At 66.5% G+C, this 115,343-nt stretch carries 97 protein-coding genes, 1 tRNA gene and 3 pseudogenes (1 of these 101 running past the window's edge); 41 read left to right on the forward strand and 60 right to left on the reverse strand.

What is annotated here, in order from left to right; translation table 11 throughout:
- A pseudogene (locus ABD188_RS00005) lies at nucleotides 1–122 on the reverse strand (SMC-Scp complex subunit ScpB); the annotation flags it as partial.
- A gap of 22 nt (nucleotides 123–144) precedes the next feature.
- Nucleotides 145–1,452, reverse strand: coding sequence for an urea ABC transporter substrate-binding protein (urtA, locus tag ABD188_RS00010; RefSeq protein WP_344057295.1), 1,308 nt, complete (start codon nucleotides 1,450–1,452; stop codon nucleotides 145–147).
- Between the two features lie 465 nt (nucleotides 1,453–1,917).
- Here urtA and ABD188_RS00015 point away from each other — a divergent pair, with 465 nt between their 5' ends.
- The 7 genes from ABD188_RS00015 to ABD188_RS00045 are packed head-to-tail and all read left to right on the forward strand — an operon-like array spanning nucleotide 1,918 to nucleotide 7,631.
- Nucleotides 1,918–2,220: an urease subunit gamma gene (locus ABD188_RS00015; RefSeq protein WP_344057297.1), complete on the forward strand. Its 303-nt coding sequence runs from the start codon at nucleotides 1,918–1,920 to the stop codon at nucleotides 2,218–2,220.
- A 9-nt stretch (nucleotides 2,221–2,229) separates the two neighbouring features.
- Complete coding sequence (gene ureB, locus ABD188_RS00020; RefSeq protein WP_344057299.1) at nucleotides 2,230–2,580, forward strand: urease subunit beta; 351 nt, start codon at nucleotides 2,230–2,232, stop codon at nucleotides 2,578–2,580.
- Nucleotides 2,567–4,264: an urease subunit alpha gene (locus tag ABD188_RS00025; protein WP_344057301.1), complete on the forward strand. Its 1,698-nt coding sequence runs from the start codon at nucleotides 2,567–2,569 to the stop codon at nucleotides 4,262–4,264. The genes ureB and ABD188_RS00025 overlap by 14 nt, the downstream gene beginning before the upstream one ends.
- A 9-nt stretch (nucleotides 4,265–4,273) precedes the next feature.
- Nucleotides 4,274–4,948, forward strand: coding sequence for an urease accessory protein UreF (locus ABD188_RS00030; RefSeq protein ID WP_344057303.1), 675 nt, complete (start codon nucleotides 4,274–4,276; stop codon nucleotides 4,946–4,948).
- Nucleotides 4,941–5,753: an urease accessory protein UreG gene (gene ureG, locus ABD188_RS00035; protein WP_344057305.1), complete on the forward strand. Its 813-nt coding sequence runs from the start codon at nucleotides 4,941–4,943 to the stop codon at nucleotides 5,751–5,753. The genes ABD188_RS00030 and ureG overlap by 8 nt, the downstream gene beginning before the upstream one ends.
- Nucleotides 5,750–6,487, forward strand: a complete 738-nt coding sequence (locus ABD188_RS00040; protein WP_344057307.1) for an urease accessory protein UreD — start codon at nucleotides 5,750–5,752, stop codon at nucleotides 6,485–6,487. Before ureG ends, ABD188_RS00040 begins: the two co-directional genes overlap by 4 nt.
- Nucleotides 6,471–7,631, forward strand: a complete 1,161-nt coding sequence (locus tag ABD188_RS00045; protein ID WP_344057309.1) for a HoxN/HupN/NixA family nickel/cobalt transporter — start codon at nucleotides 6,471–6,473, stop codon at nucleotides 7,629–7,631. The genes ABD188_RS00040 and ABD188_RS00045 overlap by 17 nt, the downstream gene beginning before the upstream one ends.
- A 59-nt stretch (nucleotides 7,632–7,690) precedes the next feature.
- On the opposite strand, the gene ABD188_RS00050 is transcribed toward ABD188_RS00045, so the two are convergent.
- The 7 genes from ABD188_RS00050 to ABD188_RS00080 form a co-directional block, all read right to left on the reverse strand.
- Nucleotides 7,691–8,683, reverse strand: a complete 993-nt coding sequence (locus ABD188_RS00050; RefSeq protein ID WP_344057311.1) for an aldo/keto reductase — start codon at nucleotides 8,681–8,683, stop codon at nucleotides 7,691–7,693.
- A gap of 57 nt (nucleotides 8,684–8,740) precedes the next feature.
- Nucleotides 8,741–11,017 carry a beta-galactosidase gene (locus tag ABD188_RS00055; RefSeq protein ID WP_344057313.1) on the reverse strand — a complete coding sequence of 759 codons (2,277 nt, stop codon included), beginning with the start codon at nucleotides 11,015–11,017 and terminating at the stop codon, nucleotides 8,741–8,743.
- A 39-nt stretch (nucleotides 11,018–11,056) separates the two neighbouring features.
- A complete protein-coding gene (locus ABD188_RS00060) occupies nucleotides 11,057–11,977 on the reverse strand; it encodes a carbohydrate ABC transporter permease (protein WP_344057315.1) in 921 nt (306 codons plus the stop codon).
- A gap of 3 nt (nucleotides 11,978–11,980) precedes the next feature.
- Nucleotides 11,981–12,412, reverse strand: a complete 432-nt coding sequence (locus ABD188_RS00065; RefSeq protein WP_344057317.1) for a carbohydrate ABC transporter permease — start codon at nucleotides 12,410–12,412, stop codon at nucleotides 11,981–11,983.
- Complete coding sequence (locus tag ABD188_RS00070; RefSeq protein ID WP_344057319.1) at nucleotides 12,391–12,978, reverse strand: carbohydrate ABC transporter permease; 588 nt, start codon at nucleotides 12,976–12,978, stop codon at nucleotides 12,391–12,393. The genes ABD188_RS00065 and ABD188_RS00070 overlap by 22 nt, the downstream gene beginning before the upstream one ends.
- Nucleotides 12,975–14,294 carry an extracellular solute-binding protein gene (locus tag ABD188_RS00075; protein ID WP_344057321.1) on the reverse strand — a complete coding sequence of 440 codons (1,320 nt, stop codon included), beginning with the start codon at nucleotides 14,292–14,294 and terminating at the stop codon, nucleotides 12,975–12,977. Before ABD188_RS00075 ends, ABD188_RS00070 begins: the two co-directional genes overlap by 4 nt.
- A 220-nt stretch (nucleotides 14,295–14,514) precedes the next feature.
- Nucleotides 14,515–17,463, reverse strand: a complete 2,949-nt coding sequence (locus ABD188_RS00080) for a DUF5107 domain-containing protein (RefSeq protein ID WP_344057323.1) — start codon at nucleotides 17,461–17,463, stop codon at nucleotides 14,515–14,517.
- Nucleotides 17,464–17,612: 149 nt separating this feature from the next.
- On the opposite strand from ABD188_RS00080, the gene ABD188_RS00085 reads away from it, so the two are divergent.
- Nucleotides 17,613–18,503 (forward strand): AraC family transcriptional regulator, encoded by an 891-nt coding sequence (locus ABD188_RS00085; RefSeq protein ID WP_344057325.1) that lies wholly within the window; start codon nucleotides 17,613–17,615, stop codon nucleotides 18,501–18,503.
- On the opposite strand, the gene ABD188_RS00090 is transcribed toward ABD188_RS00085, so the two are convergent.
- The gene (locus ABD188_RS00090; protein WP_344057327.1) at nucleotides 18,504–20,765 is read right to left on the reverse strand and encodes a beta-L-arabinofuranosidase domain-containing protein; all 2,262 of its coding nucleotides are present in this window, start codon (nucleotides 20,763–20,765) and stop codon (nucleotides 18,504–18,506) included. It abuts the gene before it with no gap.
- Between the two features lie 166 nt (nucleotides 20,766–20,931).
- Here ABD188_RS00090 and ABD188_RS00095 point away from each other — a divergent pair, with 166 nt between their 5' ends.
- Complete coding sequence (locus ABD188_RS00095; RefSeq protein WP_344057329.1) at nucleotides 20,932–22,485, forward strand: alpha-N-arabinofuranosidase; 1,554 nt, start codon at nucleotides 20,932–20,934, stop codon at nucleotides 22,483–22,485.
- Between the two features lie 25 nt (nucleotides 22,486–22,510).
- Here ABD188_RS00095 and ABD188_RS00100 read toward each other — a convergent pair whose 3' ends face one another.
- Nucleotides 22,511–23,500, reverse strand: coding sequence for an aldose 1-epimerase family protein (locus ABD188_RS00100; protein ID WP_344057331.1), 990 nt, complete (start codon nucleotides 23,498–23,500; stop codon nucleotides 22,511–22,513).
- Between the two features lie 148 nt (nucleotides 23,501–23,648).
- Nucleotides 23,649–32,582, reverse strand: coding sequence for an OmpL47-type beta-barrel domain-containing protein (locus ABD188_RS00105; RefSeq protein ID WP_344057333.1), 8,934 nt, complete (start codon nucleotides 32,580–32,582; stop codon nucleotides 23,649–23,651).
- 259 nt (nucleotides 32,583–32,841) lie between these two features.
- Between ABD188_RS00105 and ABD188_RS00110 the strand changes: the two genes are divergently transcribed.
- On the forward strand, nucleotides 32,842–34,605 hold the full coding sequence (locus ABD188_RS00110) for an ABC transporter ATP-binding protein (protein WP_344057334.1): 1,764 nt from the start codon (nucleotides 32,842–32,844) through the stop codon (nucleotides 34,603–34,605).
- A 24-nt stretch (nucleotides 34,606–34,629) separates the two neighbouring features.
- Here ABD188_RS00110 and ABD188_RS00115 read toward each other — a convergent pair whose 3' ends face one another.
- Nucleotides 34,630–36,177, reverse strand: a complete 1,548-nt coding sequence (locus tag ABD188_RS00115; protein WP_344057335.1) for a ThuA domain-containing protein — start codon at nucleotides 36,175–36,177, stop codon at nucleotides 34,630–34,632.
- Nucleotides 36,174–37,142, reverse strand: a complete 969-nt coding sequence (locus tag ABD188_RS00120; RefSeq protein ID WP_344057337.1) for a hydroxyacid dehydrogenase — start codon at nucleotides 37,140–37,142, stop codon at nucleotides 36,174–36,176. Before ABD188_RS00120 ends, ABD188_RS00115 begins: the two co-directional genes overlap by 4 nt.
- A 196-nt stretch (nucleotides 37,143–37,338) precedes the next feature.
- On the opposite strand from ABD188_RS00120, the gene ABD188_RS00125 reads away from it, so the two are divergent.
- Nucleotides 37,339–39,165: a DapH/DapD/GlmU-related protein gene (locus ABD188_RS00125; RefSeq protein WP_344057339.1), complete on the forward strand. Its 1,827-nt coding sequence runs from the start codon at nucleotides 37,339–37,341 to the stop codon at nucleotides 39,163–39,165.
- Here the strand turns inward: ABD188_RS00125 and ppk2 are convergent.
- On the reverse strand, nucleotides 39,081–39,983 hold the full coding sequence (ppk2, locus tag ABD188_RS00130; RefSeq protein WP_344057341.1) for a polyphosphate kinase 2: 903 nt from the start codon (nucleotides 39,981–39,983) through the stop codon (nucleotides 39,081–39,083). The two genes, ABD188_RS00125 and ppk2, sit on opposite strands and share 85 nt — an antisense overlap.
- A gap of 109 nt (nucleotides 39,984–40,092) precedes the next feature.
- Here ppk2 and ABD188_RS00135 point away from each other — a divergent pair, with 109 nt between their 5' ends.
- Nucleotides 40,093–42,003, forward strand: coding sequence for a potassium transporter Kup (locus ABD188_RS00135; protein ID WP_344057343.1), 1,911 nt, complete (start codon nucleotides 40,093–40,095; stop codon nucleotides 42,001–42,003).
- 61 nt (nucleotides 42,004–42,064) lie between these two features.
- On the opposite strand, the gene ABD188_RS00140 is transcribed toward ABD188_RS00135, so the two are convergent.
- The 13 genes from ABD188_RS00140 to ABD188_RS00200 form a co-directional block, all read right to left on the reverse strand.
- Complete coding sequence (locus ABD188_RS00140; protein WP_344057345.1) at nucleotides 42,065–42,514, reverse strand: hypothetical protein; 450 nt, start codon at nucleotides 42,512–42,514, stop codon at nucleotides 42,065–42,067.
- A gap of 238 nt (nucleotides 42,515–42,752) precedes the next feature.
- Nucleotides 42,753–43,784: a PDDEXK nuclease domain-containing protein gene (locus tag ABD188_RS00145; RefSeq protein ID WP_344057346.1), complete on the reverse strand. Its 1,032-nt coding sequence runs from the start codon at nucleotides 43,782–43,784 to the stop codon at nucleotides 42,753–42,755.
- Nucleotides 43,785–43,896: 112 nt separating this feature from the next.
- Nucleotides 43,897–44,454: a cysteine hydrolase family protein gene (locus ABD188_RS00150; RefSeq protein ID WP_344057348.1), complete on the reverse strand. Its 558-nt coding sequence runs from the start codon at nucleotides 44,452–44,454 to the stop codon at nucleotides 43,897–43,899.
- Nucleotides 44,451–45,479: a zinc-dependent alcohol dehydrogenase gene (locus tag ABD188_RS00155; RefSeq protein WP_344057350.1), complete on the reverse strand. Its 1,029-nt coding sequence runs from the start codon at nucleotides 45,477–45,479 to the stop codon at nucleotides 44,451–44,453. Before ABD188_RS00155 ends, ABD188_RS00150 begins: the two co-directional genes overlap by 4 nt.
- 43 nt (nucleotides 45,480–45,522) lie before the next feature.
- Nucleotides 45,523–46,116 (reverse strand): TetR/AcrR family transcriptional regulator, encoded by a 594-nt coding sequence (locus ABD188_RS00160; RefSeq protein WP_344057352.1) that lies wholly within the window; start codon nucleotides 46,114–46,116, stop codon nucleotides 45,523–45,525.
- A 212-nt stretch (nucleotides 46,117–46,328) separates the two neighbouring features.
- Nucleotides 46,329–46,577, reverse strand: coding sequence for an alpha-amylase family glycosyl hydrolase (locus ABD188_RS00165; RefSeq protein WP_344057354.1), 249 nt, complete (start codon nucleotides 46,575–46,577; stop codon nucleotides 46,329–46,331).
- Nucleotides 46,578–46,597: 20 nt separating this feature from the next.
- Nucleotides 46,598–46,891 carry a hypothetical protein gene (locus ABD188_RS00170; protein WP_344057356.1) on the reverse strand — a complete coding sequence of 98 codons (294 nt, stop codon included), beginning with the start codon at nucleotides 46,889–46,891 and terminating at the stop codon, nucleotides 46,598–46,600.
- 68 nt (nucleotides 46,892–46,959) lie between these two features.
- On the reverse strand, nucleotides 46,960–47,895 hold the full coding sequence (locus ABD188_RS00175; RefSeq protein WP_344057359.1) for a carbohydrate kinase family protein: 936 nt from the start codon (nucleotides 47,893–47,895) through the stop codon (nucleotides 46,960–46,962).
- A gap of 3 nt (nucleotides 47,896–47,898) precedes the next feature.
- The gene (locus ABD188_RS00180) at nucleotides 47,899–48,903 is read right to left on the reverse strand and encodes an NAD(P)-dependent alcohol dehydrogenase (protein ID WP_344066766.1); all 1,005 of its coding nucleotides are present in this window, start codon (nucleotides 48,901–48,903) and stop codon (nucleotides 47,899–47,901) included.
- A gap of 5 nt (nucleotides 48,904–48,908) precedes the next feature.
- The gene (locus tag ABD188_RS00185; protein ID WP_425561359.1) at nucleotides 48,909–50,432 is read right to left on the reverse strand and encodes a mannitol dehydrogenase family protein; all 1,524 of its coding nucleotides are present in this window, start codon (nucleotides 50,430–50,432) and stop codon (nucleotides 48,909–48,911) included.
- A 44-nt stretch (nucleotides 50,433–50,476) separates the two neighbouring features.
- Complete coding sequence (locus tag ABD188_RS00190) at nucleotides 50,477–51,289, reverse strand: carbohydrate ABC transporter permease (protein ID WP_344057363.1); 813 nt, start codon at nucleotides 51,287–51,289, stop codon at nucleotides 50,477–50,479.
- On the reverse strand, nucleotides 51,289–52,230 hold the full coding sequence (locus ABD188_RS00195) for a carbohydrate ABC transporter permease (RefSeq protein ID WP_344057365.1): 942 nt from the start codon (nucleotides 52,228–52,230) through the stop codon (nucleotides 51,289–51,291). Before ABD188_RS00195 ends, ABD188_RS00190 begins: the two co-directional genes overlap by 1 nt.
- A 78-nt stretch (nucleotides 52,231–52,308) precedes the next feature.
- Nucleotides 52,309–53,655 carry an ABC transporter substrate-binding protein gene (locus ABD188_RS00200; RefSeq protein ID WP_344057368.1) on the reverse strand — a complete coding sequence of 449 codons (1,347 nt, stop codon included), beginning with the start codon at nucleotides 53,653–53,655 and terminating at the stop codon, nucleotides 52,309–52,311.
- Nucleotides 53,656–53,816: 161 nt separating this feature from the next.
- Between ABD188_RS00200 and ABD188_RS00205 the strand changes: the two genes are divergently transcribed.
- The gene (locus ABD188_RS00205) at nucleotides 53,817–54,797 is read left to right on the forward strand and encodes an AraC family transcriptional regulator (RefSeq protein ID WP_344057370.1); all 981 of its coding nucleotides are present in this window, start codon (nucleotides 53,817–53,819) and stop codon (nucleotides 54,795–54,797) included.
- Nucleotides 54,798–55,225: 428 nt separating this feature from the next.
- Here the strand turns inward: ABD188_RS00205 and ABD188_RS00210 are convergent, their stop codons facing one another.
- The 4 genes and pseudogenes from ABD188_RS00210 to ABD188_RS00225 all read right to left on the reverse strand — a co-directional run bounded on the left by ABD188_RS00210 (nucleotide 55,226) and on the right by ABD188_RS00225 (nucleotide 59,086).
- Nucleotides 55,226–56,737 carry an acyl-CoA synthetase gene (locus tag ABD188_RS00210; RefSeq protein ID WP_344057371.1) on the reverse strand — a complete coding sequence of 504 codons (1,512 nt, stop codon included), beginning with the start codon at nucleotides 56,735–56,737 and terminating at the stop codon, nucleotides 55,226–55,228.
- A gap of 35 nt (nucleotides 56,738–56,772) precedes the next feature.
- Nucleotides 56,773–57,225 (reverse strand): MaoC family dehydratase, encoded by a 453-nt coding sequence (locus ABD188_RS00215; protein ID WP_344057372.1) that lies wholly within the window; start codon nucleotides 57,223–57,225, stop codon nucleotides 56,773–56,775.
- A gap of 10 nt (nucleotides 57,226–57,235) precedes the next feature.
- Nucleotides 57,236–58,120: pseudogene (locus ABD188_RS00220) on the reverse strand (amidohydrolase family protein).
- 48 nt (nucleotides 58,121–58,168) lie between these two features.
- On the reverse strand, nucleotides 58,169–59,086 hold the full coding sequence (locus tag ABD188_RS00225; protein WP_344057374.1) for an SDR family oxidoreductase: 918 nt from the start codon (nucleotides 59,084–59,086) through the stop codon (nucleotides 58,169–58,171).
- A gap of 124 nt (nucleotides 59,087–59,210) precedes the next feature.
- On the opposite strand from ABD188_RS00225, the gene ABD188_RS00230 reads away from it, so the two are divergent.
- Nucleotides 59,211–59,690 carry a MarR family winged helix-turn-helix transcriptional regulator gene (locus tag ABD188_RS00230; RefSeq protein WP_344057376.1) on the forward strand — a complete coding sequence of 160 codons (480 nt, stop codon included), beginning with the start codon at nucleotides 59,211–59,213 and terminating at the stop codon, nucleotides 59,688–59,690.
- Between the two features lie 15 nt (nucleotides 59,691–59,705).
- Here the strand turns inward: ABD188_RS00230 and ABD188_RS00235 are convergent, their stop codons facing one another.
- The 7 genes from ABD188_RS00235 to ABD188_RS00265 form a co-directional block, all read right to left on the reverse strand.
- The gene (locus tag ABD188_RS00235) at nucleotides 59,706–60,926 is read right to left on the reverse strand and encodes a multidrug effflux MFS transporter (protein WP_344057378.1); all 1,221 of its coding nucleotides are present in this window, start codon (nucleotides 60,924–60,926) and stop codon (nucleotides 59,706–59,708) included.
- 8 nt (nucleotides 60,927–60,934) lie between these two features.
- Entirely contained in the window at nucleotides 60,935–62,560 is a 1,626-nt protein-coding gene (locus ABD188_RS00240; protein WP_344057380.1) for a dipeptide ABC transporter ATP-binding protein, read from the reverse strand.
- The gene (locus ABD188_RS00245) at nucleotides 62,557–63,459 is read right to left on the reverse strand and encodes an ABC transporter permease (RefSeq protein WP_344057382.1); all 903 of its coding nucleotides are present in this window, start codon (nucleotides 63,457–63,459) and stop codon (nucleotides 62,557–62,559) included. Before ABD188_RS00245 ends, ABD188_RS00240 begins: the two co-directional genes overlap by 4 nt.
- Before the next feature lie 5 nt (nucleotides 63,460–63,464).
- On the reverse strand, nucleotides 63,465–64,382 hold the full coding sequence (locus ABD188_RS00250) for an ABC transporter permease (protein WP_344057384.1): 918 nt from the start codon (nucleotides 64,380–64,382) through the stop codon (nucleotides 63,465–63,467).
- Nucleotides 64,383–64,417: 35 nt separating this feature from the next.
- Entirely contained in the window at nucleotides 64,418–65,965 is a 1,548-nt protein-coding gene (locus tag ABD188_RS00255) for an ABC transporter substrate-binding protein (RefSeq protein ID WP_344057386.1), read from the reverse strand.
- A 93-nt stretch (nucleotides 65,966–66,058) separates the two neighbouring features.
- Nucleotides 66,059–66,478, reverse strand: a complete 420-nt coding sequence (locus ABD188_RS00260; RefSeq protein WP_344057388.1) for a VOC family protein — start codon at nucleotides 66,476–66,478, stop codon at nucleotides 66,059–66,061.
- Nucleotides 66,475–67,629, reverse strand: coding sequence for a Gfo/Idh/MocA family protein (locus ABD188_RS00265; protein WP_344057390.1), 1,155 nt, complete (start codon nucleotides 67,627–67,629; stop codon nucleotides 66,475–66,477). Before ABD188_RS00265 ends, ABD188_RS00260 begins: the two co-directional genes overlap by 4 nt.
- Before the next feature lie 145 nt (nucleotides 67,630–67,774).
- Here ABD188_RS00265 and ABD188_RS00270 point away from each other — a divergent pair, with 145 nt between their 5' ends.
- Genes ABD188_RS00270 through ABD188_RS00280 form a run of 3 tightly spaced genes read left to right on the forward strand, consistent with a single transcriptional unit; the run spans nucleotide 67,775 to nucleotide 71,110 of the window.
- Nucleotides 67,775–68,821 (forward strand): Gfo/Idh/MocA family protein, encoded by a 1,047-nt coding sequence (locus tag ABD188_RS00270; RefSeq protein WP_344057392.1) that lies wholly within the window; start codon nucleotides 67,775–67,777, stop codon nucleotides 68,819–68,821.
- Nucleotides 68,818–69,894 (forward strand): Gfo/Idh/MocA family protein, encoded by a 1,077-nt coding sequence (locus ABD188_RS00275; protein ID WP_344057394.1) that lies wholly within the window; start codon nucleotides 68,818–68,820, stop codon nucleotides 69,892–69,894. Before ABD188_RS00270 ends, ABD188_RS00275 begins: the two co-directional genes overlap by 4 nt.
- Before the next feature lie 13 nt (nucleotides 69,895–69,907).
- Nucleotides 69,908–71,110, forward strand: coding sequence for an ROK family transcriptional regulator (locus ABD188_RS00280; protein WP_344057396.1), 1,203 nt, complete (start codon nucleotides 69,908–69,910; stop codon nucleotides 71,108–71,110).
- Between the two features lie 71 nt (nucleotides 71,111–71,181).
- Here ABD188_RS00280 and ABD188_RS20245 read toward each other — a convergent pair.
- Nucleotides 71,182–71,331 (reverse strand): annotated as a pseudogene (locus ABD188_RS20245) (FAD-dependent monooxygenase); the annotation flags it as partial.
- Nucleotides 71,332–71,428: 97 nt separating this feature from the next.
- Between ABD188_RS20245 and ABD188_RS00285 the strand changes: the two are divergent.
- From ABD188_RS00285 to ABD188_RS00315, 7 genes are all read left to right on the forward strand, one after another.
- Nucleotides 71,429–72,949 carry a fumarylacetoacetate hydrolase family protein gene (locus ABD188_RS00285; RefSeq protein WP_344057398.1) on the forward strand — a complete coding sequence of 507 codons (1,521 nt, stop codon included), beginning with the start codon at nucleotides 71,429–71,431 and terminating at the stop codon, nucleotides 72,947–72,949.
- Nucleotides 72,946–73,647, forward strand: a complete 702-nt coding sequence (locus ABD188_RS00290) for a GntR family transcriptional regulator (RefSeq protein WP_344057400.1) — start codon at nucleotides 72,946–72,948, stop codon at nucleotides 73,645–73,647. The genes ABD188_RS00285 and ABD188_RS00290 overlap by 4 nt, the downstream gene beginning before the upstream one ends.
- 25 nt (nucleotides 73,648–73,672) lie before the next feature.
- Nucleotides 73,673–75,226, forward strand: coding sequence for a 5-carboxymethyl-2-hydroxymuconate semialdehyde dehydrogenase (gene hpaE, locus ABD188_RS00295; protein ID WP_344057402.1), 1,554 nt, complete (start codon nucleotides 73,673–73,675; stop codon nucleotides 75,224–75,226).
- 1 nt (nucleotide 75,227) lies between these two features.
- Nucleotides 75,228–76,394 carry a 3,4-dihydroxyphenylacetate 2,3-dioxygenase gene (hpaD, locus tag ABD188_RS00300; protein WP_344057404.1) on the forward strand — a complete coding sequence of 389 codons (1,167 nt, stop codon included), beginning with the start codon at nucleotides 75,228–75,230 and terminating at the stop codon, nucleotides 76,392–76,394.
- A gap of 108 nt (nucleotides 76,395–76,502) precedes the next feature.
- Complete coding sequence (locus tag ABD188_RS00305; protein WP_344057405.1) at nucleotides 76,503–77,288, forward strand: 2-keto-4-pentenoate hydratase; 786 nt, start codon at nucleotides 76,503–76,505, stop codon at nucleotides 77,286–77,288.
- Nucleotides 77,273–78,076, forward strand: a complete 804-nt coding sequence (locus ABD188_RS00310) for an HpcH/HpaI aldolase family protein (RefSeq protein WP_344057407.1) — start codon at nucleotides 77,273–77,275, stop codon at nucleotides 78,074–78,076. Before ABD188_RS00305 ends, ABD188_RS00310 begins: the two co-directional genes overlap by 16 nt.
- A 38-nt stretch (nucleotides 78,077–78,114) precedes the next feature.
- Nucleotides 78,115–79,602: a benzaldehyde dehydrogenase gene (locus tag ABD188_RS00315; protein ID WP_344057409.1), complete on the forward strand. Its 1,488-nt coding sequence runs from the start codon at nucleotides 78,115–78,117 to the stop codon at nucleotides 79,600–79,602.
- Nucleotides 79,603–79,620: 18 nt separating this feature from the next.
- On the opposite strand, the gene ABD188_RS00320 is transcribed toward ABD188_RS00315, so the two are convergent.
- The 7 genes from ABD188_RS00320 to ABD188_RS00350 form a co-directional block, all read right to left on the reverse strand.
- The gene (locus ABD188_RS00320) at nucleotides 79,621–80,016 is read right to left on the reverse strand and encodes a nuclear transport factor 2 family protein (protein WP_344057410.1); all 396 of its coding nucleotides are present in this window, start codon (nucleotides 80,014–80,016) and stop codon (nucleotides 79,621–79,623) included.
- A gap of 10 nt (nucleotides 80,017–80,026) precedes the next feature.
- Nucleotides 80,027–80,830 (reverse strand): MoaF C-terminal domain-containing protein, encoded by an 804-nt coding sequence (locus tag ABD188_RS00325; protein ID WP_344057412.1) that lies wholly within the window; start codon nucleotides 80,828–80,830, stop codon nucleotides 80,027–80,029.
- Complete coding sequence (locus ABD188_RS00330) at nucleotides 80,823–81,962, reverse strand: zinc-dependent alcohol dehydrogenase (RefSeq protein ID WP_344057414.1); 1,140 nt, start codon at nucleotides 81,960–81,962, stop codon at nucleotides 80,823–80,825. The genes ABD188_RS00325 and ABD188_RS00330 overlap by 8 nt, the downstream gene beginning before the upstream one ends.
- A gap of 28 nt (nucleotides 81,963–81,990) precedes the next feature.
- The gene (locus tag ABD188_RS00335; RefSeq protein WP_344057416.1) at nucleotides 81,991–82,677 is read right to left on the reverse strand and encodes an ABC transporter ATP-binding protein; all 687 of its coding nucleotides are present in this window, start codon (nucleotides 82,675–82,677) and stop codon (nucleotides 81,991–81,993) included.
- Entirely contained in the window at nucleotides 82,674–84,494 is a 1,821-nt protein-coding gene (locus ABD188_RS00340) for a branched-chain amino acid ABC transporter ATP-binding protein/permease (RefSeq protein WP_344057418.1), read from the reverse strand. The genes ABD188_RS00335 and ABD188_RS00340 overlap by 4 nt, the downstream gene beginning before the upstream one ends.
- Complete coding sequence (locus tag ABD188_RS00345) at nucleotides 84,481–85,344, reverse strand: branched-chain amino acid ABC transporter permease (RefSeq protein ID WP_344057420.1); 864 nt, start codon at nucleotides 85,342–85,344, stop codon at nucleotides 84,481–84,483. The genes ABD188_RS00340 and ABD188_RS00345 overlap by 14 nt, the downstream gene beginning before the upstream one ends.
- Nucleotides 85,345–85,433: 89 nt before the next feature.
- Nucleotides 85,434–86,660, reverse strand: coding sequence for an ABC transporter substrate-binding protein (locus tag ABD188_RS00350; RefSeq protein WP_344057422.1), 1,227 nt, complete (start codon nucleotides 86,658–86,660; stop codon nucleotides 85,434–85,436).
- Between the two features lie 304 nt (nucleotides 86,661–86,964).
- Here ABD188_RS00350 and ABD188_RS00355 point away from each other — a divergent pair, with 304 nt between their 5' ends.
- Complete coding sequence (locus tag ABD188_RS00355; protein ID WP_344057424.1) at nucleotides 86,965–87,924, forward strand: AraC-like ligand-binding domain-containing protein; 960 nt, start codon at nucleotides 86,965–86,967, stop codon at nucleotides 87,922–87,924.
- Nucleotides 87,925–87,930: 6 nt separating this feature from the next.
- On the opposite strand, the gene ABD188_RS00360 is transcribed toward ABD188_RS00355, so the two are convergent.
- Nucleotides 87,931–89,457 carry a GMC family oxidoreductase gene (locus tag ABD188_RS00360; protein ID WP_344057426.1) on the reverse strand — a complete coding sequence of 509 codons (1,527 nt, stop codon included), beginning with the start codon at nucleotides 89,455–89,457 and terminating at the stop codon, nucleotides 87,931–87,933.
- Nucleotides 89,458–89,470: 13 nt separating this feature from the next.
- A complete protein-coding gene (locus ABD188_RS00365) occupies nucleotides 89,471–90,895 on the reverse strand; it encodes an aldehyde dehydrogenase family protein (RefSeq protein ID WP_344057428.1) in 1,425 nt (474 codons plus the stop codon).
- A gap of 211 nt (nucleotides 90,896–91,106) precedes the next feature.
- Here ABD188_RS00365 and ABD188_RS00370 point away from each other — a divergent pair, with 211 nt between their 5' ends.
- Nucleotides 91,107–91,871 carry an SDR family NAD(P)-dependent oxidoreductase gene (locus ABD188_RS00370; RefSeq protein ID WP_344057430.1) on the forward strand — a complete coding sequence of 255 codons (765 nt, stop codon included), beginning with the start codon at nucleotides 91,107–91,109 and terminating at the stop codon, nucleotides 91,869–91,871.
- Between the two features lie 95 nt (nucleotides 91,872–91,966).
- Here ABD188_RS00370 and ABD188_RS00375 read toward each other — a convergent pair whose 3' ends face one another.
- Nucleotides 91,967–92,545, reverse strand: coding sequence for a LacI family DNA-binding transcriptional regulator (locus tag ABD188_RS00375; protein ID WP_344057432.1), 579 nt, complete (start codon nucleotides 92,543–92,545; stop codon nucleotides 91,967–91,969).
- A gap of 359 nt (nucleotides 92,546–92,904) precedes the next feature.
- Between ABD188_RS00375 and ABD188_RS00380 the strand changes: the two genes are divergently transcribed.
- Both ABD188_RS00380 and ABD188_RS00385 read left to right on the forward strand, forming a co-directional pair.
- Nucleotides 92,905–93,627, forward strand: coding sequence for a TolB-like translocation protein (locus ABD188_RS00380; protein WP_344057434.1), 723 nt, complete (start codon nucleotides 92,905–92,907; stop codon nucleotides 93,625–93,627).
- Nucleotides 93,624–93,755: a hypothetical protein gene (locus ABD188_RS00385; protein ID WP_344057436.1), complete on the forward strand. Its 132-nt coding sequence runs from the start codon at nucleotides 93,624–93,626 to the stop codon at nucleotides 93,753–93,755. Before ABD188_RS00380 ends, ABD188_RS00385 begins: the two co-directional genes overlap by 4 nt.
- Before the next feature lie 497 nt (nucleotides 93,756–94,252).
- Here ABD188_RS00385 and ABD188_RS00390 read toward each other — a convergent pair.
- The 3 genes from ABD188_RS00390 to ABD188_RS00400 all read right to left on the reverse strand — a co-directional run bounded on the left by ABD188_RS00390 (nucleotide 94,253) and on the right by ABD188_RS00400 (nucleotide 95,418).
- Nucleotides 94,253–94,325 (reverse strand) — tRNA-Arg (locus tag ABD188_RS00390).
- Nucleotides 94,326–94,381: 56 nt separating this feature from the next.
- Entirely contained in the window at nucleotides 94,382–94,771 is a 390-nt protein-coding gene (locus tag ABD188_RS00395; protein WP_344057438.1) for an MmcQ/YjbR family DNA-binding protein, read from the reverse strand.
- An 11-nt stretch (nucleotides 94,772–94,782) separates the two neighbouring features.
- The gene (locus tag ABD188_RS00400; RefSeq protein ID WP_344057440.1) at nucleotides 94,783–95,418 is read right to left on the reverse strand and encodes an asparagine synthase; all 636 of its coding nucleotides are present in this window, start codon (nucleotides 95,416–95,418) and stop codon (nucleotides 94,783–94,785) included.
- A gap of 92 nt (nucleotides 95,419–95,510) precedes the next feature.
- On the opposite strand from ABD188_RS00400, the gene ABD188_RS00405 reads away from it, so the two are divergent.
- Nucleotides 95,511–96,359 carry an SDR family NAD(P)-dependent oxidoreductase gene (locus tag ABD188_RS00405; protein ID WP_344057442.1) on the forward strand — a complete coding sequence of 283 codons (849 nt, stop codon included), beginning with the start codon at nucleotides 95,511–95,513 and terminating at the stop codon, nucleotides 96,357–96,359.
- 10 nt (nucleotides 96,360–96,369) lie between these two features.
- Here ABD188_RS00405 and ABD188_RS00410 read toward each other — a convergent pair whose 3' ends face one another.
- Nucleotides 96,370–96,801 (reverse strand): YdeI/OmpD-associated family protein, encoded by a 432-nt coding sequence (locus tag ABD188_RS00410; RefSeq protein ID WP_344057444.1) that lies wholly within the window; start codon nucleotides 96,799–96,801, stop codon nucleotides 96,370–96,372.
- A 155-nt stretch (nucleotides 96,802–96,956) separates the two neighbouring features.
- Here ABD188_RS00410 and ABD188_RS00415 point away from each other — a divergent pair, with 155 nt between their 5' ends.
- The 3 genes from ABD188_RS00415 (at nucleotide 96,957) to ABD188_RS00425 (ending at nucleotide 98,314) form a co-directional block, all read left to right on the forward strand.
- Nucleotides 96,957–97,154 carry a hypothetical protein gene (locus ABD188_RS00415; protein ID WP_344057446.1) on the forward strand — a complete coding sequence of 66 codons (198 nt, stop codon included), beginning with the start codon at nucleotides 96,957–96,959 and terminating at the stop codon, nucleotides 97,152–97,154.
- A 159-nt stretch (nucleotides 97,155–97,313) separates the two neighbouring features.
- Nucleotides 97,314–97,733 carry a DUF4383 domain-containing protein gene (locus tag ABD188_RS00420; RefSeq protein ID WP_344057447.1) on the forward strand — a complete coding sequence of 140 codons (420 nt, stop codon included), beginning with the start codon at nucleotides 97,314–97,316 and terminating at the stop codon, nucleotides 97,731–97,733.
- 14 nt (nucleotides 97,734–97,747) lie between these two features.
- Entirely contained in the window at nucleotides 97,748–98,314 is a 567-nt protein-coding gene (locus ABD188_RS00425; RefSeq protein WP_344057449.1) for a hypothetical protein, read from the forward strand.
- Nucleotides 98,315–98,336: 22 nt separating this feature from the next.
- Here ABD188_RS00425 and ABD188_RS00430 read toward each other — a convergent pair whose 3' ends face one another.
- The 5 genes from ABD188_RS00430 to ABD188_RS00450 form a co-directional block, all read right to left on the reverse strand.
- On the reverse strand, nucleotides 98,337–99,281 hold the full coding sequence (locus ABD188_RS00430) for an aldose 1-epimerase family protein (protein ID WP_344057451.1): 945 nt from the start codon (nucleotides 99,279–99,281) through the stop codon (nucleotides 98,337–98,339).
- Nucleotides 99,282–99,283: 2 nt separating this feature from the next.
- Nucleotides 99,284–100,786: an L-arabinose isomerase gene (araA, locus tag ABD188_RS00435; RefSeq protein WP_344057453.1), complete on the reverse strand. Its 1,503-nt coding sequence runs from the start codon at nucleotides 100,784–100,786 to the stop codon at nucleotides 99,284–99,286.
- 127 nt (nucleotides 100,787–100,913) lie between these two features.
- The gene (locus tag ABD188_RS00440) at nucleotides 100,914–102,515 is read right to left on the reverse strand and encodes a xylulokinase (RefSeq protein ID WP_425561308.1); all 1,602 of its coding nucleotides are present in this window, start codon (nucleotides 102,513–102,515) and stop codon (nucleotides 100,914–100,916) included.
- A complete protein-coding gene (locus ABD188_RS00445) occupies nucleotides 102,512–103,264 on the reverse strand; it encodes an L-ribulose-5-phosphate 4-epimerase (protein ID WP_344057455.1) in 753 nt (250 codons plus the stop codon). The genes ABD188_RS00440 and ABD188_RS00445 overlap by 4 nt, the downstream gene beginning before the upstream one ends.
- Nucleotides 103,265–103,321: 57 nt before the next feature.
- Nucleotides 103,322–104,329, reverse strand: a complete 1,008-nt coding sequence (locus ABD188_RS00450; RefSeq protein WP_344057457.1) for a LacI family DNA-binding transcriptional regulator — start codon at nucleotides 104,327–104,329, stop codon at nucleotides 103,322–103,324.
- A gap of 453 nt (nucleotides 104,330–104,782) precedes the next feature.
- On the opposite strand from ABD188_RS00450, the gene ABD188_RS00455 reads away from it, so the two are divergent.
- The 8 genes from ABD188_RS00455 to ABD188_RS00490 all read left to right on the forward strand — a co-directional run bounded on the left by ABD188_RS00455 (nucleotide 104,783) and on the right by ABD188_RS00490 (nucleotide 113,933).
- Nucleotides 104,783–105,772 carry an ABC transporter substrate-binding protein gene (locus tag ABD188_RS00455; protein WP_344057459.1) on the forward strand — a complete coding sequence of 330 codons (990 nt, stop codon included), beginning with the start codon at nucleotides 104,783–104,785 and terminating at the stop codon, nucleotides 105,770–105,772.
- A gap of 112 nt (nucleotides 105,773–105,884) precedes the next feature.
- Nucleotides 105,885–107,420 (forward strand): sugar ABC transporter ATP-binding protein, encoded by a 1,536-nt coding sequence (locus ABD188_RS00460; RefSeq protein WP_344066772.1) that lies wholly within the window; start codon nucleotides 105,885–105,887, stop codon nucleotides 107,418–107,420.
- Nucleotides 107,417–108,466, forward strand: coding sequence for an ABC transporter permease (locus tag ABD188_RS00465; RefSeq protein ID WP_344057461.1), 1,050 nt, complete (start codon nucleotides 107,417–107,419; stop codon nucleotides 108,464–108,466). The genes ABD188_RS00460 and ABD188_RS00465 overlap by 4 nt, the downstream gene beginning before the upstream one ends.
- Nucleotides 108,463–109,485 (forward strand): ABC transporter permease subunit, encoded by a 1,023-nt coding sequence (locus ABD188_RS00470; RefSeq protein ID WP_344057463.1) that lies wholly within the window; start codon nucleotides 108,463–108,465, stop codon nucleotides 109,483–109,485. The genes ABD188_RS00465 and ABD188_RS00470 overlap by 4 nt, the downstream gene beginning before the upstream one ends.
- A 54-nt stretch (nucleotides 109,486–109,539) precedes the next feature.
- A complete protein-coding gene (locus ABD188_RS00475; protein ID WP_344057465.1) occupies nucleotides 109,540–111,078 on the forward strand; it encodes a sugar ABC transporter ATP-binding protein in 1,539 nt (512 codons plus the stop codon).
- Nucleotides 111,075–112,094 carry a LacI family DNA-binding transcriptional regulator gene (locus ABD188_RS00480; protein WP_344057467.1) on the forward strand — a complete coding sequence of 340 codons (1,020 nt, stop codon included), beginning with the start codon at nucleotides 111,075–111,077 and terminating at the stop codon, nucleotides 112,092–112,094. Before ABD188_RS00475 ends, ABD188_RS00480 begins: the two co-directional genes overlap by 4 nt.
- A gap of 359 nt (nucleotides 112,095–112,453) precedes the next feature.
- The gene (locus tag ABD188_RS00485) at nucleotides 112,454–113,299 is read left to right on the forward strand and encodes an NAD-dependent epimerase/dehydratase family protein (RefSeq protein WP_344057469.1); all 846 of its coding nucleotides are present in this window, start codon (nucleotides 112,454–112,456) and stop codon (nucleotides 113,297–113,299) included.
- Nucleotides 113,300–113,342: 43 nt separating this feature from the next.
- A complete protein-coding gene (locus ABD188_RS00490) occupies nucleotides 113,343–113,933 on the forward strand; it encodes a DnaJ family domain-containing protein (protein WP_344057471.1) in 591 nt (196 codons plus the stop codon).
- Nucleotides 113,934–113,976: 43 nt separating this feature from the next.
- Here ABD188_RS00490 and ABD188_RS00495 read toward each other — a convergent pair whose 3' ends face one another.
- Entirely contained in the window at nucleotides 113,977–115,002 is a 1,026-nt protein-coding gene (locus tag ABD188_RS00495) for a LacI family DNA-binding transcriptional regulator (protein ID WP_344057473.1), read from the reverse strand.
- A gap of 175 nt (nucleotides 115,003–115,177) precedes the next feature.
- On the opposite strand from ABD188_RS00495, the gene ABD188_RS00500 reads away from it, so the two are divergent.
- Nucleotides 115,178–115,343, forward strand: the beginning of a protein-coding gene (locus ABD188_RS00500; protein WP_344057475.1) for an ABC transporter substrate-binding protein. 1,136 nt of this gene lie beyond the right edge of the window; 166 of the gene's 1,302 nt are visible here — the first part of the coding sequence; the start codon lies at nucleotides 115,178–115,180; the stop codon falls past the right edge of the window.

Below are 115,343 nucleotides of genomic sequence, written 5' to 3' on the forward strand. Positions count from 1 at the left end.
CGCACGTACAGCCGCCAGCCGCCGCCCACCTCACGCAGCTCGAAACCGCGGCGAGGACCGCCGGTGAGCCCGTCGTAGTCTTCGACGAGCCCTTCGATCGCCTGACGCACGGCCGGCACGGGACCCCGCATCCAGACGGGCGGATCAGCCTGCGGCAGCTACCAGTGCGTCGCGGACGTCATCCGGGAACCAGTCGTACGCCTCGAGGAACGGGTCCGGCTCGATGGGCTCATCCGACGACCAGACGATGTCGAACTGGTTGTCGGCATTGATCCGGCCGATGTGGCCCTCCTTGGAGATGTGGTGGTTGTCGCCGTTCAGGGTCACGGTGCCCTCCGGTGCGTCGAAGCTGATTCCACCGGCCGCAGCTGCGGCATTCACGTCGTCGACCTCGAACGAGCCGGCCGCTTCGACCAGTTCCTTATAGAGGTAGAGGGAGATGTAGGCGGCCTCCATCGGGTCGGAGGTCACTCCGCTGCTGCCCGGGTAGGCCTGCCAGTTCTCGATGAATGTGGTGTTGGCCGGCGAATCGATCGACTGGAAGTAGTTCCACGATGCGTAGTTGCCCGTGACCTCGTGGCCCATTGACGGCGCCTCCTCCTCGGCGATGGACACCGAGATGATCGGCGTCGTCTCCGGCGTGAGCCCGGCGTCGTAGTAGGCCTTGATGAACCCCACGTTGGACGAGCCGTTGATCGTGTTGAAGATGAAGTCCGGATCCGCCTCGGCGATCTTCGCCACCTGAGTGGTCCAGTCGTCCTTGTCGAGGGGCACGTACTCCTCGCCGACGATCTCGATGCCGAGTTCGGCCGCGTAAAGCTTGATGATCGCGTTCGCAGTCCGAGGGAAGACGTAGTCCGAACCCGCCAGGAACAGCGTCTTCACCCCCTGCGATGCAAGGTAGTCCATCGCCGGCAGGATCTGCTGGTTGGTGGTCGCGCCGGTGTAGTAGATGTTCGGCGACGCCTCGAGCCCCTCGTACTGGACGGGGTAGAAGAACAGACCGTTGTTCTCCTCGACGACCGGCTTGACGGCCTTGCGCGATGAGGAGGTCCAGCCGCCGAAGATCGCGGCCACGCAGTCCTGGGTGAGCAGCTTCTCGGTCTTCTCGGCGAAGGTCGGCCAGTCGGTGGCCCCGTCTTCCTGGACGTACTCGATCTGCTTGCCCAGGATGCCGCCGTCGGCGTTGATCTCGTCCGCGGCCATGTGCAGCACGTTCGAGACGGTCTTCTCCGAGATCGCCATGCCGCCGGTGAGTGAGTTGAGGAAGCCGAGCTTCACCGTGTCGCCGGATGTGTCGATGCAGCTTTCGGATGCCGCACCGCCCGATTCAGACGGCGCTGCTGCGTCGCCGGCGCGGGCGCCGCAGCCCGCGAGCACGAGGGCCGCGACCGCCGCGATGGCGGGAACGGCCAGCAGGCTGCGCGCCCGCCGAGTCCGTGTCGTTGTCATGTGGATCTCCGTTTCTGTGTGGTGCAGGGTGGTGCGTTCGGGATGATTGCTGCAATCTGCGGGCACGCCGAATGACCCCGTCGCGCCGTCGCTGTTCGCGGGAACGCCTGGTGAAGGCGTGCCGAAGATGCGGCGGAGACGGGCTGATCGGTGAATCAGAGCGTGGTGCAGGGGTGGGACCGGTGGTGCGTGCTTCTCGATGCCTGATGGTGCCGGGCCTCGCGTGCCGGTTTGGATCGGCGGAAAGTTGATCGCCGACTGCTGCGGTAGTTGCCAGCATGGGACCGTGACATTGCTCTGACATTTCTCGATTGTTCCGATTTTGTTAACCATGAACCGCGGTTTCGGGCTGAGGGCCCGTAATTCCGCGGAACCGCTGGCGAAAGAGGTGGTCCGGGCATCCGGCACCCTCCGACAAACTGCTGCCCTATGGCACACTTCTGACATCACCAGCCGGAGGCCCGAATGCACTTCACTCCCGCCGAAACCGAAAAGCTTCTGCTGTCGGTCGCTGCGATGGTCGCGCGCGACCGGCTCGAGCGGGGCATCCTCCTCAACCACCCCGAGACGGTCGCTCTGCTGTCGTGCTGGGTGATCGAACGGGCCAGGGAAGGACGCGGCGTGGCTGAGCTGATGCAGGAGGGCCGCGCCGTCCTCAGGCGTGATCAGGTCATGCCCGGCGTTCCGGAGATGCTGGCCGACGTGCAGGTCGAGGCGACCTTTCCCGACGGCCGAAAGCTCGTCACCGTCCACCACCCGATCGACTGAGGAGTCGCCGTGGCATCCGCTTCCTCCGATGGCCCTGGCGCCTTCCGAATCCAACCGGGGCGCATCGAGCTCAACGCCGATCGCACCGAGGCCGAGCGCATCAAGCTCGTGCTCGTGAACACCGGCGACCGCCCCATCCAGATCGGCTCCCACATCCATCTGCCCGATGTGAACCAGGCGCTGGAGTTCGACCGCGCCCTAGCCCACGGGTTCCGCCTCGACATCCCCTCCGGCACGTCGCAGCGATTCGAGCCGGGGGCATCGCGCGAGCTCGCCGCGGTGGCACTCCGCGGCGCCCGAAGGGTTCCCGGCATCCAGATCAAGGCCGACGGAGAGGAGGTGCTCGATGGTGTGGCTTGACCGGTCGAGGTATGCGGCGATCTACGGCCCGACCGTGGGAGATGAGGTGCGCCTCGGCGACACCGACCTGTGGATCCAGATCGAGCGCGACCTCACCGTCGGCGGCGAGGAGGCCGTCTTCGGCGGCGGCAAGTCCATCCGCGAATCCATGGCACAGGCGACGACGACGCGAGCGGACGGCGCCCTCGACACCGTGATCACGAACGCGATCATCCTGGACTGGTGGGGAATCGTCCGCGCCGATATCGGCATCCGGGACGGTCGCATCGTGGGGATCGGGCACGCGGGAAATCCCGACATCAGCGACGGCATCGACATGATCATCGGGCCGTCCACGGATGTCATCTCGGGTGAGGGGCGCATCGTCACCGCGGGCGCCATCGACTCGCATGTCCACCTGCTGTCGCCGTCGCAGATCCACGAGGCTCTCGCCACCGGGATCACGACGATCGTGGGCGGCGGTACCGGACCATCGGAAGGATCCAAGGCGACGACGGTCACGCCCGGTGCATGGCACCTGTCGGCGATGCATCGTGCGCTCGATCCCCTGCCCGTGAACATCCTGCTGCTCGGCAAGGGCAACACCGTGTCGATGGCCGCGCTGAAGGAGCAGGCGCTCGCGGGCGCCGCCGGCTACAAGGTGCACGAGGACTGGGGCTCGTCTCCCGCCGCGATAGACGCGTCACTGCGCGCGGCCGAGGAGTGGGGACTGCAGGTCGCACTGCACTCGGACTCGCTGAACGAGTCGGGATTCGTCGAATCCACGATCGCGGCAATAGGCGGCCGATCGATCCACGCGTTCCACGTCGAGGGGGCCGGGGGCGGTCATGCCCCCGACATCCTCTCGATCGCGGGCCTGCCCAACGTGATCCCCGGTTCCACGAACCCGACGCTCCCGCACACCGTCAACACGGTCGCCGAGCACCTCGACATGCTGATGGTCTGCCATCACCTGAACCCCGCGGTACCGGAGGACCTCGCGTTCGCCGAGTCCCGTATCCGGGCCACCACCATCGCCGCGGAAGACATCCTCCACGACATCGGAGCACTGTCGGTGACCTCGTCCGACGCGCAGGCGATGGGTCGGATCGGCGAAGTCGTGACGCGCACCTGGCAGGTCGCGCATGTCATGAAGCACCGTCGCGGCGCGCTTTCGGGTGGGATGCCGGCAGACAACGAGCGGGCGAGACGCTACGTGGCGAAATACACGATCAACCCCGCGATCGCCCACGGGATCGCCTACGACGTGGGCTCGATCGAGGTCGGCCGGCTCGCCGACCTCGCGGTGTGGGACCCGAAGTTCTTCGGCGTCCGGCCTGCCGTCGTCATCAAAGGCGGTGCGATCGCGTGGGCCGCGCTCGGCGATCCGAACGCCTCGATCCCGACGCCGCAGCCGGTGATGATGCGACCGTCTTTCGGCGACACGATCGGGGCAGACCTGTCCGTGACGTACGTCTCGCCTGCGGCGCTCGAGGCCGGTCTCGCCGAGACCCTCGGTCTGCGCCGGAGGCTCGCCGCGGTAGAGCCCACACGTCACATCGGCAAGGCCGAGATGAAGAACAACGACGTCCTGCCGTCGATCCGCATCCGTCCCGACACGTTCGAGATCTCGATCGACGGTGAAGACGTCGAGCCCGCGCCTGCGGCATCCCTCCCCCTCGCCCAGCTCTACAACCTGTTCTGAGAGCGATGCATGGACTCTGCCGCCCACACCGTCGCCCTGCTGCTCGCCGACGCACGACTTCCTTCCGGCGGGCATGCGTTCTCGGCGGGCGTCGAGCCGGCGCTCCAAGGCGGACTCGCGCGCCCCGATGCCGGTGCGTTCCTGCGGGCTCGAGCGCGGACGACCACCCTCGTCGACGCGGCAACGGCGGTCGTGGCGCGGCGGGCCGGCTTGATGGGTACGTCCTACGCGCCGGTCGAACGGGCCTGGGCGGCGCGCACTCCCAGTCGTGCGGCTCGTACCGCCTCGATGGATCTCGGGCGCGGGCTGCTTCGACTGGCTCAGCGCCTGTGGCCGCAGTCCCCGTCGATCGCGGCTCTGACCGCCGACGGAGCCGCATCGCCGCCCCGCCCGATCGTCCTCGGCGCGGTCGCGGCCCACACCGGACTCGACGCCCAGGCTCTCGTGCGCGTCGCGGTCTACGACGACATGGCCGGTGGCGTCGCGGCGCTGCTCAAGCTCGAACCCGGAGACCCCGTGGACGGAGTGCGGCTTGTGCTCGATGCGTGCGCCGCGGTCGATCCGCTTGTCTCACAGCTCGCGGCACTCGACTCTCCGGAGTCGATCCCCGCCGCGAGCGCCCCCCAAGCCGAGGCCTGGACCGAAGCCCACGCCATCACGAACAGGAGACTCTTCCGTGCCTGACCATCTGCCTTCTCCCCGCGCTCTGCGTCTCGGCGTCGCCGGCCCCGTCGGCACCGGCAAATCGTCGCTGATCGCGACCGTCTGCCGGGCGCTCGCCACCGAACTGCGACTGGGCGTCATCACGAATGACATCTACACCGACGAGGATGCGCGGTTCCTGCGCTCCGCAGGCGTGCTGGAGCCAGAGCGCATCCGTGCCGTTGAGACGGGCGCGTGTCCGCACACCGCGATTCGCGACGACATCACCACCAACCTGCTCGCCGCGGAAGACCTCGAGCGGGATTTCGCGCCCCTGGATGTGGTGCTCATCGAGTCGGGCGGCGACAACCTGACGGCCACATTCTCGCCTGCTCTGGTCGATGCGCAGATCTTCGTGCTGGATGTCGCCGGCGGCGGCGATGTCGCTCGCAAGGGCGGTCCCGGCATCGGTCGCGCCGACCTCCTGGTCGTGAACAAGACGGACCTCGCACCCTATGTCGACGTCGACGTGGCGCGGATGGTCGCGGATGCCGAAGCCGCGCGAGACGGCCGCGCCGTACTGGCACTGTCTCGGCACGACGCCGCGTCGGTCGCAGCGCTGCGCGCATGGGTGCTCACGATCCTCGCCGGCCATCGGGCGGGCACCCACATCGCGCAGGACCCCGGCCCGATGGCGCCGCACTTCCACGCGGATGACGAGCACCCCGAGGGCGGGTTCATCCATTCGCATGTCGAGAACGACTCGCACGGCTCGGATGCCGAGCACGGCCATGACCACGACCACTCTCGCGCGCATGCCGGTGCAGGAATGAACGCGGACGAGTGACAACCACACGCATCGCGATCACCGCGGGCGCGCCGCGCGCGCATGTGGAACTGGCGGTCGGCGCGCTCGCGCCGCGCCTGATCTCACGCGATGCCCTGCGCGCGCATGTCGCGGTCGCCGCGGCCGGCATGGTCCTGCTCGGCGGCGACCACGTGCACGTCGGGATCGACGTCGGTCGGGGGTGCACTCTCGAGATCGAGGATGTCGGGGGCACGGTCGCATACCCGGGGGCGCGCTCGTCGTGGGTGCTGGACGTCCGGATCGGAGCCGGCGGATCACTCCTGTGGCACGGCCTGCCGTTCGTGGTCACCGACGGGGCCGACGTCGAACGCCGCAGCGCGATCACCTTGGACTCCGGCGCGCGAGCGGTCATCCGCGAGACGCTCGTTCTCGGCAGGCACGGTGAGCGCGGTGGCCGATTGGTCTCGGCGCTCGCGGTCGTCGACGGAGGCGGACCGATCCTGCTCGAGCGGCTGGATGCGAACGGCGACGCCCCCGAGCCCGGTGTTCTGGGGAGCAATCGGGTGCTGGATGCGGTGATCGCGGTCGGATTCCGCCCGCCCACTCGTCCGGAAGACCTCGAGTTCGATCGCCCCGGATCGATGGCACGCCACCTCTCCGACCACACGCACGGTTCCCCTCTCGATCCGGTGTGGGACACATGGGTTGCACACGCGGAGGCACGCCTTCATGCGAGCGAGACGGAGAGGGATCGCGTTGACCTCACTGTCTGACGAGCGCACCCCGACACGCATCCGGCGTGGCACGATCGGTGTCATCGCGCTGATCGCGCTTCTGCACGTGCTGGGATGGGGAATCCTCGTGCTCCTCGTGATCCCGGCCGGCGTCCCTCTCGGCGGCGGTGGCGGCACGCCTGTGACGCTGGGCGTCGGGCTCACTGCCTACGCCTTGGGTGTGCGCCACGCGTTCGACGCCGACCACATCGCCGCGATCGACAACACCGCCCGACGCCTCGCCGAACGCGGCAAGCCCGCGAGCACCGTCGGGTTCTGGTTCTCACTCGGCCATTCGACGATCGTCGTCGTGCTCTGCATCCTGCTGACGCTGGGGATCACGGCGATCAGCTCATCCCTCGCCGACGACTCATCCGCCCTTCGCACCTGGACCGGGATCATCGGCCCCACCGTCTCGGGCGTGTTCCTGCTCGTCATCGCCGCGATCAACATCGCCGCACTGCGCCGCCGCCAGGGGCACGCCGGCGGTCCGGTGCTCAGGATGCTCGGGCCCCTCGAGAAGGCGGTGGATCGTCCGTCCCGGATGTACTTCGTGGGGCTGCTGTTCGGCCTCGGGTTCGACACCGCCACCGAGATCGGGCTGCTCGCACTTGCAGGTGCTGCCACGCTCGGGGCTGTGCCCTGGTGGGCGGCGCTCACCCTGCCCATCCTCTTCGCCGCGGGGATGAGCGCTTTCGACACGACCCAGGGCGCGGTGATGCGTCGCGCCTACACGTGGAACCCCGGTCGTCGCCGCCTCGGTGAGGTGTACGCGATCGCGATGACGGGTCTCTCCGTCGTCGCCGCAGTGCTGATCGCGATCGTCCAGCTCTCGGACGTGCTCGTCGTGAATGTCGGTGTGGGCGGCCCGCTGCCCTGGCTCGCATCTGTCGGGATCGACGACCTCGGTTTCGTGCTCACGGGCCTGCTGCTGGTCATGTGGGCAGCCGTGCTGTTCGTCACGAACCGCCCGCAGTACTCTGCGGGCGGTTCGGAGTCTCAGTCGATTCGGGCGATGAGGTGGCCTGTGCGGAATCCCCCCTTGGATCCGCACAGGCCCTCGAGGCACGCTGAGTATGGAGCCCCCCAGCCCTCGACGCCCTCGATGGGTCTCAGTCCACCGCATCGTCGTGAGCGTCGATAGGGGCGAAAGTCCCGCCGCGGCGCGCACCGACGGAGACTTCGCATCGATCGCGGGAAAGGTCAGGCCCTGTGGCTGTGGTCGTCGATCACGGCCAGCTCCGCGGCAGTGATCTCCAGCGATTCGAGCGCCGCGAGGTTCTGGTCGAGCTGAGCCGTACTGGAGGCGCCGACGAGGGCACTGGTGACCTCGGGACGCCGGAGCACCCACGCCAACGCGAGCTGCGAGAGTGTCTGCCCGCGTGCCTGGGCGAGGTCGGTGAGCGCTCGAGCGTTCGCGAGGTACACCTCGCTGATGTCCGAGGTGGTCATCCAGCGTCCCTCAGCCGCACGGGAGTCGGCAGGAACCCCCTGCAGGTACCGATCGGTCAGCAGCCCTCCCGCGAGCGGTGAGAACACGATGCATCCGACGCCGAACTCGGCGATGGTGTCGAGCAGTCGATGCTCCGGCTTGCGATCGAAGATGTTGTAGCGCGGCTGGTGGATCGTCAGCGGGATGTTCTCCGCCCGAAGCGCCGCGACTGCCGCGCGCATCTGGTCGGCGTCGTAGTTCGACACGCCGACGTACAGTGCCTTGCCCTGGCGCACCGCCGTCGCCAGAGCCCCCATCGTCTCCTCGATAGGCGTCTCAGGGTCGGGTCGATGCGAGTAGAACACATCGACGTAATCCAATCCCGTCCGCTGCAGAGATTGGTCCAGCGAGGCGAGCATCGACTTGCGGGATCCCCAGTCACCGTAGGGGCCGTCCCACATCTGATAGCCGGCCTTGGTCGAGACGATGATCTCGTCGCGATAGGCCTTCAGGTCACTCCCGATGATCTGACCGAACGCGGTCTCGGCAGCCCCGGGCGGCGGCCCGTAGTTGTTCGCGAGATCGAAGTGGGTGATTCCGCGGTCGAAGGCGTGGGTGACGAGGGCGCGCTGAGTCTCCCAGCCGCGCGTCGTTCCGAAGTTGTTCCAAAGGCCGAGCGAGATACGCGGGAGCAGGAGGCCACTTCGACCTGATCGAACGTAGGTCATCGAGGCGTAACGGTCGGGCGCGGCTGTATGTGGCATCGGTTTCCTCGCGGCAGGGCCGCCGTGGTGGATGGGCGGGGAACGGGGTGCACGTGACTATCGAGCGGACGGTGTCCATCGGGTGGAGACCGCTCGCTCGATGCCGCGGACGGCACACAGGCGACCCTCCGCCTGGACTCGCGCCCGAGCCGCTTCGTCCAGGTCGATCCGGCTCTCGGTCGTGATCGGAACGACGTGGAGGGTGAGCTCCACGTCCGGGGGCAACGCGGTGATGTCGATCCGCCACGTCAGCCCGTCCCAGAATCGATCGCGGATGACGACGCCGTCGGCGCGAAGCTGCGCGACATCCCCCTCCCAGTCGATGGCAAGTTCGACCTGGTCGCCGTCGGAGGCAGTCGTGCGCTCAGGCACGACGACCCGCCATACCGCTGCGACCTCGTCGATCTGGGCATCGGTCGGCGCCGAAGACCGTCCCATGAACTCGCCGTAGCGGGCGGGCGGGGTTCCGCCGTTGCGCTCCACCTGCACCTGCACCGCGGTCGAGCCGGGATCGGAGGATGTCTGCAGGTCGAGTGGCTCGAAACCCGACCCGGTCCAGCGGGTCGCGGTCGGATTGTCGACAGCACGCACCACCAGTCCTTCGGGCTCTCGCCACACCGCGTCGACGGAATCGATGAGCTCGTCACCCAGATACCACAGGCGGTCGGCCTGTCTCTCGTCGACGATGAGTACCCGCAGCGCACCGCCCGCCACCAGCGACGTGCCGGGATCGACCTCCACCGGCTCGTCGGCCGACACGGTCTCACCGGCGATCTGAACGCTCGTGCCTGCGGCGAATCGGATGCGGGCCGCAACGCCGTCGTGAGCCCGCAGCACCAGGGTGGGGATCTCGTGCTCGACGAGGCCGGCGACGGATGCCGTCGCCCAGTCGATCCGCACGCCGGCGACGTCGAGGTGAAGCGGCCAGCGCGCCACGAGCCCGCTCGGGATGTCGATCGGCCGATCCGGCACGATCACGTCGTCGCCGCCCAGGCTGATCCGGAACTGCACGTCGGAGGATCCTGCGAGCGGCTCGTGAGGCTCATGGGTGTTGATGAAGAGGAACCCGCTTTCAGCGTCGCTGCGCACGGCCCATCGCAGTGACATCAGGTCGTGAACATCCACGGGTGCATCGTCGGGCAGGGTGCTGTACATCTGCATGAGGCGACTGCCGAAAGAGGCGAGGAAGGCATTGTGGTCGCGAAGCTGGCCCAGACTCGGGGCGGGATGACCGGTCGCACCGAAAACGGCCTGGAAGTCGTAGTCGAACCGTGGGAGGTCGTTCGGATAGCCGGTCGAGTGGGACTCCTGCAGGTGATCGGCAGGGTTGGTCCCTCCGACGTACATGTAGAAGCCCTGCCACGCCGAGCCGTTTCCGATCTTGACGTTCGCCAGCGCTGCGATGTCGCGGCCGCGGGCTATGGGACGACGGTGATAGGCCGTCGCCATCCCGCCGCCGAGTTCACACGTCGCGGGCGGGAACTCAGGGTCCACGTCTCGCACCACGATCTCGACGCCTTCTTCGCGGAAGTCGCCTCCCACGCCCGGATCGTCCCAGTTGTGCGTGAATCGGAAGTGGTCACGGAAGCTGTCATCCCACGTCGAGCCCTGACCCGCCCAGAACCCATCTGCATAGCCGCTGTAAAGCGGGAACACGTCGTGAGGGGGAAGCTCAGCCCCACCCCACCCTGTCGCCGTCCACAGCGGGGCGAAGAGGCCGGCTTCCCGCGCGAGCGCCTTGAGGGTGGCGATGTGCTCGGGCTGGTCGTAGAGCTCGTTCTCGATCTGGATGCCGATGACCCGGCCGTCGGGTCCGCAGAACCGAGCGATCTGTGCTGCCACCTGCTCGTACCAGCCTCGTGCGAGCTCCAGGTACGCGGGGTCGTTCGTTCGAGCATGCGGCGCAGCCTCGACGACCCAATCCGGATGACCTCCGTTTCGCACCTCGCCGTGGCACCACGGCCCGATGCGCACGATGACATCCACTCCGACCCGCTCCGCGGTCTCGAGGAAGGCGGCGATGTCGAGGTCGCCCTCGAAGCTGACCTCTCCCCTGACGGGCTCGTGGTGGATCCAGAACACATAGGTCGATACGGATGTCAGCCCCGACGCGACCATCAGGCGGAGAGTCTCTTCCCATCGAACCCGCGGAATGCGGCTGAAGTGAAGCTCTCCGGTGACGGGTAGAGCAGGCTGCCCATCGATCTCGATCCATCTGCTGGTCAATCGCACTCGCGAGTGCGAATCGGTCTGATTGCTCATCGCGGGGTCGAACTGCGGCGGTCGAGAATCGCGCGGCTGAATCGCACGCAGGCCTGAGGTGGTCGTGGCCATGATTGGTGGTCCCTTGTCCGTGGCGGTCGGCGGTATCGATCAGCCCTTGACTGCCGAACCTAGGCCCGAACCCATGAAGTACTTCTGAGTGAAGAGGAAGATGACGACGACGGGAAGGAGGTACAGCACAGCGCCCGCCGCCTGAACGGTCACGATCCCCTCTCCTCGAGGGTCCAGATAGCCGGCCGCCGTTGCCACGGCAAGCGTGGTGTTGTTCAGGTTGAGCAGCAGCGCCGGGGCCAGGTAGTCGCCCCAGGTCCACGTGAACGACAGCAGCAGCGACGTCAGGAGTGCAGGACGCGCGAGCGGAAGGAACACGAACACGTAGCTGCGGAACCATCCGGCGCCGTCGATGATCGCGGCATCCTCGAGTTCGATCGGGATGGCGCTGAAGAACTGGCGGAAGAGGAAGATCAGGTAGGGGGTGCCGGCGATCCCCCAGAGCACCCACGGCCAGTAGGTGTTCACCAGGCCGATCCGTGAGAAGAGGATGTACGTCGGAATCAGGGTCGCGATCGACGGGATCAGCATCGTCGCGAGGATGATGGTGAAGAGCAGATTCTTACCCGGCGCGCGCAGCCGTGCGAACGCGAAGCCCACTGTGGCGCTGCTCAGCGTGGTGAGCACAGCGGTGAGGGTCGACAGGAAGATCGTGTTCCAGGTGTAAGCGCCGAAGTCGATGAGGGTGACGGCCTTGTAGAAGTTGTCCCACTGGGGAGAGCTCAGGTTGAGGAGAGCCAGCGCCCCCTCGGCGAACTGCTTCTGACTGGCAAGCGAGGTCAGCAGGATCCAGATGAACGGGATGCCGAACAGGGCGATCGCGATGAACACGCCGATGTACACCCAAAAGGACGCCTTCTGGCCCTCCTGGTGGGTTCGGACCTTCTTGCGTCGCTGGTTGCGCACCGCGGCGGGCGCCTCGAGAGCAGCGACGGGATTGAGGATGTCTTGTTGGCTCATGGTTCAGCGCTCGTTCGGGTTCTCGGAGTCGACGTTGTAATACACGAGACGCTTGCTCGCCTTCTGGATGATCAGCGTGAGCGCGAGGATGAGGATGAAGAACACCCACAGCATCGCGGAACCGAAGCCGAAGCGATGGTTCGTGAAGAACTCGTTGTAGACGTGCACCATGTAGAGCGTCGAGCTCTGCGGAACGAGCGCCGACTGGGCCATCTTGTTCGTCTCGACGAGCAGCAGCGGCTGCACGAGCACTTGCAGAGCGCCGATGATTCCGGTGATCACCAGGAAGTACAGCACTGGCGAGATCATCGGGATCGTCACGTTCCAGATGACGCGCCAGGTGCCGGCGCCATCGATGCGTGCTGCTTCTTCGAGCTCTGCCGGGACGTCCTGCAGGGCAGCGAGGCAGATGATCATGCCTGCGCCCAGGCCCACAGCGACATGATGATCAGCGCGTAGAACGAGAGCGGATCGGCGAGCCACGCCTGCTTCTCGCCACCGAAGAGCACGATCATGCCGTTGATGAACCCGGCGTCGCGGTTGAACATCAGGCGCCACATGATGGCGGTGGCCACGATCGGGACGACGGACGGCACGAAGAAGATCGCTCGGATCGCGCCACGGGCTCGGATGCGACGGTTGACCAGCACCGCGAGATAAAGCCCTCCCGCGACACTGAGCGGAACCACGATGGCTGCGTAGACGAACGTGCGCAGCAGACTCTGCCAGACCGCCGGGCTCGAGGTGAACAGCTCGACGTAGTTGCGGAAACCGACCCACCGCCAGAGGGGTGAGGCGCCGTCGTAGTTCGTGAAGCTGACCCCGAGGGCGTAGAGGATCGGCGCGAGCGTCAGGAAGATGAAGCCCAGGATCCACGGCGACGCGAACAGGTAGAACGTGCGTGCCCGGTAGCGGCGCCAGCCGCGGCCGCGGGTCGAGGTACCCGCGACCGCGGCCGCCGCTGACGACGACGACACTGTGGTCATCGTTTCAGTAGTCATCCCAGCTGGTCCTTGCCCTGCGCAAGCAGCACGTTGACCTCGGTCTGGACGGCATCGGCGATCTGCTCGGCCGTCTTCGTGCCCTGGATACCCGCCTGAATCTCGCGATCGAGGATGCCGTTCCACTGGGTGGCCGTGATGTACGGCGAATCCTGCAGGGGAACGATGTACTGGACTTCTTCTTTCGCCAGCTCGATCGCCTGCTGCTGGTAGGGCTCCTCCGCGGGGATGTTCTCCCACAGCGACTCGAGGGACGGCAGACCCCAACCGCTGGAGGCGCGATCGATCGCGGGCTGTCCAGCCATGAAGTACTCCATGACCTTCCACGCCTGGTCCTTCGCGTTGGAACCCTCTGGGATCCAGGCGCCCACTCCGCCGAGCACAGGGCTGATTCGCTCGCCGAATGTCGGCGCGGGCGCCAGCGACGAGGTCGCCGCGACGGTGGCGCCGTCTTCCGATGCCAGGTTGCCCCCGAACCAGAAGCCGTCCTTGGTCACGGCCATCTTCTCAGCCAGGTACGACGGTGCGTCCTGGTTGTCGGCGAGCGGGTTCAGCGAAGTCGGTCCGACCTCGGCCTTGCCGTAGTCGATGAACCACTGGATGGCGCGAAGCGCCTCCGGGGTGTCGAGGTCGATCTCGGTCAGGTCCTCCGAGAAGACCTCAGCGCCCTGCTGCTGGACCATGGCGGTCAGGATGCCGGCGATCCCCCACTGCCATTCGATCCCCAGCGGGAACTCGACGCCGCTCGGCTTGAGCGCCTCGGCCGTCGCGAGGACGTCGTCCCAGTCGGCCGGCTCGGTCGTGCTCAGCGGCTCGACGCCGGCAGCCTCGAAGAGTGCCTCGTTCTGCCAGAGCGTGTTGTCGGGACTGAAGTCCTTGACGATGCCGTAGCGATCGCCGTCGCCCTGCTTCGTGCCATCCCAGCGCCACAGGTCGTTCACGGGCAGGAGGTCGCCCTCCTTGATGACGTCGCTCGACGCGATGTAGTCATCGAGCGGAGCGGCGAGTCCTCGGGCGAACAGGTTCGCGCTCGGGCTTCCGCGCACGAAGTCCGGCGGGTCGCCGGCCGTGAGCATCGCGTTCAGGCGGTTCTCGTCGTACTCGAGGAACTCGATCTTGATATCGGGGTTCTCATCCTCGAACTGAGCGATGTACTCGGGGGTGAACTCGTTGGTCGCGTACATGACCGTGACGGTCGTGACTCCGTCGGCGCTTGCACCGCCTGCGCCACTGCCTGCCGTGCATCCGGCCAGGACCACGGCCGTAGTGAGTGCGAATGCGCTCGCTGCGAGGCGAATGCGTGGATGCTTGGACATCTATGTCCTCTTTCTGCTTGGTGTGTCGGATTGCATTTCGGATTCGTTCATGTCAGTGCCTACGAACTCGTGGGCCAAGCAGGACGAGGTGAGTGCGCATTGTCGATGCTGCTGCGCGTTCCCGTTCCGCCATGGACACAACCCGACGATACGTCGCGGCAACCACCGACAGGCATAACGATCCTGCGCCAGCGTATGGACGAAACGATGTTGGCATGGTCTATTCCCGCGAGAAGAGCAACAGGTCGGGAAGGCTGGTCGCGAAGTAGTCGACCTCACCGTCCGCCCGCCGAGCGGCAGGCGCCGCGTACAGCGGTCGACCCTCGCCGAGGCTCAGTGGCGGATCGACGATCGGCAGCCCCAGGGCAGCGCGCGCGTGGTCCCAGGCGCCGAGCACGCGCCCCTCGCCGCCCTCCCACGGTTGGAAGCTCCGCTCTTCGAGGAGCGCGAGTGCATCCTCCGGTTGTCCGGTTCGCACCAGCAGTTCTGCATACTCGACCACGAGGTCGTCTCGCGCAACCACCACGTCGTACCGCAGGGTGAGTCGTTCGAGGCGCTCCTCATCGGTCTCGCCGAGGCGTGCGGCCAGCTGGTCGCGTTCGAAGAGCAGGCGCGCATCGTCCGGGTCGAGTTCGATCGCCCTGTCGTAGTGCTCGACGGCACGGGCGTCGTCATGGGCGATGTTGTAGCTCGCGAGTCCGGCGTTGCGATGCAGGAGGGGCTCCTCGCTCCCCGCACGAATCGCGTCCTCCCAAAGTTCCAGGGCATCTTCGCGTCGACCGACATCGAACAGCAGCATCCCGAGGAGCGACGCCGCGACGGGGTCCCCCTCCTCACGCACGGCTGCCAGCAGTGCGTCGTGGTCGTCGAGCCCGGCGGGGAAGCACCATCGGCGATCGGAGGAGCGTGCCGCTGCGCGCTCGGCCGCGGCATCCGCTGTTCTGCCGAGTCTTCCGAGGATCACCGCGCGGTGATAGTGCGCCAGCGGCCCGACGTTGCCCGACCCGTTCGCGCCCATCCGCGAGACGGCGGCGAGAACCTCGAGGGCGGCGTCGTCCTCGCCCGACTGGCCAAGCTCGAGCGCGACGTCCAGTGCAAGATGACCGTCGGTCGGCAGCTGTCCCGAGTCGAGATAGGCGAGTGTCGGGTTGAGGGGTTCCTGCGTCCGCAGTCGCTCCAATATCGCGTGGGCCTCGGCGTGCCGGCCGAGCCGGCGAAGGACGACGACCTGCAACGGGCCGCGGCGTCGGTCGTCGGATGCGACCGCGTCGAGCTCGTCCAGGTCGTGAAGCGCCGCCTCGAATCGGCCGCTGCGAGCGGACTGACGTGCCATCTCGAGGCCGGCCGGTGTCACGAAGGCCGCATCCCAGGACGCCTTGGCGAATGCGGTGCGCGCCGCGCGATCATTTCCGCGGCGGGACTCGATCAGCCCGAGGAGATAAAGCGTCTCGGTGTGCCTCGGATTTCCATTGCGCCCCGTGATCCGAGCGAGCGCACGCTCGGCGTGTTCGAAGGCGACCTCATAGTCGGCGGCGCGGAATGCCAGCTCGGCGAGAGCGGTCAGAACCCGCGAATCCCACGGATCGCGACGGATCGCCTCGGTCCAGTACGGCAGCGGCGAGCGGCTCGGGTGACGGTACTGCACGAGATGCAGGCCGATGTAGAAGAGCTCGTCCACGCTGCCGACCTCGGCGGGCGCCGGCGGGGCGGTTGCCGTCCAGGGCTCCGCTGCTCCCTCGAACTCGACGGGGGCGGTCCACTCGACCAGGACGGTGGCGTCCGAACTCTCGAGTGCGATCGTCATGCCCGCCGCATACGGAACGTGGACAGTCACCTTCCACGGCGCACCGGGTACCAGGTCCGCAGAGTCCGCGAAGACCTCGTCACCTGCCGGGCTCAGAACCCGGAGGCGGGCGCCGGACTGCGGCGACGTGACCGCGAGTGCGGCGGAGAACACCGAATCGTGCTCGACGTGGATGGCGGCATCGGGTGTCGCCTCATGAGCGACTCCGATCGCGGGGATCGGATACCAGTACTGACTGAAGCGCTTGGACTCCCCCGGGGCGATCCACGAGAAGTCCGGCTGGTTGTCGGTGTAGACGCCCGCCATCAATTCGACGTACGGCCCGTCTGCGTCGGTGAGCAGTCGGTCCCATGCCTGGCCGAACGGTGCGTTGCCCCAGGTCCACTGCTTCTTGCCCGGCGCGACGCGACGATCAGCCCAATGGACGAACCCGGCGCCGACCGCGTGGTCGAACCCGCCGAAGAACTCGTGATCCGTGTCGACGACCATGTACGACGTCGGCACCGGGATGTTGCGGAAGTAGTCGATCCGATCCGCCCCGGGGGTCTCAGCCGCGCGCTCCTGGTAGTCCACGCCGTAATAGGGACGGTCTGCCTGCGGGAAGGCGGTGATCGCGCGCCGGGCGTGATCTGCGACGAATCGCACGTCCTCGGGGAAGAACGACTGGTAGTCATCGTGAACACGGACGGCGACGTTCGCCCACCACAGGAACGTCTGAGGCAGGCTGGTGCGGTTGTGGAGCCTGACATCGAGTCGAATGGTCGATGTGTCGGGCTCCAGGTGGATGCCGTGGGTGCCGCGCATCCGCGCGAAGGGGTCGTGATCGCTGCACCACACCGTGACGCTGCCGTCGTCGTGGTTCTCGACCGTCGACTCCACGGGGAGGAACGTGGCGGGTCTGTGGTGCTGTGGCCAGTTGAATTCCACACCACCGCTCATCCACGCTCCGGCGAGCCCGACGAGGGCAGGCTTGATGACGTTGTTGCGGTAGAAGAAGTCGTAGTCGGTCGTCTTGTCGTAGGCGACGTGAATGCGTCCGCCCAGCTCGGGAAGGATCATGACGCGGATGTACTGGTTCTCGACGTGGATCGCGCTCCACCGCCGCATCGTCGGCGCGGAGTCGATGCGCTCGGTGAACGGCAGCGGGTAGACACGGCCGCTCGATCCCTGGTACACGCGGTGATCGAGGTACATCGGGAAGGTCGACGGCTCGTGCGGCTCGTAGGTGGGGATCTCGACCGCCTCGTACCAGGCGATCGCCTGGCCCGCATCGAGGCGTCGCTTCAGGTCGCCGGGAGCTTCGGGAAGGGTGAAGGGCTGGCCGGTCGCCTGCACGTCTGGACCAGTGGTGGCTTCGATCGTCATCGGTTCCTCAAATTGACACAACTTCGCCAGCGCGATGCGCGACGGCGAGCACATATCAGCGACGGTACGTCGGCCGCCCACGTGTGGAGTAGGACGATCGGCGCACAACAGATAGACGAAACGCTGACGCGTTCGGCTATCCTGGCGCCGTGTACGTCCACGATGGATTCTTCGGTCAGCGTCTGCGGGTGCTTCCCCGCCCGGTCACGGATGCCGCGCGCACTCAGCCGATCGTCAGGCACTTCCTCGTCACTGATGCCGGCTACTTCCCGCACGCCGCCATGCATGGTCGAGCGCGGCCGCGCGGAGCACGCGAGACGATCGTGATGGTGTGCACCGACGGAGCGGGGTGGGTCGAGGTCGCCGACCAGAACCCTGAACGAGTCGAGCGCGGAGATGCCGTCGTGCTCCCGTCCGGCATCCGGCATCGCTACCAGGCCGATCGGCAGGACCCCTGGACGATCTGGTGGGCGCACGTCACCGGTGACGTCGCCGACGACTTCGTCAGCGCGATCCTCAAGGACGGCGCCGGCCCGGTGGTGAGGCTGCGCGATGTCTACTCGGCGGTGCAGGCGCTGGAAGAGGCCGTGACCGCGCTCGAGGAAGACGAGACCATGTCGATGCTCGTGATCGCCGCGGGGGCGGCGTGGCGGGTGCTGGCCCAGGTCTTGGCGAGCCGCCTGCAGGGCGCTGGGCCCGCGAACGACCGGATCCGTCATGTGCAGGAATACCTGCGCAGCAACCTGGACACCACGTTCTCGGTGCCCGAGCTCGCGGCGATGGCCGGCCTGAGCACTTCTCACTTCTCGGCGCTCTTCCGCACCGCGGCCGAGACGTCCGTGAAGGAGTACCTGAAGAGGCTCCGCAGCGCCCGCGCGCGCGAACTTCTGCTGACGACCGACCTGACGGTCACGCAGATCGCCAACGCCGTGGGTTATGAGGACGCGCTGTACTTCTCTCGCCAGTTCCGCGCTGTCAACGGTGTGAGTCCGACCCAGTTCCGCAGCCAGGCGGACTTCGAGTCGCTGGCGCCTGCCTGATCACGTCCAGCGCAGCAGTCGAATCATGGTGATGCCCGGAGTGGAGCACGCGCCCGTCGCGCGAAACTCGATCTTGTGCTGCGGCCCGGTCGAGACCAGGGGATACACGAGATCGAAGGCGGCCGTCCTGCGCTCGACCACCTCCTCGGCCACAGTGACCCCGTCGATGTCGATCGCGACCCGAGTGGTCTCGTCGCCCGACACGAAACCCACTCGGATGCTGGCGCCCTCGCATCCGGGATCGCTCAGGATCACCGACATCGCTCCTCGCGTGGAGCGCGCTCGTCTGCCGCCGCGCATCTGCACCCGGGATGCGATCCCACGGAACTCGTGATCACTCTCGGGTTGCTGCTCCCCGAACGCCACCGCGTCGACGGTGAGGCGATCGAGCGCCAGCGAACCGCGATCCATGGTTACGAGGGCGTCGCGACGAGCCGCGATCGCATCGGCATCGTCCGCGGCCGTCGGCCAGTAGATCGTGTAGCGCTCATCATGGATTCCGAAGAACGGCTCGAGTGACACATCACCGGCCGGGTCGCGCGCGGTGAGCAGGAAATGAAGGGGCATGCCTGCGGGATCCGGAACGACAGCACCGGCCGCATCGGTCACGACGATCGGCAGCTCGCTGAATCCTCGCAGTCGTCCGGCCGCGATGTGCCCCATACGACTGCCATCCGCATGCAGCCCGATGAGATCCTCCCCTCCCTCACGAGCGGCGAGCACGATCGGGCCGACGGAATATGCCTGCCATGGCGAGCCATCCGGGAGCCGCTCGACTCGCGGCTCAAGAGGCACCCGGAAGGTCACGACGTCCTCCGCGAACCAGTCCCGCTCGAGGATCACCGCGCCGTCGACGTGCCTGGCATCGGCACTCCGGCCGTTGACCGCGAGATCGACAAGTCCCCCGCTCCAGCCGGGCACGCGCAACCGCAGCGAGAATCGCTTCGGACGGTCGAGCGCGACGACGATCGAGACCCCTTCATCCGCCGGAAATCCGGTCTCCATGCGCAAACCCGTCCCGAGCTGCGGAGCGTCGAGAGCGGCGGAGATGAAGAGGTTCACTGCCAGGGCGCCGTCTTGTTCTCCGAAGATGAGCTCGCCGTACTTCGCCTGTGACTCCATGCCCGTGCCGACGCAGCACCAGAAGGACGACTCGGGCTGCGAGTAGACGCGGTAGTGGCGTGGACGCATCGGCGTGAAGTAGACGAAACCGCCATCGGGATGCTGTGCCGCGAGTTGGTGGCTGTAGAGAGCCCGCTCCGCGTAGTCCAGGTACTCGGAGGACAGCTGGGCCTCGGCGAGCGCCTTCGTCAGCTTCAGCATGTTGTAGGTATTGCAGGTCTCCGGGCCCTCACGATCCTCGATCATCGCCGTGAAGTCGTCGAGGACGTGGAAGTGCTCGCGGACACTGTTGCCGCCGATCACCACGGAACGACGCTCGACCACCTGGTGCCAGAAATAGTCGGCATCACCCAGCAACGCGCTGTCGCCGTCGAGCGCTGCGGTTGTGGCGTAGCCGACCACTTTGGGTATCTGGGTGTTCGCGTGAAGTCCCGTGAGCGCATCCCGCCGCTCCTGGAGCGGCACGAGGATGGCGCGATGCGAGAATCGGTGCGCCATGGCGGCGAGGTCGGCGCGGCCGGTGTCGGTGGCCATGCGGGCGAAGAGATCGTTCATCCCGCCGTATTCTGTGGCGAGCATATTCTCGAAGGGGTCGGCATCGATCTCGGCCGCCAGCTCGAGCCACCACTGCGCGAACCGCAGAGCGACCGCACGTGCGTGATCATGGCCGAGGAGGTCGACCGCATCCCACAGACCCGAGAGCATCTTGTGCAGGTTGTACCACGGCACCCAGTGCTCACTCGATCCGAACCGGACCGCGGCTTCCGTCCCTCCGGCCCTGAGAGACTCGAACAGCGCGAAGCCCCCGGGGACGCCGCCCACGTAACCGGTGCCGATCGCATCCTGCGCACGCGAGAGCTCTGCCACGACATGGTCGAGACGGTGCCTCACCTCAGCTCGCCCCGCGGGCAGAGCGAGCCACGCCGTCGCCGAGAGATAGTGGCCGGCCGTGTGACCGTCCAAGCCGCTGGACTCCCAATTGCCGTAGCTGTCCGCCCGCGGCGGCAGTCCTGCCTCGCGGAGGTACGGTGCGACGAGCCGATCGGGGTCGAGCGTCATCACATAGTCGAGATCCACCTGCTCCGCGTCGCGGAACATGCCGTCGAGGAGGGTGACCTGACCCGGATGGAAGAACCTCACTGCGCAAGCCTGTCTGTCTTCGAAACGCTCGAACAGGGACGATCAAGGTGCCGAAGCTGGACGAAACGCCGACCCGGCTCCAGTCGCCACAGTATCGCTTGCGATGCGAGCGGGCCAGCGGAAACACTTGTCTGGCAGCCTCCCACCCGACCAGGCAAGGACGACGATGACAGACCCCCACTCAGGCGCCGAGACCCCGGTCCGCGCCGTGATCGATCTCGACGTCACCGGCCCGGTGATCAGCCGACACCTCTACGGCCACTTCGCAGAGCACCTGGGCAGATGCATCTACGACGGGTTCTTCGTCGGCGATCGCGCTGACGTGCCGACGGAGGGCGGCGTCCGCCTCGATGTCGTCGAGGCATTGCGCGCACTGGATATCCCGAACCTGCGCTGGCCCGGCGGATGCTTCGCCGACGAGTACCACTGGCACGACGGTATCGGGGCGGTCGAGAGTCGGCCGACGATGGTCAACAGCAACTGGGGAGATGTGATCGAAGACAACAGCTTTGGCACTCACGAGTTCATGGCGCTCTGCGAGATGCTCGACGCCGAGCCGTACATCTCGGCGAACGTGGGCAGCGGGACGGTGCGCGAGGCGGGAGAGTGGATCGAGTATCTGACTCGATCGGATGACAGCCCGATGGCGCGTCTGCGCCGTGCCAACGGACGCGATGATCCCTGGAAGGTCCGCTTCTGGGGACTGGGAAACGAGCCATGGGGCTGCGGCGGCCGCTTCGGACCGAAGGCCTACGCCCAGGTCGCGCGCACTTTCGGGACCTACAGCCGTGATCACAACGGCAACAGGCTCTACCGCATCGCATCGGGCGCATCGAACGACGACTACGTCTGGACCGAGACGCTCATGCAGGAACTCGGCTTCGAGATCGGGACCGGCAACTCCGCGGGGCCGAGCGTCGGCGCCTACGACGCCATCTCATTCCACTTCTACACGATCCCCGGCACCTGGGCGCACAAGGGCAGCGCGACAGAATTCGACACAGCCGAGTACTACCGCACCCTCGCCGAGGCTGCCCGCATCGAGACACTGCTCGCCGCGCACTCGGCCATCATGGACGCCTACGATCCCGGCAAGACGATCGGACTGGTCCTTGACGAGTGGGGCACCTGGTTCGACGTGGAGCCGGGAACGAACCCCGGATTCCTTTACCAGCAGAACACACTCCGCGACGCGATCGTCGCCGGCGTCCACTTCGACGCGTTCCATCGTCACGCCGACCGGATGTCCATGGCCAACATCGCGCAGACCGTGAACGTGTTGCAGGCGATGATCCTCACCGACGGCCCTGAGATGGTGCTCACGCCGACCTATCACGTCTTCGAGATGAACAAGGGTCACCACGACGCGACGTCGCACTCCGTCGATCTCCTCGATCCGATCCCGTCGATCGTCTCGGGCGAGCGCACCGTTCCGTCACTCAGCACGTCCGCAAGCTCTCGCGACGGCCGCGCACTCATCTCCGTCACCAATGCGCACGCGACCGAGTGGGCCTCGCTGCAGTTCGATCTGCGCGGCGCCGAGGTCGCCGGCGCGACGGGCCGGATCCTCACCGCGCCGTCGCTGCAGGCGCACAACACCGCTGACGACCCTCACGCCGTGTCGCCCCACGCGTTCCAGGACGTGCACCTCGAGGCAGGCACGCTTCAGGTTCGCATCCCCGCGCACTCGTTCGTGACGATCCAGCTCGATCTGGCGTAGCCGGCCCTCGGTTCGGCTGCGGCACTCAGGTTGAATGCATCGCGCGCGATTCGCCGCGCGCCGTGTCCGCGGCGCGCCTGATGGTCCATTCGGTCGAGGAGCTCGCGGCCGGCTCGAGAGTGATCAGATCGAGCTTGGAGTTCAGCGCGTCCGGCGGACACGACATGGGCTCGACGGCGACAGCCTGACGCCGGTCCTCCGGGCAGGCGGCATCCGTCGTATAGACCTGGATCCAGCGGGTCGAGGCGTCGGTCTCGAGTTCGACGCCGAACCCCTGCCGATCCGTGACACGCACACGCGTCCGGTTCGAGGCATCTCGATGAAGGTCGCCGAACGCGTGGTTCAACACCGTGCTGCCGATCAGGCGTCGCCGGCGGAAGTCGAACATCCCATCTCGCGCTGCGACACTGTCGATCGCGACGGGGAGGAGCCGACCCCGAGAGACCCTTATGAACCGGTCCGCGGGCAGCTCGAGAAACCATGCATCGACGGCGCCGGCGTGCGCGGGACCGGCCGCGAGGTAGGGATGACCGCCCACTCCGAATGGCGCGGGGGCGGTGCCTTCGTTGGTCGCCACCACGCGTTGCGTGAGCCCGTCGGCGTCGAGGTCGAACGAGGTTTCGAGCCGGACTCGCCATGGGTAGCCCGGCTGAGCCTCGATCATCCCCACCAAGGTCACGCGGCTCTCGTTCTTCGCCGTCACGGTGAAGTCGTTCCAGGCGACCAGGCCGTGCGCGGCATTCTCCCGCTCGGGCTCGCTCAGGGGCAGCTGGTGGACCGCACCCCCGAACTCGTACCGGCCGTTCGCCGTGCGATTCGGCCACGGCGCGAGGAGAGCGCCACGCATGGCGGGTCTCATTTCGTCGGCCTTGTACGGCACGACAAGGTCACCGTGGGCATCGCGCAGTACTCGCAGAGAGGCACCGACGGACGCGATGATGGCCTCGTACCCGCCCGCGCGAAGTCTGTGCTGTATCCCGGACACCGGTGTCGCCGTGCCGGCGATCTGCTGCATTGTCTCCTGGCGAATCTAGGGCCGCGACGGGGGCGCGGAAAGCACGATCAGACGGGGCGACGAGGACGATCATCTGGTCCGACCCTCCGTACCTGCCGATGGGCCGCAGACCCTCGGGTGAGGTCTGCAGCCCATCGACGCACTCGGGCTACTTGACGGTGATGCTCGCACTCTTGGCTGCTGAAACGTTGCCGGCCTTGTCGGTGGCGGTGTAGCTGATGGTGTGCGTTCCCTTGCCTGTGACCGGGATGGGACCGGTGTAGGCGGTCCATGCGCCCTGGTCGAGGCTGTAGGTGATCGCGGCGACGCCTGACAGCGCATCGGTCGCGGTCAGGGTCACCGGCACCGTGCCGACCTGACTGTTCGTGAAGGCGGCCGTAGCAACGGGAGCTGCGGTGTCGCGTTTGATCACGATCGTGCCGATCGTTGAGACGTTGCCCCTGTTGTCGGTTGCCCGGTAGGTGAACGTCGTTTCACCGGCGGGCACCGAGATGGCTGCCGTATAGGGCTTCCACGCTCCACCGTTGACCTGGTACTCGCGGCTCGCGACGCCCGACGAGTCGGACGCGACGAGGGAGAGCGACACCGCCGCTGTGCCCTTGAACCAGCCGTTCGTGCCGGTCGGCGCAGCCGGGCTCGTCACTGCCGAGACCGTGGGCCCTGTGGTGTCGGGCGCGACGACGGTGATCGTGGCGGTCCTGGTGGCGGAGGTGTTCCCGGCGTTGTCGATCGCGCTGTAGTACAGGGTATGACTGCCCGCGCCGGTCACCGGGATGACGGCGTCGTAGGTCGTCCATGGACCCTGATCCAGCGAGTACACGATCTTCCCCACCCCCGACGTCGCATCCGTCGCGTTCAGCGTCACCGGCACGGTGCCCACCCCACCGTTCGTGTAGGTCGCCGACGCCACGGGCACGACGGTGTCGCGCTTGACCACGACGCTGTGCGTGGCCGAGACGTTCCCTGCCTTGTCCGTGGCCCGGAACGAGTACGTCGTGGTTCCCACCGGTGCGGCGATCGACGCTGAGAAGATCGTCCACGCCCCCGAGCCCACCCTGTACTCGATCGACTTGACACCCGCGGTGGCGGCGCTGGGCACGGCCGGGTCGGTGGCGGTCGCCTTGAGCGACACCGTCCCGGTGAACCAGGAGTTCAGCCCGGTCGGTGCCTCGGGGGTCGTCGTCACCACCAGCACCGGCGCGGTGGTGTCGGGTGACGCGATCCGCACCGTCACCGTCTTCACCGTCTCCGTGTTGCCGGCGAGGTCGGTCGTGGCGTATGCCACCACGCGGTCCCCGGCACCCTCGACGTAGAACGCGGCCGAGTACTGCGTCCACGTCCCCCCGTCGATCTGATACCAGGTGGAGCCGATGCCCGAGAAGGTGTCCGTGCGAGACAGCGTGACCTTGACCGGATCCGAGCCGGCTCCACCGAGATCGTTGAACGATGCCGCGGTGACCGGGAGCGTGTTGTCGCGCTTCACGGTGACGGTCTTGATCGCAGACACATTGCCCTTGGCGTCGGTTGCCCGGAAGCCGTACGTCGTGGTGCCCGCCGGAGCGCTGATCGGAGCCGTGTACGCCGCCCACGCTCCGGTGCCGACGCGGTACTCAGTCTTCGCAACTCCGGAGACGTCCGTCGCCGCCGCGCTCACCGTGACCGCCGAGGTGAACCATCCGTTGGCTCCGTCGGGCGACGTCGGGTTCGTGGCGACGGTGAGCAGCGGGGCCGACGTATCAGGACCGACGAGGACCTGACTCGACTTGATCGTCCCGGCGTTGCCCGCAGGGTCTGTCGCCGCGAACTCCACCGTGTGGACACCCGCACCGGTGATCACGAACGGCGTCGTGTACGTCTTCCAGCTGCCGGAGTCGATCCGATAGCTGATGGACGCGACACCCGACACGACGTCGGTGGCGATCACGGTGACCGTCGCGGAGGTCGCCGTGGTGGCAGCCGCTGTCGATGACGCCACGGGGGCGTCCTCATCGCGCTTGACGGTGACCGTCTTGAAACCCGACACGTTGCCCTTGCCGTCCGTTGCCCGGAAAGTGTAGGTCGTGGATCCGACCGGCACTGCGATGGGCGTCGAGTAGGTCGTGAACGCACCGGATCCGGCACGGTAGGTGATGCTGTCGACGCCGGACTGGGTGTCGGTCGCGGTCAGGGTCAGGGTCACGGGCGATGTGAACCATCCGTTCGCGCCGTTCGGCGCCGCGGGAGTGGTGGTGCCGGTGACCACGGGTGGCGTCGAATCGACCGGTGCGAACACGACCGCGGCCGACTTCGTCGCCTCGACGTTGCCCGCCCTGTCGGTCGCGGCGAACGTGATCGTCGCGTTCGTGGCCACCTCGAAGACACCCGTGTAAAGAGTGCTCGCCCCGCCGTTGACCGAGTAGGTCACCCCGGAAACCCCCGACCCGCCGTCCGTCGAAGTCAGGACGACTTCCACCGGACCCGTCGCCTGCCCGTCCTGGTCGTCGAACGACGCCGCAGAGACCGGTGCCGTCACGTCTCGTTTCACCGTGATCGTGTCAGGCGCCGAGACATTGCCCTTGGTGTCCGTGGCGCGGTACTCGACCTCCACGATTCCCTCCGGAATGACGACCGGAGAGGTATAGACCGTCCACGACCCGCCGTTCGCCCGATACTCGATCGAGGCGATCCCGCTGCGCTCATCGACGGCGGACAGCGTGACCGATACCGCTCCGGCGTACCAGCCGGCGAGGCCGGACGGTGCAGCGGGCGCCGCGACGGCGGTGACGACCGGCGCCACTGTGTCGGCAACGGCGATCTGGATCGTCGCCGTCGATACGGCCGACACGTTGCCTGCGGCATCGGATGCCTCGTACGCGACGGTGTGGGTCCCGGCACCCGTCACCGACAGCGGTGTGGTGTAGGTCGTCCACGCTCCGCCATCCAAGGTGTAAGCGATCGATCCGACGCCGGAGCCGGCGTCCGTCGCCGAGAGCGTGACCGCGACCGGGCCTGTCGACGCACCCGAGTGATCGTCGAAGTCTGCGCTCACCGCCGGAGCCGTGTCATCGCGCTTGACGGTCAGGGACTCCTGGTCGGACACGTTGCCCTTCCCATCCGTGGCGCGATACGAGACCGCCATCGAGCCCTCATCGAGCGCCACCGGACCGGTGTACGTCGTCCAGGTGCCCGAGCCGACCGTGTACTGGATCGAGCCGATGCCCGATCGGTCGTCGGTCGCGGTCAGCGTCAGCGCGACCGCGCCGACGTACCAGCCGGCGTCGCCGGTCGGAGATGCCGGGTTGAGGGACGCGGCGACGATCGGGGCGGTGGTGTCTGCGGCCACGATGCTCACAGTGGCTGTCTTCACCGAACCCACGTTGCCCGCCACGTCGATCGCACGGTACGTCACGACATGCTCACCCGCGCCGCTCACCGACACCGGCCCGGAGTAGGTGAGCCACGTGCCTCCGTCGACGGAGTACGAGATCGTGTCGACCCCGGATGCGGCATCCGTCGCCGAGAGCGTCACCGCCACCGGACCCTCCGTCGTGCCGTCCGCGTCATCGAAGGCGGCCGCCGCCGCCGGGCCGACCTCGTCGCGCTGCACGGTGACCGTCTGCACGGCAGACACGTTGCCCTTCGTATCCGTCGCCCGGTATCCGAACGCGGTTGCACCTTCGGGCGCCGCGACCTGCGCTTCGTAGTCCGTCCATGCGCCGTCGGCGCCGACCCGGTACTCGATCGAGGCCACACCCGCGTCATCCGTCGCCGACAGGGTGACTCCGACAGCGCCGGTGTACCATCCCGCGAGACCCGTGGGGCTCGCCGGGTTCACCGTCGCCACGACAACCGGAGCCGTCGTGTCGGGGGTGGCGATGGTGACGGTGAAGCCCGTCTTCTTCGTCTCATCCGACTTCAGTGTCACCACGACCACGTCGGTGCCCGGCTGTGCAGAACTGAATCCGGAGATCGTGTACTCATCTGCCTCCAGCACGGTCGTCGAGCCGTCGGTCAGGGTCGCGGTGACCTCGAGACCGTCGGAGACGAGTTCCTCACCGACCTGATACGTCGTCTTCGTCGGCTGGTGCGTCACGGCGATGGATGACGCTGTGGGCGCGGGACCGACCCGGAACGTGATCGCCGCCGTCTTCGGTTCGCCCGTGTAAAGGCTCACCGTCACGTTGACGGTCGCAACGCCATCGGCGATCGCGGTGAGCTCACCTGTCTCGGAGTCGATCTCGACGACGCTGGGATCAGTCGACTTCCACTCGATGTCGGCGACATCGGTCGCGCCGTCACCGCCGGTGAGGCGTGCGACGAGCTGGTCTTCGTCACCCACGTCGAGCGGGATGGTCGAACCGGACTCCCCCTCTTCGTAGACGTAGTCGCCGTCGGAGTCCTCGACCCAGAAGAATTCCGAGGCGCGGATCTCGTTGGTCACCGTGACGGGCACGTCGACGTAGACGGTCGGGTCGACTGCCGAGGCGACACGCACCGTTGTGGTGCCCGACACGACTGTGTTCAGAGACGAGTAGAGGTGGGCCGGCGTGACAAGCCCGCTGCTGGTGACGGTCACCAGATTCGTGTTCGCGGAGGTGTACGTCACGTTCTGGCTGATGGTGGTGGGCACCACACCGCTCGAGAGCTGGAACTGCGTCATCCGCGTGCCGGTGATCGGGATGAACCGGATGCCGGTCGAATTCACGGTGACGGTCTTCGCGATGGGAGCTGCCTTGTAGATGTTGACGTCATCGAGCATCGTCGTCCACGACATGGTGGCGCTCGGGGCACGAGTCGTCCACCACTGCAGGGAAGCGACGTTGCCGTTGTAGACCGTGTCGGCCGCGAACGGAACCGTGTGAGTGGCGGTGATCGCCGGGTTGTCCTTGCGGGTGATCGTGAAGACCGACTGCTTGGCGATCATGTCGATTTCGACATGCACCTTGTACCAGACGTTGTTGACGTTGAAGCCGGTGCCTACCGGAGTCGTGTTGGCGAGCGGCTCATTCGTCGTCGCCGATGTGGAGCCCGACTTTCCGCCGCTCGCGTAGACGAGTTCGGTTGCCCAGCTGTATTGGATGCCGAGGTACCGGCTCTCCGTGCTGTCTGCGATGGTGAGGAACGCGCCCTTCGTGCCCGTGGGTTGCCCGACATGCCAGTCGAAGTCGAGGATCACGAGGTCGTTCTTCACGGCGGGAGAGATGTATCTCGCGCCGCCTCGACCACCTGATCCGCTTCCGACGGCCGCGAGGACCTGGTCGCCGTTGCTGTCGATGACGGCGGCATTCATGACTCCGCTGTAGTTCGCCGCACGGCCGGTGCTCCACGTGTCGCCGATCGTGCGGTTGTCGAACGAGTCGCTGATCGTCGGCACGTAGACCGTGATGGAGTCGTGGAACAAGCCGTCCTCAGACGAGGCGGTGATGGTCGCCACACCCGCTGAGACGGCCGTGATGATGCCGAACGAGTTCACGGTGGCGACCGTGGGTGTGTCCGACTTCCAGATCACGGTGTCTTTCGTCGCCTCGATCGGAGCGATCGCCGCCGAGACCGCGATGGTCGGCGCGACGGTCCCCGGGTTCACCGTCGAGAAGTAGTCCGAGGCGAAGAAGTGCGTGTGGCGGTCGAGGGTAATGCCGGTGACCGCCACTTCGTCGGTCTGCACGGTGACGGTCGCATGTGCGGTGAACCCGCCCTGCGCGGTGGTGGCGGTGATGATGGCCGTGCCGGCGTGGACGCCGGTCACTGCGCCGGATGCGCCTACCGTCGCGATCGCCGGGTCGGACGTCGACCATGTGACGGACTTGTTGTCGGCGTCCTCGGGCAGGACGAGCGCCGAAAGGGGCTTCGTAGACCCGGTCTGAACGGTGAGCGAAGTCTTGTTGAGCACCACACCCTCGACCTGCACCGGCACGACCGTGATCGCCGAGGTTGCCGCCATCGTGGTGCTGTCGTCGGATTCCGCGCGGATGGTGGCGGTGCCGGGTGCGACCGCGGTCACCATGCCCATCTTGTCGACCTTCGCGACCGCCGGGTTGGAGGAGGTCCAGTTCACCTTGTACAGCGTCGCGTTGGCCGGCGCGATGGTCGCGACGAGCTGCAGTTTGCGACTGTTGCTCACGGTTGCGCTCGTCTTGTTCAGCGTGATCGAGGTCACGGCCACCTTGGTGGTGTTGAGCGTGAAGGACTTCGTTGCGCCGCCGTCGGCCGAGGTCACCGTGATCGTCGTCGTGCCTGCGCGCTTGATGTCGAGCTGAACCTTGGACGAGTCATCGGTGCGCTGCTTCATCGTGCCCACGGGTGTCTGCCACGTCTCGCCGAAGAACGAGGCGATCGTCGGGTCGGAGGATTTGTAGGTGACCACCTTCGTCGTCGCATTGGCGAGAGTCGCGGTCAGATCGAGCCGGGCGAGAACCGCGGCTGTCACCGTGCCACCATCGGCGACCGTCGTCGTGCCGGCCGTCACCGCGAGGTCGGCATTGGTCGCCTTGGTCGTGGCGGAGACGGTCACGCTCACCGTCGCGATGTGACCCGCGGCATCCCGTGCCGTCACCGTCGTGGAACCGGGCGCCAGCGCCTTCACATAGCCGTTGTGGGTGACGGAGGCGACGGCCGGGTCGGAGGACGAGTATCGGACGGTGCTGTCAGTGAGCACCTGCGCAACAGGTGTCACGGTCGGCTTCAGCCGCTGGCTGAGTCCCACCGTCAGCGAGATGGCGCTGTCGGCGACCGAGATTCCCGTCGGGACGGTCGGCGTCACGGCATACGCGCCGCCCGCGATGCCGTTGTCCGAGCTCAGCGGCGAGTAGGCCGTCACCGGCTTGGCCTTGGGAAGGCCCCGCCAGAGGTAGCCGTACATCGAGTCCATCATGTCGCCGGCCTTGCCGGAACGAGTGCTGCCCATCTCCTTGATGGTGACGTCACCGTTATTGAACATGATGCGACCGGCGACGTTCGCGTTGCTCGTCTGACTGCTGCCTGCCCCGGGTGTCGGGATCCAGTCGGTCTCCCAGTAGTAGAACCCGCGAGTCTGGCCGTACGGGTTGGGCGTGTCGAGCGCCGCTTGCTGGTAGTCGAGGATCCAGTTGTACTGACCGTTGGGGTTGCTGCGGTAGTAGGCAGACTGGCCCATCGACGCGACCTGCTGGTCGAAGCTCGAGAGGTATTTGGTGAACGCGAAACCGGTCTCCACATTGAGATAGTCGCGGTAGCGGCGCACTGGATCGGCGTTCTGCACCGTCGCCATCTTGATGATGTTGCCGCTGGAACGACCGCCGTAGAGCGAGTGCGACTCACCGTCGAACTTCGCGCCGGCGGCGGTCAGGTTGTTGAAGATGGCGTCGGTGTACGGGACGTCATAGCCGTTGTTGGAGTGGATCGAGCGGGCTGTGCCGGGAGCGGCCGCTTCGACGGCATCCCAGGTCGCCGTGATGATCGAGGCGTGACCGACGGATGCCGCGCCGCGGCCGATGGGCCAGATGAGGCCGCCGTCTTGCTCGTTTCCCTGCTTGACACCGGCGATGTCGACACCGGCTGCTACGAGGCCAGACACGAAGTCGTAGACGTAGTTGTACACGATCGACTTGATGTGGGCGAGGTCGGTATTCGTGCGTTTACCGGCGTAGTCGGTGTTGATCCACGAGGACGGCGCGTACGCCTTCCCCGCACTGATCCACGAGTCGGAGTAGTGGAAGCTCGGCATGTAGCTGATGCCCAGCTGGCTCGCGCGCTGGGCGAGCCTGGTGGTGTGAACCTTGTCGAAGTAGCCCTCGATCATCCGGTACTCGATCGGGTTGCCTGCAGCGTCCAACTGGTCGCTGTAGATCGGTTCGAGGGTGTTGTTGTCGTAGACGGTATTGCCCGCCTGCACGAAGATCATCGAAATGATCGAGTTCACTCCATGGTTGGACAGGATCCGGAGGCCATCCTGCTGCACGCCGTTCGCGAAGTACTTGCCGCCCTTGTCTTCGATCGCCGGCATGAACGATACGTCGGCGCCGCGGATGTTCTCGTCGTCGTGGATCACGAAGAGGTCGGCTGTGTCGACATACGCCGACCCGGCACCGTTGCCGGTCCAAGGGTCTTCCACGTAGGAGCCCTCGGTTTTCCACACCGTCACGGAGGACTGATAGGCAGCGTCGTTGATGGTGTTGGCGTACAGCACGACGGCATGGTCGTCAGGGCCGGTCTCGAACGTGATCGAGACGAGCGAGTAGCCCGTGGTGCCGGCTGGGGCCTGCCGCAGGACAGTGCCGCCCAGGGTCTTGACGCCGATGTTGACGCGGTCGCCGGTCGATTCCCGATGCACCAGCTCGCCGTTGATGCGGTCTTTCGAATCCTTGGTCTTCTCGGTCGAAAAGGTGTCCTGCTCGTCGACCTTCGCACGGACGGTGAAACCGTAGCGCGTGTTCGGCTCGACGGCGACCTGCTGCGCGACCTGCCCGCCCGCAGCAAGCTTGACCGCCTTCTCGCCCGTGTCGGCGTTGTCGGTGACCACGGTCACGCCGGCATTGGCGCTCCAGTCATCGAGCCCCGACTCGAACCCCCAGTTGGCGAGCGATTCGTCGGCGGAGTCGAGGGTCAGCTCGAGAGTGTCGACGCTCAGTGCGGTGCTGCCGGCCGTGATGGTCAGGACGACTTCGCCCGAGTAGACCAGGACGTTCCGGTTGGATGTCTGCTGCCACGCGGTGCTGCTGAGGTTGGCGTCGAGGAGCATGACCGAGTTCGGCCCGCCGCTGCCCGACACCGTGATGTTCGCGACATTGTTGCCTGCTGAGCCGCGGAACCACCCTGTCAGGCTGTAGCTTCCCTGCTGCAGCCCGGTGATCGTGACCTGCGCGGTGGCATTGGCCGGGAGCGCCGCATAGCGGCTGCCGTCCTGCGCACCACTCGTGGGCGAGGTGACCGCCCCCGTCGTGTCCCAGCCCGTCAGCCCTCCCTCGAAGTCGAGGTTCGCGCCTGCCATGCCCACGCTGAGCGGCACGAATGCGATCTCGCGCACGCTGCCGGTCTCGGCCGCGGCGACCGATGAGACGACCAGCACCGACGCGATCGCCAGAGCGATGCCGGTGACCACCGATCGAAGAGCCTCTTTGACGGACATGTCACTCCTTTGTGGGTGAAGACTGGGGCTGACGCTACGGCCGCCCGACGAGGGCGCCCAAGGACGAACGAACCGCGCACCTGTACAAAACGCTGATCTCGATGCCAGACCACATGCCGCGATGAGCCCCGGAATCTCAAGCTCAGGAGTGGCCCGAACGGCATGTGAACACCGGCTCGATCAGCGCTTGGTCATTCGTCCATGCAACTCCGCGATTACGCCATGCCGAACGTGCCCAGCCCGGGCTTAGCTAGGGCGGGTGACCACTTCACCGCCGCCTGAAGTGCTGCTCGATCCCTCACGACCTGGTGCATCCCTCTTCGGCCTTCTCCGTCCGTTCCGCACGCGGCTGCTCGGCGTCTCGGCGATCTTTCTCGTGAAGGACAGCGCGATCTGGCTGCTCCCGGTCATCACCGCCCGAGCGGTCGACGTCGTCGTCGCCGGCGGCCCGCTGTCATCGATCGGCGTCCTTGCGGTCGTGAGCGCTGTGCTGCTGCTGCAGGTGTATCCGATGCACGTGCTTTTCACGCGCTTGTACATGGGGATCGTCCGAAAGATCGCGCTGACGTTGCGCAACGCGGTGACGACACGCCTGCAGACGCTGTCGATCGGATACTACGGTCGCACGAGCGCCGCAGTCATGCAGAGCAAGGTCGTGCGCGATGTCGAGAACATCGAGCTCATGTACGGCCAGGTCGGCAACCCGCTCGGGTCGGCGATCGTCGTCTTCACCGGCGCTATCGTCATGACTGCGCTGACGGTGCCGCAATTCCTTCCGATCTACTTCCTCGCGATCCCCTGCGGCATCGGCGTGTGGTTGATCACGCGCCGCCGCTCACACAATCGGAACGAGGCATTCCGACTGCAGATGGAGCGGTATTCGAAGCGCGTCGGCGAGATGACCACTCTCATGCCGATCACGCGCGCGCACGGGCTGGAGAGTGTCGCGTACGACCGTGTCGCCGAAGACGCCGAAGGAGTTCGTGAGCTGGGCCTCAGTCTCGACATGGTCAACGGGCACTTCGGCGCGTTGAGCTGGGTCGTCATGCAGCTTCTCGCCGTCGGATGCCTCCTCACCGCTGGAGCGTTCTCGGTTGCGGGCATCCTGCCCATATCGCCCGGCGATGTGGTCCTGCTGGGGACGTACTTCACGATTCTGACGGGCACCATCATGACTGTGCTCAGCCTGATGCCCGTCGTCGCTCGAGGCCGCGAGTCGGTGCGCTCCATCGCGGAGGTGCTGCACGAGCCGGATCTCGAACTGAACGAGGGCAAGCGCCATGTCGCCGATATCACCGGTCGCTACGAGCTCGAAAAGGTCTCGATGTTGTTCCCCGGCCAATCGCGTGCGGCGCTCGACTCGGTGACACTCCGGATCGCACCCGGTGAGACTATCGCGTTCGTCGGACCGTCGGGGTCTGGCAAGTCGACGCTGATCAACTCGATCCTGGGATTCACCCGGCCCACCTCAGGACGTATCCTGCTCGACGATCAGGACACGGCCGAGCTCGACATGCGCACCGTCCGACGCAGAATCTCGGTCGTGCCACAGGAATCGGTGCTGTTCGAAGGGTCCATCCGCGACAACATCACCTACGGGCTCGGGCAGATCTCCGATGCCGAGGTGCAGAACGCGCTCGCCCAGGCGAATGCGATCGAAATCGTCGACGCGCTGCCGGACGGATGGGACACCCTCGTCGGCGAGCGCGGGGCACGCCTCTCGGGCGGGCAGCGTCAGCGGATCTCGATCGCGCGAGCCCTCATCCGCAATCCGCGCGTGCTCATCCTCGACGAGGCCACCAGCGCCCTCGACTCGGAGTCGGAACTCAAGGTGCAGGATGCACTCGAGCGTCTCATGCTCGGCCGCACCACCTTCATCGTCGCGCACCGTCTTTCGACGATTCGCACCGCCGACCGCATCATCGTGCTCGACAGGGGCCAGATCATCGAGGTCGGTTCCCACGAGGAGCTTCTCGAATCGAACGGCCGCTACCGCCGGCTCTGGGAACTGCAATTCGGCTGATGCGCCGCTCGACGACGGAGTCGGTCACCCCAGCAGCTCGTCGATCCGCCACCTTTCGCGCCACGGCAATTCGACGCGATCATCCGTGATACGCAGCGGCAGCACGACCAGCGGTGAGGATTCGAGGTCGGCTTCGGTCCAGCGGTCGCCGATATAGACGAATCCCTCACCGACGGGGACGACGACGCTCACCTGTGACTCATAGGTCTTGGCGCCGGCCGGCGCGATGTCGCGCCACGGCGACCATGGTCCGCTGAGCTCAGGTGCGACCGAGTACTTGTTGTCGTTCATGTCCCAGTAGGTCAGATCCGACCCGAACAGGAAGTAGCGCGCATCGTGCTTGACGAGCGTCGGAGACTCGTAGCCGAGCTCCGGGCGATCCTGTTGGTGCAGCGTGGCTACAAGGCTCTCGGCGCTGAGGTAGTCGTCCGCCAGTCGGTAGATCTGCAGGCCGTTGTTGCGATCCTCCGAGAGCAGGTACGCCGCCTCGCCCTCCTGGTAGACCCCGATGTCGCGCGACTCGTTGCCGAGAGGTCTTTCGCTGCGGCGGAACTCGAAGGGTCCGGCGGGATCGTCCGCCACGGCGTACCCGACTCGGGCCGTCTCATATCCCGGAGTGTCGAGGTGCAGCAGCATGACCCAGTGCCCGTCAGGATGCCGCAGAACCTTGGGGCGTTCGACGATGCGGTCGGGGGCCAATTCCCCTGAACCCGCAGCGAGCGCGTCGCCTTCGTACCGCCAGGTCGCGAAATCATCCGACGAATAGCACACGACTGCGGTGAAGCGATCCCCCGCTGCCTTGTCCTCGCCCCAGGCGTACCAGCGGTCTCCGATGGGCTGCACACCGATGCCGTGCAATTGGGCGACGCGACCCCGGTCGTCGAGGAACACCTGACCGGGGACGATCTCCGCCCTCGTGTCCGCGTCCTCGCGGTCGATGAGCCACGCGGCCGCGTTCAGCACGAGGCGCCGATGATCCTCGGAGTCGTAAGACTCCCCGTTGTGGCCGAGACCGTCGTAGACGACTTGCCCCGTGTTCACCCATACGACAGCGTGCTCCAGCCCGTCGTGTTCGTGAGTGGCGAGGACGACGGCGTCGGGCTGGACGCGGAGGTAGCTGTACCGCTCGTCGTACAGCACGAAATCGTCGAGGCCCCGAGTGACGGGGTGTTCGAGCGGGAGGATCCGGATCTCGGCGGCGCTTTGCGGCGGGTGCATCGTCGTGCCGCGAACCCATCGTCCGCCGAGGATCTCCTCCCATCGCGGGTCGTCAGGGAACGCCGTCGCCACCACGTGGCATGCGAGAAGCGCGCCACCACCGGCGACATACCGATGGATCCCGTCGACGCATGCCTCGTCGGACGGATGCGCCTGCGCGCCGCTGCCGAAGTTCAGCACGACGAGGTCCCACCCGCCAGCGCTCAGGTCCGCGAGGGCGGTGACGACATCTGTGGTGAGAGTCACGTCGTACCGCGACCCCAGAATGTCGACCAGCCGGGCCGAGGTTTCTGCGAACGGATGCCAGGGGTCGCTGTAGTCGCCGGAACCCGACACGATCAGAACCGTGCTCACGCGGATTTCTCCAGGTCGTCAGGGCCGAATGGGTGCAACGGCGGCTTGCCGGCGGCGAGCGCCTCGACCTCGCGCACGACGGACTCGCCGAGCCGTCGCAGCTCGTTGCCCTGAGCGCCGGCCAGGTGCGGGGTGAGCAGCACATTCGGCAACCCGCGAAGCGGGTGGTCGGGCGGCAGCGGTTCAGGGTCGGTCACATCGAGCACGGCCTTGAGGCGACCCTGCTCGAGCAGTCGAACCAGGGCGGGCTGATCCACCAAGCCGGCACGAGCGGTGTTGATGAATGTCGCACCGCGCTTCATCGATGCCAGAAGCTCGGCCGAGATCATCCCGACCGTCTGAGGCAGGAGCGGGGCGTGCACACTCACGATGTCGCTACTCCGGAAGAGCTCCTGGAGCGAGACCGTTGTCACGCCCAGCGCCGCCGCATCGGCCTCGTTCAAGTAGGGATCGAAGACGAGGATGGTGCAGTCGAACTGACGCAGGAGTTCGATCACTCGGCGACCGATCTGCGAGGCGCCGACGATCCCGACGGTTCGGTTGTAATTGCCGATCGAGGCGAAGCGCTCCCCCTCGCGGGCGATCCAGGGATCGCGCGCGTAGTCGTCCGCGACGGCGAGCACATCCTTGCCGGCGAAGAGGATGGTCGCGAGCGTGAACTCTGCCACCGGCAGGGCGTTGGCCGCGCTCGATGTGGTCACGAGGATGCCTCGATCCCACACCTCCCGCGAGAGAAACCCTCGGACCGTCCCGCCGCTGTGGTGGATCACACGGAGCGCCGGCATCCGATCCAGCTCGTCAGGCCCGATGTTCGCGGCTCCCCACCCGGTGATGAGCACCTCGATGTATCGGGCGTCCCAGTTGTCGAAGAAGGTCAGATGCCGCGCCAGCCGCTCTCGCTGGGAGTGATCGAAGAGCTTGGTGGGCAGGCCCTCGTCCATGGACACGGCAGCGCGACGCTTCACTTCCGTATTGGACCCTGACATCGGCATCGTTGCGCTCACCTGTGCCACGCTACCCACTGCGCACGCCGAGCCTGAATGGAGAATCCGTCGACGGTGCTGGACATAGCTCCGATTCCGCGCTCCGACCATCGGATCGTCCATGCCATCTCGTGCGGCATCCATCCCGGCGGGCGGCCGCACTCGGTAGCGTTGAGGCGTGGAACAGTCCAACGACGAAACTGTGCGCCGACTCGACTTCTTGCCGTGGGAGTACGACGCCGCCTCCGACGAGGGGTCCCGCCAGCGGCAGCGGCAGGACCGCCTCGCCTCCGTAGGCGCCGTCATCGGCTCGAACGTCTTCATCGCACCGAACGCTGCGGTCTATTGCGACGACGGTCTGAAGGTGGGAGATCGCACGTACATCGCCGCTCTCGCCTATCTGACCGGGAATCTGACCTTCGGCGCAGACTGCTCGGTGAACCCGTTCGCCGTCATCCGCGGCGAGATCACGATGGGCGACGGCGTGCGCATCGGTGCGCACACCTCCATCCTCGGCTTCAATCACCGGATGTCGCCCGACGCTCCTGTCTTCACACAAGGAATCTTCAGCAAGGGCATCACGATCGGTGACGACGTGTGGATCGGTTCGAACGCGACGATCCTCGACGGCGTGCGGGTCGGCAGCCACGTCGTGATCGCTGCCGGAGCCATCGTCACGAAGGACGTCGCCGACTGGGCGGTCGTCGCCGGCAACCCGGCGCGACAGCTGCGAGACCGACGCGACCACGTGAAGCCCGCGACGCCGGACCTCGAGAGCCGTCTCGGTGCGTTCGGACGCGCGCTGCCCGAACAGATCGGCGACGTGCTCGGCCGCTCCTTCGATGACGGACGCTTCAACGACAGGCCGAAGATCGCGGGTCCGCTCGCTCCCGCGATCCGTCCGTGGTGCGACGCCATCGAGCTGGCCCACCTGGTCTCGGGCGAGCCGCCACTCGGATTCGACGCCGATGATCTCGCGCGCAGGCTCACCGCGCTGCAGGATCCCGTCACCGGCCTGATCCCCGACGGCGACATCTCGGACCGCGGCCTCGAGGACCCGGCCCGGTACGCGCAGGAAGACCGCCCGTTCGACGGCTCCGCCGGTTACCACATCCTCAGCGTGGGATATGCGCTCGACCTGCTGGGCAGGACCTTCGCGCATCCGATCGAAATCGTCCATTCGCTCGGGGACCGCGAACTCGTGGCTGCCCTCGAGTCACGGGACTGGGGCGCCCATGCCTGGGCGTCCGGGGCGGCCGTCGACTCGATCGGAACCGCGATCGCGATCAACATGCGCGACTTCGGGCATCGATTCGACGACGGCGGCGTCGGACCGCTGTACGCGCTGATGGGATGGCTGAACGCCCGCTCGAACGCGGCCACCGGCATGTGGGGCTCGCGCCAGGATGACACCGGCTGGCTGCAGCCGGTCAACGGGTTCTACCGGCTCACTCGCGGCACCTACGCACAGTTCGGCCTTGGGCTCCCCCACCCCGATGCGAGCATCCGAACCGTGCTCGAACACGCCGCCGACCCGTTCCTGGACACCGCCGACGGCTGCACGGCCTGCAACATCCTCGACATCATCCACCCGCTGTGGCTGGCGGCCAAGCAGACCGGTCAGGGGCGTGCCGAGGGCCGATTGTGGGCGCGCACGCAGCTCGAGAAGGCCCTCGCGCATTGGGTGGATGGCGCGGGTTTCGCATTCGCGCCGCGATCGCGGGGCGCGGATGGCGTTCCGGGCTTGCAGGGCACCGAGATGTGGCTCACGATCGTGTGGCTCCTGGCCGACTACCTCGGCCTCTCGGAGGAGCTCGGCTACCGGCCGGCGGGTGTCCACAACCCGGACCCCATCGTCGGGCTCGTGCCCATCGACGAAGCCGCCGACATCATGGGAATGCGCCTCACCTCTCGACACGGCTACTCGTCGGCGGTCTCCCGTTTGCCGCGCATGACAAGCAGCGGATCCGCCTTGCCGACGACTGAGTCGTCTCGGCCCTCGTAATCGAACTGGCCGAGGAAGAACCTCATCGCGTTGGTCCTCGCCCGCTTCTTGTCGTTCGAGCGGACGATCATCCACGGCGCGTACTTCCTGTCGGTGCGGCGGAACATCTCCTCCTTCGCGGCGGTGTAGTCCTCCCACCGATCCAGCGATGCCAGATCATTGGGCGAGAGTTTCCAGCGCCGCACCGGGTCGAGCTGTCGGATCGCGAAACGGGTCCGCTGCTCGGTTCTCGACACCGAGAACCAGAGCTTGGTGACGTGGATGCCGGAATCGACGAGCATCCTCTCGAACAGCGGCGCCTGGGTCATGAAGTCCTCGTACTCACGGTCGGTGCAATACCCCATGACCCGCTCGACACCGGCGCGGTTGTACCAGGACCTGTCGAACATCACGATCTCGCCCGCGGTCGGAAGGTGCTCCACGTACCTCTGGAAATACCACTGACCCTGCTCGCGCTCCGTCGGCTTCGTCAGCGCCACCGTCCGGGCGGTTCGCGGGTTCAGGTGCTCGGTGAACCGCTTGATCGTGCCACCCTTGCCCGCGGCATCCCGCCCCTCGAACAGGATGACCGCGCGCTTGCCGTTGTCTTCCAACCAGTACTGGAACTTCAGCAGCTCGACCTGCAGCCGGTACTTCTCGAGCTCGTACTGGTCGCGCTCCATCCGCGTCTGGTAGGGATACCCCTCCTGCCAGGTATAGACAGGGTCACCCTGCGGGTCGATCAAGTCCGGGTCAGGGGTGTGCCCGTCTCGCACCGAGTAGCCCAGCTTCCGCAGATGCTCGATGTAATCCGGAAGCTCCTCAACGAGATCATCCATATCCCTTGCACTCTCCTCACGACAGATCCCCGACCGCTCCGAGGGAATTATCCTCGGCCGCGGACCCGTGACCTAGGCATACCGGGGCGCAAACAGCGAGACTGTGTGGGTGGCAGCAGCCGTGACAGGTCGATTCGCCCGAACAGTCCTGGTCGTCGGCGCTCTGGGTGTCGTGTTCGGCGATATCGGGACGAGCCCGATCTACACGATCCAGACCGTTTTCAACCCCGCCGATCCTCACCCGGTGCCGGTGTCGACCGAGAACGTCTACGGCATCGTCTCCCTCATCTTCTGGTCTGTGACGATCATCGTCACCATCGCGTACGTGGGACTGATCCTGCGTGCCGACAACGAAGGCGAGGGCGGCATCATGGCTCTGCTCACGCTCGTGGGGCAGAAGGTGGCCGCCGGCAGCCGACGGACCAAGACCATGCTGGTCGCACTCGGCATCTTCGGGGCATCGCTGTTCTTCGGCGACAGCATGATCACGCCTGCGATCTCGGTGTTGTCGGCGGTGGAGGGGCTCGAGGTCGCAGCCCCACCGCTAGCCGCCTTCGTCATCCCGATCACAGTGGTCATCATCATCGTGCTGTTCTCCGCCCAGCGTTTCGGCACCGCAGCCGTAAGCCGACTGTTCGGACCGGTTATGGTCGTCTGGTTCGTGACGATCGGCGCGCTCGGCCTCTTGGGCATAACACGAGAGCCGGAGATCCTGCTCGCACTGTCGCCGACCTATGCGCTCGCGTTCGCATTCGGCAATCCGTCGGTAGCCTTCTTCGCCCTCGCCGCAGTGGTGCTCGCCATCACCGGCGCCGAGGCGCTGTACGCCGACCTCGGCCATTTCGGCCGCCTGCCGATCGCCCGCGCCTGGCTCATCCTCGTCTTCCCGATGTGCATCCTCAGCTACTTCGGGCAGGGCGCGCTCATTCTCGATGACCCCAGCACAGTGGCCAGCCCGTTCTTCCACCTCATCCCCGGTCCACTCCAGATTCCGATGGTCATCCTCGCGACGATGGCTACCGTCATCGCCTCACAGGCGGTGATCACCGGCGCGTTCTCCGTCACGCGCCAAGCGGTGCAGCTCGGCTACCTGCCGAGGCTCCGCATCGAGCACACCTCACCACGGACCATCGGTCAGATCTACGTGCCTCTCATCAACTGGATCCTGCTGATCGCGGTCATCGTGCTGGTGCTCACGTTCCAGCATTCGTCAGCGCTCGCCTACGCGTTCGGCATGGCCGTCACCGGCACCATCATCATCACCACGACGCTCTTCCTCTACTACGCACGAGAAGCGTGGCGGGCCAAGCTGTGGCTCGTCATCGCCGGGGGTGGACTGCTTCTCGCCTTCGAGGGCCTGTTCCTCGCCGCCAATCTCACAAAACTGATCCATGGCGCGTGGCTCCCTTTGGCGATCGCAGTCGTCGCATTCGTCATTCTCATGACCTGGTACCGCGGACGGCAGATCGTCACCGCGCAGCGCGAGCAGGTGGAAGGCCCGCTGGATGCCTTCCTCGACGCAATCCACGACGGCACCGTTCCTGTCGTCCGAGTTTCCGGCACAGCCGTCTACCTCAACCGCGGCGACAAAACCACACCATTGGCGATGCGGTCGACCGTCGAGCATCTCGGGTCGCTGCACCAGAACGTGATCATCCTCTCAATCGAAACCGCGCAGACCCCCACCGTGCCGGTCGAGGACCGTCTGCTTACCGATGCCCTGGGCCACACCGACGACGGAATCGTCCTCGTGCGCGCACGATTCGGCTACATGGAACGACCCAACGTGCCCGACACGCTCCGCATGGTGGATCCCGACGACCTTGAAATCCCGCTCGAACTCGACAACGCGTCGTACTTCCTCTCCACGATCGACCTGCATCGCGGCAACGTTCCCGGGCTCGCCCGGTGGCGCAAACTCCTCTTCATCGCCACCGCGCGCGGCGCCGCGGACGCAGCCCAGTACTTCGACCTGCCACGCGACCGCACCATTTTGATGGGGTCACGCGTCGAGGTCTGAGCAGACCGGATACTGCGGTCGGAGCGAACCAGAGGCAGTCACAGCCGCCAGCGGTGGAATCTCAGCCGATGTCGCGGCCGAACTTGACGAAGACCGACGGGTCTCCGATTGTCCCGCTGGCGTCGCAGATCGCCTCGAGACCCGAGCCCGTGCCGGACTTCGGCAAGAGCGTCAAGAGCACGGTGAAGGTTCCGTCGCCGTTGTCTGTCACCATCGGACCGCCGAGGGCGGCGGTCTCGTCATAGGGCTGAACTGTCCACGTGTCGTCGTTCGGGACGCCGATGACGCCAAAGGTGGCGCCGTAACACAGAAGCCAGGCGTCGAACGATGAAAGCGGATCGCCGGCCGACTGCGGAACACTGGTCGGCTCGGGGGTCGCCGTCGCTGTGACGGTGACCGTCGCAGTTACGGTGGCCGTCGGCGCCGTCCCGCTCGAGTCCACCGAGCATCCAGCGAGCGAAGGAGCGACCACGGCAACTGCAGTGACCGCGATGAGCGTCCGTCTGTTCACGGGATCGGCCGCTCCGTGGTGGCGCGTCCGATACCTGAGCCGCTCCCGGTGGCGATGACGGTGACCGTACTTCCTGCGAAGCCATGTGCGGTGTTCATCGAGTCCCTTCCTGAATCCATCTGAAGCCCTTGCGCCGCACGCGCGTAGGGCCGAAGGTCCCCCTCGTGACGGGATTCTCGAACGGCCTCTGACAGGGAAGTGCTTTCCGGCCGCGCGACGGTGCTCCGCTGGGTGGGTTCTATCGTTCGGTGGTGGTTTCCGCCACCTCGGCAGCAAGCCTGGCGAGAGTGTCCTCCGTGGGAAGCGCCGCCTGTTCAGCGGCTGACAGCTCGTATCGCGAAACAGCCATGGGGTGCGACGTCCCCGCCAGTGAGTAGCGAAAGAAAGTCTCGTTGTTCTCGGCCACCAGAAGGATGCCGACCGTTGGCGCGTGCCGATCCGGTAGCCGCACCCGGTCATCCACCAGCGCTACAGAGAACCCGAGCTGGCCGGCATCGCGGGGGTCGAGCTTGCGCGTCTTCAACTCGAACACGACGTACCGCAGTTGCTCTACATGGAAGAAAAGCAAGTCGATGTAATAGTCGTCACCGTCCACTTCGATGTGATGCTGACGACCGATGAAAGCGAAACCGGTGCCCATTTCGCGGAGCGTGTCGACGATCCGCCGGGTCAGACGATCTTCGAACTCCCGCTCCGTGATGTCTGCGCCAACGCCGAGGAAGCCCGTCGTGTAGGGATCCGTCGCGAGTTGCTGAGCGAGGTCGGAGTCGGATCGAGTCAGTGCCGCTGCGAAATTACTGGGGGCTGCGGCGTCGCGATCATGGAGTCTGGTGCGGATCTGGTGGACCAGAACAGCCCTGCTCCACGCGTGCTGCACATCCTTCCCTGCGTACCACTCACGCAGCTCCTGGTCGTCCAGCTTCTCGAGAAGCTGGACGATGTGGGTCCACGGCAACTGTCCGACCGGCTGCCGGACGATTCCATTCCGCTCCGGCCACGCGGCGGCAAATGCTCGCATCGAGAAGAGATTGGACCTCGAGAATCCACGCATGGTGGGGAACTCCGCCTGAAGGTCATTCGCGAGGCGGGCAACCACCCCAGCGCCCCACGCGCTGGCCTGCTGCTTCGTGATGATGGTGTCGCCGATGTGCCAGTACAGCGCGACGAGCTCCGCGTTCGCACGCCGCTGCAATGTGAATCGCGCGGCGTTCACCCGGCGCTTGAGTGCGTCGAGCGTCTCGGTGTAGTCAGTCGGCTCCACTTCTCCCACAGTCCCAGCATCCTCCACCAGGCCGACGCGGCAATAGTCCAGCAGCCTGCTGGACCATCACTCTGAGGGAGCATTGCTCTTCTCTTCGAGGAGGACGCGGCGATGCCGCGGCTCACAGCGGGGCGACCAGCGTGCCCAGCACGTCGGCAGTCGTCCGCACCCGACCCACGACAGGCAGGACATGAGCAAGCGAGTGATCCATGGAGGCCCGCCGCAGGTCGGCGATCGCATCGGAGACCACGACGACGTCGAAACCCAGGTCGTAGCCGGCGCGCGCTGAGGACTCGACGCCGAAGCTCGTTGCGATGCCGACGATGACCACCTCTGCGACGTCGGCAGCCCGGAGGATGGTCGCCAAGTCCGTGCCGACGAAAACGCTCAGCCCACGTCGCTCGATCCGGATGTCGCTGTCGGCGGGGGTGATTTCCGAAGCAAGTGCGGTCGCGCCCGCCGGCCAGTCCCGCCCCGAATCCGCGTAGGACGTCCGGCCCGGTGGTGTGCCGAGGGATGTCGCGATGACGACCGGCAATTCCCGTTCACGGAACGCCTCGATCAGTGTCATGACATTGGCCAGCCAATCCGCGGAAACGGCCGCCCTGGCATTCGGAAGCGTGCTCTGCTGAAGATCCACGACGATCAGCGCAGAGGATGTCGTTGGTTCGGAGGTCATGATTGCCGCTCGTCGAAGACGACGACGACTTTGTCGGCAGCGCCGGGCGTCGAAGCGAGGACCAGCGCGTCGTCGGCGTGGTCGAAGGGGACCACGTCGCTGACGATGTGGCGGTATCTGTCCGCGAACTCGATGATCGAGTCGGTGACCTCGAAGATCTCGGTGGGGTACCCCATCGACATCCGGATGTCGATCTCGCTCGTGAGGATCTGCTGGAAGTCGATCTCGACGGGTGTCTTGTGGACGGCGACGATAGTGAGCACCGCTCGATTCTTCGCCGCTTCGAGAGCGGTGTGGATGACGGACGGCACTCCTGCGGCATCGAGGTAGACATCCGTTGCAGGTCGAGCCGGGCGCCCCATGAAGCCAGGCACCTCACCGTGGAGCGCCTTGAGACGCTCGACGACATCCTCTTCTGCAGAGTTGATGACGGCGTCGGCGCCGACCCTGAGCGCCTTCTCGAGCCGCGATGGCACGACGTCGACCACAACCACGTGAGCGGCTCCCTTGGAGCGGAATCCGATCGCTGCGCCAAGTCCGACCGGCCCAGCACCGAACACGACCACCTTCGACCCGTCGCCCGCGCCCGACCGGTTGACACCGTGGTAGGCGACGGCCATCGGCTCGTTGAGCGCGGCGACCTCCCAAGGCAGGTCGTCAGGGATGACCCGGAAGTGCACACCCGGACGGGCGTCGAAGAGCACGACCTCGGGCGCCATCGCACCCTGCGCGCCGCCGCTGCCGATGATGCCGTCGCGGTTCGCCATCGGGTTGATGACCACATGGTCTCCGACTGCGGCTCCCGTGACGTCCACTCCAACGTGGATGATCTCGCCGGCCGGTTCATGGCCGAGCGGAGTGGCGCCCTGTCGCGGCGGGATGCCGCCCAGACGCGTGTACAGGGCGTCGGATCCGCAGATGCCGCAGGCGCGGATGCGGACCACGACGTCGTTCGGACCGGCCTCGGGGCGCGTGGTCTCGACAAACTCGGCCACATCCGCGCGCGTCACCATGAGAGTCTTCATACGCCCACTCTACAACAGTTTCCGAACACTGTTCGGAAACTACTCACGGCAGGAGCGGACGCAGCGCATCTGCGAGCGGAGACAGGCGCTCCGCAGTGAAAGCATCGAGGCCCGAATGAGGATCGTGCTGCTCAGACCACAGCTGCGTCGCGTGTGAGGCCACCGCCATCAAGGCTCGGGTGACGCTGTCGACAAGATCCGCGTCGGCGTGCGGTGCGCGCGCCAGCGCGCGCTCGATGAAGAGCTCGAACAGCTGCTCGGTTCGAAGCGATGCGAACGCTCGAAGCTCATCATCCTCGTGAACCAGCCGCCAGCGCCTCGAGAATCGGTCATGTTCTGCCACCCCATACGACGCAACCGCGAGCATCCCCTGGACGAGCAGGTCGACGATGTGTCCCGACGGCGCCTCCTCGAGCGTGACTCGTGCACGCGTGACTGCCTCATCGTGGTCATCCCACAGCAGATCACGCTTCGCGGGGAAGTAGGAGAACAGGGTGGTGCGACTGATTCCCGCGGCGGCAGCCACTTCCGCGAGGGACGTGGGCCCATACCCGTTGGCCGCGAACAGTTCGAGCGCGACTTCACGAATCTCGTCATGCGTCGTCTGCCGCGGCCGCCCGACCAGCTTGTCTCCCACGTGGCCATTCTCCCCCGCACTCACGTTGTTCCCAGCTCGTGACGACGACCTGGGCCTTCGCGATGGTCATCGTGCGGTGCCTTCGATGCCACGGGGACTCGGCATCCACGCCTGGTCGACCGGTGGCAGTTCGTCTCCGAGCGTGAGATAGACACGATCGACTCGCAGTCCGGACTTGCGTGCGATGACGGAGAACGAGTGGACCCCAGCCGTCACATCAACGTGCCGTAGCGGGGCGCGACCGTGTAGTAGTCCGACACGTCATAGCCGGCGTCGCGGAACGGAGACTCGAAGCATGGATTGAACCAGATGACATCCACTCCCAACCACTGCAGGTAATCGAGCCGCTGGATCACTCCCGGGAGGTCGCCGATCCCGTCTCCATTCGAGTCTTGGAACGACTGCGGGTAGATCTCGTAGATCAGCGCTTCTCTGAGCCACTGAGGAGTGGGGCGGGTCATCGCAGTTACTCGAGCACGCTTCATCTGTGGGTGGACAGATACTGATCGATCTCTTCGTGGAATCGCAGCAATTCGCGGCGACCCGGCCGTTTGTCTGCGTTGGCGGGCGACTGCGCGACGACCGGATCCGATACCGGTCGTACACGGAGATAGAGCCAGAGCGCAGCCCCGATGCCCGGCGCGAGGATCACACCGAGCACCCATCTTCCCGCGATCTGCCGGGGCAGAGTGTCACTGTCGATGATCTGAGCCAGCGCGAGGGCATTTGCGATGATGATTGCGCTGACAGTGGCGACGCAGACGATGGTGAGCATGCTCGCGGTCTCCTTCGGTGGTCCATGGGTAGGGGCACAACGGGCCTGAGCCGTTGCGCGGAGGTTGTTCAGTCCAGTTCGTTCTTCCAGGGCGGCTGGGAGCCAGCTCGGCTGACGGTGACCGCCGCACATCTCGTGGCAAAGCTGAGCGCCTCTTCAATCTGTTCGACAGCAAGTCTCGCCAGACGTCCGAGATGAGCGGCGGCTCCGGCGGTCATGAGCCCAGACAGCAGGCCCGCGGTGAATGAGTCCCCCGCACCGATCGTGTCGACGACTTCCGTTTCAATTGGGGTGCTGTCGTGAACGCCCCACTGGCTGAACCCGGTCGCGCCGTGTCGGCCACGTGTGACGACGACGAGATCGGGTCCCCGGCCGAGCCAGTCAGCCGCAGTCTCTTCTACGTCTTTTCCGGGGTAGAGCCACTCGAGATCCTCATCGCTGACCTTGATGAGATCGGCCAAATCGATCAGCCCCTCCAGACGTGCGCGGGCATCTTCCTTTTCGGCGATCAGCTGTGGACGCACGTTCGGATCGAGGGAGATGAGCGATGTGGGCCGGAGCTCTGCCACCACGTCGGCTACCAGATCGCTTCCTGGCGGCATGACCGCTGCGATGGATCCGACGTGGACCAAGGGCGGGATCGCGACCAACTCCAACGGTGACGGTCGCCATGTCACCGTGAAGTCGTACGACGCCGCGCCCGTTCGATCGATGACCGCGCGCGCGAAAGACGTGATCCCGTCGGTCAGGGACTCTTCAGTAAGCGCAACCCCGCTAGCCGCGGCGTGCTCGCGGAGCAACGCACCACGGTCGTCGTCCCCGAACGCGGTGTGGAGCAGTGTCGGGACGCCGAGCCGCGCGAGCCCGATCGCGACGTTGTATGGGCTTCCGCCAGCATGCGCTACCGTTCCCCGGCCGTTGTCGACCTCATCCACCAGCGCCTCGCCGACGACCAGTGCGCCTACGTTCGCGTAGTCGGCTGGGCGTTCTCTCTCGATCGCCACGCTCTACCTGCCTGGGTACACGATGGCTTTCAGCTGCCCCGGTTCTCGCCCGATCGTGAGAGCCCGCTCTGACTCTGCAAGTCCGAATCGCGCGGTGACGAGACGGTCGAGGTCCACGCGACCGCTGCTGACGAGTTCGATCGCGAGGGGCCAGGTGTTGGCGTAACGGAAGACTCCGCTCAGCCAGATCTCTCGGTTCTGCAGGAACGACACCGGCAGCTCGAGATCGTCGTTCCCAAGACCCACGAGAATGACCCGGCCGGCAGCGCGCACCGCAAGGATGCCGGAACGGACCGCCGGAGCGGCGCCGGTTGCATCGATGAACGCGTCGACCTCCAAGCCCTCGACCGACTCAGCGAGGGGGTCGATGACGCGGGTGGCGCCGGAGGTAAGAGCGAACTCGCGTCGGCCCGCATCAATGTCGGTGACGATCACTTCGCTTGCGCCGAAGGCACGGGCGGTCTGGGCAACGATGACTCCGATGGGACCAGCGCCGGCGACGAGTACACGACTGCCGGGCTTGATCTCTGCACGCTGGCACGCCCAGATCCCGACGGAGAGCGGTTCGATGAGCGCTGCCGCCTCGTCGGACACGTTGTCGGGAATGTCGAAAGCGAAGTCACTCTGGATGGCGACGAATTCCGAGAACGCCCCGTCGATCGGCGGTGTGGCGAAGAACTCCATGTCGGGGCACAGGTTGTACCGGCCCGCTTTGCATTGCGAACACACGCGGCAGGGACGCTGGGGTTCGATGGCCACCCGCTGGCCGATCCGGCCGGGATCGACGTCGCTGCCGACGTCTTCGATGCGGCCAGACAGTTCGTGGCCCAGCACGAGAGGACTCTCGACGATGTACGGGCCGATGCGGCCGTGCTCGTAATAGTGCACATCGCTGCCGCACACGCCTACGGCGGCGACCCGGACCAGAACCTGGTCCGGTTCCAGAGAAGGCACGTTCATCGGTGCGATGGAGATCGAGTGAGGGGCGGTGAGCACCGCCGCTTCCATGAGGGTCACAGCTTCTTCTCGCTTTCGTTCGGGTGGACTTCGTCCGGGGTGCTGGCTCCGATCGGTGCCCCGATGAGCGTTCGCAGAGTCTCGTGCGCGCCGACGGTGTGCAAACTGTGCAGGGCACGCGAGTAGGCGTCCGCGAACCGTGCGTTCTCGGCGAGGTCCCCGAAGAGTGCGCGGTTGCGGATGAAGGCCAACGGGTCGTCGTGCTGGGTTTGAGCGATTGCAACGAGCTCGTCGCGGAGAGGATCCACGACGGTGATCGGCTCGCCTTGCTCGTCGATTGCCTCGGCGTATCTCGCCCAGCTCGCCACGATCGCGGCGGAGAGGGCAACCTCGCCGCCGGCGTCGAGCTGCTCACGGATGACGGGCACAAGCCATTTCGGGATGCGGTCCGATGATTCTGCGCAGAGTCGAGCGATAGTGTCCCGGACGAACGGATTGGAGAACCGTTCGATCAGGGTGTGCTTGTACTTGTCGAGGTCCACTCCGGGCACGGGCCGCAAGGTCGGAGTCGCCTCGCGATCCATGTACGCCAGGAGGAACGTTTCGATCAGCGGATCCGCCAACGCGTCGTGCACGAGACGGTACCCGCTGAGGTAGCCGAAGTAGCACAGCCCCTGATGACTTGCGTTGAGCAGCCGCAGTTTCATCAACTCGTACGGTTCGACATCTCCAACCAACTGAGCCCCGGCACGTTCGACGGGAGGGCGGCCGAGGGGGAAGTCATCTTCGATGACCCACTGGAAGAACGGCTCGCACACGACGGGCCATTCATCCTTGAGGCCGAGCCGTCGCTCCGTCGACGCAACGTCCTCGGCGGACGTGACCGGGGTGATGCGGTCGACCATCGAGTTCGGGAACGATACGTTCTCTCGCACCCATGCACCCAGCGCGGGGTCCTTCAGCTCGGCGAACGCCGTGAATACGCGGGCCGCCATGTGTCCGTTGCCCTGGATGTTGTCGCACGACAGGACGGTGAATGCCGGGATGCCGCGATCCCGGCGCCTGCGGAGAGCCTCCGTGACATAGCCGAACACGGTCGTCGGCACGGCACCCGGCACGAGGTCGGACACTACCGCGGGGGCCGTCGCATCGAACTCGCCTGTCACGCGGTCGAAGTTGTACCCGCCTTCGGTGATCGTCAGGGAGACGATTCGCGTGCCGGGGTGCGCCATCCGTTCGATCACGGCTTCAGGCTCATCGGGAGCGAACAGGTAGTCGACGATGCTGCCGATCACCGTCGACTCCTCACGCCCGTCCGGATGCTTGACGGTGAGCGTGTACAGGCAATCCTGTGCGTCGAAGATGGTCTTGATCCGCCGATCGCTCTCAAGCAGGCCGACCCCGCAGATCGCCCAGTCGAGGGCGAGGCCCTGTGACATCAACGAGTCAACGCACATCGCCATATGCGCCCGGTGGAACCCGCCCACGCCCACGTGAACGATGCCTACCGACAAGTCGGAGCGATCGAACTCCGGCCGCCCGACTCCGTCATTCGCTTCGTCGACCGTGGAAGCCGACAGCCGCCGGGCCGACGTCTCATCGGAGGCGCCGTCCGCTCGTCCGATCACTTGACGGCACCCATCGCCAGTCCGCGCACGAGCTGCTTCTGTGCCAGCCACCCGGCAGCTACCACCGGCAGCACGGCGATCGTCGCCGCCGCCGAGAGGACGGCCAGGAACTGCCCGCGCCCGTCGACGAAGCTGGCGAGGAACGGCGGAACCGTCCGTGCCGTGTCCGTGGTGAGGATCGTGGCGAGGAAGTACTCGTTCCACGAGAAGATGAAGCAGATCAGCGCGACCGCCGCAACTCCAGGCACGACGATCGGTAGGACAACCCTGACCAGTTCGGTCCGCAGGTTCGCGCCATCGATCTGCGCGGCCTCGATGATCTCCAGCGGGACTTCGTTGAAGAACGAGCGCATCATCCAGATCGCGATCGGAAGGTTGATCGCGACGTACAGCCAGCTGAGTGCCGAGATGTTATCGAGCAGCCCGAGCCACAGCAGGATGAAATACACCGGGATGATCGACGCCGCGACGGGGAGGAACCTCGTCGAGATGAAGAAGAACAAGACGTCCTTCACCTTCTTGATCGGGCGGATGCTGAGCCCATACGCGCAGGGGACGGCGAGCAGCAGCACGATCAGGGTCGACGAGATGCTGGATGTGAACGAGTTCGTCAGATATGCACCCATGCCTCGCTCGAACACCGCGACGTAGTTGTCGAAGCTCAGGCTCGTGAAGATCGTGGGCGGGATGGATGCGGCAGCGTTCTCTGTCTTGAAGCTGGTGAACACCATCCACGCGATCGGGAAGAAGAACACCAGGGCGATGATCCAGGTTGCCGTTGTCAGCAGACCTGCTCGGAATGAACGCATCAGCGGACCTCTCCTTCGACGAACACCTTGAACAGGCTGCGGAGCGCGAGACTTGCCGCGCCGATGGTGATGATGACGGTGATGACGCCGAACGCTGCCGCCTGACCGATGTCGAGCCCGATGAAGGCCCGTTCGTAGAGGAGGTACGGCAACGTCTTCGTGCCGCCGGTGCCCTTGGTCATGATCGCGATCGGGTCGAACATCTGCAGCATCATGATGCCGCCGAGCAGAATGGCGATCTCGATGTACTGCCGCAGGTGCGGGAGCGTCATGTGACGGAACGTGCGAATCGCGCCGGCCCCATCCACCGAAGCTGCTTCGAGCACCTCCTTGCTTTGGCTCTGCAACCCGGCCAGGAGGATCAGCATGAAGAAGGGTGTGAACTGCCAAGTCATCAGCATGATGATCGTCACGACGGGCAGGTCGGTGTTGAACGAGACGGACGGGAGCCCGATCGCATTGAGGCCGACGTTCACCATGCCGACGTTGACGTCGAGCATGGAGTACTTCCAGATCAGTGCTGCTGCTGCGGGCATGACGAGGAACGGTGTGATCATCAGTGTTCGCACGACTCCCTGCCCGAGGAACTTCCGGTCGAGAAGCAGCGCGAAGCCCAGGCCGAGGACCAGGGCGAGGATGACCGATGACCCGGTGATGGTCACGGTGGCGATGAGGGCTTCGAGGAAGTCGCCCGTGGTGAATACCGCGATGTAGTTGCTCAGCCCGGCGAACGAGATCTCGTCAGGCCGAAGCTGGTTCCAGTTCAGGAACGACACCACGATGGTGACGAGGAATGGGATCTGCGTAAGCGCGATCGATATGAACAGCGCCGGGAAGACAAGCCCGCGCGCCACGCGCGCTTTCCGCTTGCTCGTCGGGGCGATCGCCGGGGGCAGGACGCCCGAGTCGGAGTCCGGAGTGGTGATGGTGGTGGTGGTCATGTTCGCTTCCTTTGGTAGGGCGGATGTGGGGGCAGCACGGTGGGTGCTGCCCCCACATCGCGAGGGCGACGCTGAGACTTACTTCTGTTTGTCTCCGGCGGCCTGAGCGATCTTCTGCCCCTCGGCGAGTGCCGCTTCGACGGTGGTGCGGCCGGCGATGGCGTCCGCCACGAGCTGCGCGACCTGGTTGCCCACGTCTTGGAACTCCGGGATGGTCACGTACTGGATGCCGACCCACGGCTGCGGGTCCACGCCCGGCTGCTCCGGGTTCACCGAGTTCATGACCTCGAGAGTGATCGGGGCGAAGGCAGCAGCGGCTTCCTTGTACTCCGGGATCTCATAGGTGGAGTTGCGCGCCCCCGGGGGAACACGGGTCCAGCCCAAGGTCTCGCCGACCAGCTGCTGGTACTCCTTGCTCGTCGCCCACTTGACGAACGTGGTCGCCGCGTCGGCGTTCTTCGTGGTCTCGGGAATCGCGAGGTTCCACGACCACAGCCAGCCCGACTCATCGGTCTTGTACGTCGGCGCGTGCGCATAACCCATCTGGCCGGCGACGTCGGAGGTGTCGGGGTCCTCGAGGATGGATGCAGCGACGGACGCGTCGTACCACATGGCCGCCTTCCCGCTGCTGAGCAGGTTCAGGCACTCGGTGAAGCTGTACGAGACCGGGTCGGACTCACCCGCATCCGCCAGAAGGTCCACGTAGAAGTTGACTGCCTCAGTGAACTCCGGAGAGTCGACCTGGGCGTTCCAGTCCATGTCGTACCAGTTGCCGCCGAAGGTCTGCACCACCGTGGTCAGCGGCGCGAACAGGTCGCCCCAGCCTGGCTTTCCGCGCAGGCAGATGCCGGCAACATCTGGCGAGTTGAGCTGCTTCGCGAAGTCGGCCACCTCCTGCCAGGTGGGGTTGTTCGGCATGGTGAGGCCCGCCTCCTCGAACATCGCCTTGTTGTACATGAGGATCGACGACTCACCGTAGAACGGGACCGCATACTGCTTGTCATCGACGGAGATGGCCTTGCGGACAGGCTCGAGCAGATCGTCCACGTCGTAGTCCTCATCGGCCTCGAGTGCGGGGGTCAGGTCCTTCAGCCAGCCCAGCGCGCCCCACTGGGGAACCTCGTACGCGCCGACTGTGACGATGTCGTACTGCCCGGCCTTGGACGCGACGTCCGCCGTGACCGCAGCGCGCAGGTCGCCTTCCTCCATCTGGACGAAGTTGACCTTGATGCCGGGGTTCTCCTTCTCGAAGGTGCCCTTGAGCTCCTCCATGTCCTTCATCTGCGGGTTGCTGACGGTCGCGAGCGTCAGGGTGACGTCGCCGTCTTGCTGAGCACTGCCGCCGGCGCCGGCGCAGCCGCTCAGCGCGATCACGGTCACGGCCAAAGCCGACCCGGTCGCGATGAAACGTCGTTTCTTAAGCACGTGAAACTCCTTTGTTGTGTCTGCCTCTTCGGTCCTCCGGCGGCCGGCTGTTGAAGCTTGCTGCGGGGTGACTTGTCCCACTTTGGGCGACCCGACATCCTCGCGTCCCACCCCTAGCGCTCAGGATCTGGTACTTTCTTTCCAGTTCTCGTCGACCGAATGTGACCAGCAAGGTGGCTGGAGGGCCGATGGCATCAGCCGAAACTTTCGCCCGGACGATCATTGAAAGTCCGGCCGCGAGAGAGCTCATCCCTCACCCCGACGGGGAGTCGTTCCGGTGGATCGAGCACGACTATCCGTGCGATATCGCCCGATGGAACTATCACCCTGAGGTCGAGATCCACCTCATCCGACGCAGCAGTGGAAGCTTCATCATCGGTGACGAGGTCGGAGCGTTCGGACCAGGTCACGTGGCCATCGTCGGCTCGGAAGTGCCGCACGACTGGATGAGCGACCTGGCCCCGAACGAGGTCATCGGGAACAGGGACGCCGTCATCCAATTCACCATCGATTGGCTGGAAAGTGGGATTCAGGCGATCCCGGAACTCCAACCCGCGCTGAAGTTGATCGATCAGTCTCGGCGCGGCATCGTCTTCTCGGGCGCGACGGCAGCGACCGCCGCGGTCGACATTGAGGCTGTGGGCGCGACGACGGGAGCCCGTCGCATGGCGCACTTCTTCGCCCTGCTCGATCTCATGATGAATGCCCCGGAGGAGGACAGGCACTACGTCACGCAGGAGTTGTACGCGCCATCGGTCGGCCGCGAAGGCAAGGCAGCCGTCGACGCCGGACTCGCCTATGTGCTGGAGAACTTGAGCGGAGAGATCCGGCTGTCGGAGGCGGCCCGCCTCGCATACATGTCCGAGCCGTCCTTCTCGAAGTACTTCAAAAAAGCCAGCGGCATGACCTTCTCAGACCTGGTGCGGCGGCTTCGCATCTCCAACGCGTGCCGCCTCCTCGACCACAGTGACTCTTCGATCGCCGACATCTGCGCGGCCGTTGGGTACCGCAATCTCGCGAACTTCAATCGCCAGTTCAGGGCGGAAACCGGCCTCACACCGAGCGCTTATCGCGCGCTCGACGACTTGAGTAAGCCAAGCATCGGCCTGCTGAATTTGAATGGCCGCCGCTCCGGCCGATGAATGCTCCTGTGCGTGGGATCTCCGTTCAGGCAAACGCGGTGTCACCGCAAGTCAGGGGTGTGAATGTGTGCACTTCGCCAACCACGACCGTCGAGCAGACCAGCTCGAGAAACACGAAAGCCCGCGGAAATCCGCGGGTCTTCTTGGGTTACTGTCTCAACGCAGTGTGCGCCCGAGGAGACTGGAACTCCCAACCTTCTGATCCGTAGACTGACAGATTTGGGGTCGATTCCCGCGTGATTCCAGGGATCCTTCCCCCCGTGGACACATTGGTGCACTACTCTGCTCGTCGCTCCGATCACCACGCACGTCCAGCGCAGCCGAGGAGGGCGTAGCGGCTGCCCCAGTGCGGATGGGCTGGAGGACTCGAGCCGTGGAGTCATTCGAGCCAATGCGTCGCAACGAGTCGTCGCGGCTGGCATCGTGAGTCAGCGCTTCGCGCCACCGTACATCGCTCGGAGGTCCTGCTTGCGGATCTTCCCGGATGCCGTTCGAGGCAGCTCATCGATGACGATGACATGTCGCGGCAGCTTGTATCGGGCGAGCTGCCCGTCGAGGTGGCCGCGTACCGAATCCGTGCTGATCGAGGTGGTGCCCGCGACCGTGAGCACTGCCCATGGCACCTCGCCCCACTGGTCGTCAGGGATGCCGATGACCGCGACACCGGTGACGCCCGGGATGTTGCTGATGAGGTTCTCCACCTCAGCCGGATAGATGTTCTCGCCGCCGGAGATGATCATGTCTTTGAGCCGGTCGGAGATGTAGAGGTAGCCGTCGGCGTCCAGGCGGCCGAGGTCGCCGGAGCGGAACCAGCCGTCCGCCGTGAACGCGGCATCCGTCGCCTCGGGAAGGTGCAGGTACCCCGGGAAGACGTTCGGTCCGGCGATCTCGATCTCGCCGACCCCGTCCCAGCCGAGGTCAGCACCGCTCTCGTCGGTGATGCGCACGTCGGTGAAGAAGTGCGGCAGGCCCACACTCCCCTGTTTCGATCTCGTCATCGACGGCGAGAGGGATGTCGCGCCGGGCGAGGTCTCGGTCATCCCGTACCCCTGCGAGAAGTGCAGCCCGCGCTCCTCGTACGCATTGAGGATGCGGGTGGGCACCGCCGAACCACCGCAGGTGAGCTTGCTGAGCGTGGACAGGTCGGTGACGGCCCAGTCCGGATGGTCAGCCATCAGCTGGTACGTCGTGGGGACTCCGCTGAGCATCGTGACTCCGTGCTGGGCGATGAGGCGGAGCGCTCGTCCGGGCTCGAAGCCCCTCTCGAGGACGATCGTTCCCCCCTTCAGGATGACAGGAAGCGCACCCATGCCCAGCGACGCGACGTGGAAGAGCGGCGAGATCATGAGAGCGACATCGGTCGAGACGATGTCGTAGTCGACGAGGGAGTTCAACGCCACCCACGTCAGGTTCTGATGCGTGAGCACAGCCCCCTTCGAGCGGCCTGTGGTTCCCGAGGTGTAGATGACCGCAGCGGGGTCTTCCGGCACGGCGTGGATGAAGGCGAAGCCCGCGTCGGCATCCGCCAGAGCATGACGGAGGTCGGCGGTTTCGACGACGTGGGCGATGCCGACCGCCGAGGCCAGCGGGCTGGTCCTCTCGACGAAGTCTCGGTCGCGGAAGAGCGCGCGCGCCCGGCTGTCGGCGAGGATGTGAAGGATCTCCGGCGGTGCGAGGCGGGTGTTCACGGGAACGAACACCGCACCCACCTGGGCGCAGCCGAACAGCGTGGCCAGGAATTCGGGGCTGTTCTCGCCGATGTAAGCGACGCTGTCACCCTTGCCGATCCCGCGCGCTGACAGCAGGGCCGAGACGCGATCCGTGAGATCGGCGAGCTGCGCATAGGTCATCGCCTGACCGTCGTCGTAGATGAGCGCGGCCTTGTCGGGTGTCTTCAGGCGTCGCTTGCCCATCCAAGCGTCGAGTCCGGGGTGATGCACGGCGTCCTCTCCGTCGAGGTGTGATGACGGGCTGTTCAGGCGTAGAAGCGGTAGAGCCCGCGTGCAACGAGGGCGGGCTTGGTGCCGCCTTGGATCTCGATGGTCTGGTCGACGGCGAACTGGTATCCGCCGGGCACGTCCGTGACTTCGGCGATGACCGCGCCGCCGCGGATTCGTGCGCCGACCTTGACGGGAGAGATGAAGCGCACCTTGTCGAGCCCGTAGTTGACCTTCGTGGTGACGCCGTCGAGGTCGAAAAGCTCGGACCAGAACTTCACCGTGAGCGACAGCGAGAGGAAGCCGTGCGCGATGGGGCCGCCGAAAGGTCCGGATGCAGCGCGCTCCGGGTCGACGTGGATCCACTGGTGGTCGTCGGTGGCGTCCGCGAACAGATTCACACGGTCCTGGGTGACCTCGATCCACTCGGTGAACCCGAGGTCGGTGCCGGCGAGTGCCGCAGCGTCGGAGTAGGGGTAGGTCGTCGTCATGATGAACCTTTCAGGGGTGCAGGCCGAGTAGTCGCACGGCGTTGGATTTGAGGATGGCGGGCATCGACTCGGGTTTCAGTGCGGTGTGCTCGACGTCGCGCAGCCAGCGGTCGGGCGTGAGCAGCGGGAAGTCCGAGCCGAACAGGACGCGGTCTTTGAGATAGGAGTTCGCGGCGCGGACGAGGGACTCGGGGAAGTACTTCGGGCTCCACCCCGACAGGTCGATCCAGGTGTTGTGCTTGTGCGTCGCGACCGAGAGGGCCTCGTCCTGCCAGGGCACGGAGGGGTGGGCCATGATGATCTGCAGCTCGGGGAAATCGGCCGCGACCGGGTCGAGCAGCATCGGGTTCGACAGTCCGAGCCGCAGGCCGCGACCGCCGGGCAGGCCCGCGCCGATGCCGGTCTGGCCGGTGTGGAACAGCGCGGGGATTGCGGCATCCTGCATCGTCTCGTAGATCGGATAGAACTGCTCGTCGCTCGGGTCGAACCCCTGCACCGTGGGGTGGAACTTGAAGCCGCGCACGCCGTGATCCTCAACCAGCCGGCGCAGTCGCTCTACGGCGTCGTGTCGGTGCGGGTCGACGGAGCCGAACGGGATGAGCACGTCGTTGTTGCGCGCGGCGCCGTCTGCGATGCCGGCGCTCGAGATCGGCGCCTGACCGAGCTGGGTCTCGGCGTCGACGGTGAACACCACCGCGGCCATCCGACGCTCCCGCTAGTACACGGCGACGCTGTCGAGATCCGGCCGCGGCCCGCCTGCTTTGAAGTATTTCGACGCCGCCTCGGCCAGATCCGGTGGCAGCGACGAGTGTCCGTGGTCGTCGATCTCGATGTGCACATGCACGTCGATCGCGGTGAGTGAGCCGACGTCGATGGCGGGTTCGTAGCGGGTCATGATCCTGGAGACCGGTCGTTGAGCCAGCGAAGCGAGACGAGACGCATGTCACCGCTGCAGCTCGTCCGGCAGCGGCGGGAACCTCTCGCCGACCGTCTGCAGCTGCCCGCCGACAGCCTCCGTGAAGTCCGCCGCGAGCGCGTCGTACGACCATCCGCCATCGCGGTAGGCGGTCGCGACCGCCTCGGGGTGCGACCACAGCTGCAGGCGGTCCCCCCCGATGCCGATCGCCTGACCGGTGACGCCGGCTGCGGCATCCGATGCAAGATATGCGATGAGACCGGCGACGTCGTCCGAAGTCCCGAAGCCGAGGTCGTGCCGGAAGAACGGGGGCATCGCCTCACCCGCGGCATCCGCTTCGACCGCCGCCGCGAAGTACGGCACGGTCGCGGTCATCGCGGTCGCCGCGACCGGGATGACGGCGTTCGCCGTGATCCCCGCGCGCTTCAGCTCGAGCGCCCAGGTGCGCACCATACCCACGATGCCGGCCTTGGCCGCGGCATAGTTGGTCTGCCCGAAGTTGCCACGCTGACCCGTCGGCGACCCGATGCAGATGATCCGGCCCGCGATCTCGTTCTCCCGCATGTACGTCGCGGCCTCGCGGACGCAAGTGAAGGTCCCACGCAAATGCACGTTGATCACGGTGTCGAAGTCGTCATCGCTCATCTTCCACAGCACCGTGTCGCGCAGCACACCCGCGTTGGTCACCAGGATGTCGAGCCGCCCGAAGCTCTCCACGGCTGCGGCGACGAGCTGCTGCGCCGTCTCGGTCGGGCCGACCGGAGCGACGACCGCGATAGCCTTCCCGCCTGCCGCCTCGATCGACGCGACGGCGTCGGCTGCGGTCTGCTCGTCGACGTCGTTCACGACGACCGCCGCGCCCTGCCGGGCGAGCTCCTGCGCGTATGCGAGGCCGAGGCCTCGACCGGATCCGGTGACGATGGCGACTTTGCCGTCCAGTGACATGAGTGACTCCTTCATACGTGTCCCGACAGGAAGCTGAAGCGGCCGTCGGCATCTCTCTATTAGAACTCGAATTCATTGATATTGTCAATCATTGTGTCTCGGCACTATTTGATAGTCTGTTGTCATGGCAACTGATGTGGATCCTGCGGTCAGCGTTCCTGACTCATCAGCTGACCGCATGCGAGTATCGCGTTTGACCGAGGACATCAGTTTTCTGTTGGCCCGGTCGAACGCGTTGTCGCTCGCCGCCGGCAACGCCGCTCTCGCGGAGCACGGTCTGCGCGTGCGCTCCTACTCCGTGCTGGCATTGGTCGCGGACGAGGCTCGCCCGTCGCAGCGCGACCTCGCCTCCTTCCTTCGCCTTGACCCCAGCCAGGTTGTGGCGCTGGTCGATGACCTCGAGCGTCGAGGGCTTGTGCGACGTGAGGCTGATCCGACTGACCGCCGAACGAACGTCGTGGTGGCGACACGTGAGGGTCGCGAACTGCTGAACTCTGCGCAGCGGGCCACACGTGAGGCGGAAATGGCGTTGCACCAGCAGCTCACCGCTTCGCAGCGCGAGACACTGTCGGAGCTGTTGAGGCTGATCGCTTTTCCGTCGTGACCCGCCCCACCGCGATCATGGCTCAGGTGGCAGCTGCCGGCGATTCAGTACGAGTGTCGTCACCGTGATGGCGACGCTGAAAGTCACCATCAGCGCTGCCATGATCACAGCTGGATTGCCCCAGCCGGAGAGGGGGCTGACCAGGCCCCCGACTAAGAACATGCTCGCGCCGAGCAGACCGGATGCGGCGCCCGCATGGTTTCCGCTTCTCTCCATCGCCATGCCGATGCCGATGGGCGTGATGGCTCCACAGGGCACGACGGACCACATCAGCAGCACGATCAGCAGCGGGATCGAGGTCCACCCCGTGAACACCCGAGCCGCGATGAGCGCTCCGAGCGCAACGACGCCGACGAACTGCACGAGGGCTGCAGCTCGGAGCACGCGAAGCGGCTCATGACGCCGAACCAAACGGGCGTTCACAATGCTCACGACGACGAACCCGCAACCTACAGATGCAAACGCCAGCGCGAACTGCAACTGGGTCAAGCCGAACACGGTCTGCAGGACGAATGGTGCGCTGGATATGTAGGAGAACAGCACGGCGGAGGAGAGCATGACGAGAGTGGCGAACGAGGCGAAGAGCCGGTCGCGAAGCAATGCCCCGAACGTGCGAAGTACCGATACGACTCCCGCCGAGCTGCGCTTGTCGGCCGGATGAGATTCGGCGATAACGAAGTACACCGCAGCGGCCATGACCAGTCCGAGGCCGGCGAGCACGAGGAACACGATGCGCCATCCGGCTGCGGTGATGATCAGGCCACCCGCGATCGGCGCGATGATCGGTGCCGCGCCCGAGACGGCGGCCATGGCTGAGTACAGCGAGGTCGCGTGTCGGCCCTTCACGAGGTCGTGCACGACCGCCCTGGAGAGGACCAGCCCCACCGCTCCGGAAAGTCCCTGCACGAGACGCAGAACGATCAGCGCGCCGGCAGATGGTGCGAACGCGCAGGCGAGCGAAGAGAGCACATACAGGATCGCGCCCGCGAGCATGGGCCGTCGCCGCCCCCACCGGTCCCCCATGGGACCGGCAAGAATCTGTCCCAGGCCGAGACCCAGGAGACACGCGGTGAGGCTGAGCTGGATCTGCTGTGCGGAGACCCCGAACTCGGTCGCGATCGCCGGCAACGCGGGCAGGTACGCATCCAAGCTGAGCGGCGCTGTCGCGGCGAGCAGGCCCAGCGCGAGGATGAGGCCCGGCGAGACGGGGGATGCGCGCGGGCCGCGGTCTGCCACCCGCTTCCTCAACCTCCCACGTTGGCGAGTGTAGGAGTCGCCGCCATCAGGTCCCGCGTGTACGGATGCTCCGGGCGAGCGAACAGCTGTTCAGCATCCCCGGCCTCGACGACCTCGCCGTTGCGCATCACGAGCGCGTGATCGGTCATGTGCCGTATGACACTGAGATCGTGCGAGATGAGCACGAGCGACAGTCCGTGCGTTGCCCGGAGCCGCATCAGCAGGTTGAGGATCTGCGCCTGCGCGGAGATGTCGAGTGCAGATGTGGGCTCGTCGGCCACAATGAGCTTCGGTTCGCTTGCAAGAGCTCGGGCGATGCCCACCCGCTGACACTGCCCACCACTGAGTCCGGCGGGCCGGCGGTCCATCGCCTGAAGCGGTAGGCCGACGTCGTCCAGGAGGTCTCCGGCTGCGGACAGGGCCTGCTTGTGCGAGACACGATTCCACCGCCGGATGACTTCGGCGACGGTTTCTCGTGGCGTGCGCCACGGGGTGAGCGACCCATAGGGATCCTGGAAGATCATTTGGATCTCGCGTCGACGAGAGCTCTTGGTGAGCTTTCCGGTCCACGGCCGCCCATCCACCTCGACCGTGCCGCTCGTGGGTGGGAGCGCTCCGACGATCATCCGCCCCAAAGTGGTCTTGCCGCTGCCGCTCTCTCCGACGATGCCGATCGAGTCGCCGCTGCGGATGTCGAGCGACATCGATGCGACGGCGGGAGCGGCTGCGTTGCGGAATGTCATCGACACGTCCGTGAGCGAAACGATGGTGCGGAGGTCAGTCGGGACGGCTTGAGAGGCCGCGGGGGCGCGCAGTTCGCCGGTGAGGCGATCGAGAACCGCAAGCGGCGTGCCCGGTTCGGAGGTCTCGGGCCGAGCAGCGAGAAGCGCACGCGTGTAGGGCTGCGTAGGCCGAGTCAACACGACTCCCGTTGCCCCGGTCTCGAGAATCTCGCCGTTGCGCATCACAGCCACTCGTTCTGAGACCATCCCGACCACTGCGAGATCGTGAGCGATCATGAGCAGTGACATGCCGGTCTCGACGCGCAGTTCGCCGAGCAGTTTGAGGATGTTCGCCTGTACGGTGACGTCGAGAGCGGTCGTGGGTTCATCTGCGACCATCAGTTCGGGGCGACCCGCGAGCGCAAGGGCGATCATGACGCGCTGCCGCATTCCACCGGACAGTTCGTGCGGATACGACTTCAGGATCGCGTCGGGTCGTGGCATGTGGACGTGATCGAGCAGTTCACGAGATCGGGTCCCGATGTTCGCGCCGGGGTCGAGGGCGCGGATGGTCTCGGCGATCTGGTTGCCGATGCGCACCACCGGGTCCAGGCTCGAGAGGGACGCCTGCGGTACCAGCGCGATCCGCTTGCCGCGAAGCGCCTTCCATCCGGGATCGTCTTGATCGAGGACTTTGCCGTCGAAGAGAAGCTCGCCGTTGGTGACGCGTCCGCCGACGCGGTCGATGAGGCCCGTGATGACGCGGGCTGTCACCGTCTTGCCGGAGCCGGATTCTCCGACCAGCGCGAGAGACTCGCCTCGTGCGATCTCGAGGTTGACGTTGCGCACGACCTCGCGATCACCCAGGGTGACGGAGACGTCGCGCAGGGAGAGCAGTGGTGCTTCGGTCATTTCTTCCTCCTCGAGTCGAGCAGTGAGTCTGCGACGAAGCTCAGCGACAGACCGGTTGCGGCGAGAACTGCGCCGGGGCAGATGGTGATCCACCAGGCCTGACGGAGGAAGGCTCGGCCCTCGTACATGATGCTTCCCCATTCCGGTGCAGGGGCCTGAACACCGGCGCCGAGAAACGGCAGCGAAGCCAGGATCACGACCACCAGCACGATGTCACTGACTGCCAGCGCCATGGTGATGCGGCTCACTCCTGGTGCGATGTGGCGGATGACGATGCGTCCGTTCGACAGACCTGCCACTCTGCCGGCGAGCACGAAGTCGGAGTCGCGCAGAGCGAGCGCTTGCCCTCGGGCGACGCGAGCGTATCCCGACCACATCACGCACATCAGCGCGATCATCGCTGCGGGAAGGCCCGGAGGCGCGGGTCCCCATTGGGTGTCGGGACCGACCACGACGACCAGGGCGAGAAGCAGGATCACCAGCGGGAACGCGAGAACAGCGTCCACGATACGCATCAGCACGGAGTCCACCCACCGTACTCGCGAGGAGCCGGCGAGCGTGCCCAGGAATGTGCCGACGACAATCGCGAACACCGTGACGATCGCGCCCGCGGCGAGGTCCACACGACCGCCGGCGAACGTGCGGAGGAACACGTCACGACCGACCGAGTCTGTGCCGAACAGGTGCGCCCAGGACGGAGCTTGAAGCGGCGGCGCGACGAAGTCGTTGGGTCCGTACGGGTACAGGATCGGTATGAAGATGCACATCAAGACGATGAGCGCGAAGACGCTGGCGCCGATGATCCTGCTCGCAGGGGCACCCACGCCGGCTCGCAGCCACCCGAGGGTGATGGGTCGACGCGGGGCGAGTGCGTCGTCGGTCGGCATGGTGCCGGTCATGTCGATCACAGCGTCCTCGCTCTCGGGTCGACGAATGTATAGGCGATCTCGACGAGATAGCCACTGATGACGACGGCGATCGCGGAGACGAGCGCAATGCCCTGCACGACGGGATAATCACGCCGCGAGACGGCCTGACTCATCTCCTGTCCGATGCCGGGGATTCCGAACACCGACTCGACGATGATGGCGCCGGTAAGCAAGGTGCCGATGCTGATGCCGACGAGGGTCAGGACCGGCAACAGGCTGTTCGGGAGAGTGTGCTTTGCGTTGAGAACGCGACCGGGCAGTCCGCGCATGAATGCGGCCTCCATGAACTGCTGACCTTGTGTGTCGATCGCGGCCTGCCGCACGGTGCGGGTGATGAGAGTGGACATCGTGGTGGAGAGCGCGATTGCGGGGAGGATCAGATAGGGGATGTTCTCCGGCCAGGTGCCCGGCCACCCGCCGGCAGGGAGCCACCCGAGGGTGAGAGAGAACACCAGGATCAGGAGCAGCGCGACGAGGAACGAGGGCACCGAGAAGGTGAGCATGCTGAATGTGCGCACCGACAGGTCGGTGCCGCGCTTCTTGCTGAGTGCTGCGAGCAGTCCGAGGATCACTCCGACGATGACGCCGAACACGATTCCGCTGATCGCCACCGCTGCGGTGGCGGGCAGCGATGCAGCGATGATCTCCGCCACCGATCTGCCCGGCTGGGCGGTGGATCCCCCCAGGTCTCCCCGGAGCAGTCCCCCCACATAGAGGACGAACTGCTCCGGGATCGACTTGTCGAGGTTCAGCTGTTCCCGAAGAACCTCTGCTGCCTCTGGCGTGTACTGAATACCCAGGATCACTTTGACCGGGTCACCGGGGATGATGCGCACGAGCAGGAACACGAGCACAACGACCACGGCGATGGTCAGTAGGGCCTGACCCGTCATCCGGGCTATTCGGCTGGCTACTACTCGCGCTTTCATCACTTCACCGTCGCCATGATTGCCGAGGCTCCGACGAGCGAGAACACGCCTTCGGGGAGCTTCGTCGCGCTGCCACGCACCCACGGTGCGATGGTGACCAACGACTGATCCTCGGAGAAGAGCGTCTCGATCTGCTCGACGGCCTCGGTGCGCTTTTCCGCAGTGTTCGTGATCGCCGTCTCGATGAGCGCGTTCATCTCATCCGAGTTGTAACCGGTGAATTCCGCGCTGAGTGGACCGTTCCCGTTCAGTGCCAGGTTCAGCAGCTGATCCGGGGTATTGGTTCCACTGGTCATGGCCCCAGGCGCCAGGTCGAAGTCGCCTGCGAACAGCCGGTCGATGAGCGTTGCCCCGTCCAGGTTCTGGAGATTGAGGGTGATGCCGATCTTTCCGAGCTGCTCCTGCACCATGAGTGCGAGCTGCTGCGAGAATGCGAAGTCCTGGTCGGAGTAGATCATGTCCACGGTGCAGCCGGACTCGCAAGCCGTGCCCGCCAGCAGCTCCTTGGCGCCGTCGAGATCCTGTTCCACGCTCTTGTCAGGGTCATTGCCCTCCATTCCCGCTGGCCAGAATCCGGACTGCGGGGCGTTGTATTCGCCCCAGATCCCGCTGACGATTGCCGTGCGGTCGATGGCCGCATTCACGGCCTTCCTCACATTCGCATCGTCGAACGGTGCGTGATCGTTACGCAGGCGCAGGTCGAAGAATCCGAAGACCTGACTCACCTCGACGCGCAGGCCCGGTGTGTCCTCCACCTGGCTGATGTAGCTCGGTGCGAGGTCACCCGCGAAATCCACCTGGCCCGACTGCAGCTGGCTCAGCGCCGAGTTGCCGTCGGCAAGGATCTGGAACGTGACGTGCTCGATTGCCGGTGCACCGCCCCAGAATTCAGGATTGGCGTCGAGTTCGAGCTTGTTCGATGCCCATCCAGACTTGATCGTGTACTGCCCGGAGGTGACGGTCGGCGCCTTGAAGTACGCATCAGGATCTGCCAGCTCGGCCGCGGGGTAGATCGACAGCAGGCCGGCGACACCCTCGAACGAGGGGTACGGAGAGACGAACGTGAACTTCACCGTGCCGTCGTCGACCGCTTCGACCGTCTTGATCTTCCCGGTCGTGGAAGCGATGACGCTTTCCGGGACCGATTGCTCGTATTGGATCGTGGCGACGACATCATTCGCGGTGATCGGGGAGCCGTCGGAGAACGTGGCCTCCCTCAGCTTCACAGTGGCCTCAGTGAGGTCGTCGTTGAACACCGCCTCGCCGTCCGCCAAGCCCGGCTCGACGGTGCCGTCCTCCTTCTGAAGGTAGAGCGCGGAGGACATCAGGGCGGCCGCGACCCGGTCGGTTGCGGAGGCACTCTCCGTGGGGTTGAAGCTGGTGGTCTGAGCCGGAAGAGCGATCACCGCGGAAGCGATCTGTTTGCCGTCCCAAGCCGCCGAGCTGGAAGTGGCGGACGATCCGCCGCCACCGGCACAGCCGGTGATGGCGAGCGCCGAGGCTGCCAGCGCAGCGAGGGCGATCACGCCTTTGGACACCTTTGTCATGTGCGAACACTCCTTGTTCTTGGTTGCTGCGTAGATTTGTTTTCGGGTGAACCACGGTGCGTGGTTCGCGCCGTGTTGGCGCCGTCCTGAAGGTCAGGGACGTTGGGGGGTGTGCGGGCTCCGATACGAGACCAGCTCGAGGATGTTGCCGAACGGGTCCTGTACGAACGACCAGTCCATGTCGTGCCGGTCGAAGTAGGAGGGCGGAAAGACCACGGATGCACCTGCGCGGACGAGCGCATCGACCGCCTGTGCGCAATCCGGCACGACCAGCGCGATGTGGTGATATCCGGCAGCGGTCGGGTCCGGCGTCATCAGCCCTTGACGCTCGACGAACTCGATTCGGAAGCCATGGAGCTCGAGGTGCGCCCACGCCATCTGGGCATCGGCATTGACCCACCGATCGAGCACTTCGAATCCGAGGCTGTCCGTGTACCAGCTGACGACTGCTTCGATGTCGGCGACCATCACACCGATGTGGTCGAGTCGGGTGACGGTGATCGGGACGCTCATGCCGCCTGCTCCTGAGTCAGCCCGCGGGCCCAGTCGCCCCCGGTGCGGGCTGAGCCGACCACGGCCTCAACCAGCTGCACCGAACGAAGGCCATCCCGGAAGGTGGGAAGACCCTCACGATGTTCCCCGCGGATGGCCGCGTAGGTGTCCGCGACGAAGGCGTTGAAGCACTCCTGATAGCCCTGTGGGTGCCCCGCCGGCACGATGCACAGCCTGGCCGCGTCAGGAGCGAGCGTCTTGGGGTCCCGCACGAGCGTTCTCCCGCCGAGCTCGTCTCCTCGCCAGAGCGACTCCGGGTTCTCCTGATCGAAGGCGAACGAGTGAGCATCGCCGGACAGTTCGATGGCGAGCCGGTTCTTGCGTCCTCGCGCGACCTGCGACGCCGCGAACGAGCCGAGGACGCCGCCTGCTGTCGTGAACTGCACCGTGACGGTGTCCTCAGTCACCACCATCGTGTCTGCGGAGCGATCTTCTCGCGCGGCGAACTGTGTTGCGAACTGAGCGCTGAGCCGGGCGACGCGGTCTCCGAGGATGAACTCGAGCAGGTCGAACCAGTGAGAGCCGATGTCGGCGAAGGTCCGCGATGCGCCGCCGAGCTTGGGGTCGACTCGCCAGTTCGTGTCAGAGGAGTTCGACAGCCAGTCCTGCAGGTAGCTGCCGGACGCGAGCGCGATGCGGCCCGTCTCGCCGCGATCGACCCGGGCCCGCATCTCTCGCACCATCGGGTGAAATCGGTAGACGAAGGGGACCGTGCCGACGACGCCCTGCTGAGCGGCCTCGCGCGTGAGCTGCTCGGCATCTCGCACATCCGTGGTGAGAGGCTTCTCGCAGACCACGTGAACTCCGGCTTGGACGGCCGCGCGCGCAAGATCGAAGTGCACGTGATTCGGCGCGCACACGTGAAGCACGTCGACTCCCGCGTCCAGAAGGTCGTCGACGCTGGAGAAGGCGCGCTCGGCTCCGAGGGCATCGCGAGCACGAGCCGCGCTGGCGAGCGAAGAGGCCGAGACACCGACGAGCGCAGCACCTGCTGCATGCGCCGCCCGAGCGTGGACGGCACCCATGAAACCCGACCCCACGATGCCGACGCGGAGCGGGGCGGCTGTGACGGCGACGGGTTGCGAGGTCGCCTGGGCGGTTTCTTTGAGCACAGTCCGAGCATGAAGGGTCTTTTGGCACGTGTCAAGCAAAAGTTGTTTAGATTTGTGGATTAGTTGCTCAGCATGTACTACCTTTGGCCCAACGGACGGACTCAAGGCGTGAGTTCGACGACTTCGTTCCCAATGAGGAGTTCCCATGGCAATCGATCCCGTGCGAGTGGGAATCATCGGCACGACCGCGTATGCCGAATCCCACATGGCGAACATCGTCAAGCACCCCCACGCGGTATTCCGAGCGGTCGCAGGACGCAATCGCGACCGAACGGCCGCCATCGCGGAACGATTCGGCGCCGAGATCGCATTCGAGGGCTATCAGGACCTCATCGCGTCCGGCGAGATCGATGCAGTCCTCGTCCTTGCGCCCGACGAGCTCCACGAGCCGATCGCAATGGAGTCGTTTGCCGCCGGACTCCATGTGCTCTGCGAGAAGCCGCTCGCGACGACGCCGGCGGCGGCCCGCCGAATGGCGGATGCCGCGAGAGAGTCCGGTCTCGTCAACATGAGTTATTTCGCGCTGCGTACCTCGCCTTACCACCATCTGGTGAAGGAGCTGGTGGACAGCGGTGTGGTCGGCCAGATCCGGTCAGCATCGCTGTCCCTCATGCACGGTCTGTTCCGTTCCCCCGACTACAACTGGCGATTCGACTCGACGCGCGGAGGCGGCGTCATCGCCGACCTGGGCTGCTACCTGTTCGACCAAGCTCTCTGGTTCATCGGAGACATCTCAACTGTTGCAGCGGACGGTGCGGCCTTCGTCAACAGGCCGCGTCCTGACGGCACCGCCTATGCGCCAGCCGCAGATTCGGCCGCAGGGATCCTCCACTTCGACAGCGGTGCGCACGCCACCTGGCAGGTCAGCGTCGTCTCGCACGTGGGGGCAGGGTTCCAGCGCAACATCATCCACCTGCAAGGCGACACCGGACGGTTGGAGCTCGACCACACCTTTTCGGCTGTCACCCTGCGTGTCATCAAGGATGGCGAGCAGGAGTACACCGAGGTCGCGCTGCCGGACGGATTCGCCGCACCGTCGGGTGATGCGGAGTTCATCGACGCGATCGTCGAGGGTGGACAGGTTCGACCGAGCTTCGAGGACGGATGGCGCGTGCAGCGCGTCGTCGCAGCCGCAGAGGCCGCAGCACAGACCGGCACGTGGGTCGCAGTAGAGCGAGAGGGCGGCGAATGAGGGTCGCAAGCGTCAGCTTCTGGCATCTCCACGGCACCGACTACGCCAGGGACGCCCAGAACAATCCGGATGTCGACCTCGTCGCCTTGTGGGACGACGACCACGAACGTGGACGAGCCGGTGCTGCGAAGCACGGCATCCCGTTTGTCGAGGATCTCGACCAGATCCTCGACGACGCCTCCATCGAGGGTGTGATCGTCTGTTCACCCACCTCCGAGCATGTGCCGCTGGTCACCCGCTGCATCCAGGCGGGCAAGCACGTCTTCATGGAGAAGGTGCTCAGCGCCGACCTCGCGGGCGCGGAAGAGATCGTCGCCGCGGCGCGAGAGGCGGACATCACGCTCGCCGTCTCGCTGTGGAGATCGGACCGTGGATACACCGGTCAGATCGCTGAGATGGTTCGCAACGGGACAGTCGGCACCGTGACCTCTGCCAGAGTTCGCGACGGGCATCCGTTCGCGCTGCCGACGGCCGACAACCCGGACGGGATCCTTCCGGCGCGCTTCTACGACCGACGGACAGCCCAGGGTGGTGTGCTCATCGATCTATGCCATCCGCTCTACGTGCTGGCGCGGATCATGGGCCTGCCAGACACCGTCATGGCTGGATTCGGTCACGTGACCGCACGCGAGACGGAAGACAATGCCGCAGTCCTCATGGTCTACCCGACCGGAGCCATCGGCATTGCGGAGACATCGGCCGTGAGTCGCGTGACGCCGTTCACGATCGAGATCCACGGCACTGCCGGCTCGATCCTTTACTCGGAACCGGGGATCGGCGCATTCGTCGCCGCTCGCACGCACGGCGGCGGAGGCGGCGATTCGCCGGACGACGTGCCTCGCCTGCGGTATCGGAACACCGACGACGAACTGCAGGAGTGGCATGAACTGGAGATCGCTCCCGACACTCCGCTTGCGTTCAACCAGTGGGTCGACCATGTCGCGCAAGGCACGCGGGCCGAGAGCAACCTCGAGCTCGCGCTGGAGCTGTCCTCTCTCGTGGAGGCGGCCTACGAGTCGGCTGCCGACTCACGGCGCGTTACCGTGCAGCCCACGACTCGTGCGGCCGTGTGATTGACTCATCGCCATGTACGACACCTCGCCACTCAGTCCCGTCAGCACGGGCGTCGGCGAGCTGTTCCAGATCTTCCGTGATGGCCGCGGGCGAACCAAGTCGGAGCTCGCGGAGCTGACCGGGATGTCGCGCAACACCGTCTCCGCACGCGTCGACGCCCTCGTCGCGGCGGGTCTGCTCGCCTCCGCCGGTTCCGAAGCGTCGTCCGGCGGTCGCCCCCCGGCGCGCATCGCCCTGAACGGCGACGCCGGCGTGATCCTCGCCATCGATCTGGGAGCGACACATGCCACGGTCGCACTGACGAACCTTGCGGCCGAGATCGTGGACATGACGACCTCGCACGCCGTCGACATCAGCGCCGGGCCGACGAGCGTGCTCGACATGGTCTTCGCGATGGGGAACGACCTCCTCACGCGTGCGGCTCGTGGCCGGTCCCTGGTCGGTGTGGGCATCGGCCTTCCGGGCGCGGTCGAGCACTCGACCGGAAGACCCATCAGCCCGCCCATCATGCCGGGGTGGGATCAGTTCGATGTCCCTGCCTACGTCCAACGCAGCTTTCCCGGACCCGTACTCGTCGACAACGACGTGAACATCCTCGCCCTCGGCGAGCACGCTCTCACCTGGCCCGAGATCGACGACCTGATCTTCGTGAAGGTCGCCACGGGTCTCGGCGCCGGGATCATCTCTGGATCACAGCTCCAGCGCGGAGCGCAGGGCGTCGCAGGGGACATCGGGTGGGTGCAGGTGCCGTTCAGCCGAGACTCCCCTCGGCCACCGGGTGACGAGCGGTCGCTCGGCTCCATTGCAAGCGGGCAGGCGATTGCGGCCGAACTGCGAACCCACGGAATCGACGCGCACGACAGCCAGGATGTCGTGCGGTTGGTGCAGGCCGGTGATGAGCGGGCGATCACCGCCGTACGGCAGGCGGGTCGTGAGCTCGGTGAGGTGCTCTCAACTCTCGTCAACACCCTCAACCCGGCCGTGATCGTCCTCGGTGGGAGCATCTCACGGGCCGGCGAGCATCTTCTCGCGGGTGTCCGGGAAGTCGTCTACCGCCGCTCGATACCGCTCGCCACGCGGAGCCTGACAGTCGCGCAGTCGCGCGGCGGCGAGCGTGCCGGGGTGCTGGGCGCGGCGATCCTGGTGACCCAGCAGCTGCTCGCGCCGGCGAGCATCGAGGCGATCGTGGCGCAGAGTCGCTCGCGGGTGGCATAACCGCTTGGTTTCACCAGGGCTGCCGGGCGATGCGTGCGCTCGGCGTCCGTCACGTGGGTCTGCGACAGCATGTTCCCCGCGAAGAAGTCCGCGAGCTCCGGACGAGTCGCCAGCGGAAGGATGTGGGCGACGTACTGGTCGGGTCTGACGATCACCAGGGCGCCGCCGCGATCGATTCCGCGGGCTTCGAAGATATCGTCATCGGGGTCGATGGCATACACCTATCGAGGTCGCTGACGGGGCTCTTCGAGATGAGAGCTTGCCGAGGCATCCCCGATAATATACGATTTCACATACGACGCAAGGGCGAGGGAGCTCATGAGCGAGCCACACACCGGAACGGATGCCGCAGACGGCGCAGGGCGCCGACCGCGATTCGGCGCTCTCCCTGGCCGGCCGGGCAAGATCATCGCGGTCCATCTGAGCTATGTCTCACGGGCCGACCAGCGTGGTCGCCGGCCTGCCGCTCCCTCCTACTTCCTGAAGCCTTCGAGTTCGGTCGCGACCTCGGGTGGCGTCGTCGAGCGGCCGGCGGGGACGGAGCTTCTCGCGTTCGAGGGCGAGGTGGCGCTGATCATCGGCGAACCCGCGCGCCGGGTCGGCATTGCCGACGCCTGGCGGCACGTGGCGTGGATCACAGCCGCGAACGATCTCGGGCTCTACGACCTGCGTCTCAACGACGCCGGATCCAACGCGCGATCGAAGGGCGGCGATGGATTCACACCGATCGGTCCTGACCTGATCTCCGCCGCCACTGTCGATCCGTCGCAGCTGAGGGTGCGCACGTGGGTGAACGGCGAGCCGGCTCAGGACGACACGACCGATGGCCTGCTGTTCTCGTTCCCGCAGATCATCGCGGATCTGTCTCAGCACTTCACCCTGGAGACCGACGACGTGATCCTCACCGGCACGCCAGCCGGGTCATCGGTCATCGTTCCAGGGGATGTCGTCGAGGTCGAGGTGGATGCACCATCGGTCATCGGCGCGCCGTCCTCTGGTCGGCTCATCACAACTGTGACAGACGGCGACGCGGACTTCGACCCGGCACTCGGGTCGCTTCCCAAGGTCGACGACAAGCAGCGCTCCGAGGCATGGGGTTCGCGCGAGGCAGCCGGTCTGCCACCGCTCGGACTCGATCCACAACTGCGGGCGAAGCTGGAGTCTGTTCCGGTTGCCGGTCTGTCCGCACAGCTGCGCAAACGTGGCATGAACAACGTCACGATCGACGGGGTGCGGCCGCTGCATCCGGACTCCAAGCTCGTGGGCACGGCCAAAACCCTGCGGTTCGTGCCCAACAGGGAAGACCTCTTCGCGTCGCACGGTGGCGGTTACAACGCCCAGAAGCGTGCGTTCGACGGCGTGGCCGAGGGCGAGGTGATCGTGATCGAGGCCCGGGGCGAGTCGGGCTCCGGCACGCTCGGCGACATTCTGGCGATCCGGGCACACGCGCGCGGCGCCGCCGGCATCGTCACGGACGGCGGCGTACGGGACGCCGCGGCGGTCGCGGCGGTCGGCATCCCGGTCTGGTCGAATGGTGCGCATCCCGCCGTGCTCGGCCGCAAGCACGTGCCGTGGGAGTACGACACGACCATCGGATGCGGCGGCACGACCGTGCAGCCCGGCGACGTCATCGTGGGCGATGCAGACGGGGTCATCGTCATCCCGCCCGCCCTGGTCGAAGAGGTCGTCGATGCAGCCATCGCCCAGGAGCACCAGGACGCCTGGATCGCACAGCAGGTGGCGGCGGGGCATCCGGTCGACGGCCTCTTTCCGATGAACGCCGAGTGGAAGGCCGCGTACCGCGCGTCACTGGACGCGGAAGCCGGTGATCCGACGTGAGCGACCTTCGAGCACAGCAGCCGGCGACCGAGCTGAGCAAGTCTCAGCGCGCCTATCGCTGGATCAAGGAGCGAATCGCGAACCAGCAGTTCACGCCGGGCTACCGACTCGTGCTCGGCACGATCGCGGGCGAGCTCGGCATGAGCGTGGTGCCGGTGCGTGAGGCGATCCGCCAGCTCGAGGCCGAAGGTCTCGTCATGTTCGAGCGCAACGTCGGCGCTCGTGTGTCGATGGTCGACGACACGCAGTACCGCTTCAGCATGCAGACTCTGAGCATCCTCGAGGGGGCCGCGACGGCCCTCGCGGCGAGACAGCTCTCGACCGAAGACGTCCGGCGGGCGCGCGCGATCAATGAGCTCATGGTCGAGACGCTCGACCACTTCGATCCTCATGCGTTCACTCGGCTCAACCAGGAGTTCCACGCAGCCCTGTTCGTCAAGACGTCGAACCCGCGGATGCTCCACCTCGTCGAGGCGGAGTGGGCGCGGCTCGGGCACTTGCGGGACTCGACCTTCGCATTCGTCCCTGGCCGTGCTCATGAGTCGGTCCGCGAGCACGAGAACATCCTGCAGCTCATCGAGCACTCTGCCCCGCTCGGCGACATCGAGAACGCCGCGCGGCAGCATCGCTCGGCGACGCTCGATGCCTACCTGATCCACGAACATCCCGACCAGGCGCTCGGCCTGCCCGCGCTCTGACACCCCCGACGAACCGGAGGAAGACATGACCGACACCGCCACGATCGCCGCACATCGTCACGTCCCCGACGATCTGCCGACGCGCATCCAGCACTACATCGACGGCGAGTTCGTCGACTCCGCCGACGGCGACACATTCGACGTGCTCGATCCCGTGTCGAACGAGGTCTACCTGCAGGCTGCCGCCGGCAAGAAGGCCGACGTCGACCTCGCCGTCGCCGCTGCGCGACGCGCGTTCGCCGATGGGCCGTGGCCCCGGATGCTGCCGCGCGAGCGCTCCCGGATCCTGCACAGGATCGCCGACATCGTGGAGTCCCGCGACGCGCGCCTCGCCGAGCTCGAGTCGTTCGACTCGGGACTGCCCATCACGCAGGCACTCGGTCAGGCGCGGCGCGCGGCCGAGAACTTCCGCTTCTTCGCAGACTTGATCGTCGCCCAGGCCGACGACACGTACAAGGTGCCAGGGAGGCAGATCAACTACGTCAACCGCAAGCCGATCGGCGTCGCAGGGCTCATCACGCCCTGGAACACCCCGTTCATGCTGGAGTCCTGGAAGCTCGGCCCCGCGCTCGCCACGGGAAACACCGTCGTGCTCAAGCCCGCCGAGTTCACTCCTCTGTCGGCATCGCTGTGGGCCGGGATCTTCGAGGAGGCCGGGCTGCCCAGAGGTGTCTTCAACCTGGTCAACGGGCTCGGTGAGGATGCCGGCGACGCTCTGGTGAAGCATCCCGATGTGCCGCTCATCTCCTTCACCGGCGAGAGCTCCACCGGGCAGCTGATCTTCGGCAACGCCGCACCGTTCCTGAAGGGCCTGTCAATGGAGCTCGGCGGCAAGTCCCCCGCAGTCGTGTTCGCCGACGCCGACCTCGATGCCGCGGTCGATGCGACGATCTTCGGCGTCTTCTCGCTCAACGGCGAGCGCTGCACCGCCGGGTCACGCATCCTCGTCGAACGCGGAATCTACGACGAGTTCGTCGAGCGCTACGCCGCGCAGGCGAAGCGTGTGGTCGTCGGCTACCCGCACGACCCGGCGACCGAGGTCGGCGCGCTCGTGCATCCCGAGCACTACGACAAGGTCGTGTCGTACATCGAGATCGGCAAGAACGAGGGCCGTCTCGTCGCCGGCGGCGGCCGGCCGAAGGGCTTCGACACGGGCAACTTCGTCGAGCCGACAGTCTTTGCGGATGTCGCCCCCGATGCTCGGATCTTCCAGGAGGAGATCTTCGGGCCCGTCGTCGCCATCACACCGTTCGACACTGATGCCGAAGCGCTGGCGCTCGCGAACAACACGAAATACGGACTCGCCGCCTACATCTGGACCAACGATCTGAAGCGCGCCCACAACTTCGCCCAGTCCGTCGAGGCGGGCATGGTGTGGCTGAACTCGAACAACGTGCGCGACCTCCGCACCCCGTTCGGCGGCGTCAAGGCTTCCGGCCTCGGCCACGAGGGCGGCTATCGGTCGATCGACTTCTACACCGACCAGCAGGCCGTGCACATCACGCTCGGCGAGGTCCACAACCCCACATTCGGCAAGTCGGCCCACCCGGACGCGACCCAGGAAGAGCAAGGACGCTGATATGACCGACCGATCCCGCATGACCCGAACCTCTTCGGGGTTCTTCGTCTCGCAGGAGGCGCCGATCGAGTCCGAGAACCCGGTACCGACGCCGCAGACGCTGCCACCCGACATCCTGCGGTGTGCCTACATGGAGCTCGTCGTCACCGACCTCGCCGCCTCGCGCGTGTTCTACGTCGACGTGCTCGGTCTGCACATCACCGAGGAGGATGACGAGGCGATCTATCTGCGATCGACCGAAGAGTTCATCCACCACAACCTCGTGCTGCGGCAGGGACCGATCGCCGCAGTCGCCGCGTTCTCGTACCGCGTGCGCTCGCCCGAAGAGCTCGACAAGGCGGTCGCGTTCTACGAAGAGCTCGGATGCCGCGTCGAGCGTCGCTCCGAGGGCTTCACAAAAGGGATCGGCGACTCCGTGCGCGTCGAAGACCCGCTCGGCTTTCCGTATGAGTTCTTCTACCAGACCGAGCACGTCGAGCGTCTCTCGTGGCGATACGACCTGTACATCCCCGGTGAATTGGTGCGGCTCGACCACTTCAACCAGGTCACGCCGGATGTGCCTCGCGCCGTGAACTTCATGCAATCGCTGGGGTTCCGCGTCACCGAAGACATCCAGGATGAGGAGGGAACCGTCTATGCGGCGTGGATGCGGCGTAAGCCCACCGTCCACGACACCGCGATGACCGGCGGCGACGGACCCCGCATGCACCACGTCTGCTTCGCGACGCACGAGAAGCACAACATCCTGGCGATCTGCGACAAGCTGGGCGCTCTCCGTCGCTCGGACGCGATCGAGCGGGGACCGGGCCGCCACGGTGTCTCGAACGCGTTCTATCTGTACCTGCGGGACCCTGACGGGCACCGCGTGGAGATCTATACGCAGGACTACTACACCGGCGATCCCGACAACCCGGTGGTCACCTGGGACGTGCACGACAACCAGCGCCGCGACTGGTGGGGTAACCCCGTCGTGCCGTCCTGGTACACCGAGGCATCGCTGGTCCTCGACCTCGACGGCAACCCGCAGCCGGTTCGCGCCCGCACCGACACGTCCGAGATGGCCGTCACGATCGGCGCCGACGGATTCTCCTACACGCGCCCCGAAGAGGGCGAGGCGTCCATGCCCGAATGGAAGCAGGGCGAATACAAGCTCGGCAACCAGCTGTGACCGGGGCACGCGGACCGAGGGTCGCTGAGCGTGGCGAAGCGTCCCGTGATCGCCCCTTCGACAAGCACAGGGATCGATCACCAGCCTGACCCGAAGGAGGAGAGAAGCATGCTGAAGCCCGACTCCATCGCGGCGATCGCCGACGAACTCGCAGAGGCCGATCGCACCCATACGGTCATCCCGCGGATCACGGCGCGATACCCCGACGCGACCGTCGAGGACTCGTACGCCATCCAAGGGGTCTGGCGTGATCAGAACGTCGCGGCGGGACGTCGACTGGTCGGTCGGAAGATCGGCCTCACGTCCAAGGCGATGCAGCAGGCGACGGGCATCACCGAGCCCGACTACGGTGTCATGTTCGACGACACCGTCTACGAAAGCGGTGCGGACATCCCGGTCGAGCGCTTCTCGAACGTGCGCATCGAGGTCGAACTCGCATTCGTGCTCAAAGAGCCACTGGAGGGCCCCGACGCCACCCTCGAAAGTGCGCTGCACGCGATCGACTACGCCGTACCGGCCCTGGAGATCCTCAACTCCCACATCGAGTTGGAGGGTCGAACCATCGTCGACACGATCGCAGACAACGCCGCCTACGGCGGGATGGTGCTCGGCACCACGCATAAGCGACCCGATGAGATCGATCTGCGATGGGTCCCGGCGCTGCTCTACCGCAATGATGAGATCGAAGAGACCGGCGTCGCAGCGGGCGTTCTCGACCATCCCGCAACCGGCGTCGCGTGGCTGGCCAACAAATTCCACCAGCACGGCGCGCGGCTCGAAGCCGGCGAGATCATCCTGGCAGGGTCGTTCACACGTCCCATGTGGGTCGCAAAAGGCGATCGGGTGCGCTGCGACTATGGACCGATGGGAATCATCACATGCCAGTTCATCTAGCTCCGACCTTCCGCACCGCGATTGCCGGCGCCGATCGTCCGCTCGCCGGCATCTGGATCTGCTCGGGATCCCCCCTCGTCGCCGAGATCTGCGCCGGCTCGGGCATGGACTGGGTGCTGATCGACATGGAGCACTCCCCCAACGGACTCGAGTCCGTGCTGGCGCAGCTGCAGGCTGTCGCCGCCTATCCGGTGACCCCCGTGGTCCGCGTGCCGATCGGCGACATCGTGACCATCAAGCAGGTGCTCGACCTCGGTGCCCAGAACCTGCTCGTGCCGATGATCTCCTCCGCAGGCGAAGCCCAGCAGATAGTGGAAGCCGTGCGCTATCCGCCACGCGGACGCCGCGGCGTCGGCTCCGCGCTCGCGCGGTCCGCCCGCTGGAACCGCGTCGACGACTACCTCGCGCGCGCCGATGAGCATGTCTCGCTGTTCGTCCAGATCGAGACCGCTGAGGGCATCGAGAACGCCGCCGAGATCGCAGCGACCGATGGTGTCGACGGCGTATTCCTCGGACCCTCCGACCTCGCGGCATCCATGGGCCTTCTCGGCCAGCAGACTCACCCCGATGTGATCGCGGCCGTCCACCGCGCGTTCGACGCCATTCGCGGCGTCGGCAAACCCGCGGGCGTGAACGCATTCGATCCGACCGCGGCGCAGGCGTACATCGACTCCGGCGCGGCCTTCATCCTCGTCGGCGCCGATGTCGCCCTGCTCGCTCGCGGCTCCGAAGCGCTGAGCGCGCGATGGATCCCCGCCGCCGGCGACACGGTCCGTCCGTCCTACTAGCCGTTAGCCCGTCCGCCCACATCCCGAGAAGGCACATCATGACCGACACCGTCCGCACCGCAGCCCGCCTCATCGATGAGGACTCGTTCACCGGGAAGATCTACATCGACGGCGAATGGGTCGTCGGAGCCGGCGGCGAACTGGCTTCGATCGAGCCCGCCACCGGATCGGCGATCGCAACCGTCGGAATCGCGGGTCGAGAGGATGTCACCCGCGCAGCGGAAGGTGCCGCCCGAGCACAACGGGAGTGGGCTGCAGCCCCGCATCCGTTGCGCGCCGCGGTTCTCCGCCGCGCAGGCCAGCTCTGGGAGGAGCACGCCGACGAGATCATGGGATGGAATGTGCGCGAGGTGGGCGCGATTCCTCCCCTGGCCGGCTTCGCGCTGCACGTCACGGCCGCGGAGTGCTACGAAGCGTCGTCGCTCCCGTCGGCGCCGCTCGGAGCGATGCTCGCCAGCGAGGAGCCCCGGCTTTCCCTCGCGGAGCGGAATCCGGTCGGTGTCGTCGGCGTGATCTCTCCCTTCAACGTTCCGCTGATCCTCGGCATCCGCGCCGTCGCGCCCGCCCTCGCGCTGGGCAACGCCGTGCTGCTCAAGCCCGACCCACGAACGGTCGTCACCGGTGGCGTTTCGATGGTGCGCATCTTCGAGGAGGCCGGGCTGCCGGCCGGTCTGCTGCAGCTTGTGCCCGGCGGCGCGGATGTCGGCGAGGCGATGATCGCCGACCCCAGGGTGAGGGTCATCGCATTCACCGGCTCCACTCGCGCCGGCCGCAAGGTCGGCGAGCTCGCGGGGCGCCACCTCACGCGAGCCCATCTCGAGCTGGGCGGCAACTCCGCATACGTGATCCGCCAAGACGCGGACATCGACCAGGCCGTGAACCTCGCCACGTGGGGATCGTTTCTGCACCAGGGACAGATCTGCATGACGATCGGACGCCACATCGTCCACGAGTCGCTGTTCGACGAGTACGTGGCGAAGCTCGCGGCCAAGGCGGAGTCGATGGTGGTCGGTGATCCGGCCCAGGGCCAGGTGCATCTCGGCCCGCTCATCGATGAGGTCCAGCGCGATCGGGTCCACACCCTGGTTCAGGATGCCGTCGCCCAGGGTGCGCACCTGCGCGCCGGCGGCAGCTACGAGGGCCTCTACTATCGGCCGACGGTGCTGGCGAACACGCCCACGGATGCCGCAGCGTACTGCGACGAAGTCTTCGGCCCGGTCGCGTCGGTGGTCTCGTACGCGACCGACGACGAGGCCGTCGCGCTGGCCGCAGCGACCGAGTACGGTCTTTCGCTCGGAATCATCAGCCGCGACGTGTTCGGGGCGCTCGAACTCGCCAGGCGCATCCCGAGTGGAATCGTCCACATCAACGATCAGACCGTCAACGACGAGGCGAACGCACCGTTCGGTGGGGTCGGGGCATCCGGCACCGGCTCGCGCCACGGCGGGGCGCAGGCGAACATCGATGCCTTCACCGAGACCCGATGGATCACACTCCGGCGAGAGCCGGGCAGCTACCCGTTGTAGCGGCAGCGAGCACGGTGCTCAGCCACGGTCGACCACGGCGCGATTCACCACCTCGGTGTCGGTGACCTGCTCGAACGTCGTGACCTTGCCGTCGGCTAGATGCCAGATATGCGCGACCCGGGCCGAGAACGGTCGATCGGTGGCCCGATAGGTGCCGGAGTACGTGCCCAGTCCGACCACCGCGTCGCCGCCGTCGATCAGCTCGTCGACCGTGAGCATGAAACCCTCGAAGTCGCGCTGAATTCTTGCGAAGACGTTCTCGGCGACCGCGTGGGGGCCGATGTACGTGCCGGCGTAGGGAAAGCCCTCGGCTTCGGTCCATCTGACGTCATCCGCCAGGGGTGCGAGCATGCCCGCCAGATCGCCCCGATCGGATGCCGCGTAGTGGGCGCGGATGATGTCTGCATTGCTCATGATCGTCCTCTCAGACCGGCTGCATGTCGGGATACGCGACCGATCCCAGCGGGTAGATGTGGCCTCCGCCACGTGAGTGCTCGGCATCTCCCGCGCCGTTCAGTCCGAGGAAGATCCCCGTGGTCCGCAGCTGATAGCTCAGATCGTGCAGCCAGACGCTGGCGACTGCGATGCGGAACTCGCGGAAGCAGAACAGGTAGAGCCCGTCCGCGAACTTCCACACCGTCGACAGATCCGTGTCACCGTGACCGCGCTGCACGCCTTCCAGGCACTGCCACGTGTAGCGCTGGCTGGAGAGGTACACATGCTCGTAGAGGTGATGCGGGCTGTAGCGGTAGACGTTTCTCTTGCCCACCAGGTCGCGACTCGGAGCGGGGACTTCTCCCGTCGCCGTTCCGCCGCCTGTCACACCCGCCCAGAAGCGCTGCGTGACCTGAGGTGTTCCCTCGATGGCCTGCTGGGCGATGTAGGAGAGCACCGCGACGACACGATGCGTCGATGTCGAATAGACGAGGGTGAGTGCGGTGCGGTCACGACTCGAGAGCGGCAGATTGACGAAGATGACGTCCTCTCGGACGGCGACAGCGTCGTACTCGTCGGTGGTGCCGGGGGGAGCGCCGATCGCGCCATCCGCTGTCCAGGTCACTTCGGAAGCTGCGAACGACAGCGAGATGCTGGTTCCGTCGTCGAGCACGAGATCGAGCGACTGCCCCTCGAGCGAGACGTTCGGAAGTCGGTAGGTGTCGATTCCGGCAGCGAACTCGTCGTAGGTGCGCCACTCGTCGAGAGCGGCGTCCGGGGTGTTGTCAGGCATGAGGTTCCTTCGCTGTCGTTGATTCTGGGTCCAGCACGGCCTTGATCACCCCGTCCGCGCGGGATTCGACGAGCGCGAAGGCATCGCGCACCGCGTCCAATCCGAACCGATGGGTGATCATGTCGTCGAAGGGATACTCCCCGCGGCTGAGCATCGCGATCGCCGGCTCATAACCCCCCGCGGACAGGAAACTGGGGAGCACGTCCGGTTCGCGAGTCAGCAGGTCCTCGTCCGCGAAGAAGGTCACCGGTACCTGGGCCCCGCAGGCTCCAGCGAGCACTACCCGACCGCCGCGTCGGACGATTCGGACGGCATCTCGCTGCGCCTCGGCGACGCCAGCGATCTCGATCACGACATCCGGCAGAACCCCACCCGATGCGGCGCGCACGGCGGCAGCGAGATCGGGCTCCGCGCGCGAATCGATCACGGCATCAGCGCCGAAACGGCGGGCGAACTCCAACCGCGACGGACGCGTGCCGATGACGATCACGCGTCCGGCCCCCGCGGTGCGCGCGGCTGCGGCGATCAGCATGCCGACCGGGCCCGGACCGATCACCGCGACGATCTCGCCGGGTGCGACCCTCCCGCGCGCTATCGCCCGGTGAGCGACGGCGAGCGGTTCGGTCAGGACAGCCCGCTCCCAGGGAAGATCAGCGGGCAGAGGATGGATGATGGCTTCCGACGGGGCGTACAGGTAGTCGGCGTAACCGCCCCATAGCCCGGGCTCGACCGTGCGGGGGATGTTCACGCCGTACTGCCGACCGCGATGCAGCCCGTTCTGCGGATCGTCTCGCTCGCAGAGGTTGTAACGCCCTTCTCTGCACCGCGCGCAAGACCGGCAAGGCAGCAGCATCTCGACGGCTACGTGGTCTCCTACCCGGAGCCCGCGGGTCTCAGCCGCGCTGGCCCCGATCGCTGCGACCTCGCCGACGAACTCGTGCCCAGGAACCAGCGGGAACGGGTCGCCGATGTGTCCCGCGAGCAGGTGGATGTCAGTCGCGCAGATGCCCACAAGTGCGATCCTCACGAGCGTGTCGTCGTCTCCAGGCGTCGGCACCGGCTGAGTCTCGACGCCGACGCTCCCGACTGCGCGGAACACGACTTGGCGGCTCTCCGCGAACAGCTGCGTCATGCTTGCATCTCCCTCAGTGGTCGGCCCGTCATCCGAGGTACGCACGTCTCAGCATGGTCTCGTCGGCCAGCAGGGGCGCCGGTGCGCCCTGATACGACACGCGCCCGCTCGTCACCACGAGCGCGGTGCTCGCCACCCCCAGTGCGAGGTGCGCGAACTGCTCGACGAGCAGGACGCCCACCCCCGACGCTGCGATCTGCTTGATCGTGGGAATCAGTCTGAGGAACACGACCGGCGCGAGGCCCAGCGACATCTCATCGAGCAGCAGGATCTTGGGGCGCGAAGCGAACGCCCGGGCGAGCACCAGCATCTGCTGCTCTCCTCCGGACAGCAGGACGGCCGCACTGTCGACGCGCTTCCCCAATTCCGGAAAGAGCGCCATCGCGTCGTCGAAGTCGGTCTTCGTGCGCGCGGTCAACTTCAGATGCTCGCGCACAGTGAGAGAGGGGAAGATCATCCGTCCCTGCTCGACATGGCTGATGCCGGCGAGTGCGCGCTTTCGCCGCGTGAGCTTGCGCACATCCCTGCCATCCATCGTGATCTCGCCGCTGACCGTCGTCACCAGACCCGACACGGCTTCGAGCAGGCTCGTCTTCCCCGCCCCGTTGGGACCCACGAGCGTCGTGATCTCACCGGGAGCGATCTCCACGGAGACGCCAGAGATGACGGGGCCGATACCGCGCCGGACGGTGACGTCCGCGAGGACAAGACTCATGACAGCAGCTCCGTCTCGCCCATGTATGCCCGGAGGACCTCCGGATCGGAGAGCACCGACTCCTGAAGTCCCGCCGCCAGCACCTTGCCGAAGTTCAGGACGACGATATTCGAGCAGACGCTGCGCACCAGGTCCAGGTCGTGCTCGATGATGAGCAGCGTCACGCCGAACTTATCGGGCACCGCGCGCAGTCGATCGGCGAACGCAAGGTGCTCCTCATGCGACAGCCCCGCCGCCGGCTCGTCGAGCAGCAGGAGCCGTGGCCCGGCCGCGACGTTCGCCGCCACTTCGATGAGTCTTCGCGTGCCCACATCGACGATCTGGAGCGGCGTCCGCGACGGCGGACACCCGAAGAAGCCGAGGACCTCTTGTATCCGGTCGGCGGGGACGTCGCGCCCGGCGACGAAGCGACCGTATGCGCCGACGGTCATGGTCGAGGGGACTCGGTCCTGCTGGAAGGTGCGGCGGAGCCCCGCGCGCGCGATCCTGTGCGGAGCGAGACCGTCGAGCGCGGTGCCGCCGAGCCTCACGCTGCCCCTGTGCTGCGGCAGGAAGCCGGTCAGCGCGTCGACGAACGTCGACTTGCCGGCTCCGTTCGGCCCGATCAGTCCGAGGATCTCGCCCTCGCGCACCTGCAGATCGACGTCGGAGAGGGCGGCGACCGCGCCGAACTGGACCGTCAGCCCCTCCACCCGCAGCAGCACCTCGGGGCCCGCGATGGGCACGGGCGCCGCGATGGGCGCGAGCGCGGCAAGAGTCGACTCGGCATCCGAGATGTCGCGCCGGCGCCGACGTCGGATCAGGGCGTTCCGGATGTCGTTTCCCAGGTTGGAGTTCGTCGTGAGGGCCTGGATCCCGAGCGCGGCGAACGCGATGTTCGCCCACTCGAGAGGTACGCCGAACTGCTTGAGGATCTCTGGGATGAGAATGAAAAGCATGCCGCCCAGCAGCGCCATCTCGAGCAGATGCGCGCCGACGGCGATCGACAGCACGTACAGCCCCAGCGAGTTCAGGGTCTGAAAGGTGATGTAGTTCGCAGTGGTCACCTGCCCGACGATCAGGCACCCCGCGATGCCCCCGATGAACGCGCTCACGGTGAACGCGCTGAGCTTGGCGGACGTGACGCTCGTTCCCGATGACGCGGTGCCTCGCTCTGAGAACGCAACCGATCTCCACCCCGCGCCCCACCGGCTGCGCTGCAGGAAGAACACGCTGAGCCCGACGACGACGACGACCACAGCCACGAAGAGGAAGTAATACCGGTTGCCGGACAGGTCTGACGACCCGGGGATGTCAAAGGGGCGCGCGACTCGTTCGTTCGTCCACTGATCGGGGAACGAGACCTTCTGAAGGGTCATGTCCAGCGCCGCCGCGACGCCGAGTGTCACGACGGCGAGATTCACGCCGCGCAGGCGAAGCGCGGGGAGGCCGACGACGAATCCCAGGAGCGCCGCAGCGGCGCCGCCGACGACCATGGCGACGATGAAGGCGAAGCCGCCGAGCGCGGCGTGGAGTGGTGTCTGCGTCATGAGGAAGTCGAGGACCCATCCCCCGACTGCCGCGAACGACAACTGGCAGAGCGCGATCATCCCGGCAGTGCCCGTGACGATCCCCAGGCCCATCAGCGACATCGCCGCGACGAGCACCGATGTCGCGATCAGCAGCCAGTAGTCGCCGAGGATGAAACCCAGGCCGACGGCCACGAGGATCGATCCGGCGGCCAGGGCCCACGGCATCCACGGTCTTCCCTGTGCGCGTCGCGGCGCGCCGGGACCGACCGCGGTGGTCGTGGTGGTGTGAAGGTCAGCGCGCGACATCCCACACCTCCTTCCGCTGGTTCCAGAGCAGGAAGAGCACGATGACGATGAGCGGCACCCAGTCTCGAAGGAGACTGATTTCGGGGAACGAGGTCAGCAGACCCTGCAGGGCGCCGACCAGCAGCCCACCTGCGATTGTGAGGGGAAGACTCGAGAACGCCCCGACGAGCGCCGCGGCGGCGGATGGAATCAGCAGAACGATCATCGACGTCGCACTGCCCGCCTGCGTGTTCCCGACGATGGAGATGAACAGTCCCGAGAGAGCACCGGTGGTCGCCCACACCAGCAGCTGGAGTCCCCGGACGTTGACGCCCAGCAGCTCCGCGGCCGTCTGTCGATCGGAGATCGCTCGCAGGCGAACTCCGAGTGGAGTACGTGTGAGCACCAATGTCGCGAGCGCGGCCACCACGATGGCCAAGACGAGCATCAGGACGCCGACCTTCGTGACAGCGATCGTGCCCATCGTGAACAGCGGCCCGATGAGCAGCGGCGGGTTTGCCTGCGGCCTGGTCCCGAACAGGATGAACGACAGCGACATCAGACCGAGCAGCGTCGCGACAGTGACCGCGGACCGCGCGGTGGTGCTGGACTCGCCGAGCCAGGTCGAGATCACCCATCCGAGCAGGGCTGACAGCGCTGCGCTCGTGACCATCGCGATGATGATGGTCGTCCAGCCGGGCAGCCCGAGGGGAACGAAGCGCAGCGCCAGATACGCCCCGAAGACACCGACGGCGACCTGCGAGAAGTTGACCACGCGGGTGAGTGTCGCCATCAAGGTGAGCAGCACCCCGAAGACCGCGAACAGCGCCCCGGAGCTCAGCCCGACGACGAGAGCACCAAGGGTATTCATCTCGCTCCTTCACGATCGTTGCGGGGTGTTGAACGCCGGTGCGACGCGGGGCGTGGCCTCGCGTCGCACCGACGCTTCTGTGGTTCGGATCAGCTCCCGGCAGGGACTGTGGTGTAGACCCAGCCCAGTTCCTCGCCCTCCATGACAGGGCCGAGCGACTCCCACGTACCGGTTCCCGCGCGGAGCACGACCGGGTAGGCCGTGTTGTTGGGCTGGTGGAAGTCGGCGTCCCCGAAGATGTACGGTGCCTGAGCCATCGGCGACGGGATCTCCTCGCTCATACCCTTCGCGGCGGCGGTGAAGCTGTCCCTCGTGATGTCGCCGTCGATCGATTCGAGGATGTCGATGAAGTACTCGGCGGCGAGATACCCGCCCTGCGAGAACGAGGTTTTCGGAACCCCGTGCGCATCCATCGTCTGAGCCCACTCCTCGACCCCTTCGATGCTGGTGTCGCCGTAGGGCGCCCACTCCGCGGGGAGGTAGATGTCGCCCCCGTAGGCCGCGGATGCCGCGAACTGATCCGAATAGCACGACGTCAGCACGAGGAACGGCAGCGTGATTCCCTGGTTCGACGCCTCGCCCAGCAGCGCGACGACGGCATCCCCGACCTCGTTCATGAAGATCGCGTCGCAGTCCTGGCTCTTCAGGTTCGAGACATTGCCGGCGTAGCTCGCCTGACCGCGCACGAGCGAGGTGTCGAGGTACGCCAGCTCCTTGCCGGTGGCATCGCCCCAGGCAGCGATCGCCTGTTCGTACGCCGCCTTCGATGCCGCCTCGTCGGGAACCATCACGGCGCAGATGTTCTCGAATCCCAGGGTCTCGGACCCGTAGTACAGGCTCGCGAACGTGTCGAAGAACGGACCCGTGTTGGTGGGCGCGATGTTCGGTGTCGCGAAGCAGTAGGGATCGACTCCCGTGCCTTGGATCGAGACGATCCCGTTGTCCTCCCACGTCGTGTGGTTGACGGCGCAGTCCAGCAGCGAGGAGCCGCCGACGAGTGCAACAGCGCCCGACGACAGCGCGTCTTGAGCTGCGGTGGCGGATGCCGCGGGGTCGGTCTTGTCGTCGTACACGGTGTACTCGATGGGACGGCCCTCGAGTCCGCCCGCGGCGTTGTAGTCATCGAAGACCGCTTGCACCGCTTGGGGTGCCTCAGGGAAGAACGTGAGCCCGCTGAGTGCACCCACGACGATCGGATCGCCCGTCGCGGGCTCACCGCTCTCGGAGGGGGAGCCTCCCCCGCCGGATGTGCATCCGGCGAGAGCCGATACGACGGCGATGCTCGCCGCGAGCATGAGTATGCGTGATTTGTGCATGTGCGTTGCCTCTCGGTTGGGCGGGACCACCACGTCTCGCTGTGAGGAACAGGGGTTGGCCTGTCGATGCGCGCTGGCTCTGTGCGGGCAGCCATCCGACTGCGCGTATCTTTCGCCTAAGGCTAGAAACCGGGTGATCGTCGCACTTGTCCGACGGTGAACAGCGGTTGCCTCTGCGTGAACGCTCCCGAGCTGACTCGACGGTGCGAATACATGTCCTGCGCCGAGCAATGCCTCGAAGAGGAACTCCGTCCCACTATCGGCACGAATCGTATACGATGCCGATAACACGAAGAGGTGAACCATGCACGATCCATCGACTCGGCAGTCCGAGGCATTCGCCGCCGAATCAAACCTGATCGACTTCGACAGCTATCGAGCGACCGTCTCGGAGGCAGTCGTTGCGCTGGACGTCCACACCGAACATCCCGAGGAGTTCCAGGGGCGTCTCGATGCCGGAACCGCGGGCGACATCCACGTGTTCGATATCTGGGCCGACGAACACGCCGTGCATCGCACCCCTGCCCTGGTCGCCAGGGCCCCGCAGCACTTCTTCAAGTTCACGCTTGTGGAGCACGGCGGCGGAATGATCGTCCAGGAGGGCCGCGAGACGGCGCTCCAGTCCGGCGACATGACGATCTACGACACCGACAAACCCTATTCACTGCTCTTCGACGACGCGGTGCGGATGTCGATCGTCATGTTCCCCAAGGAGCTCCTGGACATCCCGGCCGAGACCTTGGGGCGCCTCACCGCGATACGACTGGACGGCTCGAGCGGTGTCGGCGCGATGATCCGTCCGTTCGTGTCTTCGCTCGCGCGGCAGGTGACCGAGGTCGACGGGCACGTCGCGCGCCGCCTGTTCCGCACCGCGATCGACATGGTGGGAACTCTGCTCGAGGCGAATCTCGCGAGCGCGCTGTCCACCGGCACCCATGACGTGCTGGTGCGTCGCATCCTCGACTACATCGACGAGCACCTCTCAGTGCCCCAGCTGAGCCCGGCACAGATCGCGGCCGCGCATTTCATCTCGGTTCGGCACCTGCACGCGCTGTTCAGCGACCAGGGAACGACGGTGTCCACCGTCATCCGCACTCGACGTCTCGAGCGGTGCTACGACGAGCTCGTCAATCCGCTCTGCGCCGCCCGGTCCGTCACCGCCATCGGACTCGAGAACGGCTTCGTCGACCCTGCCCATTTCAGCCGGACGTTCCGCGCGCACTTCGGTGTCTCGCCGAGCAGTGTGCGGCCGGCGAGGGCCTGACCGCAGCTAGGGCAGCAGCCCGGCGTCCTTGAGGAGGAACCGGGCGCCGAGCTCGCCGATGAGGGCAGCCGGCGCGTTCGTGTTGCCCGTGGTGATGCGGGGCATGATCGACGCATCGACGACCCGGAGATTTTCGATGCCGTGCACCCTGAGCCGCGGGTCCACGACCGCGTCGGCGTCGATCCCCATGCGGCACGTGCCCACCTGGTGGTGGTAGGTGATCGCCGTCGAGCGGACGTACTGCTCGAGGTCGTCGTCCGAGATGTCGGTGCCGGGATAGATCTCGACGGCACCCCACTCGTCGGCGAGCGCCGGCTGACGACCGATCGAGCGACACTGACGAACGGAGGCGATGAGGGCGCGTACGTCGTCGGGATCGGCGAGCGCCTGCAGGTCGATCAGCACCGGGTCATCGAGCCCCGGGCCCGACAGTCGAAGTGTTCCCCTGCTCTTGGGTGTGACGATGCCGGCCATCAGCGAGAAGCCGTCTGCAGCCCTCGGCTCGAGATCGTCGCCGAACATCGGAACGGAGAAGTTGATCGGCTGCGTATCGGGCACCTCGAGGTCGGGCCGACTCCTCCAGAACAGGTGCGTCTGCGTGACCGACACCCCTGGCGTCGGAGGTCCGACGGGTTTCTCGGTCGTGGTGAAGATGACGGGCGACAGCAGGTGATCATGGAGGTTCTCGCCGACTCCGGCGGCGTCGAGCACGACGTCGATGCCGAGTGACGCCAGGTGCGCGGCGGGCCCGATGCCCGAGCGCAGCAGGATGGCGGGCGAGTCGAGGGCGCCTGCCGAAAGCACGATGACGTCAGCACGAGCTTCGTGATCCGCTCCCGACTGGCGGTAGCGCACGCCGACGGCGCGGCCCTGCTCGACGATCACGGAATGGACGTGACTTCCCGTCCTGATGTCGACACGGTCGCGGACGGGTTTCAGGTACGCCATCCACGTGTTGACGCGCTTGCCATCCCGCATCGTGATCTGCTGCTGGGAGATCCCGTCGAGGTGGTCCCCGTTGTAGTCCGGGTTGTGCTCGAGTCCCTCCTGCACCCCGGCCTCGATGATCGATTCCTGGATCGGTGCGAGATCGTAGTCGTCGGTCACCGGCAGCAGGCCGTCGGCGCCGCGCACGTCTGATGCGCCCCCCGAGAAGTCTTCGATGGCTTTGTAGACGGGGAGCACGTCGTTCCATTCCCATCCGGGGTTGCCCAGTGCCGCCCAGTGGTCGAAGTCGGCGGGCGCGCAACGCACCCAGATCATCGCGTTCAGCGCGTGGGATCCACCGAGCACCTTGCCGCGTGGCAGGTGCAGGCGACGATCCCCCGCGTGCTCCTGAGGAATGGTGTGGTAATCCCAGTCATCCGGGCTGTGCCACAGCTCACCCATCCTCATCGGATCGTGAATCGCCGCGTTCGTGTCCTCGCCCCCGGCTTCCAGCAGGGTCACCGACACGCCGGCGTCCACGAGGCGGCGCGTCAGAATCGCCCCGGAGGTCCCAGCGCCGACAACGATCGCGCTCAATTCAGGCATTGTTCTGCGCCCTTCAGCCGTTGATGATCTGCGGAACGGCTACGGACTTGAGTCCTTCGACGCCGAACTCGAGCCCGTAGCCCGAGCTCTTCACCCCACCGAAAGGGATCATCGGGTGAACGCCACCGTGCGAGTTGATCCACACGGTTCCCGACTGGATCCGGGCAGCCACCCGCCGCGCTTCGTCGCGGTCGCCCCACACCGAAGCGCCGAGTCCGACGTCGAGGCGATTCGCACTCGCGATGGCGTCCTCCACATCGTGATAGCGGATGACGGGAAGCGCCGGCCCGAACTGCTCCTTGTCAACGAGCGCGACACCGTCGACGACATCGGCGACGATGGTGATGGGGTAGAAGAGCTCCCCGAGTTCGGACGCAGGGCTGCCGCCCGTGACGACGCGACCGCCGTTGGCCCGAGCGTCGTCGACGAGTCCGCTCACGATGTCGAACTGAGCCTTGTTCTGCAGTGGGCCGAGGACGTTGACTTCGTCGAGACCGTTGCCCATCGGCATCCGCACTGCGAATTCGGCAAGCGCCTCGACGACCTCTTCGTAGATGGAGTCGTGCACGTAGAGACGCTTGAGCGCGGCACAGGTCTGACCGGTGTTGATGAAGGCTCCCCAGAACAGGTCTTCGGCGATCGCCTTGGCATCCGTGCCAGGCAGAACGATCCCGGCGTCATTGCCGCCGAGCTCCAGGGTGAGGCGCGCCAGATTCCCCGCCGAGCCCTCGATGATCTTCCGGCCGGTCGCGGTCGACCCCGTGAACATCACCTTGTCGATCTCGGGGTGAGCGGCCAGTCGGGCACCGACGGCGCCGTCGCCGGAGATGCCGATGAGCACGTTCTCCGGGAGAGCCTCATTCATCACGGCGAGCAGAGCGAGAACGCTGAGAGGCGTGTAGTCGCTCGGCTTCACCACGACGGTGTTGCCCATCCGCAGCGCGGGGCCGATCTGCCAGATCGTTATCATCAGGGGCCAGTTCCATGGCCCGATGGCGCCGACGACCCCTGCCGCGCGGTAGTGGAGCACGGCGTGAGCCTCGCCGTCGTCGATGATGACCTCGGGCTCGAGCACCGTCGTGGCCGCCGTGCGCAGCCACGCTGAGCATGCGCCGAGCTCGAATCGCGCGTTCGGTCCGTTGAGCGGTTTCCCCTGTTCGCGCGAGAGCAGCCGGGCGAGTGCCTCGGCGTTCGCGTCGATCGCGTCCGCGGCTGCAAGAAGCATTTCCGTGCGCTTTTCGTGCCCGAGCGCGTCCCAGCCTGGTTGGGCCTTCCTCGCCCGTGCGACTGCGGCATCGAGATCCTCGACGGTGTGCACGGGTGCACGACCGATGACATCTCGTGTCGCAGCATCCGGAATCTCGCGACCCGCTCCCTCAGGCGCCTGGATTCGCTCGAGCAATCCGGCTTCGTCTCGGACGATCGTGGAATCGGACATTGCGTTCTCCCTTGCAAGCTGGATCGGGTTGCATGCGGCCGACATCGGCACTGCACCCTCCACGTTGCCTGACGCGCGGTGGCTGCACTTGTTCAGGAGCGCGCAGGGCATGTCCGAGTGCGAACGATTCGTCAACACAGGTGTGCCCGGCGAAGCAAGGGACGTGCGGTCACAGGCAACTTCTCCGGCGCACGCAGCGCACACTGAGAGGATGCCTTCGGAGTCGAACACCGCCGAGCGGAGTGCCTTCCGCGCAGATCTCTTCACCGGAAAGGTGGCCGTCGTCACGGGCGGCACGTCCGGAATCGGCGCTGCGACCGCGGAGTATCTGGCGAGCCTCGGCGCAACGGTTCACGCCGTCGGGCTCGGCGCCGATCAGAACCTGTTCCCGCCACATCTCGAAATCGATGTCCGCGAACTGGACGTCACGAGCGAAGAGCAGCTTCGCGCGCTCTTCGCCGACCTCGACCGCCTCGACATCCTGGTACCCGCCGCCGGCATCAGCCTCGGAGAGCGCGAGCTCGAGTGGGACTCGTTCGTCCGAGTCGTCGAGATCCAGCTGCTGGGCGTCTACCGCACCATCGCGCTCGCGCGTGAACTGCTCGCCGCCGACGGCGGCGGATCCATCATCACTATCGCGTCCATGTACGCGTACTTCGGTGGCGCGGAGATAGCCGCGTACTCCGCTTCGAAAGGCGGCGTCGTGCAGCTGACGAAGTCACTGGCCCAGGTATATGCGCCGGACGGAATCCGAGTGAACGCGGTGGCACCAGGTTGGATCGAGACACCGCTGCTCGCTCATCTGAAGGCGGATGCCGAGATCAGCGCTCGGCTGTTGTCGCGGACTCCGCTCGCCCGCTTCGGCGACGCGATCGAGATAGGGAAAGCTGTCGCCTTCCTCGCATCCGATGCGGCATCCTTCGTCACGGGAGCGGTTCTCCCCGTCGACGGCGGGTACCTTGTCACCGGCATCTAGCTGCGCCCGGGGTGCGGACTCGACGCGGGGGCGGGGTGACCCGCGAATCGCCTCTCGTCACGGAGACCCCGTGCACGTCGGAGGAGCGGGTGCCCTCACGAGGGATGCCGCACCTCATCATCGCCGAAACCGACGCACACCTCCGAGAGGCCGCGGATGACGTCATCCCGGACGGAGGACAGGTCGAGGCCGGCAATGGGCATCCGGCACGACTCCAGCTCTCGTCGAAGCTCCGACGACATTTCGCCGAGGACGACGACACCGTCCACGGGGATGCATTGCGGCATCGGCGCGGACTCGTGCTTCACAGACATCCAGAGCACGAATCCGCCGTTCTCGGAGATGCAGTCACCGACGAGCTCGAGGAGACGGAGCACGTGCTCCGGGCTCCGTGCGAGCGCTCCTGGTTCTGGAATCACGCAGATCGTCTTCGACTGCCGCGTCCGCAGCGCTCGTGCCCAGGGATCAGCGCCGCTGTATCTGAGCTCATCAGCCGCACGAAGGACTCTGGCGCGGGTCGATGCGGCGACGTTGGACCCGCCGTTCAGCGCTGTGGATGCAGTGGACGCCGCCACTCCGGCGCGATCCGCGACGTCCGACAGCCGCACTCGTCGCCGGAGGGGATCGGTGCGGTTCGCGAACGGAGCGGCCGGCGGGCCCAGAGCGGTGCTCACCGAACTTTCCTGTCGCGGGTGGTGACTCAAAGGGTGCGAGCGAACGGATCGAAGTCCGCAGGCATGAGAGGAACCGGCGGGACGGAGCTCTCCACCGTGACGAAACTTCCGGTCTCCGCAGAAGCGTCCGCCGCGAGGAGTCCGATCACGAAGCGCTCATGCGGGGCATCGCTGCGTATCGCGCCGCGTAGTCGATCTGAAGTAACGCTCAAACCACCCAAATCGCAACCTCAGATACCGAGAGTGAGATCCAACAGCCTGAATTCGAAGTCAACAGATGGCCGGGCCGCCAAGACCTCCAGCCGAACCAGACGACCCAGATCATCATCGGCGACGCCGATGGTGGCACGGCGGAGCTTGTGTTCGAATCCGACGAGCTGTTCGAGGCCCCCAACTGGAGCCCCGACGGCATAAGTCTCGTCGTGAACAAGGGCGGTGGCCTGTTCGTGATAGAAATCGCGAGCGGGGCAGTTCGCAAGATCGATACCCAGGGCGTCGACCGCGTCAACAACGACCACATCCTCTCGCCCTACGGGAAGCTGGTCTACTTCAGTGCCAATGGGCATCTGTACAGCGTGCCCATCGCCGGCGGTGACGTGCACAAGATCTCCAACGACTTCCCCGTCGAGCTCAAGTACTTCTACTGGCTGCACGGCGTCTCTCCGGACGGCCGCACTCTCGCCTACGTCGCGACGCATACGGTCGGCGACGGCCCCAATCCGCGCGGTCGGGTGCGCCTGGCCACCATCCCGGCAGCGGGCGGGAACGATTTCTACCTCACCGACAACGAGACAGGCCACTTCGACGGCCCGGAGTTCTCCCGGGACGGCGGGTGGATCTATTACAACTCCGAAGAGGCCGCGACCGCGCCCGGCCACGCTCAGATCTTCCGCATGCGCACCGATGGAAGCGATCACGAGCAACTCACCTTCGACGAGCGTGTGAACTGGTTCCCTCACTTCGACCCCACCGGCGAGAAGGTGCTCTACCTCAGCTACGGACCCGGCATCCAGTCGCATCCCGCCGATGTCGAACTCATCATCCGCATGATGGCGCCCGACGGCACGGAGCCCGCGACGTGATCACCCTGTTCGGCGGCCAGGGATCACTCAACGTCAACAGCTGGAACCCTGAGGGCACCCGATTCGCGTACGCCGCCTACCCGATCGCGGGCTACGGCGGAGGCATCGACCGATGGACGGCACAGTGAGGGGCGAGACTGACTGCTGTTCCGCGTCTATTGCAGATGGATGAACGGGCGCATGGCTTTGGCCCACCGCGTGGGCTCACCCGCGGCACTGACGTAACCGTCTGCTCCAGGTCGGCCTCGATCGCGGGCATCGCCGCTGCCTAATCCACCCGCTGCGGAGGCACGATGTTGCGTCAGGGACGCCGGAAAAACGTCGATGATCTTCGACCTGCAAGGCACCCTCATCATCGAGCACCCATGGCCAAATCCCGGCGTTACCTACCTCAGCGACCGTCGGCCCCGCGGCCCTCGGACGACCCGATCGTCAGGGATGTCCTGATACATCGATCGTCAGAGATGTCCTGATACATCACATCCCCAGTGCTCGCGAGGGTCGGATTCGTGCACAGACTTTGCACAACGTGGGTGTGGCGACACGTGTCGCGCGGGACGGCGGCAGAAACACGAAAACCCGCGGAAATCCGCGGGTTCTCGTGGGTTACTGTCTCAACACAGTGTGCGCCCGAAGAGACTCGAACTCCCAACCTTCTGATCCGTAGTCAGATGCTCTATCCATTGAGCTACGGGCGCATGGTCCGCCTTGCGAGCAAACCAGCGTCCAGAATACCCCACGCCTGCAGTCTGGGCTAATCGAGGCCGGACACCGCAGGTCCGCTCTCGTCGAGCGCGCGAAGCTGCCGCTGGAGTGCGACCTGGCGGTACGACGTATCGATGAGTTCGGCGAGGAGCGACCAGTCGCCGGTGTCGGCTTCGACTCGCAAGGCGAGCCACCCGTAGGCACCCTCGTACGGCGGAATGAAGATGTCGTCGCGCTCGAGCAGAGCGAGGCGCTCCGAGTCATCGGGAATGAACTCGACCGCGCCGACGTCGTCGTGACCGGCTCCGACGAGCGCGAACTGCCGCTTGCCGGCGCGGAACGTGCACCGCCCGTGCGCCACCACCTCGGCGGCCTCAGGATAGGCCATGCAGATCTGCCGCACCCGCACCGTCAGCGGGTGGTCGGCGGCGAAGCTCATCCCGCTCCTCCTCAACTCGCGGTGTCGGCCGCTTCGACAGGCTCAGCGACCGTGGGCGGCTCATCGGCCGACCGAGGCTCAGCGACCGTGGGCGGCTCCGCGACCGGGTCGAGGTGCCGTCGGTGAGCTGCCAGTCTCGGCAGGTCGATGAGGCGCAGCGACTGCATCCGCGCCGCGCGCATCATCTCGTAATGCGGATCGACGTCCGCCCGCATGCCTTCGACCTCGAGGCGGCGCAGCAGGTTGGCCTCGACATCCCCCCACGCGGCGTCCCTCGCCTCTTCGACGAGATCACGCACCGCCGCGGGGTCGTCAGCGCGCCCGCGCAGCTCCTTCGCCACGCCTCGGTACTGACGTTGGCGCTTGCGCAGATTCCGCGTGTCGCGATCTCGGTAGTCATGGGTGCCGTCGGAATCGCTGAACTTGCCCCACGCCTTCTTGCGCTGGCGGCGAACCAGATCTGCTGCGGCATCCTGCTCGTCTGCAAGCGCGATCAACGTCGCCTGTGCGTACGGGGCGATTCCCTCGACCTCGAAGGGCTCGTCGTTCGCGATGGTCTCGACCAGGATGTGGTTGCGCACCGACAGCCTGGCGGCTGCGGACGCGATGGAGACGCCTTCCGCAATCGCATCCGCGGTCTTGCCCACGACGTCCACCTCCCCAAGACGAGCGTAACGGTCGGAGGAGCCCCGCAGAGTGGGCGAGAATCGACAAGGCAATTCGCGGGAGGAAGTACGAAATGGCCAGGATGCGGCGGCTCGATGTGCGCGGACGGACCACGGTGATCACCGGCGCCGCGAGCGGAATGGGCGCCGAAGTCGCCCGAGAACTGGATCGACGCGGCGCACGTCTCGCGCTCGTGGACCGCAACGCCGAGGGCCTTGAGGCGCTGGCCGTAGATCTGTCGAGCACAGGGCACTCCACCCACGTCGTCGACCTCACCGACGACGATGCCGTCTTCGCGCTCGCCGCCGACCTCGAGGCCACCCACCCGCACATCCAGGCGCTCATCACGTGCGCCGGCTCGTCGATGCTCGGCGACATCGATCAGCTCACGATGGCCGAGATGCGCTGGCTCATGGACGTCAACCTGTGGGGCACGGTCAACATCACGAAAGCACTGCTGCCCGCGTTGCGGCGCCGGCCCGAAGCGCACATCACGCACCTCGTCAGCATCTATGGTCTTGCCGCGCCGGCCGGCCGCATCCCGTACGCGATGAGCAAGTTCGCGGTGCGCGGCTTCACAGAATCCCTGCGGCACGAACTCGAAGACTCGAAGGTCACGGTCGGGGCGATCTATCCGGCGGGCGTCAAGACGGGCATCATCCTGCACGGACGCTACGCCGCGGGGATCGATCCCGCCGTCGCACAGCGGGCAGCAGCGGCGCAGGCGGCGATGTACCACACCGAACCGGCGGATGCCGCGCGTCGCATCGTCGAGGCGACCATCGCACGTCGACCACGAACCATGATCGGTCGCGAGGCGCGCCTCGTCGACCTGCTGGCGCGAGTCACTCCCACTCGATACTGGGTTCCGATGCGGCGGCCGTTGCGCGACGCCATCGACACGACCACGCCGGTCGGCTGAGAGGAGGGCGTCAGCCCTCCAGCTTGGCGACGATCGCGGCGACGCGACGGTCGCGGGTCTCCGGGGCCTTCGCGCCCTCGACGTTGGTGACGTGCGCCTTTTGCGCGCTCGGCGCGAGTGCATCGAAGGCGTCGCGCGCACCGGCCGCGGCGAGCGCGGCGGCGAGGTCGTCCGGAACCTCGACCGTGCGCGGCGCGGTGTCGAGGGTGAGCTCCACCGCGATCGGGTCGCCGCCCCTCAGTCCCGTCGCAGCGCGCTTGTCGGAGCTGAACGCGATGAGGAATCGGCCGCCCATGGTGGCGACCGTGCTGCGGTACGAATAGTCGTTGACGGTGACGTTCACCGCCGGGCGTTTGCCGCCACCCAGCTCGTCGAGGATCTCGGGAGGCACCTCGATTCCGGTGTTGTTGCCGGTCTGCAGAAGGGTCGTCTCGAAACGCATGAGGTCGAGTGTGCCACGGATGCCGCGCCCCGTGCGGGCGGGGGGGCGCCGCGCCAGTTCGACTAGCAAGGTGATCTCGATTAGGCAAGCCCCCTTATCGAAAAGTCCCGTCGACCTAGCCTCGACCTGACAGTTCTTATCGAAAGGAGTCGCGTATGGGATTCGCAGATGACGCCAAGGAGACGGCGGAAGCCGTCGGCGACAAGATCCAGGACACGTGGGAAGACACGACCGATCGCATCGGCGACAAGGTCGACGAGATGAAGGCTGACGCCAACGTCAAGAAGGCGGAGGCCGAGAAGGACTCCGTCGAGAAGCGCAACGAGATCAAGGAGGATCTGCGCAACAGCTGATCCACCTCCCGCCGCGTACGACGGAACCTCGGAGGGCCCCCAGGAATCAGGGGTCCTCCGGCATGTCCACATCGCATCGCCCCACCAAACCGATACCGCACGGGCTCCGAATGACCCTCGGATGCGGCACACGGCCGCACCACGAACAGGAGGACGCTCATGCGCTCGTCACCGAACCGCCTCGTCGCCACGATCTTCGGCGCCGTCTATCTCGTCGTGGGAGCGCTCGGGTTCGCCGTCACCGGCGTCACCGGCTTCTTCGCCACCGAAGGCGGACTGCTCCTCGGCATCTTCGAGGTGAACCCCGCCCACAACATCGCCCACCTGCTGATCGGAGCCGCGCTGCTCGCCGCCGGCCTGATCTCCACCGTGGCCGCCCAGACGGTGAACATCATCGTGGGCGCGGCGTACCTGCTCTTGGGCATCGTGGGGTTCTTCCTCGTGGGAACCTCGCTCAACATCCTCGCTTTGAACACCTTCGACCACTTCCTCCACCTCGCGAGCGCCATCGTGCTGCTCGGTGTCGGGCTCGCCGCCGAGCGCGGCGCGCGTGCACGGCTTTCGAGCACGACGGTCTGAGGCAGGAGACCCCCATGGATGCCGCGAACACAGACCCCGGGACGGCTCAGCGCCGGCGCGACGCCGCGCCGCGATCAGCCGCACCCGCGTGGGCTGCCGTCGCCGCATGGGGGGCAGGACTGCTCGAGCTCGCGCTGGGAGCCGGAGTATTGACGAGCACGGGAGGGGGTGTCGGCCGGGGGGCCGGCGCCGTGCTCGTCATCTTCGGCATCGGCGCACTCGGGTGGGGGGCAGCGACGCTCGCCCGCGGACGCATTCTTGCGCCGCGGGCGGGTGCCGCGGGTGCGCTCGGCGCATTCGTCGTCGCCGTTGCCTCACTGGCGATCGACCCGGTACGGACCAGCGTCGCAGCGGTGGGTGCGGCATCCGTTCTGCTGCTCGCCGTGGCCATGGCGTGCGGCGTGGAGATGCGTCGTCGACGCCGCGGGAAGACCGGGCCGGCTGAGCCGCGCCTGTCGGTGCTCTTCGTCACCGCTGCGCTGGTCGCCGCCCTCGTCACGCCTGCGCTCGGCGCGACCGAGGCCGGGCGTCTGGCGCCCGACCACTCGGATCACGGGATCGTCGAGCAGGGCCACCACTGAGCTTGGCGTCGGCGCCGGCAGATCAGGAGATGGCGGCGATTCGCCAGGAGGCGCTGGTCTCGACTCCTGGTTCGAGCACGATGAGCCCCGCGTCGTAGCTGTACGACTCCGCGTTGAACGCGTCCGGGGCGCATGTCATCGGCTCGACCGCGAGACCGATGCGATGGATCGGCAGCCCGGGGCGGTCGGCCGTGTGCACCTGCACCCACGGGCATGCGGCATCCCACGCCATCTCGACGCCCGTGCCGGCGGCATTCGTCACCCGCACGATCGCGAGCCCCGATTCGTCGCGCAAGAGACCGGTGTAAGCGTGGTCGATCTCGGCGTCGGCGATGGACCGCGCCACACGGTAGTCGAAGCGCTGCGGATCGTCCGAGTCCACCGCGACCAGGTCTGTCGGGATCAGTCGCACGTCGGTTACTTCGAGCACCTGCGCAGCCGGCAGCTCGAGGGTCCAGTCGTCGACGTGCCCCTCCCCCGCCACGAGGTACGGATGCGGCCCGGTGCCCCACGGGGCCGGCTCAGCCGAGTCGTTGCGCGCCGTGATGGTCTGAGTCAGCCCGTCGGGACCGAGGGCGAAGGTGGTCTTCACGACGATCCGCCACGGATAGGCCGTCTGCGGCTCGATCCGGGTCGCGAGCGTCACGTGATCGGGACCTTTGTCGATCGCCTCGAAGTCGAGCCATGTGACGAGTCCGTGCAGGGAGTGCCCTCGAGCGGGTTCGGTCAGCGCCAGCTGGCGCTGCACCCCGCCGAACGTGTACTTGCCGTCGACGACACGGTTCGGCCAGGGTGCGAGCGTCGCACCGCGATGCGACGGACGCACCTCGTCGGCGTCGAACGGCACGACGAGATCGCGTCCGTCGTAGGTGAGCGATCGCAGGGTCGCGCCGACGCTCGTGATGACCGCTTCGTAGTCGCCGGCGCGCAGTGCGTGCTGGATACCCGATGCCGGAACTCGTGACATGTTCAGATCCCTTGAGCGAGTCGGTAGTACGCCTGGTTCCACCGGAGCTCTCGCTGGAAGCCCCGGACGGTGGTGTCTTCGTCGATGACGACGAGCTCGGTCTTCGCGATCTCCGCGAAGTCGCGGAACACCTCGATGCCGACGGCGGTGGTCATCACAGTATGGTGTGCGGCGCCCGCGGCGAGCCAGCACGAGGCTGAGGTCGCGAAGTCCGGAGCGGGCTCCCAGATGGCACGGCCGACGGGCAGCTTCGGCAGGTCGGGCGCCTCGACGTTCTCGACGACATTCGCGACGAGACGGAACCGATCGCGCATATCGGACAGCGCCACGACGATGGCCGGGCCGGGGTCGGCGGTGAAGACGAGCCGCACGGGGTCCTCCTTGCCGCCGATGCCGAGCGCGTGCACTTCGAGGCGGGGCTTCTCGCTCGTGAGCGACGGCGAGACCTCGAGCATGTGCGCACCGAGGATGCGCTCGGAGCCCGGTACGAGGTCGTACGTGTAGTCCTCCATGAGGCTCGCGCCACCGGGCAGCCCTGCGCCCATGACGTTCGCGACGCGGACGAGGATGGCCGTCTTCCAGTCACCCTCTGCACCGAAGCCGTAACCCTCGGCCATGAGTCGCTGCACCGCAAGTCCCGGCAGCTGCTTCAGGCCGCCCAGGTCTTCGAACGACGTGGTGAAGGCACCGAAGCCGCCCCCTTCGAGGAACGATCGCAGGCCGAGTTCGATCGCGGCTCCGTCGCGCAGCGACTGGTGCCTGCCGGCGCCGGGCAGCAGTTCGGCTGCGACGTCGTAGAGCTCGATGTACTCCGCGACGAGAGCATCGACATCCGCCTCCGTTGCCGCTTCGACGGCCTCGACCAGCTCGTTGACGCCCCACGTGTTGACCTGCACGCCGAAGCGCAGTTCGGCTTCGGTCTTGTCGCCCTCGGTGACCGCGACGTAGCGCATGTTGTCGCCGAAGCGGGCGAGCTTGAGCGAGCGGGATGCTGCCCATCCGGCAGCCGCGCGCTCCCAGTCGTCGATCTGCTGCACGACCACGGGGTTCGACACGTGGCCGACGACCGTCTTGCGGGCGACGCCCAGCCGGGTCTGGATGTAGCCGAACTCGCGGTCGCCGTGGGCCGCCTGGTTCAGGTTCATGAAGTCGAAGTCGATGTCGGCCCACGGCAGTTCGACGTTGGCCTGGGTGTGCAGATGCAGGAGCGGCTTCTGCAGGGCGTCGAGGCCCGCGATCCACATCTTGGCGGGGCTGAACGTGTGCATCCATGCGATCACGCCGATGACGTCATCCCGCGTGTTCACCTCGAGGGCGAGGCGGCGGATGCTGTCGGAGTCCTTCAGAACCGGCTTCCAGACGACCTTGACCGGCAGTCCGGAGAGGCCTTCGGCGACGGCCTGCGACTGCTCGGCGACCTGGATCAGGGTCTCTTCGCCGTACAGGTTCTGGCTGCCGGTGACGAACCAGACCTCGTAGCCGTCGAGGGAGGAGTTGAGAGTCATGAGTGGTCCTTCGTTGGGTCGGTCGGCTCGGTGTGCATGTCCCGAAATCCAAGCCTTGGAGGATGCTCCAGCGCGGAAGATCGGGACATGAATCGCGGGAAGTGGGACATGGGGCGGGATGTGGTGGTCAGAGGGCTTCGACGGCTGCCTGTTCGACGGCCAGGCCGGCACGGTAACGGTCCAGGTACGCGGTGAAGCCGGCGAGGTCGCCTGGGTCGGGCTCGGCCGTGACGAACTCGCTGCCCGCGAAGACACGCTGTCGCAGGTACTCCCCCAGTTCGAGATCGGCTGCCGCGCTCAGGTACGCGGCGAGCACGGCGATGCCCCACGCCCCGCCTTCGGATGCGGCTTCTCCGACCGAGACGGGTGCGCCGAGCGCTCCGGCGAGGAACCGCTGCGCGACTCCGGCGGTCCGGAAGATCCCACCGTGGGCGAACATGAGGTCGATCGCCACGCCTTCGCCGGCGAGCACCCGCATGCCGAGGCTGAGCGTGCCGAACACGCCGTAGAGCTGGGCGCGCACGAAGTTGGCGAGCGTGAAACGGCTCTCGGGGGTGCGGACGAACAGCGGCCGCCCCTCGTCGAGGCCGGCGATCGGCTCGCCCGCGAGGTGGTTGTAGGCGAGGAGGCCGCCGGCATCCGGTTCGCCCGCGAGCGCCTCCGTGAAGAGCGTCTCGAACACGGCGTCGGTGTCGAACGGCGTTCCCGCGACGGTGGCGAAGCGGCTGAACAGGCCGACCCACGCGGCGAGCTCGCTGGCGCCGTTGTTGCAGTGCACCATGGCGACCGTGTCACCCGCCGGCGTCGTCACGATGTCGAGCTCGTCGTGGACGTTCTCCAGCGGCCGCTCCAGCACGACCATCGCGAAGATGCTCGTGCCCGCGCTGACGTTGCCGGTGCGAGGCGTGACCGAGCAGGTCGCGACCATGCCGGTGCCGGCATCGCCTTCGGGCGGGCACAGTGCGGCCCCCGGTCGCAGCACACCCGACGGATCGAGCAGCGCGGCACCCTCGGCGGTCAACCGCCCGGCATCCTGCCCCGCGACGAGCACTTCGGGCAGGAGCGCGGCGAGATCGATCGCGGGCACCAGGTCGGCGTAGCGCCCGAGCAGGGCCGCGTCGTAGTCCTTCGTGTCGGGGTCGATGGGGAACATGCCGGACGCGTCGCCGACACCGAGCACCTTGCGCCCGGTGAGCCGCCAGTGGACATACCCCGCAAGCGTGGTGACGAACTCCAGCCGCGGCACGTGGGGCTCGTCGTCGAGGACGGCCTGATGCAGGTGCGCGATCGACCAGCGCAGCGGGATGTTGACCCCGAGCAGATCGGAGAGCTCGGCGGATGCGGCCCCGGTCGTCGTGTTGCGCCACGTGCGGAAGGGGACCAGCAGCTCGTCATCGGCACCGAACGGGAGGTAGCCGTGCATCATGGCCGACACCCCGATCGCGCCGAAGGTCTGCGGCGTGACGTCGTAGCGCTCCGCCAGGTCGGCGGCGAGGTCGGCGTACGCCTCCTGCAGCCCCGACCACACGGCATCCAGCGAGTACGTCCAGACGCGATCGACGAACTGGTTCTCCCATTCGTGACTGCCGAGCGCGAGCACGTCTGCCGGGTCGTCGCCGACGAGGCACGCCTTGATACGCGTGGAACCCAGCTCGATGCCGAGCGACGTGCGCCCGGCGAGAATCGCCTCGCGCACCGCCTCACGGTCCACGCTCACTCCACCGCTCATCTGCGCTCGTCCTGGCTCTGTCCGTAGACGTTCTGATAGCGATCGAACAGGCTGTCGATCGCCTCCTGCGGGATCGGGACGAGCGGCCCGGCCTCGCGCGCGTAGTGCACGGTGCGGGCGACATCCTCGACCATGACCGCCGCCTTGACGGCATCCTTCGCGTTGACGCCGATCGTGAACGGTCCGTGGTTCTGCATCAGGACGGCGCGTGAGCGATGGCCACTGAGCGTGTCGACGATGCCGCGGCCGATCGAGTCGTCGCCGATGATCGCGAACGGACCGATCGGGATGGGTCCGCCGAACTCGTCGGCCATCGCGGTGATCACGCAGGGGATCTCCTCGCCGCGGGCGGCCCATGCCACCGCGAACGTCGAATGCGTGTGGACGACTCCGCCGACATCGGGCATATGCCGGTACACGTACGCATGCGCTGCGGTGTCGCTCGAAGGGCTCCGGTCGCTGCCCGGTGTGCCCGGGACGACGTTGCCTTCGAGGTCGCACAGGATCATGTTCTCGGGGGTGAGATCGTCGTACGAGACTCCGGAGGGCTTGATCACGAACAGGTCGGCACCCGGGACCCGGCCCGAGACGTTGCCCCCGGTCCACACGATGAGTCCGTAGCGCACGAGTTCGCCGTGCAGCTTCGCCACGTCGGAACGGACTGCGGCGATCGCCGACTCCACATCGGCGTCCAGTGTCGGCTGCGCGGTCTGCGTCTCGGCCGGTTCAGTGCTCACGGGGTCCTCCATCGGTCTCGTGTCCCGGTCAATGTTACCGGTAACATCGCTCAGCGCAACACATCGGGTTCAGCCACGTCTCTCGGGGGCGGCGGTGGATGCGCGGATGACGAGCACCGGCGAGGCGGATGGGTCGGATGTCGGGTGCCCCAGAACCTCGCCGACGCAGCGCCGCGCCTCACCCGCCAGATCGAGTCGCACGGTTGTCAGAGGCGGACTGTAGAACGCGGCATCCGGATTGTCGTCGAAGCCGGTCACGCTCACCTCGCGCGGCACGTCGACTCCCGCCATCCGGAGTCCTGCGATCAGTCCCAGCGCCATCTGATCGTTCGCGACGACCACCGCGGTCGGGCCCTGCGGCGCGCGCACCGCGGCCGCGACGGCGGGTGCGATGGCGGCGCCGGCTGCGGCGCTCCAGTCGCCCACCCAGCGCAGGCCGGGCACGAGCCCGCGCCCCTCCAGAACCCTCGTCGTGCCCGCCTCGCGGGCGAGCGCCTCGAGCCAGTCCTCGGGCCCCGAGAGTCGCGCGATGCGCTCATGGCCGAGCTCGGCCAGGTGATCCGCGGCGAGCGCCGCCGCATCGGCTTGGCGCGCCGCCCCGAGGCCACCGTGCAGCGTCGCGAGCGGCACACCCGGGGTCAGCTCCGCGAGGATCGGCAGGGTGCGGGCGTGCGGCGCCACCACGATGATCCCGTCGACCCCCTGCCCGAGCAGATGGCGTGCCGCACTGCGGACGGATGCCGCATCCGCCGCATTCGCGTACGCCGTCGCCACCCAGTGGCCGACTTCGCGCGCCGCCGCCTCGAGCGCGCCGATGCCGGCCGATGGGCCGTAGAGCGTCGCGTCCGAGGCGATCACTCCGAGGGTGCGGGTGGTGCGTGTGCCGAGCGCGCGCGCGGCGTTGTTGACGCGGTAGTCGAGCGCGGCCATGGCCTCGAGCACCCTGCCTCGCGTCTCGGGGCGGATGTTGGGGTGCTCGTTGATCACGCGAGACACGGTCTGGCTCGACACACCGGCGAGGCGGGCGACGTCGCGCACGCCGACGCGCCTGGTGACTGCACCGCCGCTCTCGCTCATGGCACCCCAGGCTAGACCCCGGCCCCCGGATCGGCTCCTGAGCCAGCCGGCGCATCGGTCCCTGAGCCAGCCGGCGCATCGGTCCCTGAGCCAGCCGGCGCATCGGTCCCTGAGCCTGTCGAAGGGTCGATCCGTGAGGCCGGACGTTTCGGCAGGCTCAGCGACCAGCTCCCGCCTCGACACCGCCGGAGCCGGACGCTTGGACAGGCTCAGCGACCGGCACGGTGGGATCGCTCCCATCGGAATTGTTATCCCTCACACTTGGTGCGCTACGCAAATGCGTCCACTGCAGCCCGATTTTCAATGCTGGCCCAGGTGTTACCGAAATGTTACCGCTCACACTCTCGCCAAATCAGAAATGTGAAGGCTAACATTCAGCACACAGGCGACCTCGAAGCGGTCGATCACCACAACTCCGGCAGCGTTGCCGGACCAAGACGAGGAGGTTTTGGTATGCACAAGCGAAAGATTCTCGCGAGCGTCGCCATTCTGGGGGCATTCACACTGGCGGTGGCCGGCTGCTCCGGTGGGTCGGGCGGAAACGGCGACGGAGGCTCGGGCGGCGACGAACCCGTCAGCGTGGGCTTCGCCCAGACCGGGTCCGAGAGCGGCTGGCGATCGGCGAACACCGAGTCGATGAAGACGGCGTTCTCGGCGGATAACGGCTTCGACCTCACCTTCAACGCGGCCGACAACGACCCGGCCGCCCAGATCGCCGCAGTGCGCAGCTTCATCAACCAGGGCGTCGACGCGATCGTCATCGCGCCGATCGTGGAGGACGGCTGGGACGACGTACTCCAGGAGGCCGCGGATGCCGACATCCCTGTCATCCTCGAGGACCGGACTGTGACCGCGTCCGAGGATCTGTTCGCGAGCTGGGTCGGTCTCGACTTCCACAAGGAGGGTGTGACCGCGGGCGAGTGGGCCGCCGAGACCTTCGGCGACACTCCGACCAAGATTGTGGTTCTCGAGGGCACGACCGGATCGGCGCCCGCGAACGAGCGTGCGAGCGGATTCGATGAGGCGATCGACGGCACGGCCATCGAGACGATCGACTCGCAGACGGGCGACTTCACGCGCGATGGCGGAAAGACCGTGATGGAGGGCTTCATCCAGAAGTACGGCATCGACGGCATCGACCTGCTCTACGCGCACAACGACGACATGGCGCTGGGCGCGATCGAAGCGATCGAGGCAGCCGGTGGCGTTCCGGGCGAAGACATCAAGATCGTCTCGATCGACGCGGTCAAGGACGGCATGCAGGCTCTCGTCGACGGCAAGATCAACTACATCGTCGAGTGCAACCCGCTCCTCGGCGAGCTGGCGGCCGGACTCGTCACCGATGTGCTCGCGGGCACTGCGGTGGAGAAGAAGAACTACGTAGAGGACCAGAGCTTCACGCAGGAGCAGGCCGCCGAGGTCATCGACTCGCGGCTCTACTGATCCGCGACGCGACCATCCTGTAGCGATGTCGCAGCACCCCGCCGGGGAGCCGATCCATGGGCTCCCCGGCGGGCGTGCCGACACTGGAGCTGGAAAGGCCCTGACGACCACCATGCCTGCCGACCCTGAAGTCCCCCCGATCGTCCAGATGACCGGCATCACGATCCGCTTTCCTGGAGTGCTCGCACTCGACGGCGTCGACTTCCGGCTCCGCGGCGGGCAGATCCATTCGCTCATGGGCGAGAACGGCGCCGGCAAATCGACCCTGATCAAAGCGCTCACCGGCGTGTACTCGATCGACGGCGGGTCGATCGAGGTGGCCGGCGAACCGAGGGTGTTCGGTGGCACCGCCGACGCACAGAGCGCCGGCATCTCGACGGTGTACCAAGAGGTGAACCTCTGCGCGAACCTCTCGGTGGGCGAGAACGTCATGCTCGGCCATGAGCCGCGCTCTGCGGGGGCGATCGACTGGCGAGCCGCACATCGCGAGGCGGCACGCCACCTCGAGAACCTCGGCCTGCACGTCGACACGCGCTCGATGCTCTCGAGCCACTCCATCGCGATTCAGCAGCTCGTCGCGATCAGCAGGGCGATGGTGTCGGACGCGAAGGTCCTGATCCTCGACGAGCCGACATCCAGTCTCGATCGCGGCGAAGTCGAGCAGCTGTTCCGGGTGATGCGCGACCTGCGCGACCGCGGCGTCGCCATCCTCTTCGTGAGCCACTTCCTCGATCAGGTCTACGAGGTGTCGGACCGGATCACGATCCTGCGCAACGGCCGGCTCATCGGCGAGTACGCTGCAGCAGACCTCTCGCGCGAGGCGCTCGTCACCAAGATGATCGGTCGCGAGCTGGTCGAGCTCGCCGCCATCTCGTCGATGACCGAGCGCGTCATCGATCGCACCGGAACCCCCGTGCTGCGAGCGTCCGGGGTCGGCCGCCGCGGCGTGCTCGAGCCCGCGGACATCGACGTGTACGAGGGTGAGGTCGTCGGCATCGCCGGCCTGCTCGGCTCGGGGCGGACCGAGCTTGTGCGTCTGCTGTACGGCGCCGACCGCGCGGACTCCGGCAGCATCGAGGTGCATGGCAGGCCCGTCAAGATGACCTCGCCGCGCGCGGCGATCGACAAGCGCATGGTCTTCTCGTCCGAAGACCGGCGCGCCGAGGGTGTCATCGGCGATCTGACCGTGGCGCAGAACATCGTGCTCGGCATCCAGGCACGCCGGGGGTGGGTGCGCCGCATCCGCCGCAGCGAACAGGATGCCGTGGTGGCCGAATACATCAAGGCCCTCGACGTGCGGCCCGCCGATCCGAACCTTCCCGCCGCCAATCTCTCCGGAGGCAACCAGCAGAAGGTGCTGCTCGCACGCTGGCTGGCCACCGCACCCCAGCTCATCGTGCTGGACGAGCCCACGCGAGGCATCGATGTCGGCGCGAAGGCCGACATCCAGCGCAAAGTCGCAGAGCTCTCGGAGCAGGGGCTCTCGGTGATCTTCATCTCGTCCGAGCTGGAAGAGGTACTCCGGCTCGCACAACGCGTTATCGTGATGCGCGATCGCCGGATGATCGGAGAGCTCTCGCCGGACGACGTGGATCTCGACGGACTCATCGACTACATCGCCAACGCCGGCGAGGGGAGCGCAGCGTGAGGAAGCTCATCACCCATCGGCTTTTCTGGCCGATCGCGGCCCTCGTGGCCCTGATCGCGCTCAACGCGATCGTGCGCCCCCAGTTCATCTCGATCACGGTCCGGGACGGCGAACTCTACGGTGCGCTCATCGACATCCTCCGAAACAGCGCGCCGCTGATGCTCGTGGCGCTCGGCATGACCATCGTCATCGCAACCCGGGGCATCGACCTCTCGGTCGGCGCCATCATGGCCGTCTCGGGAGCCGTCGCGCTGACGATCATCGACACATCCGGTGATCCCGAAGCCCTCGGCACCGTCGCCATAGCGCTGGTCGTCGGCATCCTCGTCGCGCTGGTGCTCGGCGTGTGGAACGGATTCCTCGTGGCCGTGCTCGGCATCCAGCCCATCATCGCGACGCTGGTGCTGATGCTCGCCGGCCGTGGCATGGCGCTGCTCATCACCGAGGGCTTCATCACCACCGTCACGAGCGCCCCGTACAAGTTCATCGCGACGGGGTATGTCATCGGGCTCCCCTTCGCCCTGTTCATCTCGGTCGCGGCCATCGTCGTGATCGCGCTGATCGAGCGGCGCACCGCACTCGGGGTGCTCACCGAGGCCGTGGGCATCAATCCCGAGGCGAGCCGCCTCGCCGGTGTGCGCTCGCGCGGCATCGTCTTCGGCGCGTATGTCACGAGCGGCCTGCTCGCAGGCATGGCGGGCATCCTCTACAGCTCGAACATCATGGCCGCGGACGCCAATGCGACGGGACTCTACATCGAGCTCTACGCGATCCTCGCGGTCGTGCTGGGCGGCACATCGCTCATGGGCGGCAAGTTCACGATCGCCGGAACGGTCGTCGGCGTCTTCACCATTCAGACGCTGCGATCCACGATCCTCTTCCTCGGCGTCCCCTCGGCGCAGGCGCCGGTGGTGTTCGCCGCGGTCGTCATCATCGTCGTGCTCGTCCAATCGCCGCGAGTGCACCGCGCCGCGCGCAAGGTCATCCACTCGATGCGCACGAGCGGCAGAACCGGCACGACGACCAGGACGGAGACGGCGTCATGACCACGACCGCGCAGCCCCAGACCGGCCGAGCCGAAGGGCTCGCGTCGCGTTACAGCACGTTCATGAGCCGGCACGCCTCGCTCATGCCGACGTTCGCGGCACTCGCCATCCTGATCCTGCTGTTCGTCGGGGCGCAGATCTACTTCGGCAACTTCATCACGCCGCGGAACCTCTCGGCGCTGCTGCTCGACAACTCCTACCTGCTCATCCTGGCCGTCGGCATGACCTTCGTGATCCTCACGGGCGGCATCGACCTCTCCGTGGGCTCGGTCATGGCCTTCACGGGCATCCTGTGCGCACGCCTGCTGTCGGAGGGGTTCCCTGCGATCGTCACGATCCCGGTCATGATCATCGGCGGCGGCGCCGTCGGCCTGATGGTGGGCGTGCTCGTGCAGTACTTCGAGGTGCAGCCGTTCATCGCCTCGCTCGCCGGGCTGTTCCTCGCGCGCGGTCTCGCGTTCGTCGTCAGTCTCGAGTCGATCAAGGTCGAAGACCCGATCGTCCTGTGGTTCGGGAGCACCCGCTTCCGCCTGGGCGAGTGGTACATCTCGCCGACCGGCATCCTGGCCCTGCTCGTCGTGGCCATCGCGGCGATCGTGCTGCAGTGGACGCGCTTCGGAAGGACGATCTATGCCGTCGGCGGCAGCGAGCAGTCCGCCCGGCTCATGGGTCTCCACGTCGCGCGCACGAAGATCATCGCCTACGTGATCAGCGGAGTGTGCGCGGGACTCGCGGGGCTCGCACTCACGGCGTACTCCGGCGCCGGATACCCGCTCTACGGCGTCGGAACCGAGCTCGACGCCATCGCGGCCGTCGTGATCGGCGGCACACTGCTCACCGGCGGGAGAGGCTACGTGCTCGGGTCCCTGGTGGGCGTGCTGGTCTACGGCGCCATCCAGACCGTGATCTCGTTCATGGGCGCTGAGCAGTCGTGGACCCGCATCATCATCGGCATCCTGCTGCTCGTCTTCATCGTCGTGCAGCGCGTGATCGTGGCCCGATCCGACAGACGCCGATGAGATGGTCGGCGGGGGTAGCGGGGTCGAGTACGAGCCGCACGCCATAATGACGTGATGGACGAGGCCCGCCCGCTCCTCGAGCTCACCGGGGCGACCGTGCTCTTCGGGGCGGATGCCGCGATCGACGGCGTCGACTTCCGCATGTTCCCGGGCGAGGTGCACTCGCTCATGGGCGAGAACGGTGCCGGCAAGTCGACGCTCATCAAGGCGATCACCGGGGCCCTCCCGCTCGCCGAGGGCCAGCTGCGGATCGGCGGCGAAGCAGTGCGCTTCGCGACGCCGTACGACGCGCAGCGCGCGGGGATCAGCACGGTCTATCAGGAGATCGACCTGCTCCCGAACGTGTCGGTCGCCGAGAATATCGCGCTCGGCCGCGAGCCGCGCCGGTTCGGTGTGATCGACTGGCGGCGCATGCGGGCCGACGCACACGCCGTGCTCGCCGATCTCGGGATCGACATCGATCCTGCCTCGATCCTCGGCACCCACTCGCTTGCGGTGCAGCAGCTGGTCGCCATCGCGCGGGCCATCTCGGTCGATGTCAAGGTGCTCGTGCTGGACGAGCCGACGTCCAGCCTCGACCTCGACGAGGTGGCCGAGCTCTTCCGTGTCATCCGCGAGCTGCAGCAGCGCGGCGTGGCCATCCTCTTCGTCTCGCACTTCCTCGACCAGGTCTACGAGATCTGCGACCGCGTGACGGTGCTGCGCAACGGCAAGCTCGTCGGCGAGTACCTGACCAAGCAGCTGCTGCGCATCGACCTCGTCCAGAAGATGCTCGGCCGGAGCGTCCAGGACCTTCGGACGCGGCCGGCGCCGGAGGGCATCGAGAGCGCAGCCACCCCCTTCCTCAGCGCGCGCGACATCTCGGTCGGAAGCGGCATCGCCGGTGCCGATGTGGATCTCGCGGAGGGCGAGGTGCTGGGCCTCGCCGGGCTGCTGGGCTCGGGCCGCACCGAACTCGCGCGCGCCATCACCGGCGTCGATCGCCTGGACGCCGGCATCATCCGCATCTCGGGTCGCGACTCGGATCTCGGTCGGGTGCGACGGGCGATCTCGCTCGGCGTCGTCTATTCGTCCGAGAACCGCCGCACCGAGGGGATCATCAGCGAGCTCAGCGTGCGCGAGAACATCACGCTCGCGCTGCAGGCGCAGCGCGGCGTCCTGCGCCGCATCCGTCCGTCACGGCAGCGCGAGCTCGCGGCGAGCTGGGTCGAGGCGCTCGACATCCGCCCACCGGACCTGGATCGGCCCGCGGGGACGCTTTCGGGCGGCAATCAGCAGAAGCTGCTGCTCGCGCGCATGCTCGCGCTGTCGCCTCGTGTGCTCGTGCTCGACGAGCCGACACGCGGGATCGACGTCGGTGCGAAGGTCGAGATCCAGAACCTCGTGGGCGAGCTCGCCGAGAACGGCCTCTCGGTCATGTTCATCTCGGCCGAACTCGAAGAGGTGCTCCGGGTCGGGCACCGCGTGGCGATCCTGCGCAACGGCCGGGTGATCGAGACCCTGCCGTCGGAGAGCCTCACGGTCGAATCGCTCATGGCGATGGTGGCGCGACCCGATGACGAGGCCGACGGGCTCGAGAAGAGCGACTCGTGAGCGAGGAGAAGGGCTCGCGCACCGCGAACATCTTCGACGTCGCGCGCCTCGCGGGCGTCTCGCATCAGACGGTGTCGCGGGTTCTCAACGACCTGCCGAACGTCCGCCCCGCCACGCGGGCGCGCGTCGAGCAGGCGATCGCGCAGCTGCGCTACAGCCCATCCCCCGCGGCCCGCGCGCTCGTGACGCGGCGCACCCGCACGATCGGGCTCGTCACGCCCGGCGTCTCGGACTACGGCCCGACGTCCGTCGCGATGCACTTCAACTTCGCCGCGCGCGCCGCGCGCTACAACGTCGAGACCGTCAGCTCGCTGGACGCCGATGCCGCCGGTGTCCGCGAGGTCGTCGAGGGCCTGCTGCGCCAGCGGGTGGACGCGATCGTGCTCATCGTCGTCGACATCGCCGTGCTCGAGGCAGTGCGGGGGCTCGACCTCAGCATTCCGGTCGTCGCCGCGGCATCCGCCCCCCGGCGCAGCCCGCTGATCGTCTCGATCGACCAGTACCGCGGTGCGCGCGCGGCTGTCCGGCATCTGGCGGAGCTCGGTCACCAGCGCATCCTGCATGTGGCGGGACCACAGCGCGCGCCGGATGCGACCGAGCGGATGCGCGGATGGCGGGACGAGCTGGCCGCGCGGCGGCTCGCAGCGGTCGAACCGGAGTACGGCGATTGGTCGGCGGCCAGCGGGTACCGGGTGGGCTCCGCCCTCGACGTCGAACCGGACTCGGCGATCTTCGTGGGCAATGACCACATGTCGATCGGCGTGCTCTCAGCCCTGCGCGAGCGCGGCATCCGCGTGCCCGAAGACGTGAGCGTCGTCGGGTTCGACGACGTTCCCGAAGCCGGGTACCTCTACCCCGCACTCACGACCGTGCGACAGGACTTCGCGGCGCTCGGCGAACTCATCATGCAGAAGGTGCTGATCGCGGTCGAAGAACCCGAGACCGCCACCGAGGACACCCCCTTGCCCACCCACCTCATCGTGCGACAGTCGACGCGCGCGCCTGGGGCTGAGTGACGCGCATCTGTCGGCGGGACGAGCGCCTCCGTCCGCGGGACGAGCGCATCTGTCGGCGGGGCGAGCGCATCGGTCGGCGGGGCGAGCGCATCGGTCGGCGGGGCGAGCGCATCGGTCCCTGAGCCTGTCGAAGGGTTCGATGCGCGGCGCCGGACGCTTCGACAGGCTCAGCGACCGGCTTAAGGCTCAGCGACCGGCTTTGGGCTCAGCGACCGGCTTAGGGCTCAGCGACCGGCTTTGGGCTCAGCGACCGGCTTAAGGCTCAGCGACCGGCTTTGGGCTCCGCGACCGGCTTAAGGCTCAGCGACCGGCTCGTCCGCAACCGGCTCGGGCGGCCGCATCCGTGGCAGGCTGAAGACATGCGCATCGCACTCACCGGTTCAACCGGAAAGCTCGGCTCCGTCGTCGCTCGCGAACTTCGATCATCGGGCCACGAGGTGACCGGACTGGATGTCGTCGGTCCACGCGGACCGGGGTTCGTGCAGGTGGATCTCACCGACTACGGCCAGGTGGTCGATGCACTGGGCGGCGTCGATCGAGCCGAGCCGTTCGATGCGGTCGTGCACCTCGGCGCCATTCCGGCGCCCGGTATCCGGACGGATGTCGCGACCTTCCACAACAACATGCCCAGCACCTTCAACGTGTTCTGGGCGGCCGTGCGGGTCGGCATCCGTCGCATCGTGTACGCGTCGAGCGAGACCGTCCTCGGCCTGCCGTTTGACGTGCCGCCGCCCTACATCCCGGTCGACGAGGAGTACCCGGCGCGGCCCGAGAGCGTGTACTCGATCGTCAAGGTGCTCGAGGAGCAGCTCGCGACCGAGCTGGTGCGGTGGCATCCGGATCTGTCGATCACGGCCCTGCGCTTCTCGAACGTGATGGTGCCCGAGGACTACGCCGAATTCCCCTCGTTCGACGCGGACGCGACGCTGCGCAAGTGGAACCTCTGGGGCTACATCGACGCGCGCGACGGAGCGCAGGCGATCGAGCGTGCGCTCGCGGTCGCAGCACCCGGATTCGATCGCTTCATCATCGCGGCGGCCGACACCGTCATGTCACGGCCCAACGCCGAGCTGATCGACGAGGTGTTCCCAGGCGTGCCGCTGAACGGCGAGTTCGGTGAGCACGACACGCTACTGTCCATCCACAAGGCACGCCGCGTGCTCGGCTACGCGCCGCGCCACTCCTGGCGCGACCACGTGGTCTGAGTCGCTTTAGGCTGGTTGCACCCTCGCGGTGAGGAGGTGCGCCATGGCCGAGGACCCTCGCGTGGCAGCCGCGCGCTATCGCCTCGAGCAGCTGGCTGCTCAGGATGGCGACGCCGCCGCCGAGTCGGCAGATGCCCAGCGCCCCACCGCGCCGGAGCGCGGGAGCACCGCTGCCGAACGTGCTGCGTTCGTCGAGGTCTCGATCCAGCAGGCGATCCGGCGCGGCGAGTTCGACAACCTGCCGGGTGCGGGCAAGCCTCTCACCGGCCTCGGCGATCGCCACGACCCGGACTGGTGGATCCGGCGCAAGATCGAGACCGAGAAGCTCACCGGGCTCGGTCCGCCGGCCCTGATGCTGCGGGTCGAGAGCGCGGAGTTCGCCGATCGGCTCGACCTCCTCTCTCACGAGGACGACGTGCGCGAGAGCATCGAGGACTTCAACCGGCGGGTCATCGAGGCGAGACGGCAGCTGCTCGGCGGTCCGCCCGTGGTCACTCCGACGCGCGACGTCGAGGTCGACGTGCGCGAGTGGCGCGCGCGCCGTCGCGCCCGCATGGCGGAGGCTGCCGTAGAGGCCGAGGACGAGCCCGGGCGACGGGGGTGGCGGTGGCGTCGGCGACGGACCAGCGCCTGACGGCCCGCCGGACGCTTCGACAGGCTCAGCGACCGACCTCGGCTCAACGTCTCGCGATCGTAGACCCGCGGATGATGAGCCGCACCGGCAGGTGGTGCGTGCCCTCGCCGATGTCGACGCCGTCGATCGCGTCGAACACCCGCTGCGCAGCCTGCCGGCCGAGCTGCTGGAGGTTGGCGTCGATGCTGGTCAGCTCGGGCCGCGAGTTCGTCGTGAGCAGCTCCCAGTTGTCGTAGCCGATCACGGCGAGGTCGTCGGGCACCGTGCGACCGAGGTCGCGCGCTGTGTCGAGCACACCGCGCGCCAGCTGGTCGGAGCCGCAGAAGATCGCGTCGACATCCGGATGCTGCGCGAGCAGCATGGCTGCGGCATCCCTCCCCCAGTGCTCCGACCACACCGAGAACATCGGCTCGCCGATGAGGGGAAGCCCGGCTGCGTCGAGCGCCGCGCGTGCGCCCGCGATGCGGTCCTGCGCGGCCGCGTACGCCGGATCGCCGGAGATGTGCGCGATGCGGGTTCGGCCGCACGAGATCAGGTGCTCGATCGCGAGCCGGCCGCCGGCATAGTTGTCGGGCGTGAGCGAGAGGTCGCGCGGATCGTCGGACGGCGCGTACGCGTACACGACGGGGACCGGAAGGTCCTGCCCGAGTGAGGGACGAGGGTCGGTCTGGCGGCCCACGACGATGATCCCGTCGACTCGCCGGCTGAGGAGCGCCTTGAGGTGATGCTGCTCGCGGATGGCGTCGCCACGCGCATCGCAGAGGAACACGTTCACCTGTCCGGCGCCGAATGCGTCCTCGGCGCCCATCAGGATCGGGATCATGAATCGGCCCTCGAGGTCGCTCGTCAGCAAGCCCACTGTCCCGGTCCGGCCGGCGAGCAGTCCGCGCGCCATCGCATTCGGGGTGAACGAGAGCGCCTCCGCTGCCTCGGTCACGCGCGCTCGGGTCGCGGGCGCGACATCCCCTCGTCCGTTGAGAGCCTTGGATGCCGTCGCGATCGACACTCCGGCACGACGCGCGACGTCGCTCAGCGTTGCAGTGCGTCCCCCGGTCTCGCTCGACTGCATCGCACTCCCTCGTTGCAAAAACGTTATCGGCCAGGTGTCTTGACGACCCTGCGACACTCACGATACCTTCCCGAAAGGGGTTTCGGAGCGTTTCGGAACCTGCACACCATGCACAGCGGCGCGCACCCGGCCAGCCCCGGCCGCACCCGCTCGAAGACGAGCAAGAGGAGACAGCATGATCAACCACCGACGCCGGCGCGCGCCACTGCGAGCGTTCACGGCGATCGTCGCCACCGCAGCATTGATGGGCGGGCTCGTCGCCTGCTCTGGCGGCGGCGGCAGCCCCACTCCCGCCGAGTCGATCGGGCCCGACGGCACCGACGACGGTTCGACCCTGACGC

The organism is Microbacterium pumilum (genome assembly GCF_039530225.1).
Taxonomy (GTDB): domain Bacteria; phylum Actinomycetota; class Actinomycetes; order Actinomycetales; family Microbacteriaceae; genus Microbacterium; species Microbacterium pumilum.

Coding starts and splice junctions, on each gene's coding strand:
- ABD188_RS00475 (WP_344057465.1), top strand. CDS start 109,540: ATGGACGAGGCCCGCCCGCTCCTCGAGCTCACCGGGGCGACCGTGCTC.
- ABD188_RS00470 (WP_344057463.1), top strand. CDS start 108,463: ATGACCACGACCGCGCAGCCCCAGACCGGCCGAGCCGAAGGGCTCGCG.
- ABD188_RS00420 (WP_344057447.1), top strand. CDS start 97,314: ATGCGCTCGTCACCGAACCGCCTCGTCGCCACGATCTTCGGCGCCGTC.
- ABD188_RS00105 (WP_344057333.1), bottom strand. CDS start 32,582: ATGTCCGTCAAAGAGGCTCTTCGATCGGTGGTCACCGGCATCGCTCTG.
- ABD188_RS00155 (WP_344057350.1), bottom strand. CDS start 45,479: ATGAAGACTCTCATGGTGACGCGCGCGGATGTGGCCGAGTTTGTCGAG.
- ABD188_RS00365 (WP_344057428.1), bottom strand. CDS start 90,895: ATGTCCGATTCCACGATCGTCCGAGACGAAGCCGGATTGCTCGAGCGA.
- hpaD (WP_344057404.1), top strand. CDS start 75,228: ATGACCGACCGATCCCGCATGACCCGAACCTCTTCGGGGTTCTTCGTC.
- ABD188_RS00425 (WP_344057449.1), top strand. CDS start 97,748: ATGGATGCCGCGAACACAGACCCCGGGACGGCTCAGCGCCGGCGCGAC.
- ABD188_RS00405 (WP_344057442.1), top strand. CDS start 95,511: ATGGCCAGGATGCGGCGGCTCGATGTGCGCGGACGGACCACGGTGATC.
- ABD188_RS00285 (WP_344057398.1), top strand. CDS start 71,429: ATGAGCGAGCCACACACCGGAACGGATGCCGCAGACGGCGCAGGGCGC.
- ABD188_RS00100 (WP_344057331.1), bottom strand. CDS start 23,500: ATGCAGCAGATCGCCGGCACGGCGACACCGGTGTCCGGGATACAGCAC.
- ABD188_RS00030 (WP_344057303.1), top strand. CDS start 4,274: ATGGACTCTGCCGCCCACACCGTCGCCCTGCTGCTCGCCGACGCACGA.
- ABD188_RS00395 (WP_344057438.1), bottom strand. CDS start 94,771: ATGAGCTTCGCCGCCGACCACCCGCTGACGGTGCGGGTGCGGCAGATC.
- ABD188_RS00350 (WP_344057422.1), bottom strand. CDS start 86,660: ATGCACAAATCACGCATACTCATGCTCGCGGCGAGCATCGCCGTCGTA.
- araA (WP_344057453.1), bottom strand. CDS start 100,786: ATGACTCTCAACTCCTCCCTCGACGGCTACGAGGTCTGGTTCGTCACC.
- ABD188_RS00255 (WP_344057386.1), bottom strand. CDS start 65,965: ATGACAAAGGTGTCCAAAGGCGTGATCGCCCTCGCTGCGCTGGCAGCC.
- ABD188_RS00165 (WP_344057354.1), bottom strand. CDS start 46,577: ATGACCCGCCCCACTCCTCAGTGGCTCAGAGAAGCGCTGATCTACGAG.
- ABD188_RS00240 (WP_344057380.1), bottom strand. CDS start 62,560: ATGACCGAAGCACCACTGCTCTCCCTGCGCGACGTCTCCGTCACCCTG.
- ABD188_RS00150 (WP_344057348.1), bottom strand. CDS start 44,454: ATGACCTCCGAACCAACGACATCCTCTGCGCTGATCGTCGTGGATCTT.
- ABD188_RS00495 (WP_344057473.1), bottom strand. CDS start 115,002: ATGCAGTCGAGCGAGACCGGGGGACGCACTGCAACGCTGAGCGACGTC.
- ABD188_RS00335 (WP_344057416.1), bottom strand. CDS start 82,677: ATGAGTCTTGTCCTCGCGGACGTCACCGTCCGGCGCGGTATCGGCCCC.
- ABD188_RS00245 (WP_344057382.1), bottom strand. CDS start 63,459: ATGACCGGCACCATGCCGACCGACGACGCACTCGCCCCGCGTCGACCC.
- ABD188_RS00330 (WP_344057414.1), bottom strand. CDS start 81,962: ATGACGCAGCTGTTCGCGGAGAGCCGCCAAGTCGTGTTCCGCGCAGTC.
- ABD188_RS00460 (WP_344066772.1), top strand. CDS start 105,885: ATGCCTGCCGACCCTGAAGTCCCCCCGATCGTCCAGATGACCGGCATC.
- ABD188_RS00260 (WP_344057388.1), bottom strand. CDS start 66,478: ATGAGCGTCCCGATCACCGTCACCCGACTCGACCACATCGGTGTGATG.
- ABD188_RS00410 (WP_344057444.1), bottom strand. CDS start 96,801: ATGCGTTTCGAGACGACCCTTCTGCAGACCGGCAACAACACCGGAATC.
- ABD188_RS00190 (WP_344057363.1), bottom strand. CDS start 51,289: ATGCGTTCATTCCGAGCAGGTCTGCTGACAACGGCAACCTGGATCATC.
- ABD188_RS00230 (WP_344057376.1), top strand. CDS start 59,211: ATGGCAACTGATGTGGATCCTGCGGTCAGCGTTCCTGACTCATCAGCT.
- ABD188_RS00455 (WP_344057459.1), top strand. CDS start 104,783: ATGCACAAGCGAAAGATTCTCGCGAGCGTCGCCATTCTGGGGGCATTC.
- ABD188_RS00060 (WP_344057315.1), bottom strand. CDS start 11,977: ATGAGCCAACAAGACATCCTCAATCCCGTCGCTGCTCTCGAGGCGCCC.
- ABD188_RS00485 (WP_344057469.1), top strand. CDS start 112,454: ATGCGCATCGCACTCACCGGTTCAACCGGAAAGCTCGGCTCCGTCGTC.
- ABD188_RS00070 (WP_344057319.1), bottom strand. CDS start 12,978: ATGACTACTGAAACGATGACCACAGTGTCGTCGTCGTCAGCGGCGGCC.
- ABD188_RS00310 (WP_344057407.1), top strand. CDS start 77,273: ATGCCAGTTCATCTAGCTCCGACCTTCCGCACCGCGATTGCCGGCGCC.
- ABD188_RS00280 (WP_344057396.1), top strand. CDS start 69,908: ATGTACGACACCTCGCCACTCAGTCCCGTCAGCACGGGCGTCGGCGAG.
- ABD188_RS00275 (WP_344057394.1), top strand. CDS start 68,818: ATGAGGGTCGCAAGCGTCAGCTTCTGGCATCTCCACGGCACCGACTAC.
- ABD188_RS00270 (WP_344057392.1), top strand. CDS start 67,775: ATGGCAATCGATCCCGTGCGAGTGGGAATCATCGGCACGACCGCGTAT.
- ABD188_RS00015 (WP_344057297.1), top strand. CDS start 1,918: ATGCACTTCACTCCCGCCGAAACCGAAAAGCTTCTGCTGTCGGTCGCT.
- ABD188_RS00050 (WP_344057311.1), bottom strand. CDS start 8,683: ATGCCACATACAGCCGCGCCCGACCGTTACGCCTCGATGACCTACGTT.
- ABD188_RS00450 (WP_344057457.1), bottom strand. CDS start 104,329: ATGAGCGAGAGCGGCGGTGCAGTCACCAGGCGCGTCGGCGTGCGCGAC.
- ABD188_RS00370 (WP_344057430.1), top strand. CDS start 91,107: ATGCCTTCGGAGTCGAACACCGCCGAGCGGAGTGCCTTCCGCGCAGAT.
- ABD188_RS00025 (WP_344057301.1), top strand. CDS start 2,567: ATGGTGTGGCTTGACCGGTCGAGGTATGCGGCGATCTACGGCCCGACC.
- ABD188_RS00430 (WP_344057451.1), bottom strand. CDS start 99,281: ATGTCACGAGTTCCGGCATCGGGTATCCAGCACGCACTGCGCGCCGGC.
- hpaE (WP_344057402.1), top strand. CDS start 73,673: ATGACCGACACCGCCACGATCGCCGCACATCGTCACGTCCCCGACGAT.
- ABD188_RS00225 (WP_344057374.1), bottom strand. CDS start 59,086: ATGTCACTGGACGGCAAAGTCGCCATCGTCACCGGATCCGGTCGAGGC.
- ABD188_RS00055 (WP_344057313.1), bottom strand. CDS start 11,017: ATGGCCACGACCACCTCAGGCCTGCGTGCGATTCAGCCGCGCGATTCT.
- ABD188_RS00180 (WP_344066766.1), bottom strand. CDS start 48,903: ATGGAAGCGGCGGTGCTCACCGCCCCTCACTCGATCTCCATCGCACCG.
- ABD188_RS00305 (WP_344057405.1), top strand. CDS start 76,503: ATGCTGAAGCCCGACTCCATCGCGGCGATCGCCGACGAACTCGCAGAG.
- ABD188_RS00415 (WP_344057446.1), top strand. CDS start 96,957: ATGGGATTCGCAGATGACGCCAAGGAGACGGCGGAAGCCGTCGGCGAC.
- ABD188_RS00075 (WP_344057321.1), bottom strand. CDS start 14,294: ATGTCCAAGCATCCACGCATTCGCCTCGCAGCGAGCGCATTCGCACTC.
- ABD188_RS00440 (WP_425561308.1), bottom strand. CDS start 102,515: ATGAGCGGTGGAGTGAGCGTGGACCGTGAGGCGGTGCGCGAGGCGATT.
- ABD188_RS00195 (WP_344057365.1), bottom strand. CDS start 52,230: ATGACCACCACCACCATCACCACTCCGGACTCCGACTCGGGCGTCCTG.
- ABD188_RS00095 (WP_344057329.1), top strand. CDS start 20,932: ATGACAGACCCCCACTCAGGCGCCGAGACCCCGGTCCGCGCCGTGATC.
- ABD188_RS00215 (WP_344057372.1), bottom strand. CDS start 57,225: ATGACGACGACCTACCCCTACTCCGACGCTGCGGCACTCGCCGGCACC.
- ABD188_RS00490 (WP_344057471.1), top strand. CDS start 113,343: ATGGCCGAGGACCCTCGCGTGGCAGCCGCGCGCTATCGCCTCGAGCAG.
- ppk2 (WP_344057341.1), bottom strand. CDS start 39,983: ATGGATGATCTCGTTGAGGAGCTTCCGGATTACATCGAGCATCTGCGG.
- urtA (WP_344057295.1), bottom strand. CDS start 1,452: ATGACAACGACACGGACTCGGCGGGCGCGCAGCCTGCTGGCCGTTCCC.
- ABD188_RS00315 (WP_344057409.1), top strand. CDS start 78,115: ATGACCGACACCGTCCGCACCGCAGCCCGCCTCATCGATGAGGACTCG.
- ABD188_RS00320 (WP_344057410.1), bottom strand. CDS start 80,016: ATGAGCAATGCAGACATCATCCGCGCCCACTACGCGGCATCCGATCGG.
- ABD188_RS00360 (WP_344057426.1), bottom strand. CDS start 89,457: ATGCCTGAATTGAGCGCGATCGTTGTCGGCGCTGGGACCTCCGGGGCG.
- ABD188_RS00080 (WP_344057323.1), bottom strand. CDS start 17,463: ATGACGATCGAAGCCACCACTGGTCCAGACGTGCAGGCGACCGGCCAG.
- ABD188_RS00250 (WP_344057384.1), bottom strand. CDS start 64,382: ATGACGGGTCAGGCCCTACTGACCATCGCCGTGGTCGTTGTGCTCGTG.
- ABD188_RS00340 (WP_344057418.1), bottom strand. CDS start 84,494: ATGTCGCGCGCTGACCTTCACACCACCACGACCACCGCGGTCGGTCCC.
- ABD188_RS00355 (WP_344057424.1), top strand. CDS start 86,965: ATGCACGATCCATCGACTCGGCAGTCCGAGGCATTCGCCGCCGAATCA.
- ABD188_RS00345 (WP_344057420.1), bottom strand. CDS start 85,344: ATGAATACCCTTGGTGCTCTCGTCGTCGGGCTGAGCTCCGGGGCGCTG.
- ABD188_RS00325 (WP_344057412.1), bottom strand. CDS start 80,830: ATGCCTGACAACACCCCGGACGCCGCTCTCGACGAGTGGCGCACCTAC.
- ABD188_RS00170 (WP_344057356.1), bottom strand. CDS start 46,891: ATGCTCACCATCGTCTGCGTCGCCACTGTCAGCGCAATCATCATCGCA.
- ABD188_RS00445 (WP_344057455.1), bottom strand. CDS start 103,264: ATGGAGGACCCCGTGAGCACTGAACCGGCCGAGACGCAGACCGCGCAG.